We start from the raw sequence: 105744 nt of genomic DNA, 5'->3' as shown, positions 1-105744 counted from the left end.
CGCGTGTCAAACTCTTTTTTCTCACCGCTGTCGATTCAGACAAACTCGACCGACTTCCTCGCTGACCTCATTCGATAAACCCTTGTAACTCATTGAATCTCAAGGCTTTTTCGTTTCCGTCTGCGCCGGAAGTGGGGCGAATTATAGACACCTCAACGAGCGCGTCAACCGTTATTTTCAAAAACCTGAGATCTATTTCGCTACTCCCAATAAACACTGGGCCAGATCAATCCCGGGCTGCATCACTTACAAGCTCGGAAACGCGAACTGCGACGCTTCATGGCTTGCCCGCTGCGGCCAGCGCTGCGTAATTGCCTTGCGACGAGTGTAGAAACGCACCCCGTCAGGCCCATATGCATGCAGATCACCGAACAGCGAACGCTTCCAGCCACCAAAGCTGTGATAAGCAACCGGCACCGGCAGAGGTACGTTCACGCCAACCATCCCCACTTCAATCTCGTCGCAGAACAGACGCGCCGCTTCCCCGTCGCGAGTGAAGATGCACGTACCGTTGCCGTATTCGTGATCGTTGATCAGTTGCATGGCTGCTTCCAGGCTGTCGACACGCACGATGCACAGTACCGGTCCGAAAATCTCTTCTTTATAGATACGCATCTGCGGCGTGACGTTATCGAACAGGCACCCGCCCATGAAGAAGCCTTCCTCATGACCGGCAACCTCAAGCCCACGACCATCAACCACCAGCGTCGCCCCTGACTGAACGCCATCCTCTATATAGCCGCTGACCTTGTCGCGATGCTGCCCCGTTACCAACGGCCCCATGTCCAGGCCACAGGTTGTGCCCGCACCAATCTTCAGGCCCTGGATCTGCGGGACCAGTTTCGCCACCAGCGCATCGGCGATCTGATCACCCACACAGACGGCAACCGAAATCGCCATGCAGCGCTCTCCGCACGAACCATAGGCCGCGCCCATCAGGGCACTGACCGCATTGTCCAGATCCGCATCCGGCATCAGCACCGCATGATTCTTTGCGCCGCCCAATGCCTGAACACGCTTGCCCCGTGCAGCGCCTTCCTTATAGATGTATTCGGCGATAGGTGTGGAGCCGACAAAACTCAGCGCCTTCACTTCCGGCGCGTCGATCAGCGCATCCACTGCCACCTTGTCGCCATGCACCACGTTCAGCACACCCTTGGGCAATCCTGCTTCATGCAGCAACTCCGCAATCAATAGCGTGGAGCTGGGATCGCGCTCGGACGGTTTGAGGATGAAACAGTTGCCGCAGACAATCGCCAGCGGGTACATCCAAAGCGGCACCATCGCCGGGAAGTTGAAGGGTGTGATACCCGCTACGATGCCCAGCGGCTGAAAGTCGGACCACGCATCGATGTTCGGCCCCACATTACGACTGTATTCGCCCTTGAGCACTTCAGGCGCAGCGCAGGCGTATTCAACGTTCTCGATTCCGCGCTTCAACTCCCCCGCCGCATCTTCCAGTGTCTTGCCATGCTCTTCGCTGATCAGTTGAGCGATACGGCCTTCGTTCTGCTCCAGCAATTGCTTGAAACGGAACATCACCTGAGCCCGTTTTGCAGGCGGCGTATTACGCCAGACCGGAAAGGCTGCCTTGGCGGAGTCGATGGCCTGCTGAACGGTTTCGCGACTGGCGAGCGCTACCTTGTGAATGGCCTGTCCGGTGGACGGATTGAACACATCAGCCGTATGTCCATCATCGGAAACGAACTCACCGTGGATCAGGTGTTGAATGCTGCTCATGAAAAACTCCAAAAGGGTTTCCGGCAGGCACGAATCACTCCGCGCCTGCTGCTTATATAAGAAGGATGTCAGCGAAGACGATCAGTCGATGAGGTTCAGCGTTTCGCCCACGGCGTCGAACAGCCGGTCCAGGTCCTGCGCCTTGCTGTTGAAGGTCGGACCGAACTGCAGGGTGTCGCCGCCGAAGCGTACATAGAAGCCGGCCTTCCACAATTTCATCCCGGCCTCGAACGGCCGCACGATGGCATCGCCGTCACGCGGCGCGAGCTGGATGGCTCCGGCCAGGCCGTAGTTACGAATATCCACGACGTTCTTGCTGCCTTTGACGCCATGCAAGGCGCTCTCGAAATGAGGGGCCATTTGCGCGGCCTGTTGCACCAGATTCTCACGCTGCAGCAACTCGAGAGCAGCCAGACCCGCCGCACAGGCAACGGGATGCGCCGAGTAGGTATAGCCATGCGGGAATTCGACCGCGTATTCCGGCGTCGACTGGTTCATGAACGTCTGATAGATCTCGCTGCTGGCAATCACAGCGCCCATCGGGATGGCACCGTTGGTGATCTGCTTGGCGATGCACATCAGGTCAGGCGTCACGCCGAAGCTTTCGGCGCCGAACATCGAACCGGTACGACCAAAGCCCGTGATGACTTCATCGAAGATCAGCAGGATGTTGTGCTGATCGCAGATTTCACGCAGCCGCTTGAGATAGCCCTGCGGAGGCACAATCACACCGGCAGACCCGGCCATCGGCTCGACAATCACCGCGGCAATGTTCGACGCGTCGTGCAATTCAATCAGCTTGAGCATCTCGTCAGCCAGCGCGATTCCGCCCGCCTCCGGCATGCCTTTGGAATAGGCATTGCTGGCCAGCAGCGTATGCGGCAGATGATCGACGTCCATCAACTGACCGAACATTTTGCGGTTACCGTTCACACCACCCAGGCTTGTGCCTGCCACGTTCACGCCGTGATAACCGCGTGCTCGCCCGATCATCTTGGTCTTGGTGGCCTGGCCTTTAAGACGCCAGTAGGCACGCACCATCTTGACGGCAGTGTCGGCGCACTCGGAGCCGGAGTTGGTGTAGAAAACGTGATTGAGATTGCCCGGCGTCAGCTCGGTGATTTTTTCCGCGAGCTGAAACGATAGCGGGTGACCGAATTGAAACCCTGGCGAATAATCCAGCACGCCCAATTGCTTGTAGACGGCCTCCTGGATTTCCTTGCGGGTATGCCCGGCTCCGCAGGTCCAGAGACCGGAGAGCGCATCGTAGATCTTGCGGCCCTTGTCGTCCGTAAGGTAACTGCCTTGCGCTGCAACGATCAGGCGCGGGTCGCGCTGGAAGTTACGATTGGCCGTGTAGGGCATCCAGTGAGCATCAAGTTTCAGCTGACTGGCGACAGAAAGATCGGACGATTCGAGCATATTCATTGAAACGAACCTCGTGAGTGCTTGAGCAAGCGGTTATTTCAGTTAAGGTGCCATGGAGCCAAAGTCTGGAAAATCTGACTTTCACGATCTTTAGTTTGGTAGAGACTAAACAATGAGCACCCGTCGCACCGATCCTCTGGCGCAAGTCAGTGACTTTGATATCCGACTGTTGCGCCTGTTTAAAAGCGTAGTCGAGGCCGGAGGCTTCTCGGCGGCGGAAAGTGCGCTCGGCATCGGCCGGTCTGCGATCAGCCAGCAAATGAGCGATCTGGAACAGCGTCTGGGTCTGCGTCTCTGCCAGCGTGGGCGAGCCGGATTCTCGGTGACCGATGAGGGTAAAGAGGTCTACCAGTCGGCATTGCAGTTGCTGAGCGCGCTGGAAAGTTTTCGAACCGAGGTCAACGGCCTGCATCAGCATTTGCGCGGCGAACTGAATATCGGGCTGACCGACAATCTGGTCACCATGCCCCACATGCGCATCACCCATGCCATTTCGCAGCTCAAGGAGCGCGGACCGGATGTACACATCAACATCCGCATGAGCGCCCCGGCCGAAGTGGAGCAAGGGGTGCTCGAGGGCAAACTGCATGTCGGTGTGGTGCCTCAGGTCAGCGCATTGCCGGGTCTCGATTACCAGCCGCTGTATAGCGAGCGCTCGTTGCTGTATTGCGCAGTCGGCCATCCACTGTTCCGTGCAGCCGATGCTCTGATGGACAGCGAACACCTTGCCGAGCAGGACGCCATTGCACCGACTTTCAGGCTTCCGGCCGAAATCCAGGCCCATTATCAGGCGCTCACCTGCACGGCCAGCGCGTCGGATCGCGAGGGAATGGCGTTTTTGATCCTGACCGGGCGTTACATCGGTTATCTGCCGGACCATTACGCCAGCACCTGGGTCAGGGAAGGCAGGTTGCGTGCGTTGAAACCGGACTCGCGATTTTACGACCTGAGCCTGGTTACAGTGACGCGTAAAGGAAGGCGCCCTCATTTGGTGCTGGAAAGCTTCATGGAAGGATTGGCTGCTACTCGATGAAACACTTCATCATGCCAGCAGCTGAACGCGCATCAGCGGAAGCAACCAGGAATCCTGACAGACCATTGATACTACAGGCGGTATCACACATTCCGTGACAATAACCTGAGCAGGTGGACAGCTTTTTGCATTGGATCCGGATAACGAAACGCCAGCTCATGGCGCCTCCCTCCTGCCACGAAAGTTCGAGTGCCTGTCATGCAGCCCGAAACATCCGACAACAGTGACCTGATCTACGGCCTCGACGACCGCCCCAAACCACTGACAGCCATTCTGGCCGCTCTGCAACACGTACTCGCCAGCTTCGTCGGCATCATCACCCCGCCATTGATCATCGGCTCGGCACTGGGCTTGAGCGCCTACCTGCCCTACCTGATCAGCATGGCGTTGATGGTGTCCGGCGTGGGCACTTTCATTCAGGCGCGCCGCCCGTTCGGCATCGGGGCCGGAATGATCTGCCTGCAAGGCACCAGCTTCGCCTTTCTCGGCGCGGTGTTGTCGGCAGGCTTTCTAGTCAAACAGCGCGGCGGCAGCCCGGAAGACATCATGGCGATGATCTTCGGCGTGTGCTTTTTCGGCGCGCTGGTGCAGATCGTCCTGAGCCGTTGCATCAGCCAATTGCGCCGCGTGATCACGCCACTGATAACCGGCATCGTGATCACACTGATCGGTGTCAGCCTTATCAAGGTCGGCGTGACCGATCTGGGCGGCGGCTTCAATGCGCCCGACTTCGGTTCTCCGCTGAATCTGGCACTCGGGGTGTTCGTGCTGGTGGTGATCATCGCGCTGAATCGCTCCAAAACGCCATGGGTTCGCCTGTCGGGGATAATCATCGGCCTGGCTGTCGGCAGCCTGGCAGCGTGGTTCAGTGGCAAGCTCGTTCCGCAGCCTATTCATGACCTGCCGCTGATCAGCATTCCGGTTCCCTTTCGCTTCGGCTTCAGTTTTGACTGGAGCGCTTTCCTGCCCGTCGCGCTGATCTATCTGATCAGCAGCATCGAAACCGTCGGCGACCTGACCGCCAACTGCATGCTGGCCAGGCAACCCATCAGCGGCCCGAGCTACGTGGCCAGGCTCAAGGGCGGCGTGCTCGGTGACGGCGTCAGCTGCATGCTGGCTGCCACGTTCAGCGCATTTCCCAACACGACCTTTGCCCAGAACAACGGCGTCATCCAGTTGACCGGCGTTGCCAGCCGCTACGTCGGCCTGTACATCGGCGGCGTGTTGTTCATGCTGGGGTTGTTTCCACACATCGGCGCCATCGTTCAGCAGATTCCCAAACCGGTACTGGGCGGTGCCACGCTGGTGATGTTTGGCAGTGTGGCGGCGGCCGGCGTCCGGATTCTGGCTCAGTCGCCACTGGACCGGCGCAGCATGCTGATCATCGCAACCTCATTCGGAGTCGGCCTGGGCATCGCCTCCCAGCCCGCGCTGCTTCACCATATGCCCAAACTCGTGCAAAACCTGTTCGACTCGGCCATCACCAGCGGCGGCATCACGGCCATTCTGATGTGCCTGTTGATCCCGGAAAACAAGACCTGTGCCGACGTGCAGCCAACTGGCCAGGAAGCCGAACCCCTTGAGCATCAACGATAACTTTCCAGTGTCTGTGCTTGCGGGATGGCCGCAGGTGCGTTATCTGTTCGTCCGTTGCGTCCCTTGACCTGCCCGGAATCGCCCATGACCCTCCAAGTCCCCGCGCACAACGCTCACGTTGCCAAGCCAGCCAGCCGCATTCGTCAGAAGAATGAAGAAGCGATCATCAAGGCCGCCGAAGACGAGTTTGCACGTCACGGTTTCAAGGGCACCAGCATGAACACCATCGCGCTGAAGGCCGGGCTGCCCAAAGCCAACCTTCATTACTACTTCACCAACAAGCTGGGGCTCTACATTGCGGTGTTGAGCAACATCATTGAACTGTGGGACAGCACCTTCAATACCCTCAGCGTTGAAGATGATCCCGCAGAGGCGCTGGCAAGGTACATCCGCGCCAAGATGGAGTTTTCGCGCCGCCAGCCTCAGGCGTCGCGCATCTTTGCGATGGAAATCATCAGCGGCGGCGAATGCATGAGCGAGTATTTCAGCCAGGATTACCGGCTGTGGTTCCAGGGCCGGGCGGCGGTTTTCCAGGCCTGGATCGACGCAGGCAAGATGGACCCGGTCGACCCGGTGCACCTGATCTTCCTGCTGTGGGGCAGCACTCAGCATTATGCCGACTTTGCCTCCCAGATATGCCGCGTTACCGGGCGCACCCGTTTGACCAAACAGGATATGGACGAGGCCAGCGAAAACCTGATCAGCATTATCGTCAAAGGCTGTGGGCTCAAGCCGCCAGCCTTGTAGAATCCGCACCTTGTTGCCAGCCGGACGTACGCATGTCTTTTACCCTCGTTGGCTCTTGCGAGTTTCGTGAAGAAATTCGTAAAAGTCGCTTCATCACCATTGCCGCCCCCATCAGCAGCCCGACCGAGGCGCAGGCGTTCATCGACCAAAACAGTGATCCGAACGCCACCCACAACTGCTGGGCCTGGAAACTGGGTGATCAGTACCGCAGCAATGACGACGGCGAGCCGGGCGGTACGGCAGGTCGTCCGATTCTGGCGGCAATCGAAGCGCAGGGTTTCGATCAGGTCGTCGTGCTGGTCATTCGCTGGTACGGCGGCATCCAATTGGGAACCGGCGGTCTGGCCAGGGCCTACGGTGGTGGCGCCAACAAATGCCTGCAGCAGGCCGCACGTGTGGAATTGGTAAACCGGCTGTCTTTCAACCTTGAGTGCAGCTTCAGCGAACTGGCGCTGGTCAAGGTTCGCCTGGCTGAGTCGAGCGGGCTGGTTGAAGCCGAAAACTTCACCGCCAACGGTGTGGAATTGTCGGTGGCCATCGGCCCGGAGCACATCGAGAGCTTCCAGCGGCAACTGGCCGACCTGAGTCGAGGCAGAATCGTTCTGCACAAGACGCCAGCGCTGTAATCAAGCCTTCATGCAAACATGCACACTTGCCCACATCTACTGTGCATCCGACTGTGGATAAGCTGAGCACATACCGCTGGGAGCCTTGTCGGGCAAGCGATACAGACAATTGATCATTTTTTGCACAACCCAGATGAATATGTGCGAAAACGTCGATAAAACAATGTTTTAACCGCGCTTAGCACCTTCGAAACCTAAGCCGTTCGGGGTTATGCCCGGTTCGATGCGTTTCACACAGGAACTGTGGAGCAACCTGTGGATAACAGGTGCAAGGGTCTCGCAGTGGCTTGGCGGCTCACGCTCATCGACAACTGTACGTTTTTTGATCAGTCACGATGAACCATCTTGGCCCTCGCCATTGATCCGAACGCCCCGAACTGGTGCTGAAATCACACAGGTGATCGCAGGAAATCCCAAACGGGCGTGCAATGGACCTTATTCAGTGCCGTCCTACAAAAGCTGACTCCCTGGCCAGGATTTTGCTTTATCCACGGGCGACCCACTCCTGCCTCAGAGCCTGACATGTCAAACCACGCGACACCTGCGCGTCTTCAGTTACGCCACATCACCAAACGGTATCCTGGCTGTCTGGCCAACGACGCTGTCGATCTGACCATCCAGCCCGGAGAAATCCACGCGCTGCTGGGTGAGAACGGCGCGGGTAAAAGCACGCTGATGAAGATCATCTACGGCGTGACACAACCGGATTCCGGCACCGTCGTGTGGCAAGGTCAGCCACAGACCATGCGCAACCCAGCACAGGCCAGAAGTTTGGGCATCGGCATGGTGTTCCAGCATTTCTCACTGTTCGAAACCTTGAGCGTCGCGCAGAACATTGCGCTGGCCATGGGGGCGGCAGCCGGTACACCGAAACAACTGGAACCGCGCATCCGCGAGGTTTCGCAACGCTACGGCATGGCACTTGAGCCACAGCGGCTGGTGCACAGTCTGTCGATTGGCGAGCGGCAGAAGGTGGAGATCATTCGCTGCCTGATGCAGGACATCCGCCTGCTGATTCTCGACGAGCCCACCTCGGTGCTGACGCCGCTGGAAGCCGAAGAGCTGTTTGTCACCCTGCGGCACCTGGCAGCCGAAGGCTGCAGCATCCTGTTTATCAGTCACAAGCTGGGCGAGGTTCGCGCGCTTTGTCACAGCGCCACGGTGTTGCGAAACGGCAAGGTGTCCGGTCATTGCATCCCGGCAGAATGCTCGGACCTGGAACTGGCGCGGCTGATGGTCGGCGATGCCGAAGGACTGACGGCGCAGTATGAAAAAGTAAGCGGTGCAGCACCGTTTCTGCGGGTCGAGCGGCTGTCGTGGCACAACCCCGATCCGTTTGGCTGCTCCTTGAAGGACATCTGTCTGGAGGTGCGCAGCGGCGAGATCGTCGGCATCGCGGGCGTGGCAGGCAACGGCCAGGACGAGCTGCTGGCCTTGCTCAGCGGTGAACAGGTATTGCCCAACACCCAAGCTGCCACGCTGCGGTTCGCGGACACACCGGTCGGCCATCTGCGGCCCGACGCAAGGCGCAAGCGCGGCCTGGCCTTCGTCCCCGCCGAACGTCTGGGTCACGGCGCAGTGCCAGACCTGAGTCTGGCAGATAACGCGCTGCTCACGGCGTTCCAGCAAGGTCTGGTCAGCAAGGGCCTGATTCAGCGCGGCAAGGTCCGGGCGCTGGCCGACGAGATCATTCGCCGTTTTGCGGTGAAGACGCCAGACGCGCAGACCGCCGCACGCAGCCTGTCGGGCGGTAACCTGCAGAAATTCATTCTGGGGCGAGAGATCATGCAGAACCCCAGACTGCTGGTCGCTGCGCACCCGACCTGGGGCGTGGACGTCGGCGCCGCGGCTGCCATCCATCGCGCACTCATTGCCTTGCGCGATGCCGGCGCAGCGATTCTGGTGATCTCCGAAGACCTAGACGAACTGTTCCAGATCAGCGACCGCCTCGCCGCCCTGAGCGGTGGACAACTTTCCGACCTGATCCCGACCGGACAGACCAGCACCGTGCAGATCGGCGGCTGGATGGCCGGTCAGTTTCAACATTCTCACACTCAGGCACAGACGCCGGGTTAACGGAGCAAAACATGCTGCTTTCTCTGGAACCGCGCGGCCAGCAATCGCGCGCCATGTTGTGGTGCTCGCCCCTGCTGGCCGCCGTGCTGACGCTGGCCTGCGGGTCGCTGCTGTTCATCGCCCTGGGGCTCGACCCGTGGGTGACCTTGCACACCTTGTTGATCGCACCGGTCAGCGACCTGTACGGCCTGTCGGAGCTGATGGTCAAGACGCTGCCGATTCTGCTTTGCGCACTGGGTCTGGCGGTCGCCTATCAGGCCCGCATCTGGAACATAGGCGCCGAAGGACAATTGTTGCTGGGTGCTCTGGCGGGCAGCGCGGTGGCCGTCAATATCATCGAGATGGAAAGCCGCTGGGCGCTGGTGATGGTGTTACTCGCGGGCACACTGGCCGGTGCGGCCTGGGCCGGAGTAACGGCCTGGTTGCGCACGCATTTCAATGCCAATGAAATCCTCACCAGCATCATGCTCAATTACATCGCCCTGAACCTGCTGCTGTACTTCGTGCACGGCCCGCTCAAGGACCCGGCGGGCATGAACTTCCCGGAGTCCGCGACCTTTGGCGATGCCAGTCGACTGCCGCTATTGATGGAAGACGGTCGCGCTCACGTCGGCGTTTACTTCGCATTGCTGGCGCTGGTGGCGGTGTGGGTCCTGCTGCAGCGCAGCTTTGTCGGTTTCCAGATCAAGGTGCTGGGCCTGGACAAACGCGCCGCCGGGTTCGTCGGCTTTCGTGAGAAGCGCCTGGTGTGGCTGGCCTTGTTGATCAGCGGCGCACTGGCCGGACTTGCGGGCGTTTCGGAAGTCACCGGGCCCATCGGGCAACTGGTGCCACAGGTGTCGCCAGGCTATGGCTACGCGGCGATTACCGTGGCGTTTCTGGGCCGTCTCAATCCCATCGGCATTCTGTTTTCCAGTCTGTTGATCGCTTTGCTTTACCTGGGCGGCGAAAGCGCGCAGATGACCTTGAACCTGCCGCCCGCCATCACCCAGTTGTTTCAGGGAATGATGCTGTTCTTTCTGCTGGCCTGCGACGTTCTGATTCTTTACCGCCCGCGCCTGAAGATGCGCTGGGCCAAGCGTCAGATGACGCCTGCCGTGGGAGCCGCGTGATGGATATCGATCTACTGAGTAATATTTTCTACGCCATGGTGCGCTGCGGCACCCCGCTGTTGCTGGTCGCGCTCGGAGAGCTGATCTGTGAAAAGAGCGGCGTGATCAACCTTGGCCAGGAAGGGATGATGCTGTTTGGCGCGGTGATCGGCTTCATCATCGCCCTGAGCACCGGCAACCTTTGGCTCGGTGTGCTGCTGGCGATGCTGGCTGGCATGCTGCTCTCGGCACTGTTTGCGCTGGTTGCGCTGGTGTTCAACGCCAATCAGGTGGCCACCGGTCTGGCACTGACCATCTTCGGCGTCGGGCTGTCGAGCTTTGTAGGGGCCGCCTGGGTCGGCAAGCCACTCAGCGGTTTCGAGCCGGTTGCCATCCCCTTTCTGAGCGACATCCCGCTGATCGGTCGCATGCTGTTCGCTCAGGACTTGCTGGTCTACCTGTCCTTCGCCCTGTTTGCGCTGGTCGCCTGGGCGCTGCTGAAAAGTCGCATCGGGCTGATCATCCAGGCCGTCGGCGAAAATCCCGATGCGGCCAGTGCAATGGGCCTGCCCGTGTTGCGGGTTCGCACCCTCGCCGTGCTGTTCGGCGGCGCAATGGCTGGCTTGGCAGGCGCTTATCTGTCGCTTGCCTACACACCGATGTGGGCCGAAAACATGAGCGCCGGACGCGGCTGGATTGCCTTGGCGCTGGTGGTCTTCGCCAGTTGGCGCGTATGGCGTCTGCTGCTGGGCGCTTACCTGTTCGGTCTGGCCAGCATCCTGCACCTGGTCGCACAAGGCATCGGCCTGGCGATCCCGTCCAACCTGCTGGCCATGCTGCCCTATGTCGCGACCATCATTGTTCTGGTGCTGCTGTCCCGTGACGCATTGCGCACAAGGTTGTACGCACCGGTTTCGCTGGGGCAGCCCTGGCGGGCGGGGCATTAAGCGCAGGCAGGAGGATTCGACAGGCAGGCTCAGGACAATCAGGCTTGGCTTCAGCAGAACCATGAGCCAAGCTTGATCACTGTCCAAGGAACAGGCAGCTCGTCGCTAAACGATCGGCTTTCAGTCTGAACGAAGTCGGCGACAACGTTGCCGAAACCGAAACGGGTTCCCGAATCCTCTTTCAATCTGCCAAGGAGTTTTTTCATGACGACCAAAACCGCGCTGATCATCGGTGCCTCGCGTGGCCTGGGGCTTGGGCTGGTTCAACGCCTGACCGAACAGGGCTGGAAGGTCACCGCCACTGTTCGTGACCCACAAAAGGCCGACAGCCTGAAGGCGGTCGAAGGTGTACGGATCGAAGCAGTGGACATCGACGACACCGCTTCGCTGGAAGTGCTGGTCCAGAAACTCAAGGGCGAAGTGTTCGACGTGCTGTTCGTCAACGCCGGGATCATGGGGCCTAAACATCAGAGCGCGGCTCAGGCGACGGCTGCCGAACTGGGTCAGCTGTTTTTGACCAATGCGATTGCGCCGATCCGCCTTGCCGAACGCTTCGTCGACCATATTCGTCCGGAAACCGGCGTCCTGGCGTTCATGAGTTCGGGGCTGGGCAGTGTTGCCTGCCCTGAAGGCGAGACCATGACGTTGTATAAAGCCAGCAAGGCCGCGCTCAACTCGATGACCAACAGTTTTGTGGTGCAATTGCCAGAGCCTCGTCCGACCGTGTTGTCGCTGCATCCGGGCTGGGTGAAGACCGACATGGGTGGCGAGAATGCCGCCATTGACGTGCAGACCAGCACCACCGGGCTGGTTGAGCAGCTCAATGCCTACGCGGGCAAGGGCGGGCATCACTTCATTAACTACAAGGGAGAAACGATTGCCTGGTAGGTCATGAAGAGCGGACGCAGAACGTCCTGGGCGGCATTCCAACGCAGAGCGTGAGCATGCCGCCCGTAACGCTCCCCACGCACTCGCACGCGCAACTTGATTAAAAACTGACCACTTCAGTAAAATCCCCGACCTTGCCGAGGCGATGTCTGCTTCGCACCCTGGATCAGCAGACAGGGCAACACTGAGCTGGCTAACCCTGAACCCACTTTCAGAGGAGCCGGCCCATGTCCGCGATCCGTATCTGGTTGAAAAATCCCCTTGCCGTGTTCACCGCCAATGACCTTGACGCCCGTGGCGGTCTGGTCATTGAAGACGGTGTCATCACCGAAATGCTGGCCGCCGGGCAGCAACCCGCCCTGCCCTGCGACCAAGTGTTCGACGCCCGCGAGCATGTGCTGCTGCCGGGCTTGATCAACACGCATCACCATTTCTATCAAACCCTGACCCGCGCCTGGGCACCGGTGGTCAATCAGCCGCTGTTTCCATGGCTCAAGACCTTGTATCCGGTATGGGCACGACTGACGCCGGAAAAGCTCGCCGTCGCCAGCAAGGTCGCGCTGACCGAGCTGTTGTTGTCTGGCTGCACGACTGCCGCCGACCATCACTATCTGTTTCCGGATGGGCTGGAACAGGCCATCGACGTGCAGGTGCAAAGCGTTCGCGAACTGGGCATGCGTGCCATGCTCACCCGCGGTTCCATGAGTCTGGGCGAAGCGGACGGCGGTCTGCCACCACAACAGACCGTGCAACAGGGCGAAGTGATTCTGGCCGACAGCCAGCGCCTGATCGAGACCTACCACGAACGCGGCGAGGGTGCGCAGATCCAGATCGCCCTCGCCCCCTGCTCGCCGTTTTCCGTCACACCGCAGATCATGGCTGAAAGTGCTGCGCTGGCTGAAAAGCTCGACGTACGCCTGCACACTCATCTGGCCGAAACCCTAGACGAAGAAGACTTCTGCCTGCAACGTTTCGGTCTACGGACCGTGGACTATCTGGACAGCGTCGGCTGGCTCGGCCCGCGTACCTGGCTGGCTCACGGCATTCATTTCAATCCGGGTGAAATCGAGCGCCTGGGTTCAGCGGGAACGGGTGTTTGTCATTGCCCGAGCTCCAACATGCGCCTGGCGTCCGGTATCTGCCCGACGCTGGACCTTATTGCTGCGGGCGCGCCGCTCGGGTTGGGTGTCGACGGTTCGGCGTCCAACGACGCCTCGAACATGATGCTCGAAACCCGACAGGCGCTGTACCTGCAACGGTTGCGCTACGGCGCAGAAAAGATCACACCGGAACGGGTGCTGGGCTGGGCCACCAAGGGCTCGGCGCAACTCTTGGGGCGTAGCGACATTGGTGAGCTGGCGGTCGGCAAACAGGCGGATATGGCGCTGTTCAAACTCGACGAGCTGCGCTTCTCAGGCAGCCATGATCCGTTGTCCGCGCTGCTGCTCTGCGGCGCAGACCGTGCGGATCGGGTCATGATTGCAGGACGCTGGCGAGTGATCGACGGCCAGGTGGAAGGGCTGGATTTGCAGCAACTGATTGCGCAACACAGCCAGGCTGCGCGAGAGCTGATCCAAGGTTGAGCCTCGGCCCGTGAAGCTGTGAACGGATCGACACCCTCAGCGGTGTTGATCCGCTAGCGTGTCGCTTCCCACAGCCGCCAGGCGAGACATCGTGTCTACCCGTTCGCCCTCTTCAAACCTTCCCGAAGACGACAAAAGTCTGCTGCACCTGCTGCCGGGGCTGGCCTGGCAACGCTTGCTGTTGATAGGGCCTGCCGCCCTGCTCACGATGCTGCCGCATGCCCTGCGTCCATTGACTGATCCAGCCCCCGTGGAGGCGGCTTGCCGACGATGGCGTCAGTTCCGTCCGCTATGTCGCCTCAGGAAAAGCTGGGCACGATACGCGTAGAGCCCGGCTCACACCCCCAGACATGACAACATGATGAACGTTGCGAACAGCACGAAGTGGGTCATGCCCTCAATCGCGTTGGTTTCGCCGTCATTGAGGTTGATCGCGCTGACCAGCAGGGTGATCGCAATCATCACGGTCTGCACTGGCGTCATGGCCATCTGGAAAGGCTGGCCGCTGTAGAGCGCCATGGCTTCCATCACCGGAACGGTCAGAATTACCGTGGACAGCGACGCACCCAGCGCGATGTTGACCACTGACTGCATGCGGTTGGCCAGTGCCGCACGCAGTGCCGTCAGGATTTCAGGCGACGCAGAAATGGCGGCGACCAGAATCGCAGTCATGACCGGCGGCGCGCCGGTGCCTTCAAGCCCGAGGTCGACGGTCTTGGACATGACCTCCGCCAGCGCACCGATGACCACGACACCGACCACCAACGTGGCGATGGAACGGGTCAGGTTGACCGGCTCGGCATGCTCTTCGGGCTGATCCTTGCGCTTTTTCTTGTCCGGGTAGCTATAGCTGAAGAAGTAGCTGTGCGGCCCGACCTGCATGCGCAGGAACAGGGTATAGAGCAGAATCATCGCGCCGATGGTGAAGGCCGAATACAGCTTCCAGTTCGCTTCGGGGATGAACTCGGGGACGATCATGGACACGCCCATGGCAGTCATGATCATCACGCTGTAAGTGCGCGCCGAATCGTCGTTGTACGACTGCTCGCCATGCTTGATACCGCCCATCAGCGCGGCCAGACCCAGGATGCCGTTGATATCGAGCATCACAGCGGAATAGATGGTGTCGCGCACCAGCGTCGGTGACGGCTCGTTGCTCATCATGATCGCCAGGATCACGACTTCAACCAGCACCGCCGACAGCGTCAGGATCATTGTGCCGTATGGATCGCCCACTTTCTCGGCGAGCATTTCAGCGTGATGCGCTACCCGCAACGATGCGCAGACAATGAAGCCGACCAGCGCAAGGCCGGCCACCAGAGCAACCATCTGGCCATTGCCCAGCAGCGTGTGCTCCATCGGATAGGCGACGAAGGTGGCGATGATCGCCAGTAGTAAAAACTTTTCCTGCTTGAGCAAAGCGCCCATGTTGTTCCCCAAACCCTTGCGACACATCGCCGCGGATGTATATGAAGGTGTCTGTCATTGAAGCCGTTCAGAGTGCAGGGTGTGACAAAAGGTTTCAAAAAATGCCCAGAATGAGAACGACACCCACGCGTAAATGACTTTTGATCCCGTCGTCACGATGTGAAATAGTGCCCGCCGTTTTCTCCGCGACCGTTCTGGCGCGCCTGTTTCGCGACCAGATTTGCGTGAATGGGTTTTCGCGATTCCGTTTCAGTAACAAAGGACATTCGCCATGCGTGGTTTTCGACTGACATCTCTGCTGGCCGGCAGTCTGCTGGCGGCCCTGGCCTGCTCAATTCAGGCAGCGCCTATCGACATTGATGACGGCCAGCACAAGGTTCACTTGCCCGATGCACCCACGCGCGTGGTGGTGCTGGAGTTTTCCTTTCTCGACAGTCTGGCCTCGGTCGGCGTAACGCCCGTGGGTGCTGCGGACGACGGCGATGCCAACCGCGTATTGCCCAAGGCACGCAAGGCCGTTGGCGAATGGCAGTCGGTTGGCCTTCGCTCGCAGCCCAATATCGAAGTCATTGCACGCCTGAAGCCGGATCTGATCATTGCTGACCTGGGTCGTCATCAGGCGCTGTACAACGATCTGAACAGTCTGGCCCCCACACTGATGCTGCCGTCGCGCGGTGAGGACTATGAAGGCAGCCTGAAATCTGCCGAACTGATTGGCACGGCGCTGGGCAAAGGCCCACAGATGCAGGCACGTATCGCTGAAAACCGCGAGCACCTGAAAGCCGTGGCGGCGCAGATACCGGGCGACACCAAGGTGCTGTTCGGCGTCGCCCGTGAGGACAGCTTCTCGGTACACGGCCCGCATGCTTACGCAGGCAGCGTGTTGAAGGCCATCGGCTTGCAAGTGCCTGAGGTGCGCAAGAACGCCGCGCCGACCGAATTCGTCAGCCTTGAGCAATTGCTGGCGCTGGATCCTGGCTGGCTGCTGGTCGGTCATTATCGTCGCCCGAGTCTGGTAGACAGCTGGAGCAAGCAGCCGCTGTGGCAGGTGCTGAGTGCGGTGCGCAACAAGCAGGTGGCCGAAGTGGATGGCGACAGCTGGGCGCGTAATCGCGGGATCATGGCGTCCGAACAGATCGCCGATGACGCACTTGCAGTTCTCAAGGGCGGCAAGGCCGTGATCAATCCTTAAATGCGTCGCTGGCTGATGGCGAGCGTGATCGCCGCAGGTTGTCTAAGCCTGTTCTGGATGTCGCTGTTCGCCCTGTCGCCTTTCACCATCCGGCAGATCGACGCCTGGAACGGGCTGTTCACGCTGGGCCGCGAGGGCGGCAACATTGCCTACATCGTTGCGCAACTGCGCGTACCGCGAGCCTTGTGCGCGGCGCTGGTCGGTGCCTGTCTCGGCGTAGCCGGAGCCTTGATGCAAGGCATCACCCGCAATCGGCTCGCGTCCCCTTCCCTGTTTGGTGTTACGGCGGGTGCAGCGCTGGGTCTGGCCTTGTTCTCCACTGGGCTGATTGCCCTGCCCTTCCCCGGCGGTGCATTGCTGATGACCTGCCTGGGCGGCGCCCTGGCGTGGATTACAGTGTTCAGCCTCGGCGGCGCGTGGTCGCCTGCCACATCCCAAGGCCGACTGGTGCTGGCAGGCGTGGCGGTGGCGGCGTTATGCGCGGCGCTGACCCGTCTGACCGTGATTCTTGTTGAAGCCCAGGCGCAAAGCGTTCTGAACTGGCTGGCCGGTTCGCTGGCCAACGTCGGCGTCGAACAACTGCAGTTGCTGTGGCCCTGCACGCTGATCGGCGTTGTGCTGGCGATTGCCTGCGCGCCGCGCCTGAACCTGATCAACCTGGGCGAGGACGCTGCACGCTCGCTGGGCGTGCGCATCGGCGCGCTGCGCCTGCTGGTGTTCGTGGTCAGTCTGGTGCTAGTCGGTGCCAGTGTCTGCGCCGTAGGCCCCATCGGCTTTGTCGGCCTGATTGCGCCAAACATTGCCCGCCAATGGCTGGGCAACGATTACCGCTGGCTGATCCCGGTCAGCGCAGGATTGGGCGCTGCCATCGTGCTCGCGTCCGATCTGATCAGCCGCGCCGTGGCCTTCCCGGTCGAAACGCCGGCAGGCGTGGTGACGGCATTGATTGGCGCGCCGTTCTTTCTGTTTCTGGCGAGGCGCGCGCTATGAGCCAGCCTCGCTCAAGACTGCTGATTCTGATCGGCCTGCTGCTGCTGGCACTGTTGCTGAGCCTGAGTGCGGGTACGGTCTGGCTGACGCCCGGCGCGGTGCTCGACCATCTGATCGCCCACGACAGCAAGGACTTCGAAGTCTGGAATCACCGATTGCCACGGGGTCTGATTGCAATTGTCACCGGCTGTGCGTTCGGCCTGGCCGGTGCCATTGTGCAGGGCGTGATCCGCAACCCGCTGGCCTCGCCGGAAATCCTCGGTGTGACGCAAGGCGCGGGGCTGGCGCTGACCATCGCAATCATCGGCTTTCCGCATTTGCCCGTCTCGGCGCTGCCGTTCGTGGCATGTCTGGGCGGTGCGGGCGGCGCGCTGTTGCTGGCGCTTTACAACACTGGAGTGCAGTTTTCCGGTGTGCGCTTCGCACTCTCGGGTGTTGCCATTGCGGTGACGCTGTCGAGCATCACCGAGTTTCTGATTCTGTCCAACCCGCTGGACATCAACACCGCCCTGCTGGCGCTGACCGGCAGCCTGTGGAGCCGCAACTGGCACCACGTGCTGCTGGCCGTGCCGTTGCTGGTTCTGATTCCGGTCACGCTGTTGCTGGCCAAGCCGCTCAATCTGATCGGTCTGGGTGATGAAGCGGCGCAGAGCCTGGGCACCGGTCTCAAGCGCACGCGCTGGCTGGCGATGGGCAGCGCAGTGCTGCTGACCAGCATGGGCGTCGGGATCATCGGTCCGATCAGTTTCGTCGGCCTGGTCGCGCCGCACATGGCCCGTCGACTGGTGGGGGGGCATCATCAATTCCTGCTGCCCGCCTCTATGGTGCTGGGCGCGTTGTTGCTGGTGCTGGCCGACACGCTCGGTCGCACGTTGATCGCGCCCAGCGAAATCCCGGCCGGGATTCTCACGGCGGTCATCGGCGCTCCGTATTTCCTGTGGCTGCTGGCCCGATTCAAAGGTTGATTCCCATGAGCATTCTTCAGGCACAGCAACTCGACATCGGCTACGGGGCAACCCGCATCGTGCAGGACCTTTCATTCAGCCCGCCGCCCGGTAAGGTCACGGCGCTGATCGGCCCCAACGGTTGTGGCAAGTCCACGCTGCTCAAGGCGTTCGCGAGGATTCTCACGCCGCAGTCCGGCAGTCTGAGTCTGGACGGCAAGGCCTACCGCGATCTGTCGGCACGGGATCTGGCCCGCAAGGTGGCGTTTCTGCCACAGGTGTTGCCCATTCCCGAAGGCGTGAGCGTGCGTCAACTGGTTGCCTATGGTCGCAGTCCGCACAACAGTCTCTGGGGCCGCCTGAGCGGCGCGGATCAGCACAGTATCGAGCAGGCCTTGCAGCGCATGGAGCTGGAGACCCTCGCCGACCGGCCGTTGTCCGACCTGTCCGGCGGGCAGCGTCAGCGCGCATGGCTGGCAATGATTCTGGCGCAGGACGCCGCCATTGTGCTGCTCGACGAGCCGACCACCTATCTGGACATCAGCCATCAGGTCGAACTGCTGGACCTGATGCGCGCGCTCAGCGCCGAGGGCAAGACGGTCATTACTGTGTTGCACGACATCAACCAGGCCTGCCGTTACGCTGACCATCTGGCGGTGATGCAGGCCGGGCGACTGGTGGCCAGCGGTGCGCCCGGTGACGTATTGAACGCCGAACTGGTGTGTCGGGTGTTCGATGTTCAGGTGCAGATCATGCAGGAACCGGTGGCGGGCACGCCCATGTGCATCGTCGAGCGCAGCACCCGCTGCACCAGTTAGCGGCGAAGGGTCTGAACCCTGCACCGTCGCGCTGCATATCACCGTCAGCAAAACGGTCTGCAACGCGTCTGCGTCATAACTTGTCTTTGTGGTCAGCTATTTGCATTGCCGGAGTATCCCCTCCAACAAGACTGCAAGGAGCAAGACCCGATGCACCTGACCACCCCACGCCGTCCCCTGAAAAAACTGCTGTGCGCCATGACCGCTGTCGTCGGTCTGGGTGCCAGCCTGCTCGCCTCGGCAGCCGATCCGCTGAAAGTCGGCTTCGTCTATATCGGTCCTATCGGCGACCACGGCTGGACCTATCAGCACGAACAGGGCCGCAAGGCGATGGTCGCGGCGCTGGGCGACAAGGTCAGCAGCAGCTACGTGGAAAACGTGCCGGAAGGCGCCGATGCCGAGCGTGTGATCCGCAACATGGCCAAGGGCGGCTATGACCTGATCTTCAGCACCTCCTTCGGCTACATGAACCCGACCCTGAAAGTAGCCAAGCAGTTTCCCAAGGTGAAGTTCGAGCACGCCACCGGCTACAAGCAGGACAAGAACATGGGCACCTACCTGGCCCGCACCTATGAAGGCCGTTACGTAGGTGGTTTCATCGCCGCGAAAATGACCAAGACCAAGAAGATCGGTTACGTCGCCTCGTTCCCGATTCCGGAAGTGCTGCGTGACATCGACGCCATCCAACTGGCCTTGAACAAGTACAACCCCGGCACCGAAATCAAAGTGGTGTGGGTCAACTCCTGGTTCGATCCGGGCAAGGAAGCCGACGCGGCCAACGCGCTGATCGATCAGGGTGTGGACGTGGTGTTCCAGCACACCGACAGCCCGGCGCCGATCCAGACCGCCGAACGTCGTGGCGTGTACGCCGTCGGCTACGCATCGGACATGGCGCACTTCGGTCCCAAGGCCGTCCTGACCTCCATCGTCAACAACTGGGGGCCGCACTACATTCAGGCTGCCGAGGGCGTCCTCGCAGGCACCTGGAAACCTCAGGATTACTGGGGCGGCCTGAAGGAAGGCACGGTTGAACTGCCGATCAGCGATATCGTCCCTGCCGACGTGAAGGCTGAAGCACAGACGATCATCGCCAGCATCGAAAGCGGCGAATTCCATCCGTTCACCGGCCCCATCAAGGACCAGACCGGTACCGTGAAGATCCCCGCTGGCGTGGTCGCGACCAACGCCGAGCTGGCCTCGATGAACTACTACGTCGAAGGCATCAAGGCCGAACTGCCGAAGTAATCTGTCCGGGTGATCGCGTCCCGACTCGCAGGGCGCGATCACGCTGAAGACCAACCGATTTCCAGGACCGCTTCATGGACCAGCTTCCCATCATCGACATCGCCCCGCTCTACGGCACGGACACTGAGGCCTGGCAGAGCGTTGCCAGTCAGATCGACAGCGCCTGCCGCGAATGGGGTTTCTTCTACATCACGGGACACCCCATCACGCCAAAGCGGATCGAGCAGGTGCAATCGGCTGCGCGACGTTTCTTCGCCCAGCCGGCGGCGGAAAAGCTCAAGATCGACATAACCCAAAGCACTCACCATCGCGGCTATGGCGCCATCGCCACCGAGCAATTGGACCCCAGTCTGCCGAGCGATCTGAAAGAAACCTTCGACATGGGCCTGCACATGGATGCCGGGCATCCCGACGTGCTGGCGGGAAAACCGTTGCGCGGGCCGAATCGACACCCCGACCTGCCGGGCTGGGAAAGCCTGATGGAGCAGCATTACCTGGACATGCAGGCACTGGCGCAAACCCTGCTGCGTGCCATGACCCTGGCACTGGGCATCGAGCGGGACTTCTTCGACCAGCGCTTCAAGGACCCGGTCAGCGTGTTGCGCATGATCCACTATCCGCCGCGCCACACGGCTACGTCGAAAGAGCAGCAAGGCGCAGGCGCTCACACCGATTACGGCTGCATCACCCTGTTGCATCAGGACGCTGCGGGCGGGCTGCAGGTGCGCGATGTACGCGGCCAGTGGATTGACGCGCCGCCTGTCGAAGGTACGTTCGTCGTCAACCTCGGCGACATGATGGCGCGCTGGAGCAATGATCGTTACCTGTCCACGCCGCACCGGGTCATCAGCCCGCTGGGTGTCGATCGCTACTCAATGCCGTTTTTCGCCGAACCTCATCCGGACACACGTATCGAATGCCTGCCGGGTTGCCAGAGCGAAAGCCAGCCGGCCCGCTATCCTGTCACGACCTGTGCCGAGTTCCTGTTGTCACGCTTTTCTGACACGTATGCCTATCGTCGAGAACCGGAAAAGGCATCTTAGTTGAACGGTCGGTCAGGTTTTACCCTATGCGGCGATGTGCATCTGTAGAATGCCCGCGATCTGCACCTGATGAGAAAAGCACATGTACGACTGGTTGAACGCCCTGCCCAAGGCAGAACTGCACCTGCACCTTGAAGGCTCGCTGGAACCCGAGCTGCTGTTTGCCCTGGCCGAGCGCAACAAAATTGCCCTGCCGTGGAACGATGTGGAAGCCTTGCGCAAGGCGTACGCTTTCAACAACCTGCAGGAATTCCTCGACCTGTATTACCAGGGCGCGGACGTGTTGCGCACCGAGCAGGACTTCTACGACCTGACCTGGGCCTACCTGCAACGCTGCAAGGCGCAGAACGTCATTCATACCGAACCGTTCTTCGATCCACAGACCCATACTGACCGTGGCATTCCATTCGAAGTGGTGCTGGCCGGGATCACTGGCGCGCTCAAAGACGGCAAGTCGCAACTGGGAGTCGACAGCGGCCTGATCCTCAGCTTCCTGCGCCATCTGAGTGAAGAAGAAGCCGAGAAAACCCTGACACAGGCACTGCCTTTCCGCGATGCATTCGTGGCGGTCGGTCTGGACAGCTCGGAAATGGGCCATCCGCCGAGCAAGTTTCAGCGCGTCTTTGACCGCGCCCGCAACGAAGGCTTCCTGACCGTAGCCCACGCTGGCGAAGAAGGCCCGCCGGAGTACATCTGGGAAGCACTGGACCTGCTGAAAATCGAACGCATCGACCATGGCGTACGCGCAATCGAAGACGAGCGGCTGATGCAGCGCATCATCGATGAGCAGATCCCGCTGACCGTCTGCCCGCTGTCCAACACCAAACTCTGTGTGTTCGACGACATGACCCAGCACAACATCCTCGACATGCTGGAGCGCGGAGTGAAGGTCACGGTCAACTCGGATGACCCGGCCTACTTCGGCGGCTACGTCACCGAAAACTTCCACGCCCTGTACACCCATCTGGGCATGACCGAGGACCAGGCAAAACGCCTGGCGCAGAACAGCCTGGATGCGCGGTTGGTAAAACCGTAACCCCGGAGCGTCATCGTGATCGTGCCGATGCTTCGCGTCGGCATGCAGCCCGGGACGCGCCGCGTCCCAATGGGTCTGACCACACGGTGCTTGAGTTCACGCCGCCGACGCGATCTTGCTGATCTCTCGCTGCCCGCTCGACGAGACCTGCAAGGTGCTGGATTCTTCGGTCGTGCGCAGCCAGCCCATCTGGATGAACAACTGCAGCAGCCCTGCGCCCAGCGCACCCCCCAGGTGCGGGCTGCGTTCGCTCCAGTTTGCACAGGCGCAAACGGTTTCGCGTTTGCGCTGGGCCAGCGCCGGAATGTAGATACCGCGCTCGGCAAACTTGGCGATACCCTTGCTCGTGACTTCGATGCGTTTTTCCTGCTGCTCTATCCACCCTGCCCCCAACAGACGCTGATAAAGCTCGGCCGCCATTTCACCCCCCAAGTGATCACAACAGATCCGCGCGCGACGTAAAGGCAAGGTGGGCATGGGTTGAGCGACGCTGCGGCTGATCTGCTCGGCACTGACCAGCGATGCACTGGCCAGCGCCTCGACCGCCGCACCGACCTCGGGCGCCGCCAGTCGAAAGAAGCGCTTGCGACCCCGCGCTTCCTGCTTCAACAGACCGCCATTGGCCAGCCGCGCCAGATGCGCGCCAGCCGAAGAGGTCGAGAGGCCCGCCAGCAGTGCCAGTTCATCGGCGGGGCGAGCAGTACCATCCATCAGTGCCCAAATCATTGCGCTGCGCTTGGGGTCGGCCAGCAATGTCGCAATCTGGCTGATGCAAGGTGCATATTCCATGTGTTCACTCCCTGTTGAAACATTCATCTAGTGCGATGACATATTGACAGCAATCACGCCTCAGTAAAGTTGAACGCGCATCCAACTTGAAATGACAAGTATAAACTCTACGCCCCACAAGCCGATTGGCTAAACCTCTTGTAGTCCGAGCCGCCGTCATGTTCTTGCGTATTACACCGGGCGACAAAAGCACGACTGCAGAACTCTTCCAAAGCGGCCTGTCGCTGAAAAACCGCTCTGCACAAGGGACTTGGGGCATGCGGTGAGATTGATCGCCTTGAACACAGGCGAAGATCCAGCCGAGAAAACTGCAGATCCGTTCAATAAGCGCCGAGTTTAAAAACGCTGAAAATGGAAGAACCTTGCACAGTGGGAATGTATTTAAACATTATATTTTCCGAAACTTCCGTAGGCTCATTCTTCTGCTTTTGTAGCCGTATAAACCATGAACGGTTCTTATTGGCTTACAGCATGTTGCCTGCATCGCGTGCGAAGCATTTCCAGAAGCAGATTGACCGGTTTGCTCAGTTGAGCACGATGCGCGCACAGCAGATTCAAGGGCGCCAGTTCGCCCTTCAAATGGGGCATCAATACCTGCAGTCGTCCAGCCCTGACATCGGCGGCGACATCCAGCCAGGACTTGTACGCTACGCCCTCCCCGGCCACCGCCCAGCGTCGCACCACATCAGCATCGTCGCTGAATCGGTTGCCTTTTACAGTCAGGCTCATTTCCCGCTTGCCGTCCTCGAAAGCCCAACGGTCATGAACCCGATCGCCCAGCATGTACAGCAGGCAGTTGTGCTGAGCCAGCTGTTCGATCTGCTGCGGCTGGCCATGACGCTTCAGGTAATCGGGGGCCGCGCAAAGAACACGTCGATTACCCGGCAGGACCGGCAACGCGACCAGTGTCGAATCTTCCGGCTCACCGTAACGCAGGGCCACGTCCACCGGCTGACGGAACAGATCGGCGATACGGTCCCCCAATAGCAGCCGCACAGTCAGTTGCGGATGTTGCTGCTGAAACGCATCCAGCCAGGGCAGCAGCACATTACGCCCCAGATCCGAAGGCGCCGACAGCTGCAAGACGCCCTCGCAACGATCCTGACTGCTGGCCAGCAGACGCTGACCTTCCTCAAGGCTGCCCAGCGCAGCGCGGGCATAGTCGAGAAAGCCTTCGCCTTCGGCCGTCAGACGCAGACTGCGGGTCGAGCGCGCCAACAGCCGAGCGCCCACCTGCTGCTCGACCCGTTTGAGCGCCGCGCTGGCAACGGCCGCCGACATGTCCATGACCCGAGCAGCCGCAGACAGACTGCCCAGGTCAGCAGCCCGGACGAATAATTGCAGGTCATCGAAACGCAGCATCCGAGCGCCTTATTATCAAAGATATATTGAAAGAGCCTGCCGTTTTAGCGGGTTTTATCTTTCCGGGAAATAGCCAATGATCCGTTCATCACTTTTCCAACCGAGGACCCCTTCATGAAAGCCGTCGCTTATTACCAGTCACTGCCCATCAGCCACCCTGAATCCCTGCAGAACGTCCAACTGCCCGAGCCGGTTGCCGGGTCGCGAGATGTGCTGGTCGAGGTCAAGGCGATCTCCGTCAATCCGGTGGATACCAAGATTCGCCAGAACGTCGCACCCGAGAACGGAGACGCCAAAGTGCTGGGCTGGGACGTCGCAGGTGTGGTCAAGGCCGTCGGCAGCGACGTCACGCTCTTTCAGCCAGGCGACAAGGTTTACTACGCAGGCTCGTTGATCCGTCCTGGTGCCAACAGTGAGTTGCACGTGGTGGACGAGCGTATCGTCGGCCACATGCCCAAGTCGCTGAGCTTTGCTCACGCCGCAGCCTTGCCGCTCACGGCCATCACCGCCTGGGAGCTGTTGTTCGAGCGTTTACAGATCGCCCAGGGCAAGGGTGAAAGCGGACAGAGTCTTCTGATTGTCGGCGCGGCCGGTGGCGTGGGTTCTATCCTGACCCAGCTGGCGCGGCAGTTGACCGCCCTGAAAGTCATCGGCACCGCCTCACGCGCCGAGACCGAAAGCTGGGTGCGTGAACTGGGTGCCCATGAAGTGCTGGATCACAGCAAACCGCTGAGTGAAGAACTCAAGCGCGTCGGCATCCATGCTGTCACGCACGTCGCCAGCCTGACCCAGACCGAACAGCACCTCGATCAACTGGTCGAAGCGCTCAAGCCTCAGGGCAAGCTGGGCCTGATCGACGACCCCAAGTCGCTGGATGTGTCCAAGCTCAAGCGCAAGAGCCTGTCGCTGCACTGGGAGTTCATGTACACCCGTTCGATGTTCGAGACCGACGACATCATCGAGCAGCACAACCTGCTCAATCGCGTCGCCGAACTGGTGGATGCCGGGACGCTGAAGACCACGTTCGGCGAACACTTCGGCACCATAAACGCTGAAAACCTGCGTCGCGCCCACGAACTGCTGGAAAGCGGCAAGGCCAAGGGCAAGATCGTGCTTGAAGGGTTCTGAAGCAAGGGCGCTCGGCGTTGTGTCGGTCATTGCGACAGACACAACGCCTTACTTTGATCAGGCTGACGCGACCTGCGCGTCACGTCTGGCCTGCAGGCGGCGCGTGTACACCGACGCACCGACCGACAGCACGCCGCACAGGCTGATAACCAGCGCCATGGGCGTGGCGGTGCCGTCATGCAGCACGCCGACCAGACTCGCGGCAGCCGCCGCTACACTGAATTGCAGACAGCCCAGCAACGCTGATGCGCTGCCCGCTCGCGCCCACTGACCGTTCATGGCGCAGGCCGACGCATTGGGAATGATGCAGCCCAGACTCGCGACACAGACGAACAACGGCACCAGCAGCGGCCAGAGCGCCTCAGTGCGCAAGCTGGTGATACCGAGCAGCACCAGACCGGCAGCCAGATAGATCCATACCGTGCGTGTCAGCAGGAACGCCGGACCGGTCTTGCGCAAGATACGCGCGTTGATCTGTGCCACCGCAATGAAGCCCGCCGCATTCATCCCGAACAGCCAGCCGTAATGCTCGGCTGGCACTCCGTACAGCTTGATGAACACGAACGGCGAGCCGGCCACGTAAGCGAACATGCCCGCCATGGCGATACCGCCCGTGAGCGCATGGCCAATAAAGACGCGATCCGTCAGCAGCCGTCCGTATTGCCGCAAGGCACCGCGCAACGGCTGGCGCGGGGTGGTGGCCGGCATGCTTTCGGGCAAACCCAGCGCGACGGCGGTCAGACACAACGCGCTGAAGAGCGTCAGGCTGATGAAGATCGACTGCCAGCCAAATGCATTGACCAGTCCCCCGCCCAGCATCGGCGCCAGAATCGGTGCCAGGCCCATGACCAGCATCAGCTGCGAGAACACCTTGGCCGATTCCACGGCATTGCATTTGTCGCTGACGATCGCCCGAGACAACACCATCCCCGCGCAACCGCCCAGCGCCTGCACGAAACGGGCAGCGATCAGCCACTCAAGGCTTGGCGCGAAGGCACAGGCCACCGAGGCCAGTGTGAACAGGCTGACGCCCACCAGCATGGGAAGGCGTCGTCCAAACCGGTCAGCCACCGGTCCATAAGCCAGCTGGCCCAACGACAGGCCAAGGAAATACGCTGCCAGAGTCAACTGGACGTGTTTCTCATCAGTGGCGAAGTACGAAGCGATGGCCGGGAAGCCAGGCAGATAGAAATCGATGGCCAACGGGCCAAAAGCGCTCAATGCGCCAAGAATCAGGATTGTGCGTAAATTCATCGGGCGTCCATAGCGATGCAGAGCAGCCGGTCAGTTTAACCGGCTTACTCTGCAGAGGACGGAATGCGGGGAAATTAATTCAAGATTTTTCCGTCAGGGATAACTGACATAAGGGATAGCTGACCTCCATTGATTCGGGCAAAACGTGTTATGACCCACAGCACGCGAACAGAGGACGTCCTCATCACGTCCTCCGGCAGATGCAGACGTGCGTGTATGTCAGTCAATGACTGATCAGGCCAGTTGCGCCTGATAACCTTCTTCGCCAATCAGCCTGATAATGTGTTCGGCACTCAGCGTGCTCGCTACCTTGACCTGCTTGCTGGCCAGTTCAACCTGCACATCGGCGGTCGGATCTTCATTCTTGATGGCCTGGGTGACCGCCCGTACACAGTGCCCGCAAGTCATGCCTTGAACGTTGAATAATTGCATGTGCTGCTCCTTCGAGAGTGGATGACGGGCATCTTCAACCTTGTCATCGTGGCAAGGTCAAGTTTTTGTATTGTCTGCCGGGCTGGCGTTCGGCGTTGTCGTGAGCCAAGCTCCTTCATCGACGTTTACATCAGGAGTATCAGCAATGCGCTGGTCAGCAGTCAGCCTCTTCAGCATTCTCGGTCTGGTCGCCGCCGCACCCACCGTTCAGGCCGCTCAGGATTACGGCATCCTGATCATTTCCCGAGAGCGTCTGGAAGTGGCGACCTCCTGTGAAATCGGTATCTACATCCAGGATCAACTGGCCGGGCGACTGTTTCAGGAAGACTCAGTGTCGTTCAACCTGCCGGCCGGCCCGGTGTCTGTGCGCCTGCGCACGCTGCCGGGCAAAATCGTGGGCTGTGAACCGGGAATGGAAGCGCCAACCAACACCACCATCCAGATGCACGCCGGGGATATCCTCAAGTACCGCATCGCTACCAGCCTCAAAGGCATGTATCTCAAGAAAGCCGACCTCAACTATTGATTCGCGCTTGACCTTGCCCATGTGGCAAGGTTGATCCTTGCAGGCATACAGCCTCAGGGAGTGAACGAGATGCAAGACACCCTCACCTTCGACCTGCCCATCAGCGGCATGACCTGCGCCAGTTGCGCAGGCCGGGTCGAGCGTGCCCTGGCCAAGGTGCCGGGGGTCAACAGCGTGACGGTCAACCTGGCCAGCGAACGCGCCCACGTCCAGGCCGAGCCCCGGACAGATCCACAGACCTTGATCAGCGCCGTCAGCCATGCCGGTTACGGCGCGACCCTGCTGCGGGACGAACGCGTAGAGGCCGACCGCAAGGCCGGCAACCTGCACCGTGAACGCTGGGCATTGCTGCTGGCGATTGTGCTCGCGGTGCCGTTGGTCGTGCCAATGCTTCTCTCGCCGCTGGGCGTGCACTGGATGCTGCCCGCCTGGGCGCAGGCCGCGCTCGCCACACCGGTGCAATTCATCCTTGGCGCGCGTTTTTATGTGGCGGCCTGGAAAGCCTTGAGGTCGGGCGCGGGCAACATGGATTTGCTGGTCGCCATCGGCACCAGCGCCGGGTACGGCTTGAGCCTCTATCAATGGCTGACCGCTGCACCAGGCACCACGCCACATCTGTATTTCGAAGCCTCGGCCGTGGTCATCGCTCTGGTGCTGCTGGGCAAATATCTGGAGAGTCGCGCCAAACGCCAGACGGCCAGCGCGATTCGTGCCCTTGAAGCGCTGCGTCCGGATCGTGCACTTCGAGTGGTGGACGGCGTTGAACAGGAAGTCGCCATCAGCGACCTGCGTCTGGAAGACCGCGTACTGGTCAAACCGGGCGAGCGTTTTCCGGTGGATGGCGATGTCATCGAAGGCCGAAGCCACGCCGACGAGGCCCTGATCACCGGTGAAAGCCTGCCGGTAGCAAAGGAGCCCGGCGACCGTGTGACCGGCGGGGCCATTAATGGCGAAGGCCGGTTGCTGGTCAGGACCACGGCGCTGGGCTCGGAAACGGTTCTGGCGCGCATCATTCGTCTGGTGGAAGACGCCCAGACCGGCAAGGCGCCGATTCAGCGACTGGTGGACCGGGTCAGCCAGGTGTTCGTGCCGGTCGTGCTGCTGATCGCCTTTTTCACCCTGGCGGGCTGGCTGCTGGCGGGCGCTTCGCTGGAAGTGGCGTTGATCAATGCCGTCACCGTGCTGGTGATCGCCTGCCCCTGTGCGCTGGGCCTGGCTACACCGACCGCGATAATGGCTGGCACCGGCGTCGCTGCGCGCCACGGCATTCTGATCAAGGACGCCGAGTCGCTGGAGCGTGCCCACGAGGTCACTGCCGTGGTCTTCGACAAGACCGGCACGCTGACCTCCGGTACGCCCCGGATCACCAACATGATTGCGCTGGAAGGCAATGAGGAACAGTTGCTGCAACGGGCTGGTGCCTTGCAGCGTGGCAGCGAGCATCCCCTGGCCAAAGCGGTACTGGATGTCTGTCAAGAATGGCAGTTGAAGCTGGACGAGATCGAAAACAGTCATGCGCTGAGCGGGCGGGGTATCGCAGGCACGGTTCAAGGTCGCGAGTTGGTATTGGGCAATCGACGTCTGCTGGACGAAAGCGGCCTGCCGATGGGGCATCTGGCGGAATCGGCGCGCATCTGGGAGGCTGAAGGGCGAACGCTGTCCTGGCTGATCGAACAGGCGCCCGTCCCGCACGTCATCGGCCTGTTCGCCTTCGGTGACTCGCTCAAGCCGGGAACGGACGAGGCGGTGCGTGAGCTCAATGCCCGTGGCATCACTAGCCACCTGCTGACCGGCGACAATCGCGGCAGCGCTCAGGTGGTCGCCAAAGCGCTGGGCATTCGCGACGTCCATGCCGAAGTCCTGCCGGCCGACAAGTCGGCAACCGTCATGCAGTTGAAAAGCCACAATGTCGTGGCGATGGTGGGCGACGGCATCAACGATGCGCCCGCTCTGGCCGCGGCCGATATCGGCATTGCGATGGGCAGCGGCACCGACGTCGCCATGCAGGCCGCCGGTATTACGCTGATGCGTGGCGACCCGCGTCTTGTGCCTGCCGCGCTGGACATCAGCCGCCGCACCTACGCCAAGATCCGGCAGAACCTGTTCTGGGCGTTTGTCTACAACCTGATCGGCATCCCGCTGGCAGCGTTCGGCTATCTCAATCCGGTGCTCGCCGGGGCGGCAATGGCGTTGTCCAGCGTGAGCGTTGTGAGCAATGCCCTGCTGCTCAAGACCTGGAAACCCAAAGACCCGGGAGACACGCCATGAACATCGGCCAGGCAGCCGGAAAAAGCGGCCTCAGCGCCAAGATGATCCGCTACTACGAATCCATCGGCCTGTTGCCGGCGGCGCATCGCAGCGACAGCGGCTATCGAATTTACAGCCCGGAAGACCTGCACACTCTGGCGTTCATCAAGCGCTCGCGGGATCTGGGCTTTTCGCTGGAGGAAGTCGGCAAGCTGCTGACCCTGTGGCAGGACCGCCAGCGCGCCAGTGCCGATGTCAAAGCCCTCGCCCGCCAGCACATCGTCGAGCTGAATCGCAAGATCGACGAACTCGCCGGGCTGCGCAACACCCTTCAGGACCTGGTGGAACACTGCCAGGGTAACGACCGCCCCGACTGCCCGATCCTCAAGGACCTGGCGTCAGGTGGGTGTTGTTCGTGATGTGACGCAGCGCGTCACGGAATGCATGCCCACGCTGAGCATGGGCAGGATCGACGTGCTTGAGGTCTATGAGAGCGTTCACACGCTCTCGGGTGGTAGCGCCGCCCAGAATGCTCCGCGTTCGCTTTCAGGCTGACGCGGAGTTGTCTGTCACTGCAACCAGGGCGGCGGCGGTTCTTCGGTGGATTTGCTCGGCGGGGCATCATCGGCAGCGCGAGCGGCCTGGCGACGGGCTTCGTCCAGACGGGCAGCTTCGATTTCGCGCAGCACGCCGCCTACATCGGCTTCGTCCTCCGGCTCGTCGAATTCACCGGTCAACACGGTCGCAGGCGATAACGTACCGGCCTCGTAATACGACCACATTTCCTTGGCGTACTTGGTCTTTCTGAGTTCCGGCGCAAAACGGCCGAAATACAAGGCCATGTTGCCGACATCGCGTTCAAGCATGCTGAACGCATGGTTGTTGCCCGCCGCATCCACCGCCTGCGGCAGATCGATGATGACCGGACCGCTTGGCGCCAGCAGCACGTTGAACTCGGAAAGGTCACCGTGCACCAGACCGGCACACAGCATCAGCACGATCTGTTCGATAAGGAACGCGTGGTACTCGCGCGCCTGATCCGGTTCCAGCACCACGTCGTTCAGACGCGGCGCGGCATCGCCATACTCGTCGGCCACCAGTTCCATGAGCAGCACGCCTTCGAGAAAGTCATACGGCTTGGGCACTCGCACGCCCGCACTGGCCAGACGGAACAGCGCTGCCACTTCGGCGTTCTGCCACGCATCCTCGGTTTCTTTACGGCCGAACTTCGAACCCTTGGCCATCGCCCGGGCCTGTCGGCTGTTGCGTACCTTGCGGCCTTCCTGATACTCGGCCGCCTGACGGAAACTGCGTTTGTTCGCCTCCTTGTAAACCTTGGCACACCGCAGCTCTTTGCCGCAGCGCACCACATAAACAGCTGCCTCTTTACCACTCATGAGTGGGCGCAGCACCTCGTCGACCAGACCGTCTTCGATCAGGGGTTCAATGCGTTTAGGAGTTTTCATCAGCTTTTATTGTGGGTCCTTTGTGGCCAGATACGCGATTGTTGCCGTTATACGGCAATCCTCCGCCAGCGAGTAGAGGGAAAGTCTTTTGAATTGCGCGGATTACTGCCGTAAATCCACGCAACGCCCCGGTTTCAAGCACCTTTCGTGCCGCGTGGCGCGGCAAAGATAATGCGCAGCAAAACGTGTATCGCTTGAAAAGGGCTGCACTATTTGAAGAGCTCGCCAGGCGTATGACCGAACAGCCCTTTGAAAGCGGCAATGAAAGCGGAGGTCGAATCGTAGCCACATGCGAGCGCCGCGCTGGTCACGCTGCTACCCCCTTCCAGAGCATTCAAGGATGACAACAGCCGCGCTCGCTGACGCCAGCCACGAAAGCTCAGTCCCGTTTCACGCTGAAACAGGCGCATCAGGGTTTTCTCCGAGGTGCCCAGACGTCCGGCCCAATCGTGCAACGAGATCAACTGATCAGGCGCCTCGATCAACTCATTGCACAACCCCAGCAGACGAGTGTGGCGAGGCAGTGGCAACGAAAAGCCGACCTCCGGCAGATGCGCCAACTGATCCAGCAACACCTGCACCAGACGCGATTCAGAGCTGTCGTGCTCGGGATAGCTCGCGGGCAGCAGGCAGAAATGCTTGATCAACTCACGCGCCAGCGGCGTGACCTCCAAAACGCGGCACCGCTCGGGTGCCCAGCGGGAGTCTTCACGGCGGATGTAGAGGCTGCGCATTTCGGCACGCATGGACGTCACCACCTCATGCTCCAGACCCGCCGGTATCCACACGCCCCATTGCGGGGGCGCGAAGAAGCTGCCCTCGGCCGTATGCACACCCAGAACCCCACTGATAGCGTAGGAAAACTGCACCCACTCATGACGGTGCAACGGTGTCCAGGAACCCGCACCCAGGCTTTCGGCACGCGCGTATACCGGGCGCGGCAGATCCGCAAGCGCCGGTATCTGGCGCTGCCCCTCAAGCGAGCGGCGGTCAATCTGTCCGTTGGAAGGCATGTTATGACCTTATGTCGCAAGACGGCTGTTGATCGACAGAGTAGCCTGCGCACATCTCTGTTTACAAAAGTGACCCGAGCGTTCGATGCAATCACTCAAACATTTCAAGCGCGTCGCCACCGACTGGTTCCTGTGGGGCATGGTGCTGGCCACAGTGCTGGCGTACTTCTTCCCAAGGTTCGGCGCGACCGGCGGCAGCATGCATGCCGAATACGTCATCAACATCGGTGTATTCGTGGTGTTCTTTCTGCACGGGGTCAATCTGTCCAGCGAGCAGATCAAAAAGGGCCTGAGCAACTGGCGACTGCATGTGATGATTCAGGCGTTCACCTTCGTGGTGTTCCCGGTCATCTGGCTGGCCTGCGACCAACTGCTTGGCTCGCATGTTCCGGCGCTGCTGATGCTGGGTTTCTTCTACCTGTGCGCCCTGCCCTCAACCATTTCCTCGTCCGTCGCCCTGACCGGCAGCGCGGGCGGCAACGTCCCGGCGGCGATTCTCAACGCCAGCATGTCCAGCGTGCTGGGGATTTTCATCACACCCTGGCTGGTCAGCCTGGCGGTCGGCAGTGGCGCGGGCGGGATCGATCTGGGTGACACGCTGTTGAACCTCAGCGCCCTGCTGTTGCTGCCACTGGTGCTGGGCCAGTTGCTGCGGCCATTGCTGGGCACGTTCTTCGCCCGTCACAAGAAATACACCAACATCATCGACAAGCTGGTGATACTGCTTCTGGTTTACGCAGCCTTCTGCAATTCGATGATTTCCGGAATGTGGCAGAGCCAGGGCAATAGCGTGATTCTGACTGCCTTCATCGGCACCGCCGTGCTGCTCGCGGTTATCTTGCTGATGACCACCCGCACTGCACGCCTGTTGAAATTCGATCACGCGGACAAGGTCGCTGCGGTGTTCTGCGCGACCAAAAAGTCACTGGCCGCCGGTGCGCCGATGGCTGCGTTGATTTTCGGCAGCAATCCCGGGCTGGGCCTGATTCTGCTGCCGATCATGATCTACCACCCGATGCAACTGATCGTGTGTTCGGTCATCGCCGAAAATTACGCCAACCGTCATCGCCAGCAATTGTCGGAAGCGGCGCTGGAGGAAGCGCGGGCCGCATGAGGACGCGCTACATCAGCGCGTCGTCGTCGAGGGTCACGCGCGCGTAAAACACGATCGCTACGGTCGGGATCAGCGCGGAATAACCGGGTTTGAGCGCCGTACTGAAGCGCGTCAACACGCGCTGAACAGGAGCCTGACGAATCGCCGCCAGCAGACCCTTCAATGAACCGGGCCGACGCTCGGGCGGTTCAAGGGTGGCGACTGAACGGCTCGCCGATTCAACGGGCAGGCCCTCGCTGCCTGCGGGCTTGAAGATCGACCCTACCGTCAGACGTTCGGCAAGGGTATCGACATGCCGGGCGTACACATCCCACGGCATCGCCCTGACGCTGGCGAGCGGCATCTCCGCCAGCGGGTGTGCGGCGGTGAAGGCATGTTGAAAGAAGGTTTTGAGCAACAACTCTTCGACTTCGACCACGGTGGCGCAATGATGCAACGCATCGCCCAGATCGTATTGCCGCGCCAGCATGCCGAGTACGCGGGTATACGAGATGCCGCGACGGCGCGCCGCGTTGACCACACAGTGACCGGCGACCAGCTGGAATTCGCGGACGAAGGCGTAGGTGCGGTCTTCTTCCGAGTCCTTGAGCTGCGTCCAGCGACTGGTGCGCAAGTGCCTTATCGCCGCGTCCAGCAGATGATCCGGTGAGCGGGCCAGCACGCTGTGCAGATAGGTGTCCTGCAATACCGGGTCCTGATTCGTCAGTTGCAACGCGACATCGTCCAGATCCATGCCTTCGCAGCCGCTGAAACAAGTAGCAATCAGTACCTCCTGCAGACGGTTCCAGTAATGGTGGTGGCGATATCCCTGCATGTAGACGTTCTCGAAGTGCTCGACCGGCCCGCGCCCCAGACTCTTCTCGCCCAGATTGAGCAACAGCACATGGTCTTCGCTGGACCAGGCGTTGATCAACCGTCCGGATATACGCCGCTTGAGGACCCTGGCGTCGTCCGCTGAAATACGCACCGCCGCGGCCATGAGCAGCACATCGCCGATCACCAGGCCGTGCTCGGGCGGCCGGTCCAGCCCCTTGAGCGCACTGATCAGCAGCCGTCCGCCCAGCGAATGGCCGATCAGGTTGACCCGCGTCACGTCCGGATGCTGTTCGAACAGGTAACGGTCCAGTTGCGCCAGCAGCACCTTGCCCATGGCTTCGGCGCGGGAGCGGATGCGTGAAAAGTGGTACGCGCGATCCCCTGCCAGCGCAGCGGCACCGGCCAGCGGGTGCATACGGGCGGCGGCCACCAACAGGCCACGGGAGCGATTGTCCATTTGCGTGAAATGGCTCGATGGCCAGAACGCCAGAATGTTCACACTCTGACGCAGCGCCGCCGGAATGCTGTTGGCCAGCAGGCGTCGATCATTGAGGTCGTGCCCCGACGAATAGCCATGAATGAAGATATTGGCAACGCTGCCCGAGGGTTTGGGCAACGTCAGAAACTTGAAATGATTGTCCACGTTGTCCTGTTTCGCCTGACCGTGGCGCTCCCGTTCAATTTCTGACAATGAACCGCTTGGCGATCAACATGATGAGCCGCAGGCAGAACGCCACACCGGTCAGCGAGATGACGACCTTGGCGACCAGAATGAAATAGTGTTCGACGTCTTCGGAGATCAGACCGATCAACAGGCCCATGCCGCCGATCAACAGACCGATCAGCACCAGCCCGATGTAAGGACGCAGCCAGCGGGATCTGGAACCCTTGTCGAACAGGTAAAGCAAGGTACCCACCAGAATCAGGAGTACCGCCACGCCAATAATGAGTCCCATCCTTCACCCGTCCATGCTGCAAAACCGTACAGGGCCTTGAAGCCCCGCAGTCGTCGATTATGCCGACGACCCCGGTCTATTGCCATCGGCGTGATGACGGGTGTCAGCGCTCCAGAATCGCCGTCACGCCCTGCCCGCCCGCTGCGCAGATGGAAATAAGCCCGCGCCCGCTGCCTGCGGCGTCCAGCAGTTTGGCCAGATTGGCGACGATCCGTCCGCCGGTCGCGGCGAACGGGTGACCGGCAGCCAGCGAGCTGCCTTTGACGTTCATCCTGCTGCGGTCAATGGCACCCAGCGGCGCATCCAGCCCCAGGCGCGTCTTGCAGTAATCGGCGTCTTCCCAGGCCTTGAGCGTGCACAACACCTGAGCCGCAAAGGCTTCGTGGATTTCGTAGTAATCGAAGTCCTGAAGCGTCAGACCATTACGGGCCAGCAGACGCGGCACGGCGTAGACAGGGGCCATCAGCAGGCCTTCCTCACCCCTGACGAAATCCACCGCTGCCGCTTCTCCATCACGCCAGTAAGCCAGCACCGGCAGACCGCGCTCCCTGGCCCATTCTTCGCTGGCCAACAGCACCACCGAGGCGCCGTCGGTCAGGGGCGTGGAGTTGCCCGCCGTCAAAGTGCCTCTGGCGCTGCGTTCAAAGGCTGACTTGAGACTCGCAAGTTTTTCCAGTGTCAGGTCGGGGCGCAAGTTGTTGTCGCGATTGAGCCCCAGATACGGGGTCATCAGGTCATCCTGCCAGCCCTCGGCATAGGCGGCAGCCATGTTCTGATGGCTTTCCAGCGCCAGTTGATCCTGAGGCGTACGCTCGATGCCCCAGTGCTGCGCCATCAATTCGCAATGCTGGCCCATCGACAAGCCGGTACGCGGCTCGCCATTGCGCGGCAGCTCCGGTTTGAGGTTGCGCGGACGCAACTGCATGAGCGCCTTTAGCTTGTCGCCCGTGCTCTTGCTGCGATTGACCTGCAACAGAATGCTGCGCAGGTCCTCGTTGACCCCGATCGGCGCATCGGATGTGGTATCCACGCCACCGGCGATGCCGCACTCGATCTGCCCGAGCGCGATCTTGTTGGCGACCAGCAACGCTGCTTCAAGCCCCGTACCGCAGGCCTGTTGAATATCATAGGCCGGGGTTTGCGCCGACAGCCGGGAGCCCAGAACGCATTCGCGGGTCAGGTTGAAGTCGCGGGAATGCTTGAGCACCGCGCCGGCCACCACTTCGCCCATGCGCAGCCCGTGCAGGTTGAAGCGTTCGATCAGGCCTTCCAGCGCTGCGGTGAGCATGTCCTGATTGCTGGCCGTGGCGTACGGACCATTGGAGCGGGCGAACGGAATACGATTGCCACCGACGATGGCGACCCGGCGAGTCTGCGTCATGGAAAACTTCCTTTCTTCAAACGGATGGATGAACAGCGTAGATGAGCAAGAACAAACTTCGTTCGGCTGTGGTCCATTCCTTTGAACCCCGACCCGAGGAGAGTGTTCCATGCCGTCAGATCGCTATATCGATTTCGCCAATTCCGACGTAGGCCGTCGCCTGGTGAAAGCCGTCGGTCTGCCGACTCCGACACGCCTGGAGCGCTGGCAGGCCGGACGCCTGCGGCCCATCGAAGGTACGCTGCTGATCAGCGCAGGCCCGCTGGCCGATCAGGTTCGAGGGTTTGCCCATCGCCTGACCGACTCGCTGTACAGCTTCGGCAGCGACATGCCCGGCGCAACCGCCTGGGTCGCCAACCAGGGTCCCAGGCTCAAGGCTGTGGTGTTTGATGCCAGTACGTTGTTAAGAACCGATCAGCTCAGGCAACTGCGCGATTTCTTCCAGCCTCTGCTGCGCTGTCTGGACACCTGCGCGCATGTGGTGATCCTCACCCGGTCGCCGCTAGCGCTTGAAGATCCGCTGGCTGCCAGCACCCAGCAGGCGATAGAAGGCTTCAGCCGTTCATTGGGTAAAGAGCTGCGCAACGGTTCGACCGTCAAACTGCTGCAGGTGGATGAAGGCGCCGAGGATCAACTGGAAGGCGCGCTGCGGTTCTTCCTGACGCCCAAGAGCGCGTTCATCTCCGGCCAGTTTCTGCATCTTACGCATTGCGCCTCGCAGGTACAGGACTGGAGCCGTCCGCTGGCCGGACGCAAGGCACTGGTAACGGGCGCGGCGCGGGGTATTGGCGCATCGATCGCCGAAACCCTGACCCGTGACGGCGCTCAGGTCATCCTGCTGGACGTGCCGCAGGCTCGCTCGGATCTGGAAGCGCTGGCCTCGCGCCTTGGCGGAAAAGCCCTGGCGCTGGACATCTGTGCTCCTGATGCGGCTGGCCAGTTACTGGAGCACCTGCAAGGTGGCATCGATATTCTGGTGCACAACGCAGGCATCACCCGCGACAAGACGCTGGTCAACATGCCCGAAGATTTCTGGGACTCGGTGCTGGCCGTCAACCTAAACGCGCCCCAAGTACTGACGCAGGCATTGCTGGATCACGGCGTCCTGAATGACAACGCCCGCGTGGTGCTCATGGCTTCGATCAGCGGCATCGCGGGTAATCGGGGTCAGACCAACTACACCACGAGCAAGGCCGGTCTGATCGGTTACGCACGCGCCATGGCGCCGGGCCTCAAATCCCGTGGCATCAGCATCAACGCGATTGCACCGGGCTTCATCGAAACCAAAATGACCGCTGAAATGCCTTTCACCCTGCGTGAAGCCGGCCGGCGCATGAGTTCGCTCGGTCAGGGCGGTTCGCCGCAGGATGTCGCCGAAGCCGTGGCCTGGTTCAGCCAGCCAGGCACCGGCTCGGTCAGCGGTCAGGTACTGCGTGTCTGTGGTCAAAGCGTGATCGGGGCGTAAGCCCCCGCATTGAGTTCAAGGAGAAGGATGATGACTGCCCACTGGCTCTATCTGGATGCATTGCAACCGCTTCCGAATCTGTTCTTTCAGGCAGCGCGGCGCCGCAAGGTCACGGGCACGCAACTGCCCGATCTGGGCTTGCGCAGCTGGGTATCGGTGGATGCCGAAAAGCTGGCGGCCTATCGCAAGGTCTGCGCCTTCCAGGACAGCAGTCTGTTGCCACCGACCTATCCCCATGTTCTGGCGTTTCCATTGCAAATGCAGTTGATGACCTCCAAGGACTTCCCATTCCCGCTGATGGGGCTGGTCCACATCGCCAACCGGATCAGCATCCATCGCCCGCTTGGCGGCATCAGCCAGCTGTACGTCAGCGTGCAGGCCACCGACCTGCGTCCGCATCGCAAGGGCGTGACCTTCAAGCTGGTGACGCATATCGAAGACAGCGTCGGTCTGCTCTGGGAAGAAGACAGCACCATGCTATGCACAGGGGTCAGACTGGACGGCGAGATGGACGAACACATCGAGCCGGGCTATCTACCTGTGATCGAGCACACCACCTGGCAGGCCTCGTCCCACATCGGGCGCGACTATGCGCGGGTGTCCGGCGACTACAACCCGATTCACCTGAGCGCGCCGAGCGCCAAGCTGTTCGGCTTCCCCCGCGCCATCGCCCACGGCATGTGGCTCAAGGCACGCACGCTTGCCGCGCTGAATGATCATTTGCCTGCCTCCAACGTCGACATCGCCGTGCAGTTCCAGAAGCCGGTGCGCCTGCCCAGCGATGTGAAGCTGTTCGCCAGCGCGGCCGGTTCTCATGGGCAACTGCGCCTCGAAGGTCAGCCGGATCTGGTTCACATGGTCGGGAGTTGGCAGCCTGCTGTGGAGTGATGAGAGCCTCCCGCTGCTTCACTCCCCACAAACAGCGTTTTCTTCAGCCTGTCGCTTGTCCAGGCTGAACAAATCCAAAAGCCTGCTTGCCTGCCAGCCGGTTCAGCCTGAAGCTATGCGCCTTCAGGAGAGCATGATGAACCTCGACGAATTGACCCAGCGGCTGCATCGCATCCGCGACCAGAACGACTGGAAACAATTTCACAGCCCCAAGAATCTGGCCATGGCTGCCAGTGTTGAAATGTCGGAGCTGGTAGAAATCTTCCAGTGGCTGCGTGAAGACCAGTCCCGCGAGCTGTCGCCTGACCAACTGGCCCACGCCGGGCAGGAAGTGGGCGACATCGTCCTCTATCTGTTGCTGTTGTGCAGCGAACTGGGGCTGGATATGGACGAAGTGGTGCGCAGCAAGCTGGCTGACAGCGAGCGGAGATTCGCCAAGTGAGCGACCGTCATTTCGATCAACTGGCTACCCGTTTTGCGGAAAAGATCTACGGTGGTGCCAAAGGCGCGATTCGTCTGGCAGTGCTGCAGGCGGATCTGGAAGAGGCGTTGCCGGAACGGCCGCTGCGCGTGCTGGACATCGGCGCAGGCCTGGGCCACATGTCATTGTGGCTGGCCGAGCGCGGTCATGAGGTGACATTGGCCGAACCCGCCGAACCGATGCTCGAAGGCGCTCGCCAGCGCTTCGCCGACGCCGGACAGACGGCGACCTTCATCCAGGCCCCCTGGCAGGCGCTACCCGAACTGCTGACCGATACTTACGATCTGGTGATCTGCCACGCCGTCCTGGAATGGCTGGCCGAGCCGCACACCATCCTGCCGGTGCTGCATCAGCTCACCAAAGCGGATGGCTGGCTGTCCCTGGCGTTTTACAACCGGGATGCGCTGATCTATCGCAACCTGCTCAAGGGCCACTTCCGCAAGATGCGCACGAATGACATGGCCGGTGAAAAGCAGAGTCTCACGCCACAGCAGCCACTCGACCCTCGGGAACTGGCGACGCAACTTGAAGGACAGTGGCGAGTCGAAACCCAGAGCGGTGTGCGTGTATTCCACGACTACATGCCGGTCGAGTTTCAGGCCAGGGCCGAGCTGACAGGTCTTTTGGAAATGGAGCTGGCGCACCGACGCCATCCGGCGTTCGCAGGTCTGGGTCGCTACCTGCACTGGATTTGCCGTCCGGTCTGACCTTTTTTGCGGAGAACATCATGAAGCACCGCCTCGCCTTGATCGTTCTGTTTCTGGCAACCGGCGCCTGCCAGAGCAACAATCCGTACGTCGCCAACTCGATGCCTATCCCGCCTGCCCCACCTCAGGCGGCGCAGACGCTGGACCTGAGCGCCTATCCTGCTCCGCCACGCGATTACGGACGCTATCAAAGCTGGGCGTGGCTCAACGGCCAGTTGCCGCCCGGCACCGCCTGGATGGATTCGGCGCAGGTCGCTGAAGCGGTAAGCACCGGTCTGGACCAGCGAGGCCTGCGCCCTGCCCGCAATACGCCTGCAGATCTGTACGTCAGCGCGGCAACCCGTCAGGAGACACGCCTGCGTCAGGTCCGTGAGGATTACGATCCGTATTACGGCGGCGGTCTGGGTTACGACGGCTATCGGCGCGGCTACGGCCCAGGCTATGGCGGTTACGCCAGCGTGCCAGTGGTGCGCACTTATCAGGAACGTGTGATGGTGGTGCAAATCAATCTGTTCGATGCCCGCACTGGGCAACCGGTCTGGAGCACCAGCGCCGACGCGCGCAGTGGTAATGATCTGTCAGACCGCAGCAAAGCGTTACGTCAGGCCGTGCAACAGGCGCTGACCGAATACCCCCCACGGTAACCCCTTTCGGAGCACTGCCATGTTTCGCCGCCTTGTGTTGTTGTCGTGCCTGCTGCTGATGACTGCGTGTCAGAACAACCAGGTCAATCGTGATTTCGACGCCCGGCGGGACTTCGGCGGCTATCGCAGTTGGGGCTGGAAAGAGCCCGGTGTGCAGTATCAGCCGGATGACCCGCGCCTCAAGAGCGACCTGACTGAACAGCGCATACGTCAATCGATCAGCGACCAACTCGACCAGCGCGGGCTGCGCATGGCGCCTGCCGGAGGGCATGCCGACCTGAAGGTTCAAGCCTGGCTGATCGTCGAGAACCGCCAGCAACTGGTCAGCACCAACTACGGCGCAGGCTTTGGCCCTTGGGGCGGCTACGGCTACTGGGGCGCGCCGATGAACACCGAAACCCGCAGCGTGGACTACAAGGTATCGACCTTGCAGATCGACCTGTTCGACGGCAAGGACGGCAAGCTGGTCTGGCGCGGCAGCACTGAACGCATCCTCGGCGACAACGCAGGCAACCCGAGCGACCGTGAAACCGCCGTCCGCGCGACCGTTGCGAAAATCCTGGAGCAGTATCCACCGCGCTAGCCGGCTCCATGACGATCGTGCCAACGTTCGTGCCGGGGCGCGTAGCGTTTAAAACGGTCAGCGATCCCGCACTGATGCGCATACGCCAGCACACCTCCAGCCCGTTGACTACACTCCCTGACAACAGGTGAGTGGGCGACGGCGATGCCGAAGGAGTGCTGATGTCTCCCCTGAATCGTTACGCCGCGATGCAGGATCGGCAACGTGGTGCAATTGGCCTGATGGCGGCGCTGACGCTGGTGCTGGCGTTGTTGTGCACGCTGACGGTCATCGACAGCGGCAGGCTGTACATGGAAAAACGCTCCCTGCAACGGATCGCCGACATTGCGGCGCTGGAAGCTGCCGGGCGCAAGGGCAACTGCGTGATGGGCGCGAGCGCTGCCAATTACGCCACTCAGAGCGCCATACGCAACGGTTTCACGCCGGGCAGCGATGGCCGCACGCTCGTCGCCACGTGCGGCACGTTGTCGGTGAATACCCAGAGCCGCAGAGTGTTTACCACGGACGCCACGCAGTCACAGGCCATTCAGGTCGTGGTCAGCCATCCTGTGCCGCGCAGCATCGCCGCCGGCATTGCTGCACTGCTTGACCGTTCACCGGAGTCACCCGACATTCAGCTCAGCGCCACCGCTGTCGCGGCCAGCGCGCCACCGCTGGCCGCACTGACCATTCGCAGTGCCGCCATGACAGTCGATAGCGCCAAGGCAGCGGTGCTCAACCCGATTGTCGGAGGGCTGCTGGGCGGGACACTGAATCTGGGGGTCGCCAACTGGCAAGGCCTCGTCAACACCGACCTGAACCTGCTCAACTACCTGAACCGGCTCAAGCTCGACCTGAACCTGACTGCGGTTGGTTACACACAAGTGCTCAACACCACAGTTTCCGTCAGCCAACTGGTTCAGAGCGCAATTAATGTGCTGGATCCCGGCGGTACGCTGAACGCCACCGCAGCCATCGCCGGTTTGCAGGCCATCAAGGCTGCGGCCGGGGCGACCACCGTTCTGCTGGGCGACTTGCTGGCCGTGCAAGGCAGCGCCGATATCGCAGCGCTGAATACCAACCTGCGGCTGCTGGATCTGGTGCAGGGCCTGGCGCAACTGGCCAATGACAAGAACGGCGTTTCAGCCGCCACACAGATCAACATACCGGGCCTGGCTCAGGTCACGACGCGCATTCAGGTCATCGAACCGCCGCAACTCTCCGCCATCGGCGATCCCGGCAGGATCGACCCGCTCAACCCCAAGACCGGTGCCAATCGCATTTACGTGAGAACGGCACAGATGCGTGCATTGGTATCCATCAACCTGCCGGTTCTGGGCACCATGACGTCACTGGCCAATACCGCAGGGTCGGTGGTTGGCAGTCTTACACCACTTCTCAACAGTGCCTTGAACCTTAATCTGGCGGGCGTGGTGACCTCGGCGACCTGCGCGCTGGGCCTGACCAGCTGTATGGTCTCGGATATAAAGTTTCTGGACAGCGGCACGCCAGCGACCGGCCCCAAAATAGACCTGAGTCTTTCGCTGGCCAGCGCCGACAGCTACATCACCGGCTATTCCTGCACCAGCAATACCATCAAGACCTTGACCGTCCACACCGATGCCGCACTGGTCACCGCCAAGCTGGGCCAGATAACAACTTCTTCTGCCTTCCCGGCCAGCACCGATCCATCAGCCGTCACGGCGATACCGCTGCCTGTGGTCGATATCGGCACCATGACCTGTCAAAAGGTATTGGGCCTTCTGGGCAACTGCACCACCCGCACGCCTTTCGGCGGCGGTGGCATCGGCCTCAGCTTCGATACGGTCAGCCAGTCTCCACTGGGAACGTCTGCCGTGACCACCACGACATTCAGCTCGCCCAACCTGCCGGAGATCAGCAGCCCGCCCTACTTTCTGACCAACACGACTTCGGTCAAACCCAGCACCGTTCTCGATGGTGTCGTCTCGGGCGTCAAGGTCGATGTCTACAAGCCCGCGACGAGCACCACGCTGGGCAATCTGATCACCGGCGCGGCTACCCTCCTGAGCAGCCTGACCAGCGCGCTGGATGTCATCGTCGAGAATACCCTCAAGCCTTTGTTGACCTCAGTCGTTGACCCGCTGTTGGCATCCCTTGGCGTGACACTGGCACCCGCCGATGTGGGTGCCAATCTGAGCTGCAATTTCGGCCAGGCCTATCTGGTGATCTAACCGGCATTGAAGATTGGCAGCTCGACACGAAACCGCGCGCCTTCGCCAACGTTGCTGACGCTCAACTGGCCTCCCATCTGATCGACGATGCCATAGCTGACCGACAACCCCAGCCCGGTGCCGACACCGACGGGCTTGGTGGTGAAGAACGGCTCGAAAATCCGCTCCAGCAAGCGCGGGTCGATACCGCCGCCATTGTCCTGTACGACGAGCCGGATGATGTTTTCGTCCCGCTCGACCTCGACACTGATCCAGGGCTCGAAATCGCGGTCCTTTTCGCGACGCGAAAGCAGGGCGTCCCGAGCATTGACCATCAGGTTGATCAGCACCTGCTCCAACTGATCGACATGCCCGCGCACCTGCACCGGCGCGCTCATCTCACCGATGCGCAGTTGCACGCCCTTGCCTTTCATCCCTTCTGCCAGCATCGAGACCGTGCCTTCCACCGCATGGGCCGGATCGAACAGTTGCTCCTCGATTTCCGAGCGCCGCCCGAATACGCGCATGTGATCGACCACCCGAGCGGCGCGCTGCACCTGTGTGTCGATGCGGTTGAGCTTTTCGGTGAGGTACTCGATATCCACATCACCTCTGCCCAGCCGCTTCAACACGTTGATCACCGCCATGCGCATGACATTGAGCGGCTGATTGATCTCGTGGGCCAGCCCGGTCGACATCTCGCCCAGCGTGGCCATCTTGGCGCTCTGATTCAGTTGCATGCGAGAACGGCGCACGTCCGTGTTATCGCGACCCACGGCCTGAATCTCGATCAGCCTGCCCTGCTCATCGAAAACCCCACGATCCGCCCAGATCCACCAGGCGTATTCACGGCCGGGCAATTCAATGCAGATTTCCTCCGTGCTCATCGGCTCTTCAGGCGTGAGCTGGCCGATACGGCGGATGAACGCCTCACGCTGCTCGTCGGACATCCAGTCGCCCAGATTGATGCCGGTCAGTTGCTCGGGCGTACATTCCATGTAGCTGGCCAACGGTTTGTTACCAAAGCTGAGCACCAGATCCGGCGTGTAGCGGCAGATCATCGCGGGCGAGTCCTCGACCAGAATCCGGTAACGCTCCTCGCTTTTGCGCACCTGTTCGGCGGCCAGCGTGGCCTCGGTCACGTCCAGCCACAGCCCGACCGCCTCGACCGGCATGCCGAGGTCGTCACGCAGCAGGCGGGCTTCGTCCAGCAGCCAATGGTAGCTGCCGCCCTTGTCGCGCAATCGATAGCGACGGCTGACGAACCCCTCACGCAACAACTGACGGCTACGCTCGAACCAGGTATCGCGGTCTTCAGGGTGAATGTATTCGGCGAGCTGCCCCTCGACACACTCGGCCAGAGTCCAGCCCAGCAACGGCGTCAGGCTGTCACTGAAAAAGCTCGGTTCAAGGTTGCCATGGTCATAGCGCTGCACGTAGATCACGGCGGGTGAACTGGCGATCAGATTATCCAGTCGCTTGTGCGCGGCAGCGGCATCGGTTTCCTGATTCTTGATATCGCTGACATCGAGCATGAAACCCAGCACACGCTGCACCTGCCCACTGATCAAGGCCTGACCCTGGATCCGGAACCACAGGGTCTCCTGGGCGGGATCGGCCTGAGCCAGGCGCACGCACAGCAGCATCGGCGTGCCTTTGTCACGCAACTGGCTCAGGCGACTGGTCAGCTCCTGACGGTCCGCCGGATGAATCAGTGCCAGCCAGTCCTGGCGCGACAGGCTTTCGACCCGGTCACCCAGGCGCAGGCTGCGCGCAAGCTGTGGTGCCAGCAGGATCTCGTCCGTGCCGGGCAGCAATTCCCACCAGCCGGTACCCAGCAGGTCCTGAAGCACGGCCAGACGCTCGACGTGATGGCGGTTGTGCTGCTCAGACAGCCTGAACAGTACCGGCCCGGCCAAGGCAGAACACAGGTTCAGCCACTCCCGCTCGCCCAGATCGGGCACCTGCCGTCCGGCATCGTAAAAGCCGAACAACAGCCAGGCCCTGGCCACGCCCTCACGGCTGTGTGGCATCAGAAAACCGTCGGCGTTGGCGAACACGCTTTGCAGCGATGTGGACGGCGAGCCCATACCAAACGACAGCTGGTGCGTGACGTTGGCATCAAGGGCGTCCAGTGCACTGCCCAGACGCTGGCCGGCCTGCCACAGCTCCGGCGCCGTGTGGGCGTTGTAGTGGCAATAGACCCGCCAGCCAGCGCCGCCGGCTTCCGGCAGGACCAGCGCCACGCAGGGTATGCGCCAGAGCTGCGCCAGTTCTTCGAGCTGTTCGGTAACGACGGCCTTGAGCCGGTCAACGTGGCACACACGCACACGCTCGGCGATCTGCCCGGCCACGCGCAGGCATTGCTGGCGGCTGCGGGCAGCACTGGCCTCTTCCATCAGGTCACTGATGTCCAGCAACTGCAGAAGCCAGTCCTTGCCGTGCGCCTTAACCCAGCCGCGTGCGTGCAAGGTGTGGGCGTCGGTACTCTTGAAGTCCAGGTCGAGCATATGCCCCAGCCATTCCTGCGGCACACCCTCGATGACCAGCGCGCTGTTGGGCAACAGCAGGCTCATCAGGCGTTGCGACGCAGCCATGGGTGCCGCGATACCCAGCCGCGAAGCCAGATGCGGGCTGATGCTCTGCACACGTCCGTCGTCGTCCAGCAACAGGTACAGATCAGCACCGATGGGATCAGGTTCGCTGATCAACGGCATGGGTTGCGGGGCGGAAGGTGCTTCGGCACGACCCAGCCAACGACTCAGACGACTTTTCTCAAGGGACAAGTTGCAGGCTCGCTTGGGCAGAGAGGTTAGTGGGCAGGCGAGGTATTTCTCCGATACCCGGCAGGGTCAGAAATGGCAGGATTTGCGCCAGTCTGGATTTTGGATAACTGATATTGGCCGTCAGCACACCGGCGGTGTAGGTCACCCGCACATTGGCATTGCTGAAACCCAGCGATGCGGGCATCCATGACAGATGGTTCATGACCACCGTCTCGGCCTGACTCACAATCAACTGGTTATAATTGACGGCCGTTGGACTCAACGCCACGCTGCGACGCACGGCTTCACTGGCAGCCGCATTGAAAGACTGCATCATCAACAGCGGCAGGCTGTAACTTACGACACCGTAGAACACGCCGAAAAAGATCACGAACACCACCGCAAACTCGATAGCGGCGGCGCCCCGTTGTCTGCGTGGCGAGGAAAGATGCGGGCTGGTTTTCATGTCAACGTCTACCCTGACATTTACGACTTCACATCAGCATAGTTTCTTTCAGGAAAACAGGACGCCTTTTACCGAATGGATTTGTTTTTTGTGCTTGTATGGTTCGGCTTGTGCGCCGAGCAGGATGCGCGGCAACGGAAAATTTCCAACTGGCTGACACTGGGTATGGCAATAACAGCGGCCGGGTATCTCCTGTACAGCGGCCAGACGTGGTTGGGCGCGGCACCTGGCGAAGCTGGCTGGGCAGCGCTGACCGCTCTGGCACTGACCTTACCGGGCTATGCACTGGGCAAGCTGGGAGCCGGAGATGTCAAACTTCTGACCGCTCTTGCACTGGCCACGGACAGCCTGTACCTGCTGGGCACTTTTATTGGCGCAAGCATTGCCATCGCCCTCTGGAGTGTGTCGGTCACTACATTATGGCCCCTTGTAAACCAGCAGTTTACGCGCCGTTATTTGCATCTGGCCCCACAAACGACAAATAAATATCCCTTCTCCCCCTTTCTGTTGATCGGACTTCTGTTAACGGTATTAATTATTCGTCTATCAAAGAATGCACTAGGGCCATGTACATAATCACAAAGTACGACTAGGGTTATTTACAGGCGCCCATGAAGACCGAAACATAGCAGCCTGCGCCGCATTTAATTCCGCTGAAAGGATTCAGGCTTCAGTTTCCCACTGTTGCCGACCAGCATGGAGTTGCACGTGAACACAGACTCGTCGTTGAAGATATTAGTGGTGGATGATCAACCTCTTGTTGTCGAAGAGCTGTGTGAGTATCTCGAGAACAGCGGTTATCACTGCGTGCCCTGCCTTTCCAGTGCGCAGGCCATGGAGCAGTTCAACCGGGACGACAATATCGGGATCGTGCTGTGCGATCTGGACATGCCAGGCATGACCGGCATCGAAATGGTCGAAGCAATGAAGCGTGCAGGCGGCAGGAAACACTTGTTCGAGGCCATCATGCTCACTGGCAAGGCCGAGAAGAAGGACGTCATCAAGGCGTTGCGTGCAGGGATCGCGGATTACTATCAAAAACCCGTCAACCTGGAAGAGGTACTCGAAGGCGTGAAGCTTCAGGTCGAGGCATTGGGCGAGCGCCAGCGAAACCTTCATCAACTGGGGCTGCTCAACGAAAAGCTCCAGTATCTGGCAGCCTCCATTGACGACCTTTACCAGAATCTCGATCAGACCCGGGCCGGCTCATCGATTGAAGGAGAGAGAAAGGCTGAAACTGTCGTCGACCAAGAGCCGCCGACCCCGGATATAGTTGCCGGGCTGTCGCCCCGCCAGCGTGATGTCGCCAGGCTGGTCGGTACGGGCCAGACCAACTACCAGATTGCCTGCGAACTGGGCATCACTGAAAACACTGTGAAACTCTACGTCTCGCAGGTCCTGCGCCTGACCCGCATGCACAACCGTACGCAACTGGCGCTGGCCCTTTCACCCGGTAATACGCGCGCACAGCAGCGCGCCAGCGTGACCTGACGGCCGGATGAAATCAGGTTTCGATTTCAGGAAGCATGACGTGGTACGGCACGTCCACCAGCGCCGAATGCACCTGATTGCGGCCGGCATGCTTGGCGCGATAGAGCGCGCTGTCGGCCTGGGCCGCCAGACTGAGGCTGTCATCATGCACACCAAGTGAAACCACACCCGCGCTGAACGTGCAGAACAGGTCCGCAGGCTGCGCCGGATAGTGGATTTCCGCGAAGCGGTGACGGATTTCCTCCAACACCTGGTGAGCGCTCTGGATATCCGTATCCGGCATGACGATGGCAAACTCCTCACCCCCGTACCGCCCGATGAAATCGGTCTTGCGCAGGCGTTGCTTGAGAAACAGCGCCAGGCTCTTGATCACCCTGTCACCCATGGGATGTCCGTGGCTGTCGTTGACCTTCTTGAAGTGATCGATATCGAGCATCGCGAAGCACAGCGGCTTGCCTTCGCGACGCGAACGAAAACTGCAGTCTTCCAGCAATTGCAGGATATGCGTGTGGTTGTAAAGCCCGGTCAGGCTGTCGCGCACCATACGCGCTTTCAGGTTGCGGGCCCGAGCGGCGCGGTTGCGCACGGTGGTGATCAGGTGACGCGGCCTGATCGGCTTGGTCAGGAAATCGTCACCGCCTTCACTCATCGCATCCAGTTGCTTGTCCTGGTCATCTTCGGCGGACAGATAAATGATCGGCACGCTGACATAACGGTCATTGTGGCGGATGACCTTGGCCAGTTCCGTGCCTGTGCAGCCGGGCATGTACATGTCGAGGATGATCAGGTCGGGCTGGAAGTCGGCCAGTTCAGCCATCGCCTGAATGGGGTCCAGCAAGGTGCGCGTGACGATGCCCGCCGCGTTGAGCACCCGCTCGGTGTGCGTCGCCTGCGCACGCGAATCATCGATGATCAGCACCTTGTAAGGCTCGTACTGCGCCACACAGGTGAGGATTTCGATCTTTTCCAGCAGGCTCGAAGCCTCCAGCGCGCCGGTCAGAAACTCCTGGCCACCGGCACGCACCGCAGCGAGCCGGGTCGGAGTGTCGGTTTCATTGAGACTGAAGAACAGCAGTGGCAGCTTTTGCTCGAGCCCTTCCTGAACCTGAGACGCCAGCTTCAAGCCCTGACCAGGTCCACTGAAATCGACATCCATGACAATGGCAGCCGGATGGCGGTGGGTCATAGCGGTCTGAAACTCCGACACAGTGTGCAACGACAGCGCGGACAGGCCGAAGAACTCCAGTTGTTTGGCCAGCCGCTCTGCCCGCTCATGGTCCTGCAGCACCACATAAACCGGTTTGCGCAATGGCGGCAGCGCCGTCTGCTCCAGACGATCACCGTGCCGCAGCCCCGTGCGCGACAGGCGCTGCATCAAGCGATTGAGGTCGGTGATGACATTGCTGTTCAAGCGGCCCCGATTGGCTTCGACCGCACTCAACGCTTCATTGATATCGCGAGCCAGAGCGATATGCTCGGTCTGCTCGAAACGCTCGGCAAAGCGCAAGAGCCGCAAGGTGGAATCCTTGAGCTCAGCCATGTCACCGGCCGACCACTCGGATTTTTGCAGCCGTTGCCAGGTTTCAAGGATCTGACGTGCCTGATGAATGACCCGTTGGGCAAAATGGTGCTTCAAGCGATCACGGCTGGGATCTTCGGGCTCGTTCATATCAAGGCTACTTTGGGTTCGCAGAGCGAAACGGTTGATGGCGCTATGCTAGCACCTTCGATACGACACCTGAGTGCCGCAAGTCACTTATTTGACAACAAATAAGTGGCGCTATGCCATTACGTATAACTATCCCTGTATAGCTAATAGCTATCGCTGTTTTTTGTCGTCTGTCCTGGGCTGATATCCGGTCTTGGCGGTCCATGGAGAGTTTTTTGTCAGACAACATGTAACCAGCCGGATCAGCGCGTTTTTTGTAGCCCGATGGCGGTGACATTACGGAGCAATACTAACGGCACACTCACGAAAATCCGCCTCGAATACGCTCGTTCATTGCACCTTGAGGTAAGGTTACGGTCGAACGCCACGTAGCATTCAACTCAAGATCGAAAGGACCCCACCATGCTGGATTGGAAAAACCGCGCAGGCAGCGCGGGTGAGCGTACCGCTGATACTGCATCGGTCAAACGACGCGGCTATATGGGCAACCTGTTCTACAGCCGTGCGCTGGGAGCCCTGGTCTTGATTTATCTGCTCGTCTGCCTGGCGGTCGGCTGGTACTGGAGCAAAGAGCCTGCGCTGTTCCCCGTGCAGCAAAATGCCCAGGCTGCCGCCGAGCGCGAAGGCAAACCGATGGTCATCGGCTACACCACGGTCGAAACCCTGAAAAGCGTCGCTCAAACCCTGCTGGACAAGCGCGGCGGCTACCTTTCCAACGACCGCATGCCTCCGGGCCTGTGGCTGGACAATATCCCGAGCTGGGAATATGGCGTGCTGGTGCAGGTACGCGATCTGAGCCGTGCGCTGCGCAAAGACTTTGCCCGCTCCCAGTCGCAATCGGCTGAAGACGGCGATCTGGCACGTGCAGAGCCGCTGTTCAACTTCAACAACCGCAGTTGGATATTGCCGTCCAGCGAGTCGCAGTACACCGATGGCATCAATGCCCTGAGCCGTTATCAGGCGCGTCTGTCCGATCCGAATCAGAAAGGCGCATTGTTCTACGCCCGTGCCGACAACCTGAACAACTGGCTGGGTGATGTCGGAACCCGTCTGGGCTCGCTGTCGCAACGCCTGTCGGCCAGTGTGGGCCGGGTCAAGCTCAACAGCACGCTGAAAACCGAGTCCATCGCTTCGGTCAAACCGGGTGAAGTCCCGCAGGTAGACGAAGAGATCGTCGAAACACCGTGGCTGGAAGTGGACAACGTGTTCTACGAGGCACGCGGTCAGGCCTGGGCACTGTCGCATCTGCTGCGCGCCATCGAAGTGGACTTTGCTGACGTACTGGCCAAGAAAAACGCCACGGTCAGCGTGCGCCAGATCATTCGCGAACTGGAAGCGTCGCAGGAGCCGCTGTGGAGCCCGATGATTCTGAACGGCAGCCCGTTTGGCGTGTTCGCCAACCACTCGCTGGTCATGGCCAACTACATTTCGCGGGCCAATGCCGCGGTCATTGACCTTCGTCAATTGCTGAACCAGGGTTGATGCCGATCCCTTCGAACGAGGCCGCGCACCGCGCCGCCTCGGACGCCGAGCAGATTGCCTGGGTCGACGAGCACGACGCGCTGTTGGGCGCACGCCCGCGGGCCGAACTGCGCGAGCAGGGTCTGATCGGCCGGGGCACGTACATTCTGCTGTTCAACTCGGCGGGCGAGTTGTGCGTACACCGTCGCACGCTGAGCAAGGCTATCTATCCCGGTTACTGGGACGTGGCAGCAGGTGGCATGGTGCAGGCGCATGAAAGCTACGCCGAATCCGCTGCTCGTGAGCTGGAAGAAGAACTGGGTGTGCACGATGTCGCGCTGCAGGCCCACGAACGGTTTTTCTTCGACCAGCCGGACAACCGGATCTGGTGCGCGGTCTTTTCCGCTGTCTGGGACGGCGCCTTGAAACTGCAGCCGGAGGAAGTCATGGAAGCGCGCTTCATGTCTGTCGCAGAGGTGCTGCGTCAGGCTCAGGAAAAACCGTATTGCCCCGACTCGCTGGCCGCCTTGAAACGCTACCTGAAGCAGGTCGCAAATGTTCAGTAAATTGGCGCATTCAACCCCTTAGCAACTGGCTGTTTTGCCGTTACACTGCGCGACCTTTTCAAACTGGACCGGCCTTGTCGGTCCAATAGCGCTGCCCCTGCCAGAGTGGGGCTTCGCGGTCGATGGCTCCAGCGAGCCCGACCCATCGTCAGTCCTCAACAAGAGGATTTCCCGTGGCTAAAAAAGCCGCTTCCCTCGCCGCCTTGGGTGGCCTGGTATTTTCAACCGACGCCGGGCGTCACTGCCCCGACTGTCGCCAACCTGTTGACGACTGCACCTGCAAGCAGACCGCCATTCCCGACGGGGACGGCATTGCCCGCGTTCGTCGCGAGAGCAAAGGTCGCGGGGGCAAAACGGTCACCACCATTACCGGCGTACCGCTGGCCGAAGACGCGCTCAAGGACCTGGCAAAGGCCTTGAAGCAGCGTTGCGGCACAGGGGGGTCGCTCAAGGATGGAGTGATCGAGATTCAGGGCGATCACGTCGAACTGCTGCTGGCCGAATTGACCAAGAAAGGCTTCAAGGCGAAAAAGTCGGGCGGTTGACCGAACCCGTCAGCCTGCGAACGGCAGACCGGAACAAATACCGTCATTTCCACTCTTTACACTGCGCCCAGCCGGCTATGAGCTGGCGCTACGACTTCTTTATAGGGGACTTCGATGTCCGTACGACGTACACGCAAAGACGATGGCAGCCAATGGACCGTGGCGGACAGCCGCAGCGTTTATGGCATTCGCCATTGGGGCGCCGGTTATTTTGCGATCAATGAAGCCGGTCGCGTTGAAGTTCGTCCCAATGGGGCTGGCAGTTCGCCTATCGATCTTTACGAACAGGTCGAAGACTTGCGCAAGAGTGGTCTTTCCCTGCCATTACTGGTGCGCTTCCCCGACATCCTGCAGGACCGCGTCCGGCAGTTGACCGGCGCGTTCGACAGCAACATCGCGCGTCTGGAATATCAGAGCCAGTACACCGCGCTCTACCCGATCAAGGTCAACCAGCAGGAAGCCGTGGTCGAGAACATTATCGCCACTCAGAACGTTTCCATTGGTCTGGAAGCGGGCTCCAAGCCTGAGCTGATGGCTGTGCTGGCGCTCGCCCCGAAAGGCGGCACCATCGTCTGCAACGGTTACAAGGACCGTGAGTTCATCCGTCTGGCGCTGATGGGCCAGAAGCTGGGCCACAACGTTTTCATCGTCATCGAGAAAGAATCCGAAGTCGAACTGGTGATCGAAGAAGCCGCCGAGCTCAAGGTTGCGCCTCAGGTTGGTCTGCGCGTGCGCCTGTCTTCTCTGGCGTCGAGCAAGTGGGCTGACACCGGTGGCGAGAAATCCAAGTTCGGCCTGTCCGCCGCGCAATTGCTCTCGGTAGTCGAGCGCTTCCGCAAGGCCGGTCTGGATCAGGGCATTCGCCTGCTGCACTTCCACATGGGCTCGCAGATCGCCAACCTGGCCGACTACCAGCACGGTTTCAAGGAAGCGATCCGCTACTACGGCGAACTGCGCAACCTTGGCCTGCCGGTGGACCATATCGATGTGGGCGGCGGTCTGGGCGTGGATTACGACGGTACTCACTCGCGTAACGCCAGCTCCATCAACTACGACATGGACGACTACGCCGGTGTCGTGGTCGGCATGCTCAAGGAGTTCTGCGACGCGCAGGGCCTGCCGCATCCGCACATTTTCTCGGAAAGCGGCCGTTCGCTGACCGCCCACCACGCCATGCTGGTGGTGCAGGTCACCGACGTCGAGAAACACAACGATGAAGTGCCAGAAATCGCCGACAAGGAAAGTCTGCCGGAAACCGTGCAATGGCTGGTGGATCTGCTGGGCCCGACCGATATCGAGATGGTCACCGAGACCTACTGGCGCGCGACGCACTACATGAGCGACATCGCGGCCCAGTACGCCGACGGCAAGATCACGCTGGCGCAGAAAGCGCTGGGCGAGCAGTGCTACTTCGCGGTCTGCCGCCGCTTGCACAACTCGTTGAAAGCACGTCAGCGTTCGCATCGCCAAGTGCTGGATGAACTCAACGACAAGCTGGCCGACAAGTACATCTGCAACTTCTCGGTATTCCAGAGCCTGCCGGACACCTGGGCCATTGGCCAGGTGTTGCCGATTCTGCCGCTGCATCGCCTGGGCGAAGAGCCTGTGCGCCGTGCCGTGCTGCAGGACCTTACCTGCGACTCCGACGGCAAGATCAAGCAATACGTCGACGAGCAGAGCATCGAGACGAGCATGCCGGTCCACCCGTTGAACGAAGGCGAGGACTACCTGCTGGGTATCTTCCTGGTGGGCGCGTATCAGGAAATTCTCGGCGACATGCACAACCTGTTTGGTGACACCGACTCGGTGAATATTTACCAGAACCCGGACGGCAGTGTTTACCACGCAGGCATCGAAACCCACGACACCATTGAAGACATGCTGCGCTACGTGCACCTGTCGCCGGAAGAACTGATGACCCACTACCGGGACAAGGTTGCCAGCGCCAAGATCACCCCGCGTGAACGCACCTACTTCCTTGACGCCCTGCGTCTGGGTCTGACCCGCTCTTCCTACCTGTCGTCCTGAACCTGGGCGGCTGGTCGTTCCCATATCGGAACGACCAGCCGTAACAGCCCCATGTAAGCCTCTTCCTGTCAGTCCTGTAGGCAGCTTCCTTTTCTGCGTGCCACCTCTTTACCGCACGATCTTCTCCGCCAGAATCGCCGACCGCAATTTCGGTAGAGAACACTCCATGCCCGACCCAGCCAGCGCACCCTTCTTTCGTCTGGAGATTGCAAGCCTGCGTCGCCATTTCAGCGTACTGTCCTTCAGCGCCACCGAGGCGATCAGCCAGCCGTACGTGTTCCAACTGCAGGTCAGCGGTGATGAAGTCGATCTGGCAAGCCTGATGTACACCTCCGTTTTTCTGGGTTTCAACGGTGGCCCGCAAGGGTTTCACGGTCAGATTCAGGGCGCGACACGCGAGCATTACCGGCCGGGACCTGCGTGCTATCGGCTCACTGTTGGCCCGAGGCTGACGTGCCTGGCCCACCGCCACAATCACCGGGTCTTCGAGCAGATGAGCGCGACACAGATCATCGCTCAGGTGCTCAAGGAGCATGGGCTGAAAGACAGTTACCGGTTCGACCTGAAAAAGGAGTGCCGAACGCGCAGAACCTGTTTTCAGCACAACGAGTCCGACCTGATGTTCTTGCAGCGGCTGTGCGCCGAAGAGAGCATTCACTACCACTTCCATCACTACCGACGTCGTCACGAACTGATATTCAGTCATGGACTGCGCGGGTTTCAGCGTGCACCCATCGCGGCCTGGAGTCAGTTCGAGCATCAGCCGCGCGTCACGCAGTTTGCCGTGACGCCGACAGGATCGGACACCAAGGACGACCGCAGACAGTAGCGTGCGCAAGGTGAAAGCACGCTGCCCTTCGTCACCAGCGGATTGTTGCTGCCGCTGGCCGGCCTTCCTGAGCGCGACTGGAATCACATGTGGCTGATCACCGGGGTCGAACACCGCTTCAACGATCAGGCAACAAAGAGCGGCTCGACCAGACAGTCCTATTCGAACCGATTTCAGGCGGCGCCCTGGGAAGCCGGCTTCGTCTCGGATGAACCCTGGCCATGGCCCGTCGTCGCCAGAATGCAGCGTGCCTGGCTCACGGGCGCTGCGGGCGAATTGCAGGAGCGCGATCCGGACGGACGGGTTCAGGTGCAGTTCGAATGGGCCAGACAGGGTCCCGATGCGCGCCATACGACCTGCTGGCTGCCTGTCGATCCGGCGCTGAGACTCTGGAGTCGGGGCGGCGTGCAGGTGGTCGTTGAGTTCAAGGTCAACAATCCGGACAACCCGACGATCATCGCGACCCTGCATCCCAGCGCCGCGACACCTCTGATGCTGCTGGGAGCAGAGGATGTACAAAACACGCCCTTCGTACGACTGCTGCTCGATTGGCAGAGTGTACCGGGTGAAAGTCAGAGACTGAGCCTGGAAGACGGATCGAAGATTTACCTGGAGCGTGACAGCGAGTTGCTGCTGCAGGTTGGCAACAGTCAGGTCAGGTTCGACTCGGAAGGGATGACACTCATCAGTCCACGTGTCGTGCTCGACAGCGAACGACCTGCCTGCGAACCGGGTGGGGATGAACCAGAGTTCACTTACTAACGTATCGTGGTGATGTAACTATAGAACGCCAACGCAGTCCGAGCCTGGATTGCCTTATCCGCCCGCCCATTGATCGAGACCTCACCATGCCCCGAGCGATTTTCCGTACGCTGCTGACTGGTGCCCTGCTGACGCTATTGTCGGGTTGTTCTGTGTTCACAGTGCTCAATACCCTGACCCCTGCCAAGGGTGTTCATGAGGTGCCCGATATGGCGTACGGCCCGGAGACGCGCAACCGGCTCGATATCTACGCCCCCGCATCGAACGTCGAACAGGCACCGGTGGTGGTGTTTTTCTACGGTGGCAGCTGGACCCGTGGAGAACGGGCCAACTACGCCTTCGTCGGCAGAGCGCTGGCTGAACGCGGCATCGTGACCGTCATTGCCGATTACCGGCTGTACCCTGAAGTCAGCTACCCGGACTTCGTCGAAGACTCGGCCAAAGCGGTGGCCTGGACCCGAAAGCACATAAAGACCTACGGCGGCGATCCTGACCGACTGTTTGTGATGGGTCACAGCGCGGGCGCCTACAACGCTGCCATGCTGGCACTCGATCCGCGCTGGCTGGCCAGGGAAGGCGTCTCCCATCACATCATCAGTGGCTGGATCGGTCTGGCCGGCCCCTATGATTTCCTGCCCATCAAAGACCCCGAGATCCAGCGTGCGTTTCTGTTCCCGAACACGCCACGCGACTCGCAACCCATCAACCATATCAACGCTGGATCACCCCCTGCCCTACTGATGGCATCCAGCAAGGACAAAGAGGTCGACCCGAAACGCAATACCGGCGGACTGGCCCTGAAGCTGCGTGAGGCGGGGCTGCCGGTCCGCGAGCTGTATTTCTCGCACACCACTCACGGCTCGCTGGTCGGCGCCTTCGCCAAACCCCTGCGCAGTCTGGCACCCGTGATCGACGAGGTGGTCATGTTCGTGAACAGCCCGCACCCGACGACGGTAGCGGCCAGCCCGGTGACCGCGCCTTAGCGGACGAACCAGCCGTCATTGCGCGTAAGACGCAGGGCAATGCTGCCAAGGCTGATGCCGCGCAAGAGTGTGAACGCCAGAAAGGTCAACCACAGCGCGTGATTGCCATGGCTGGCCGCCAGATAAGCGACGGGGGCAATGGCCGCTGCGCTGATCAGCATTGCGTTGCGCATCTCGCGGGCACGGGTCGCACCGATGAACAGCCCGTCGAGCAGATAGCTCCAGACGGCCAGCAACGGCATCAGCGCCAGATACGGCAGGTACACCATGGCGGTTTCGCGCACTTCAGGAATGTCGGTCTGTAAGCGAATGAACCACTGACCGCCCGCCAGAAACAGCACTGCGAACCCGACGCTGGCAATCAATGACCAGCCTCCGGCCACCACCAGAGAGCGACGCAGGGTTGTCCGGTCACGCGCACCGATGGCATGGCCGCACAAGGCTTCCACCGCATGGGCTAGTCCGTCCAGCGCGTGAGAAGTCAGCAACAGTCCGTTGAGCAGCAGTGCGTTGGCCGCCACTGTCGCATCGCCCAACCGGGCGCCCTGCACGGTGATCAAAAACATCACCGATTGCAGCGCCAGCGTGCGCAGAAAGATGTCGCGATTGACCGCCAGCAGCGGTCGCCAGTTGCTCCACAGCTTCAGCGCCGCCCAGGCAATCTGGCCGGGCCAGACCCGCAGCACCCTGCACGCCAGAATCAGGCCGAGCACGACCCCGGTCCACTCAGCCAGCACAGAGGCCCGCGCGGAGCCGACTACGCCCCAGTCCAGACCGATCACGAACCAGAGATTGAGCGCGATGTTCACCAGGTTCGTGGTCAGCAGAATCGCCAAAGGCGCTCTTGCGTTCTGCGTGCCCAGAAACCAGCCGACCAGCGCATAGCTGGCCAACGCGGCGGGCAGGCCGAACAGTCGGGTGTGAAAGAAATCCAGCGTCATCTGCAGCAGGTCGGCAGACGGTTGCATCATGGCCAGCGCCAGTTGGCTGAAGGGCACGGCGACTACACCCAGCACTAGCGCCAGGCCGACCGCCAGCAGCAGGCCCTGCAACAGAATCTGGCGCAGCGCGGCGCCATCCGAGCGTCCCGCCGCCTGCGCCGCAAAGCCGGTGGTGCCCATGCGCAGAAAACCCATCGCCCAGGCCAGAAAGGTATAGAGCGTCGCGCCGACCGCCACCGCGCCCAACTGATGCGCATGCGGCAGATGGCCGATCACCGCGCTGTCGACCAGCGCCACCAGTGGCACGGAGATATTTGACAAGATCATCGGCGCAGCCAGCGCCCAGACCCGACGGTGGGTGGGGCGATGACGCCAATCGTGGAACAAACTGGACATGAGGACTCCCGGCAAGGCGGGCATTGTAGCCAGCGCCGCACGGGTTGCCGATTGAAGATTTCTGCGAGAGCCATCACACCCATCGCTTCTCACGCTCCGCGTGGGAATGCCGCTCTGGATGCTCCGCGTCCGGGTTGCGCCAGTTGCGAACAAAGTCTCAATCCGAGGGTCTATTCGCGCGCTTTGTAAAAAATGTAACCTTGACTGCTATATAGTCTCACCCGTTACAGCCCCCTCTCTATTGCCGTCGATGAGTGCCCAAATGTTCAACAAAGGACTGTTTTTGGCTTGCGCGCTTGCGCTGCTGAGCGCCTGTGATTCTTCAACGTCGCAAAAGCCTGCCACCGCAGCAGCGCCCACCTCCCAAACGACGGCAGCCGAGACCAGACCCAAACCCGCGGTGGATCTGGCTGCGTTGAGCAAGCGCTACGCAGGCCGCGAATTGACGGTTATTGATGTCTCGGAAATTCAGGTCGATGGCGCCAGCACGCTGTCGGTGAGTTTTTCCGTGCCGCTGGACCCGGAACAGACGTTTGGCGAGAAGCTGCACCTGTTGGACAGCAAGAATGGCAAGGTCGATGGCGCCTGGGAGCTGTCCGACAATCTGATGGAGCTGCGTCTGCGTCATCTGGAACCGCAACGCAAACTGGTCCTGACCGTCGATGCCGGTTTGCTGGCCGTCAACAAGGCCAAACTGGCCGCCGATTTCATCAGCCGTCTCGAAACCCGCGACCTGCAACCGAGCGTGGGCTTTGCCAGCCGTGGCAGCCTGTTGCCGACACGACTTGCCGAAGGCCTGCCGGTGATCGCGCTGAACGTTGACAAGGTTGATGTCGAATTTTTCCGCGTCAAAGCCGACTCGATGCCCAACTTCCTGGCTCAGTGGGATGGCGCATCCAGCCTGTCCAGTTACAGCTCCGAAGAACTGCTGCCCATGGCCGACCTGGTGTACGGCGGCCGCTTCGACCTCAAGCCTGCCCGCAACACACGCGAAACGTTGCTGCTGCCGATTGCCGGGATCAAGGCCCTGCAACAACCCGGCGTCTATCTGGCGGTGATGCGTGCCTCAGGCACTTACAGTTACTCGCAGCCTGCGACCCTGTTCACGCTCAGCGATATTGGCCTGTCGGTGCACCGTTACAGCAATCGCCTGGACGTGTTCACCCAGGCGCTGGAAGGCGGCAAAGCCATCAGTGACGTCAACGTCGAAGTCTACGATGAAAGCGGCAAGGTGGTCGCTCAAGGCAAGACCGAGGGCGACGGCCACACCCAACTGCCGTTGCCTGCCAAGGCTGCGGTAGTGCTGGCGCAAAAGGATGAACAGACCAGCATGCTGCGTCTGAACAGCTCCGCGCTGGACCTGGCCGAGTTTGATATTTCCGGCCCGCAGGCGCACCCGCTGCAATTCTTCATCTTCGGCCCGCGCGACCTGTATCGCCCGGGCGAAACCGTACTGCTCAACGGCCTGCTGCGCGACAACGACGGCAAGAACGTCAAGCCGCAGCCAATCACCGTCGAAGTACGCCGCCCTGACGATCAGGTCAGCCGCAAGTTTGTCTGGGAAGCCGACAAGGACGGCTTCTATCAGTATCAATTGCAACTCGCCGACGAGGCCCCGACGGGGCGCTGGCAGTTGGTGTTCGACCTGGGCGACGGCAAGCCGCAGCTCTATGAATTCAAGGTCGAGGACTTTTTGCCGGAGCGTCTGGCACTGGAACTCAAGGGCAGCGATGAGCCCGTCGCGCCCGCAGACAATCCCGAATTCGACATCACTGGCCGCTACCTGTATGGCGCGCCAGCCTCGGGCAACACCCTGACCGGTCAGGTGTACGTGCGCCCGTTGCGTGAAGCCGTGCCTACACTGCCGGGCTACCAGTTCGGCTCCATCACCGAAGAAGACCTCAGGCACGATGTCGATCTGGAGCCCGTCACCCTCGACCCCAACGGCCACACAACGCTGGCGGTTGAAACCAAATGGTCTGAAGCCAAATCTCCGCTGCAACTGATTTTGCAGGCCAGCCTGCAGGAATCCGGTGGACGCCCGATCACCCGTCGCCTGGTTCAGCCGATCTGGCCTGCCGAGCAGTTGCCGGGCGTACGTGCGCTGTTCGGCAAGAGCACTGGCGACGATGAGTACGACGAGGACGCCAGCAAGGGCGAAGCGCAGACCGATGGCGACGGCCCGGCCGAGTTCGAAATCGTCATGGCAGACGCTGCGGGCAACAAGCTGGCAGCGGACAACGTCAAGGTGCGTCTGATTCGCGAACGCCGCGACTACTACTGGAACTACTCGGCCGACGATGGCTGGAGCTATCACTTCAACGAGAAATTCCTGAACCTGAACGAGGAAACCGTCAGCCTCAAGAAGGACTCCACGGCCAAAATCAGCTTTCCGGTCGAGTGGGGCCCGTACCGCGTCGAAGTGGAGGACCCGTCCACCGGCATGGTCAGCAGCATGCGTTTCTGGGCCGGTTACCGCTGGCAGGACAACACCGACGGCGGCGCGGTCAGACCGGATCAGGTCAAGCTCGCGCTGGACAAACCCGCTTACAACGATGGCGACACCGCCAAAATCACAGTAACGCCTCCTGCCGCAGGCAAGGGTTATCTGCTGGTCGAATCCAGTGAAGGCCCGCTATGGTGGAAGGAAATCGACGTACCGGTCGAAGGCAAGTCGTTCGATATCCCGCTGGACAAGAAGTGGGCACGCCACGACCTGTACGTGACGGCACTGGTGGTGCGTCCCGGCGAGCGCAAGGCCAATGTCACGCCCAAGCGTGCCGTCGGTGTTCTGCACCTGCCGCTGGACCGTTCGCAACGCAAGCTGGCGTTGACCGTCACTGCGCCGGAGAAGATGCGTCCCAAGCAACCGCTGAAACTCAAGGTGGCCGCGAAAAACGCCGATGGCAGCGTGCCGAAACAGGTGCACGTGCTGGTTTCGGCCGTGGACGTGGGCATCCTCAACATCACCCGCTATGCCACGCCTGATCCGTTTGCCAGCCTGTTCGGGCGCAAGGAATACGGCGCCGACCAACTGGACATCTACGGCCAGTTGATCGAAGCCGGTCAGGGTCGTCTGGCCAGCCTCGCCTTTGGTGGTGACGCTCTGGCCAAGGGCGGAAAACGTCCTGACACCAGCGTCACCATCGTGGCCCTGCAAAGTGCACCGGTGATCCTGAACGACGCCGGTGAAGGCGAAGTCAGCGTGGACATCCCGGACTTCAACGGCGAGTTGCGCGTCATGGCGCAGGCCTGGACCGAGGACCGCTATGGCATGGCCGAAGCGAAGACCGTGGTCGCCGCGCCGATCATTGCCGAGCTGTCGACACCGCGCTTCCTGGCCGGTGGCGACCAGACCACAGTGGCGCTGGACGTCTCCAACCTGTCAGGCGCAGCTCAAAAGCTGGACGTGAAGATCAGCGCCGAAGGCCAGTTGAGCATTCCCGGCGGCGATCAGCTCAAGCCACTGCAACTCAAGCAAGGCCAGCGTGTCACCCTGATAGTACCGGTGCTGGCGCAAGGTGGCCTCGGCCAGGGCACGATCAAAGTGCGGGTGGAAGGCCTGAACCTGCCGGGCGAAAACCTGCCTGCGTTTACGCGGGAATGGACCGTCGGCGTGCGCCCGGCCTACCCGGCCCTGCTCAGGCATTACCGCGCGACCCTGAACGATCAGCCCTGGAATCTGCCCGAAGGTGCTCTGGAAGCCTTCGAGCCAGCCGGCCGCGAAGCCATGCTGTCGCTGTCGAGTCGTCCGCCGTTGAACCTGGGCGAACAGATCCGAGCACTGAAAGCCTACCCTTACGGCTGCCTGGAGCAGACCGCGAGCGGGCTGTACCCGTCGCTGTATGCCGACGCCGCCACCCTCAAGCGTCTGGGCCTGACCGGCGAACCGGATGCCGAACGCAAGCGCAAGGTCGAAATCGGTATCGAGCGCCTGCTGGTCATGCAGCGTTACAACGGCAGCTTCGGTCTGTGGAGCTCAGACAGCGAAGAGGAATACTGGCTGACGGCTTACGTCACTGACTTCCTCCTGCGTGCCCGTGATCAGGGCTTTGCCGTTGCGCCGGACTCACTCAAGAAGGCCAACGAGCGTCTGCTGCGTTACTTGCAGGATGCCGGTCAGATCCAGGTCAGCTACAGCCAGAACGCCGAGCACACCCGCTTTGCAGTTCAGGCTTACGCCGGTCTGGTGCTGTCGCGCAGTCAGCAGGCGCCACTGGCCGCGCTGCGCAGCCTGTTCGATCGCCGCAGTGATGCACGCTCTGGTCTGCCGCTGGTGCAACTGGCCGTCGCGCTGGAAAAAATGGGCGATAAGCCGCGTGCCGATCTGGCGCTCACGGCGGGTCTGGCAATCAATCGCAAGAACGAATGGCTGGCCGACTACGGCAGCTCATTGCGTGATCAAGCGCTGATTCTGGCGTTGCTGGAAGAAAACGACATGGCCAGGGACAAGCGCGATGAACGCCTGTTTACCCTGGCCGATGAAGTCGCCGCCAATCGCTATCTGTCTACGCAGGAAAGCAACTCGCTGTTCCTGGCCGGTCGCAACCTGCTGAACAAGCCGGACAAGGACTGGGCGGCAAAACTCACCAGCGGCACTGACATGCGTGAGCTGAGCAATAAGCAGCCAGCCCTCAAACTCGACGGCCCGCTGCTGGCTTCGCCACTGTCGGTCCACAACGAAGGCAGTGAACCGCTTTATCAGCAACTGACTGTGTCGGGCTACCCGACTCAGGCGCCGGTGGCCGGTGGCGACAACCTCGGTATTCGTCGTGAGTACCTGAGCCTGAGCGGCGCACCATTGAACGTTGGCGCGCTGAAAACCGGGCAACTGGTGCTGGTGCATCTGGAAATCGGCGCTCGTCAGCGAGTACCTGATGCGCTGGTCGTGGACTTGCTGCCAGCCGGTCTTGAACTGGAAAATCAGAACCTGGCACAAAGTTCGGCCAGCCTGGCAGACGCCAGCGAAGAGGTGAGAACCCTGCGCGAGTCGATGGAGAACGCCGGAATCAAGCATCAGGAATATCGAGGTGACCGCTATGTGGCCGCGCTGGATATCAACGCAGGCACCAGTGTGCACCTGCTGTACCTTGCTCGCGCCGTGACGCCGGGCACCTACCGCGTGCCGCCGCCGCAGGTGGAGTCGATGTATCGGCCAAACTGGCAGGCTCTGGGTGACGCGCCTGCGCAGATGGTTGTGAAGGGTAAGTGAGGTGCCTTACGTGCCCGCTTGCACAGGGGCACGTTGCCGCGTGAATGGCTGATTCAGTGAATGATCCAGCTCAGAAGCCACAGGCCCAGTGCCAGCCAGATGATCCCGAGGATGATCGACGCACGCATGAAGGCCCGTACCGCGGAGTACAGCAGCATCAGCCCGATGACCAGCGCCACGATGCTGATCAGCGAGGTGTCCATGCCCAATGTGCGGGACAATCCGTCGACAAAGTTGCCGCCCGCGTTGGTGAAACCGTTGAACAGCCACGCCAGACCGTCGACGAAGAAGCGGATGACCGCGCCGATTGCCTGCCCGAGCCACTCAAAAAAGCCTTCTACCTGCATATGTCCATCCTGATTGGGGCCATGAATAAAATGATCTGTGCGCTTTGGCTGTCGCCAGGCGTATCAGGTTCCGTGGATCATAAAGGCTCTTTGCGTTGAAACCTGAATTTCTTGTGCGTCTCATGACCGTTCTCAAGCCTGCACCGGGCTCGCTGCGCACCTCGCGCATCTACCAATGCGTGCGCTGGACGGTGTGTGCCTTGCTGCTGTTGATCGCCCTGCTCTGGCTGGCGGACCGCATCTGGCCTCTGCCACTGCCCAGGGACGATCTGGCCCGCGTGGTGCTGGCCGAAGACGGCACGCCGCTGTGGCGCTTTGCCGATGCCAATGGGGTGTGGCGCTACCCGATCAGCAACGATCAGGTGTCGCCGTACTACCTGGAAGCGCTCCTGACCTACGAGGATCGCTGGTTCTACAGCCATCCCGGCGTGAATCCGCTGGCGCTGGTACGCGCCACCTGGCAGAACGTCAGCGGCGCGCGGGTGGTGTCGGGCGGCAGCACGTTGTCGATGCAGGTCGCACGCTTGCTCGATCCGCACTCGCGCACGCTTTTCGGCAAGCTGCGCCAGTTGTGGCGCACGGCACAGTTGGAATGGCATTTGTCGAAAGACCAGATCCTCGGCATCTACCTCAACCGCGCTCCGTTCGGTGGCACATTGCAAGGTGTGGCGGCTGCCAGTTGGGCGTATCTTGGCAAATCCCCGCACAACCTGACCCGTGCCGAAGCGGCGCTGCTGGCGGTATTGCCTCAGGCACCGAGCCGTCTGCGTCCGGATCGTCACCCGCAGCGGGCTCAGGTCGCACGGGACAAGGTGCTCAGGCGCCTGGCCGAATTTCACGTGTGGCCGCAAGGCAGTGTGGACGAGGCGCTTGAAGAACCTTTATGGCTGGCGCCGCGCCAGGAACCGAGCCTTGCTCCGCTGCTGGCCCGGCGTCTGAACCGCCCGAACAGCCCGCCGCTGATTCGGACAACGCTGGACGCCAGCCTGCAACGGCGTATGGAAGACCTGTTGCTGGGCTGGCGTGCACGGCTTCCGGAACGCACGTCGGCGGCCATTCTGGTGGTCGAGGCGGACACCATGGCGGTTCGTGCTTATGTAGGTTCGGTGGACATTAACGATGCCAAACGTTTTGGCCATGTGGACATGGTGACGGCGCTGCGCTCACCGGGTTCGACGCTCAAGCCATTTCTGTACGGCATGGCGATGGACGCCGGGCTGATCCATTCCGAATCGCTGATGCAGGACGTGCCGCGCCGGTATGGCGATTACCGGCCGGGTAACTTTTCGACCGGCTTCGGCGGTCCGGTAGCGGCCAGTTCCGCGCTGTCCATGTCGCTCAACCTGCCAGCGGTGCAACTGCTGGAAGTCTATGGGCCAAAGCGCTTTGCCGCCGAGCTGCGCAACGGCGGAGTGCCGCTGACACTGCCGCCGCTGGCGGAGCCGAATCTTGCGCTCATTCTGGGTGGGGCAGGCAGTCGGCTGGAAGATCTGGTGACCGGTTACAGCGCCTTCGCTCGCGGCGGACGCAGTGCAGACGTGCGCTTGCAGCCGCAGGACCGTTTGCGCGAACGACGAATGATGTCGCCCGGCGCTGCATGGATCATTCGGCGGATTCTCAGCGGTCAGTCACGACCTGACATCGACCCGCGGGCCGAACTGGTGCAACGTCCGCAACTGGCCTGGAAGACCGGCACCAGCTACGGCTTTCGCGATGCCTGGGCGATTGGTGTCGGGCCGCGCTTTCTGGTGGGTGTGTGGATCGGCAGGCCCGACGGTACACCGGTACCGGGGCAGTTCGGGCTGGCGTCGGCAGCGCCATTGATGCTCCAGGTCCACGACGTGCTGGTGAATCGCGACAGCCAGCGCGGCATCGTCGCGCCGGTGCAGCCAGTGCCGATGAACGTCGGCGTGGCGGCCATCTGCTGGCCGCTGGGTCAGCCGATGAGCAAGAGCGACCCGAATTGTCGTCGCCAGCGTTTTGCCTGGACCCTGGATGGCACCACGCCGCCCACGCTGCAAGCCGCCGATCAACCACTGGGGCTGGGGTTACAGGAAAGAATCTGGATCAACGCCAAGGGCCTGCGTGTCGCCCCCGGCTGCACGGATGCTCAGCCGCAAGACATCGCGCTTTGGCCTGCACCGCTTGAACCCTGGCTCCCCCGAGCCGAACGTCGCGAAGCGCGCCTGCCTGCGGCCGACCCGGACTGCCCGCCACAAAACCTCAACCTGGCGCCGCCGTTGAGCATCGTCGGCGTGCGCGACGGCGATCACCTGCGCCTTCCCGCCGCCAGCCGTCAGGCCTTGCGCCTCAAGCTGTCGGCACTGGGCGGCAGCGGTCGGCGCTGGTGGTTCATCGATGGCGCGCAGGTCGCGGACACCGACAACGAACAGGACTTCACCCCGACCCTGAACAGATTGGGGCGTTATCAACTGAGCGTGCTCGACGAAAGCGGTCAGACGGCGCGGGTGGAGTTCAGCGTGGTGGATTGAGGCTACACGTACGACAAATCCCATGGGAAGCGGCTTGCCGGCGATAACGTCAGGCCCGTCACCGACAGGCCCACTGCTAAAATGCATCGCCGGCAAGCCGCCTCCCACAAGGAGTGCAGTTATCCGGTGACACCTGGTTAGAACGGAGAGCGCTGCTTAGAGCGCCTTGACCACGATAAGGCGGTCAGGTACTGGCTTCACTGAACCTGAAAGATCTTCGGCTCGGGGAAGAGGTTGTTCAGGGTTTCCAACAGACGCACGTGGTAGATGGGTTTGCGAAACAGGTCAAGCACGTGCAGACGCAGCATGTCACTCACGTCGTCCATATCGGCATGACCGGAGGTGACGATCACCGGCAAGTGCTGACGCGAGGTGTGTTCCCTCAGGTGTTTGATCAACTGGAGACCGCTTTCTTCAGGCATGCGCAGATCAGTGATCACCAACGCGATGTCCGGATGAAGGGTCAGTTGCTGCAGGGCGATCTTGACCGAGGAAGCCGTGAAGCAGCAGAACCCCTCACCTTCGAGCAATTCCGCCAATTCTTCATTGGCGTCCTCTTCATCGTCGACCAGAAGCAACTGTTGGCGGGTAGGCTGGACGGCCATCGTGAATACCTTTAAACATGAGTCGTCGCGAGCAGGATATCCAGATTTCCCCTTGCGAAAAAGAGCACCGCGGACAATGACCGTTCAAATCACAACGCATTCTGGATATTGGTAAACATCGTAGTGATCCTGCCACTGATGGCCGGTACAAACGCAACGAGCGCAACCGCGACCATCGCCGCCAGCAAGGCGTACTCAATACCCGAAGCACCCTCCTGATCCTTGATGAAGGTTCTGATGCGAGTGTGACACTCAACATAAAGCGCCGTAAGGAACATCTTATTTCTCCTTGCGCCCTGAATGGCGCGACATGCATACACATGTGAAACCGTCTGCACTTACAGCATTGTCTCCATTCCCCAAACCCACAATCGTAATAAAGCATTAGTCGAAAAGTGATAGGCGACGTCATACGTGCCTTGCTGAGAGACTCGCCAGACCATGCCACGAGCGGCTCTCGGGAAGCTCGTCCAAGAGCGCAAGCCGACGACAGTGTGGGTATTGCCGATCAGCCCTCGAATGGCGCTTTGAGGGCATTGGGCTACTTTCATAGAACGAAATGGATACGTTCATCCTTGCCAAGCGCTTGAGGTTGTCGTGCGATGACAAAGGGAAAGTTGCCATGAGCAGTCGTATCACAATGGTGCTCGCCGTGCTGTTTTTGCTGGGTGCGATCATCGCCGGGTACTTGGGAATCATTGTCAGCAGGCAACCTGAAGCTGCGCCGCCCGTCGCTGCTCTACAGACTGCTCCACAGACTGCAGCAGAGCCGGCCGCAGTGCCTGCTGCACCGGCACCAGTGTCGATGGAAGACGCCCTGCGCCAGAGCGTTGTTGTGCTGGCCCGGGATGTTCCGGCGTACACGCCGATCACGGCGGATGACCTGACGGTCGAGCGCCTCAAGGTCGCGCCCGTCGGCAGCTTCGATTCGATCGAACCTGTCATTGGGCGGATGAGCTGGCGCACGCTGAGCGCTGGAGCCTGGCTGAACGAAAGTACCTTCGACGTCGGAGGTACGCTGGCCCGCATGATCCGCCCTCAGGAACGTGCGCTGGCGCTGTCAGTGGATGAAGTCACGGGGGCAGCCGGCCAGTTGAGCCCTGGCGACTACGTGGATGTACTGCTGTTCTTGCCGACCGACGCCGATAACCCTCGCCGCTCCAGTCAGGTCGCGATCCCCGCGCTGCGGATCCTGAGCGTTGGCGAACTGCTCGGGCCGGACCTCGACGGCAAGCCGGTCGATGCCATCAGCGCCAGTGACCGCATCAAGCAGGAAGAACGCCGCGCCACCGCGCGCACCGTGGTGGTTGCCGTGCCGCAGGCTCTGCTCGCCCGCCTGATGCTTGCCACGCAGAGCGGCGTGCTGCGTCTGGCCGTGCGCAGCGCGTCCGAGGGCAATCTGCAGGATTACTGGGCCAGCGAGAGCACAACCCGCGCCGTGGCCGAGCGGCTGGATTCAGCCAATCGCCAAATGGTCAGTTTCAGCCAGTTGAGCCTGAGCTCGCCAGCCAACCCCATTCAGACCGGTGCACCTCGTGCCCGGCATGCCGTCGAGGTGATACGCGGTAACCAGATCACGCAACAAACTCCCTGATTGAGCAAGGATTGCCATTGATGAGCTGTTGTTCCCTGCCTGTTGCAAAACCCGGATTGCTGGCGTTGCTGCTGACTGCCCTCTCCGCCCCGACAGCCTGGGCTGCGCCTGAGACGTGTGCCGGCCTCAGTGCGCTGCCCGCCGTGGTGGAAGTCAGCCAAGGTGTGCAGCAGAGCGTTCAGTCGCCGGTAGCCATTACCCGAATTGCCGTGGGCGATCCGAAAATCGCCGATGTGCATGTGAGCAGCAACGACGGTTTTCTGCTCACCGGCGTTGCCCCCGGCACGACCAGCCTGATGGTCTGGACAGCCTGCTCCAGGGCGCCGCGCCAGAGCATGGTGTTCGTGCGTGGCCGGGCGACTGCTTCGATGGTGGACGCACAACCTCTGCCCTCCGCCGATGCGCAGTTGCCCAGTCAGGTTCAGACCGACATCCGTTTCATCGAAGTGAGCCGCCGCAAACTCAAGGAAGCGAGCACCTCGATCTTCGGCAAGGGCTCGAACAACTTCCTGTTCGGCGCGCCCGGCACGGTGCCTGGCGTGAACGTGACACCGGGCACCGTCAGCGGCACAAGGCCGAACATTCCGCTGAACAATGACACCTTCAACATCGTCTGGGGCGGTGGCAGCAGCAAGGTACTGGGCATGATCAACGCCATGGAAAACAGCGGCTTCGCCTACACCCTGGCGCGCCCGAGCCTGGTGGCTCTCAACGGACAGAGCGCAAGCTTTCTGGCCGGGGGCGAGTTTCCCGTTCCAGTGCCCAATGGCGAAGGCAGCGGCATCTCCATCGAGTACAAAGAGTTCGGCGTACGCCTGACCCTGACACCGACCGTGGTGGGCCGCGACCGGATTCTGCTCAAAGTCGCTCCGGAGGTCAGCGAACTGGACTTTTCCGCAGGCATCACCATCGCAGGTACCACTGTTCCGGCGCTGAACATTCGGCGTACCGACACCAGCATCTCGCTGGCTGACGGCGAAAGCTTCGTGATCAGCGGTCTGATCAGCTCCAGTAACGTCTCGTCGGTGGACAAGTTTCCCGGCCTCGGCGATATCCCGGTGCTTGGGGCATTCTTTCGCAGTTCGCAGATCCAGCGGGACGAGCGCGAACTGCTGATGATCGTCACTCCGCACCTCGTCCAGCCGCTGGCTGCCAACGCGCAACTGCCGTCGTTGCCCGGCGAAGGCCTGCGCAACTACGACCCCAGTTTTTTACGCATGTACTTCATGGAAAACGGCGACTTCGATCGCCGGGGCGGATTGTCCCAATGAGTCAGAGCCTGAGCCAGACGTTTCTGGCAATCACCCGCAACACCACCGATCTTGAATGGCTGCAAGGCGCGCTGGGCTCACTGGGCCAAGTGGTCAGCGCGGGCACCGGCAGCCTGGACGATCTGCTGGCGCTGGTGGATGTTACCTTCGCCAGTGTGGTGTTCGTGGGTCTGGACCGGGAGCACCTGATGAACCAGAGCGCGCTGATCGAGGGCGCACTGGAAGCCAAACCGATGCTGGCGATTGTGGCGCTGGGCGATGGCATGGATAACCAGCTGGTGCTCAACGCCATGCGCGCCGGGGCGCGGGATTTCGTCGCCTATGGTTCTCGCTCCAGCGAAGTGGCCGGTCTGGTTCGGCGCTTGAGCAAGCGCTTGCCCGCCGTAGCGCCCAATCCCAACATGAGCGGGCTGTCGATGCTGTATGGCGCGCAAAGTGATGGCGACGGTGCCTTGATCGCCACGCACCTGGCCATGACGGTGCAGAAAAACGGACAGCGCGCCCTGCTGCTGGACCTGGGTCTGCCGCGCGGTGACAGCCTGGCGATGCTCGGTCTGGAATCGTCGTTCAGTTTCGGCGATGCCCTGCGTCACTTGCGCAGGCTGGATGCAACGCTGATCGACAGCGCCTTCACGACCCACGAAAGCGGTCTGCGAATCCTCGCCTACACCGAAGCCGATGATCATCTGGAGCAATCCAGCGCCGCGGAGCTGTACATGCTGCTTAGCGCCCTGCGTCAGCACTTTCAGCACGTGATCGTGAATCTGGTCGGCCAGCCGGACAGCGAAGCGTTGCGCACCCTGGTCAGCCACTGCGACCAGTTGCTGTGGTACACGGACCAGAGCGTGCTGGGCTGTCGACGCAACCTCACTGTGCTGAACCTGTGGCGGGAAAAAGGCATGAAGCTGCAACACGCAGGGCTGCTGGTCGACCGCTACCTGCGTTCAGTCGCGCCCAATTCGGACACCATCGGCAAGACCTTTGGCCTGCCAATACGCGCCGTGCTGCCGTATGCCCCGGAATTGCGTCTCAACGCCAAGAACCAGGGGCTGACGCTGTTCGAGCTGGCCTCGCGTGATTCGCTGTGTTCCGGGCTGCGCAAACTGGGCGAGCACCTCATAAGCAACGCCGACGCCCATGACAAACCCGAACAAGGCTGGCTGGCCCGGCTGTGGGAGAACAGGTAATGCCGGAAAAACTGTTTGGCGTCTCATCGCGTTCGCAAACCGGTGCCGATGATGGGCAGGGCCTGAAACTGGTGCTGCACCGTTACATCATTGACGGCATCGAAGAAAGCGGCAAAAACCTGCTGGAGGGTTCAAGGCCGGTTCTGGCGCAGTTTGTCATCGACAAGGTCGCCGAATACGTCGCACGCCTGAGACTGGCAATTTCGCGCTATGAAATGGAGCGTCTCGCCGAAGAACTGGTGGATGAACTGACAGGCTTCGGCCCGCTGGAAGTCCTGTTGCGCGACAACTCGGTGACGGAAATCCTCGTCAACGGGCCAAGCAAAGTCTTTGTCGAACGTGACGGCGTGCTGCACCACACCGACCTGCGCTTCATCGACTCGCACCACGTCGAGCGCGTCATGCAGCGCATTCTTGCCCCGCTCGGGCGCAGGCTCGACGAGTCGTCACCCATGGTGGATGCCCGACTTCCCGATGGCAGCCGGGTCAACGCGATCATCCCGCCCATTGCCCTGGACGGGCCATGCCTGTCGATCCGGAAATTTCGTCGCGAGATGTTCAAGAGTGCCGATCTCGTGGCGATGCAGACCATCGACCAGCCGATTTTCGACTTCTTCGACGAGGCCGTGGGCAAGCGCTGCAACATACTGGTCAGCGGCGGGACCGGCACGGGCAAGACCACCCTGCTCAACGTGCTCAGCCAGTTGATCGATACGCACCAGCGTCTGGTGACTATCGAGGACGTGGCCGAACTCCAGCTTGATCACCCCCACGTTGTGCGTCTGGAAACCCGCCCGCCCAATGCCGAGGGCCATGGAGAAGTAAGAGCCAGCGACCTGATCCGCAACTCGCTGCGGATGCGCCCGGACCGCATCATTCTTGGCGAGATCCGTGGCGTCGAGGTGCTGGACGTACTGACCGCCATGAACACCGGTCACGATGGTTCGATGAGCACGGTGCACGCCAACAATGCCCAGGACGCCCTGCTGCGCCTCGAAACGCTGGTGGGCCTGACCGGTCGGCAGATTCCGGAAAAGACGCTCAGGCAAATGATCTGCGCGGCACTGGACGTGATCATTCAGTTGACGCGCCTGCCCGACGGACGCCGCGCGGTCAGCGAGGTGGTGGAAGTGGTGGGCATCCGTGACGACGTCTATGTCACCAACACCCTGTTCCGGCTGGATCGCCGCACCGGATTCGGATTTCAGCGCGAGGCGATGCATGCAGCCGGCGAAAAACTGCGACCCGGATACTGAGACAAAGGAGACCCTGAGATGAGCGCATCACTGTGGCTGGCAATCATCGCCGTGCTGTTGCTCTGCACCTCGGCCTGGCTGTTCCTGATAGCACTGAATCGCGCCGACAGCGAGCGGGTCATGGAACGTCTGATTGCCGGTCAGGTGCAACCGGTCGTCGAAAGGCCGACCTGGGTGTATCTGGACAGGGCTTTTTTACGCGCAGGCCTCGGGCAACCGACCGAGCGTTTCCGTCTGCTGCTGATGACATGGGCGGCAATGATTCTGATCGGCTATGTCATGTTTGGCTGGTTTGGCGCCGTGACAGGTCTGATCGGCGTGCCATTGATGTTGCGCCTGTTCGTATCGTGGCGCTATCACAAGCGTGTGCGGCGTATGGTCGAGCAGTTGCCGCAGTTACTCGATCACACCGTCCGAAGTCTTAAATCCGGCAGAACCCTGGCTGACGCTGTTCTGCACGGCATAAAAGCCGCCGACCAGCCGCTGCGGGACGGCATGAGCCGCATCGAGCGCAACGTGCAACTGGGCGTCGGTCTACCGGATGCGGTAAGGGACTTCGCCGAACTGTACGAGCGTGACGAATTTCATCTGTTCGCACTGGGTCTGCGCGTCAACCATCGCTACGGCGGCAACGCCAGCGAGCTGATGGAAAACCTGATCAGGCTGATTCGCGAGCGGGAACAGGCCAGTCGCCAACTGCGCGCCATGACGGGGGAGACACGCATGACATCCATCGTGCTGGCGCTGCTGCCGGTCGGCATGGCCGGCTACTTTCTGGCGGTGAACCCTGCCTATCTGATTCACATGTGGAACGACGGCGGCGGTCGGATCATGCTGATGGCAGCGTTCGTCCTGCAGGTAGTGGGCTGCCTGGCGCTGTGGCGCATGTTGCGGAGTATCTGAAATGGCCATCGCACTCTGCGCAATAATGCTGGTGGCTGCCGCACTTCTGGTGCTGTCCAATATCGCCCGTCAGCGGCGCAGTGAACGTCTCGTGGTTCAGCGCCTTAAAGGCCAGACAGTACGCGAGAGCCGCATCGGCAGCTGGTTGCGCCTGCTGGGCGACACTCGCCTGGGCCAGCGCAGTGTCAGCCTGGACAGCGAAACGCAACTGTTGCTCAACCGAATCGGCTGGCGGCGTGCCAGCAAGCGTTCGTTATACGCGGCCTGCCAGATCGGCGTGCCGTTCGGGCTGGTTACTGTGGTCGTACTGGCGCAGATGCTGTTTTTCAAGGAAGTCTTACAGCCGCTGGTCGCGCCCATGTTCGCACTGTGCATCGGCTACCTGCTGCCTAAAAGAGTTCTGGCGAGCTACGCCAAAGCGCGCCAGAAACAGGTCGTCGTCGAGATATCCACCTTCATCCCTTTGCTGCGCATCCTGTTCGAGTCCGGCATGGCGGTGGAGCAGGCGCTGCGAGTGCTCAGTGGCGAAGGCAAGGACCTGCTGCCGGTCCTGTCGGAAGAAATTCGCGTCATCCTTACCCGCGTGGATTCCGGTCTGGAGCTGGGCGAAGAGCTGCGCAAGGCCTCGATGCTGCTGGATGTGGACGAATTCAGCGACACGTGCGTGATTCTCAATCAGTTGATCCATCAAGGCGGCGGTGCATTGAAATCGCTTCTGACCCTCAAACAATTGATCGATGACCGCCGCCTGACCCGTTTGCAGGAATACATCTCCAAGCTGTCGGCGAAAATGTCGGTGGTCATGATGCTGTTTCTGTTCCCCGCGCTGCTCATCGTGCTGGCAGGCCCCAGTTTTGTCGCCCTGAGCCGCGCTCTGGGGGGTTAATGTGCAGGCCGTTCAAGGAAGAAATGCAATGAAGGCAATCATCACGTTACTCGGGCTACTCATGCTGACCGGCTGTGCCGCCGACGGCAGCGCGCTCTGGGTGCAGTCATCCACTCAGGCGCAGAGCTGCCCCAAATTGACATCGGATCAGGAACTGTCCCTGAATCTGGCCCAGAACATGGCTGACGAAGGCCGACTGCACGCCAGTCTTGCCCATCTGGAAGGTCTGCCGGACAACCTGGGCGAAGTGCGCCTGCGCAAGGCACGGGTACTGCGGTTGCTGGGCAGCAATGAGGCGGAGCCGCTGTACCGCAGCCTGCTCGGCACCTGTCGCGAAGCCCAAGGCGAACATGGCCTGGGGCAACTGGCCGCCGCACGTGGCGACAATGTCCAGGCTCAGCAGCATTTACTCAGGGCGAGCAAGCTGGAGCCCACCGACGAAAAAATCCGCAATGACCTGGGCGTCGTCTACCTGAATCAGCTGAAGCTCGAGCAGGCGCGCTTTCAGTTCCTGACGGCCATGGAGCTCAAGCAGTCCGACCCGCTGGCAGCCGTGAATCTGGTCACGCTGCTGATTTACCAGGACAACTGGAAACAGGCAGCCGAACTGGCATCGCGCGCCAACCTGACGCCCGAGCAGATCACCGATGCCACTGCGCGAGCCGAACAACTCAAGGCCCCGGCGGCTCAGCCTGTGGCCCTGAAAACCCGGACTACCGCCGCGCTCGATCAGGACGATCAAGCCATTAAAGGAGCACTACCATGACCGGTACAACCCTGACGTTCTGCATCATGTGCGCTGCCGCAATCGTTTTTTCATCGGGCGCTCGGGCCATCGATGACGGTGCCTCGTCAGACAGTCAGCCTGCGGGCCAAAGCCAGACCGAAGCCTGGTTGAAGGTGCAGGCCAAAGGCTCTGCAGCTTCTGCGATACCTCAGACCAGCACCGCTGTCGAACGCGATCTGAGCCTGCAACGGTGGCTTGAAACCTATAAACATGAGATACCGGCGTATTACGACCAGAAAGCCGGTGGCAGTGTTTCTTCCGGCAAGTAGGATCTGCCCTTCGGAGCCCTCCTGAAATTGGCTCTTACATCCTTGCCGCAGCACGCAGCGAAGCACTCCGTTATCATGCGCCAACTTCGAGTTCCGAGATTCTGGACTGCCATGCGCCGTTTGCTATGCCTGATGCTGTTGATCCTGACCCTGCCGGCCTTCGGCGCAAGCCTGCTGGAAGGTCGCCCAGCCCCGACGCTGGGTGGCGCAGCCCTCGACAACAGCAAGGAATTCCTGCCCGTTCGTCAGGCCTTTCAACTGAGCCTCATCGAAACCACGCCGCAATCGATCAAGCTGCGTTTCGTCGCCACCGAAGGCTACTACCTGTATCGCCATCGCTTTCAGTTCCGCACCGAGCCGGCCGACATTGGCCTGGGCGAGGCACAACTGCCCAAAGGCGAGCAGAAGCACGACGAGTACTTCGGCGACGTCGAGGTCTATCACGGCATTCTGGACATCGATCTGCCGCGCAAGTCCGGCGAAGAGCGACCTTTTACCCTTGCGGTCACCTATCAGGGCTGTGCCGACAAAGGCCTGTGTTATCCGCCCGAGACCGAGCGCCTGGACATTGGCGATGTGAAGGCCGGTCCGTCTGCCTCTGCGTCAGCGCCGGTAGCGAAAACGCCGTGGAGCTGGAAAGAACTGGCGCTGTTTTTCCTGGCAGGCGTTGGGCTGACCTTTACGCCCTGCGTGTTGCCGATGTTGCCGATTCTGTCCGGCGTGGTACTGCGTGGACAGGTGGGTGGTGTGCGCGGTTTGAGCCTGTCACTTGCCTATGTACTGCCGATGGCGGTCTGCTTCGCCTTGCTGGGCGCACTGATGGGCATGTTCGGCGCGGGCCTCAATCTACAGGCACGTCTGCAATCGGCCTGGGTGCTGGTGCCGTTCTCGGCCTTCTTCGTCATTTTCGCCATCGCCATGTTCGGTCTTTTCGAGCTGCGCCTGCCACAGGGTCTGAGCAATCGGCTTGATCGCATTGCGGGCAAGACCGAAGGCGGCTCCCTATGGGGCGCTGCCGTATTGGGTGTGGTGTCCAGTCTGTTGGTATCGCCCTGCGTTTCAGCACCTCTGGCGGGCGCGCTGCTCTATATCAGCGCCAGCGGCGATGCATGGGGCGGTGCCTTGAAACTCTTCGCACTGGGCCTGGGCATGGGCGCACCACTGCTGCTGGTGGCCACAGGTGGCGCCGCCTGGCTGCCGAAAAGCGGCCCATGGCTGGTCACTGTGAAAAACGCCATCGGCGTACTCCTGCTGGCATTGGCCATCGGGCTGCTCAGTCGTGTCATGCCAGGCCAGATCACCCTGCTGCTGGTCGGTCTGTTGAGCGCTGGCGTGGCGTTGTTCATGGGCACATTGCAACTGACCGACAAAACACCGCGTCAAAAGCTCGCCCAGCTCATCGGCCTGCTGCTATTGGTCTACGCTCTGGCATGCTGGTACGGCGCACTCACTGGCCAGACCGACCCCACACGCCCGTTGGGCCGCGCGCAAGCGACGGCCGGCAGCGGAGCGGTAGCGTTGACGACCACTACCTGGCAGACCATCACCACCTCCGCAGAACTGGACCGCGTGCTCGATGAAGCCAAACGCGACGGCAAGCCTCTCGTGCTGGACTGGTACGCGGACTGGTGCATCAGTTGCAAGGTCATCGAGCATGAGGTGCTGCCAGACCCTGGCGTTGTTGCACGGTTGTCAGACTACAGACTCGTCAAGTTCGACATGACTGACAGCAATGCAGAGCAACGCGCACTGCTGGATCGCTACAAGCTGTTCGGCCCGCCAGCGCTGCTGTTTTTCAACAAAAGCGGCGAAGAACTGCAAAATGTTCGGGTTGTTGGCGAAATAGACGCTGCGGCGCTGATCCAGCGCCTGAATGGGGCAAATGACCAAATCTAGCGCCTGAGTCACAAACTTTGCGCGAATATCGCTCATCGTGCTGGCTACTGTTGTTAACTGGACAGTCCATTGCCCTTCCGGCATAGTCGCCGGGCGTAAACGCTCGCAGACAATAAAAGGACTACACAATGGCGACCATTCTGGTTCTTCACGGACCTAACCTGAATCTGCTGGGCACTCGGGAACCGGGTGTCTACGGCACCGTCACCCTGCCCCAGATCAATCAGGACCTGGAACAGCGCGCTCGCGACGCTGGCCACCATCTGATGTACCTGCAAAGCAACGCCGAATACGAACTGATCGACAGGATTCACGCCGCTCGCGACGAAGGCGTGGACTTTATTTTGATCAATCCGGCCGCTTTTACGCATACAAGTGTGGCAATACGTGACGCGCTGATGGGAGTGAGCATCCCATTCATCGAAGTGCATTTGTCAAACGTGCACAAACGCGAACCTTTTCGCCATCACTCCTACTTTTCAGATGTTGCGGTAGGAGTGATCTGCGGCCTTGGCGCCAGCGGTTACCGACTGGCCCTGGAGGCCGCCCTGGAACAATTGGCCGTTAGCTCCAGGCCGTGAATGGTGCAGCCAGAAGCTGACTTCATGGCTTGAACCGGCTGCCGAACCGAATGACAGACCCCTTGGGAGTTGATGATTGATGGATATTCGCAAAGTCAAGAAACTGATCGAATTGCTGGAAGAGTCCGGCATCGACGAACTGGAAATTCGTGAAGGCGAAGAGTCCGTACGAATCAGCCGTCACAGCAAGACCCCGGCGCAACCGTATTACGCCCCTGCTCCAGCACCTGTAGCCGCGCCAGTCGCTGCTCCTGCTCCAGCCGCTCCGGCTGCTGCTGAAGCGCCGTCGGCCCCTGCGCTGAACGGTTACGTCGTCAAGTCGCCAATGGTCGGTACGTTCTACCGCACACCTGCGCCGACCTCGCCCGCATTCGTTGAAGTAGGCAAGACCGTCAAGGTCGGCGATACCATCTGCATCGTTGAAGCGATGAAAATGATGAACCACATCACCGCCGAGAAAGCCGGCGTGATCGAATCCATCCTGGTAGAAAACGGTCAGCCGGTTGAATTTGACCAGCCGCTGTTCACTATCGTTTGAACCGGGGAGAGCCTGCGATGTTGGAAAAAGTTCTGATCGCCAACCGCGGCGAAATTGCCTTGCGCATCTTGCGTGCCTGTAAGGAACTGGGCATCAAGACCGTCGCTGTACACTCCACGGCAGATCGCGAGTTGATGCACCTGGGCCTGGCAGACGAGACCGTCTGCATCGGTCCGGCACCAGCCAACCTGTCCTATCTGCACATCCCTGCAATCATCGCGGCCGCCGAAGTCACCGGCGCCACGGCGATTCACCCAGGCTATGGCTTCCTCGCGGAAAACGCCGACTTTGCCGAGCAGGTCGAGAAATCAGGCTTTGCCTTCATCGGCCCCAAAGCCGAAACCATTCGCCTGATGGGCGACAAGGTATCGGCCAAGGACGCCATGAAGCGCGCCAAAGTGCCAACCGTTCCCGGTTCCGACGGTCCACTGCCTGAAGACGAAGCCACCGCGCTGCGTATCGGCCGTGAAGTCGGCTACCCGGTGATCATCAAGGCCGCCGGTGGCGGTGGTGGTCGCGGCATGCGCGTGGTTCACAAGGAAGAAGACCTGATCGAAGCGGCTGCCCAGACCCGCGCCGAAGCGGCTGCCTGGTTCAGCAACCCGATGGTCTACCTGGAAAAATACCTGACCAACCCGCGTCACGTGGAAATCCAGGTGATCTCCGACGGTCAGGGCAATGCAATCCACCTTGGCGATCGCGACTGCTCGCTGCAACGCCGTCACCAGAAAGTGCTGGAAGAGGCACCGGCTCCGTTCATCGACGAGCAAGCGCGCAAGGATGTCTTCGCAGCCTGCGTCAAGGCATGCGTCGACATCGGCTACCGCGGTGCGGGCACGTTCGAGTTCCTGTACGAGAACGGCCGCTTCTACTTCATCGAAATGAACACGCGTGTTCAGGTGGAGCACCCGGTTTCGGAGATGGTCACCGGTATCGACATCGTCAAGGAGATGCTCAGCATCGCCGCCGGCAACAAGCTCTCGTTCACCCAGGATGACGTGGTCATCAAGGGTCATTCGCTGGAGTGCCGGATCAACGCTGAAGATCCGAAAACTTTCATCCCGAGCCCAGGCCTGGTCAAGCATTTCCATGCACCGGGCGGTAATGGCGTTCGTGTCGACTCGCACCTTTACAGCGGTTACAAGGTGCCATCGAACTATGACTCGCTGATCGGCAAGCTGATCACCTGGGGCGCGACCCGCGAAGAAGCCATGGCACGCATGCGCAATGCCCTGGACGAAATCGTGGTCGACGGGATCAAGACCAACATCCCGCTGCACCGTGATCTGACCCGCGATGAAGGCTTCTGCGAAGGCGGCGTCAACATCCACTATCTGGAGCACAAACTGGCCAATCAATAAGCCAGTGTGTTTCATAACGACGAAGCCGCAGTGATGCGGCTTTGTTGTTTGCACCGCTTGGAAGTAAACTTGCCCGCTTCTCGCGGCCAAGCCCGCACTTATTTTTGAATCGAAGGTAATCCGCCATGCCTTGGCTGCAAGTCCGTCTCGCCATCAGCCCAGAACAAGCCGAAACCTACGAAGACGCACTTCTCGAAGTCGGCGCCGTGTCCGTGACGTTCATGGACGCTGAAGACCAGCCGATTTTCGAACCCGAACTCAACACCACCCCGCTGTGGGCACACACTCACCTGCTGGCGCTGTTCGAAGCCGACACCGACGCCGATCTTGCACTGGCGCATCTGCGCCTGCTGACCGATGCGGAACTGCCCGAGCACACCGCCGAAGTCATCGAAGATCAGGACTGGGAACGCAGCTGGATGGACAACTTCCAGCCCATGCGCTTTGGCCAGCGCCTGTGGATCGTCCCGAGCTGGCATGCCGCACCCGAGCCCGACGCAGTCAACCTGCTGCTCGATCCGGGCCTGGCATTCGGCACCGGCACGCACCCGACCACCGCACTGTGCCTGGAATGGCTCGACAGCCAGGACCTCAAGGGCTGCAACGTGCTGGATTTCGGTTGCGGCTCGGGCATTCTGGCCATCGCCGCACTGTTGCTGGGCGCCGGACAGGCCGTCGGCACCGATATCGACGTGCAGGCGCTCGAAGCCTCACGCGACAACGCCGGGCGCAACAACATCGCCGATGAGCGCTTTGCGCTTTATCTGCCTGAAGACCTGCCTCGCGAACCCGCCGATGTGCTGGTCGCCAATATTCTGGCCGGTCCGCTGGTGTCGCTGGCACCGCAACTGGCAGAACTGGTCAGGCCGGGCGGGCGTCTCGCGCTGTCCGGCATTCTGGCCGAACAGGGAGAAGACGTGGCCGCAGCCTATGCGGCTACATTCGATCTGGACCCGATCGCGAACCGTGATGGCTGGGTACGCATCACGGGCCGTCGCCGTTAACCGCCGCCTGAACCGGACCGCCGCATGACCGACAGTTTCGTCACCCAGTGCCCGCACTGCCAGACCAGTTTCCGAGTCAGCCACGCGCAACTGAGCGTGGCACGCGGCGTGGTGCGCTGCGGCGCCTGCCTGCAGGTCTTCAACGCTGCCCGACAATTGCTGGAGCAGCGAGCGAGCGAAGAGCCCGGGAAACCAGCGCAGACCGACGCGCCTCTGATCGTTGAGCCTTTGATCGCAGAGCCTCCTCCGCCCGTCGCACACGAGCCCATTGAAGAGCCTGCTGCGCCCGTCCGCGTCGAGTCAGCCAAGGTTCAGGAGGAAGACGAGGATCTGTGGCAGGTCAGCGAAATGGATCTGGACAATCTGAATCTGGATGAAGAACTGGCGCGCCTCGAAAAGCGCGACAATCAGCGGCCGGACACGTTTGCGCGCCACAACCGTAACGATGACAGCCTGCTGACGGCGCGGCGTGACAGCCCTCAGGCCGACGAATCCGCCTGGGTCGACACACTGCACAATGATGACGTCAGTCATCTGCCCGAAGTACAGGCCGAAGTGGTGGACGAGCCAGCGCATGACCATGAGTCCGAGCACCTTTCAGACAACGACCGCACCGAACCTTCGCTGACCGCAGGCGCTCATCTGGACGATGACGAACCCGCAACGCCGCCTGTCAGCCTGCGCAAACAGCCTGCTGCACAAAAGACCGAACGCTGGTCGGCGGTCGACGATCATGACATCGATGAGCATGATGACGAATACGGCCACGACGAACCCGAGCCTGATCCGCGCAGCAAACGCAAACGCAATGAACCCGCAGTACGCGACAAGCCCCTGCTGGACCTGACGGACGACCCTCTGCAACTGGACTGGCAGCGACCAAAACCGCGCTGGGGCCGTCGCCTTGCATGGGGACTGCTGATCCTGCTGGCTCTCGCGGGACTTGCCGGACAATACGTCTGGTACCACTTCGATCAATTGGCGCGCCAGGATCAATACCGTCCATGGTTTCAGCAGCTATGCCCGCAGATTGGCTGCAAGGTGCCCTCGAAAGTCGATATTTCCCTGCTCAAGAGCAGCAACCTGGTAGTGCGCAGCCACCCCGAGTTTCAGGGTGCGCTGATCGTGGATGCGATCATCTATAACCGCGCTTCATTCTCCCAGCCGTTTCCGCTGCTGGAGCTGCGGTTTGCCGATACCAGCGGTCAGCTGATTGCCAGTCGTCGGTTCAAACCCGGCGAATACCTGAGCGGCGAAATGGCGGGCAAGGAAGAGATGCCGCCGCAGACTCCCATCCATATTGCGCTGGATATCCTCGATCCGGGTGCGAAGGCCGTGAATTACAGCTTGAACTTCCGTTCGCCCGAATAGCGATCCTGCAGGGTGATGCCACCCTGCGCAAGCTTGTTTTACGCTCTGTTTTCGCCGAAAAACCCTACCTGTTCGGCAAGTTTTCCCTGCTGATCGCTCTAGAATCCCGATCCTGGCGACATGGAAAAAGTTGTTCAGATTTTATCCAATTCAGCCTTTATCCAGTCATCGAGAGCGGGTATCATGCCCACCCTTTTTCAAACTCTCGGCTCGATCTTGCGGTTGCACACGCAACTGACTGAACGACCCGTTGCAGACCGTGTGAAACGGTTTTTTACACGGCCTGCGGATGATTCGGCCCCACTATAGGTAAGGCTATGTCGGCGGTACGCATCGGCCCATATACATTGCAGAACGGCTTGATCCTCGCCCCGATGGCGGGCGTCACTGACCAGCCTTTCCGTCAGTTGTGCCGCCAACTTGGGGCCGGGCTGGTGGTGTCGGAAATGGTGACCAGCGACATGAGCCTGTGGAACAGCCGCAAATCGCGTCTGCGCATGATTCACGAAGGTGATCCCGAACCCCGTTCGGTACAGATCGCCGGTGGAGATCCGCAGATGCTGGCGGATGCGGCGCGTGCCAATGTCGACCTGGGAGCCCAGATCATCGACATCAACATGGGATGCCCGGCCAAAAAGGTGTGCAACAAGGCAGCCGGTTCAGCGCTGTTGAAAGACGAACAACTGGTGACCGAGATCCTGCAGGCCGTGGTAGCTGCGGTCGATGTGCCGGTCACGTTGAAGATACGCACCGGCTGGGACCGGGAGAACAAAAACGGACTTACCGTCGCAAGAATTGCCGAGCAGGCCGGTATTCAGGCCCTGGCGGTCCATGGACGAACCCGTGCGGACCTTTACACCGGCGAAGCCGAGTACGACACGATTGCCGCCATCAAACAGGCCGTGTCGATCCCGGTGTTTGCAAACGGCGACATCGATTCACCCGAAAAAGCCCGGTATGTGCTGCACGCCACCGGAGCGGACGGGTTACTGATTGGCAGGGCAGCCCAGGGGCGGCCGTGGATTTTTCGCGAGATAGAACACTACCTGCGCACCGGAGAGAAACTCCCGGCCCTGCAGCTCGGTGAAGTGGAGCGAATTCTGCTGGAGCATCTGGCAGCGCTTCATGTGTTCTATGGCGACGTGATGGGCGTGCGAATTGCACGCAAACATGTCGGTTGGTATCTCGCAACCTTGCCGGGCGCCAGGGAGTTTCGCGCCCGATTCAATCGATTGGAAGATACGGAAGCACAGTGCGCCAACGTTCGGGAGTTCTTCAGCCAAGGCTGCAAGGGCCCGGATAACCAGAATGATAAAGAGGTGGCCGCATGACGATGATGACCGAGACTTTAGTGAGTGGAACAACACCCGTGAGCGACAACGTCAATTTGAAACAACACCTGAACACGCCCAGCGAAGAGGGTCAGACCCTGCGTGGCAGTGTCGAGAAGGCGTTGCACAATTATTTCGCCCACCTGGAAGGCGCATCCGTCACTGACGTCTACAACCTGGTGTTGTCGGAAGTCGAGGCTCCGCTTCTGGAAAGCGTGATGAACTACGTCAAGGGCAACCAGACCAAGGCCTCCGAGCTGCTGGGCCTCAATCGCGGCACGCTGCGCAAGAAACTCAAACAGTACGATCTGCTTTAAGCATTCAAAACAGAAAAGGCGACCCACCTGACAGCGGTCGCCTTTTTTTGCTGACTTCTTTTGCTTTGATGGAAATCGAGATGACCGACCAGACTACCCGCCTGCCGATCCGCCGCGCTTTGATCAGCGTATCCGACAAGACCGGAATCCTCGAATTCGCCCGCGAGCTTGAAGCGCTGGGCGTCGAGATCCTGTCCACTGGCGGCACTTTCAAGCTGCTCAAGGACAATGGCGTTGCGGCAGTGGAAGTGGCCGACTACACAGGCTTCGCCGAAATGATGGATGGCCGGGTCAAGACCCTGCACCCCAAGATCCACGGCGGCATCCTGGGTCGTCGCGGCATCGACGATGCAATCATGAACGAGCACGGTATCAACCCGATCGATCTGGTTGCAGTCAATCTCTATCCGTTCGAAGCCACCGTTTCCAAGCCGGGCTGCGACCTGCCGACCGCGATTGAAAACATCGACATCGGCGGCCCGACCATGGTCCGTTCCGCCGCCAAGAACCACAAGGATGTCGCCATCGTCGTCAACGCGAGCGACTACGGCCAGGTGCTGGAAAGTCTCAAGGCCGGTGGCCTGACCTATGCCCAGCGTTTCGACCTGATGCTCAAGGCGTTCGAGCACACCGCTGCCTACGACGGCATGATCGCCAACTACCTGGGCAGCGTCGACCAGACCGCACAGACCCTGAGCACCGAAGGCCGCAGCCAGTTCCCTCGCACCTTCAACACTCAGTTCGTCAAGGCACAGGAAATGCGCTACGGCGAGAACCCGCACCAGAGCGCGGCGTTCTACGTTGAAGCCAAACCTGCCGAAGTCGGCATCGCGACCGCCACCCAGTTGCAGGGCAAGGAACTGTCGTTCAACAACGTGGCCGATACCGACGCCGCGCTGGAATGCGTGAAGAGCTTTGTCAAACCCGCCTGTGTGATCGTCAAGCATGCCAACCCATGCGGCGTCTCGGTGTGCCCGGACGACGAAGGCGGCATCCGTCAGGCCTACGAGCTGGCCTACGCCACAGACACCGAGTCGGCCTTTGGCGGCATCATTGCGTTCAACCGCGAACTGGATGCCGAGACAGCCAGGGCCATCGTCGAGCGTCAGTTCGTCGAAGTGATCATCGCCCCGAGCGTCAGCGCCGAAGCGCAGGCCATCGTGGCCAGCAAAGCCAATGTGCGCCTGCTGACCTGCGGTCAATGGAGCGAGCGCACCCCTGCGTGGGATTACAAGCGCGTCAACGGCGGTCTCCTGGTGCAGAGCCGTGACATCGGCATGATTACAGCCGACGACCTCAAGGTCGTCACCAAGCGCGCCCCGACCGAGCAGGAAATCCACGACCTGATCTTCGCCTGGAAAGTCGCCAAGTACGTGAAGTCCAACGCCATCGTCTACGCAAAGAACCGCCAGACCATTGGTGTCGGCGCAGGCCAGATGAGCCGCGTGAACTCGGCACGCATCGCCGCCATCAAGGCCGAGCACGCCGGTTTGCAGGTCCAGGGCGCGGTCATGGCCTCCGACGCGTTCTTCCCGTTCCGCGACGGCATCGACAACGCGGCCAAGGTTGGTATCACCGCGGTCATCCAGCCGGGTGGTTCGATGCGCGACAATGAAGTCATCGCGGCGGCAGACGAAGCCGGTATTGCGATGGTGTTCACCGGTATGCGCCACTTCCGCCACTAACTCAGGAAACGGCCGCACTGCCGCAGGCGTCTGCTGCGTTGGATGGGGCTCCGCTGATGCTCATTGCCAGGAGGCAACTCCGCTCAGCGAAGCCCCATCCGCCTTGCATACACCTACGTCATTGCGACCTCGTACCGCGGGGTCATCTGACGATGAATTGCCGCGCTACCTCCCAGAATCAGCGTCATCGAGGTTTTTGACATGAATGTTTTGATTATCGGCAGTGGCGGTCGTGAACACGCCCTGGCATGGAAAGTCGCGCAGGATCCACGTGTAGAAAAAGTGTTCGTCGCACCGGGCAACGCAGGCACGGCCATCGAGGCCAAGTGCGAAAACGTTGCGATCGATGTACTGGCGCTGGAGCAACTGGCTGACTTCGCCGAGAAGAACGTGTCGCTGACCATCGTCGGCCCGGAAGTGCCACTGGTGGCGGGCGTCGTGGATCTGTTCCGCAGCCGCGGCCTGGATTGCTTCGGCCCAACCGCCGGTGCAGCCCAGCTTGAAGGTTCCAAGGCGTTCACCAAGGATTTTCTGGCTCGCCACAGGATCCCGACCGCCGATTACCAGAACTTCACCGAAATCGAGCCTGCACTGGCCTACCTGCGCGAAAAAGGCGCACCGATCGTGATCAAGGCCGACGGTCTGGCGGCTGGCAAGGGCGTCATCGTCGCGATGACCCTGACCGAAGCCGAAGACGCCGTACGTGACATGCTGGCCGGCAATGCCTTTGGCGATGCAGGCTCGCGAGTCGTGATCGAAGAATTCCTCGATGGCGAAGAAGCCAGCTTCATCGTCATGGTCGACGGCAAGAACGTCCTGCCCATGGCGACCAGCCAGGACCACAAACGTGTCGGCGATGGCGACAGCGGCCCGAACACGGGCGGCATGGGTGCTTACTCCCCTGCCCCCGTAGTCACCGCCGAAGTTCACCAGCGCGTTATGGATCTGGTTATCTGGCCGACCGTCCGGGGCATGGCAGAGGAAGGCAACGTTTACACGGGTTTCCTCTATGCTGGTCTGATGATCGACAAGGCTGGCAACCCCAAGGTGATCGAGTTCAACTGCCGTTTCGGCGACCCGGAAACCCAGCCGGTCATGCTGCGACTGCAATCGAGTCTGGTCCTGCTGGTCGAGGCCGCTCTGGCACAGGCGCTGGACAAGATCGAAGCACAATGGGATCCACGTCCGAGCCTCGGGATTGTCCTGGCTGCAGGCGGCTACCCTGCCGACTACGCCAAGGGCGACACCATCAACGGACTGGATGAAGCCGCTAAACTCAATGGCAAGGTTTTCCATGCTGGCACTGCCCTGCAAGATGGCCGTGTCGTGACCAGCGGTGGTCGTGTACTGTGTGCGACAGCCTTGGGCGACAGCGTGGGCAGCGCTCAGCAGAACGCCTACGCGCTGGCGGGGAAAATCGATTGGGAAGGGTCTTTCTATCGCAAGGACATTGGCTACCGGGCCATTGCCCGTGAGCGTGGTGAGAGCCAGGAATAAAAGACCGGGCCGGCCTCTCTCGGAGGCTGGCCGGTTGTATCGGCGCTGCGCAGTTTTACCAGGTATTCACTTACGAAGGGATTTCATTGTGCGCTGGCTCAGGATTGCCATAGCCTCAACCGTCGCGTTGATGACCTTGCTCTTCATGCTCTCGGCTCAAGCCGATCATGGATCGGGCTGGTCAACGTTGCTCGACGAAAAGGCAAGCCTGGACCTGGATGAAATCCGTTCGGCGCGTTATCAGAATCAGTTCAGTCCTGTCGAACTCGAGCGCGTCACCGCCGCCGGAAGACACAGTGCCGTGTGGCTGCACTATCGACAGCATCCGACCCCGCACGAACAACTGCTGCGCATCTTTGCCCCCGACCTGGCCACCGCCGACATGTACGTCATGGACGGCGACCGGCTGGTCGACTATATGCGCACAGGCAACGAGGTGCCCAGGCAGGATCAGCGACTGCCGTCCAACGACTTCCTGCTGACCGTGCCGCAAAGCAGTGTTCCGCTGGACATCTACCTCAGGCTGGCATCAACCCAGCAAATGCGTCCCAGCATCACGCTGGAGCCCGCCATCGAAAGCGCAGCCGACGAAACCGAGCCGTTCCTGTTCGGCCTGCTGTTCGGTGCACTGGCCATGCTGATCATTCAGAACCTGACCCGCTACGGACACTCCCGCTCGCGCAGCAACCTGTGGCTGGCGGCCTGTGAAGCCTTGCTGGCACTGAGCGCCCTGCTGCTGCTCAACCTGCTCAGCCCGTTCGAGTCCTGGAACATTGCGCAGACACCCGGCGCTCATCTCGCGCTGCTGATGGCGGCGATTGCCGGACTGATATACACCTACTGCTTCTTTGTCCATCGCAACGTGAAAGTGCTGGATCGTCTGCTGCTGGGTAACGCGGTGCTCATGGGCGTCGGTGCGCTGCTTGTGGTGCTCGACGACGACCTGCCCATCAACATCCTGACCTTCGTGCTGGTTTCAATGACCACGCTGAGCATCCTCGCGGTCTCGGTGTGGCACTGGCAAAAGGGCTATCGCTCGGCGCGCCTGTTCGTGCTGGGCATGATCACTTTCAATATCGGCTACATGATTGTGCTGCCCGGCCTGCTGTGGCTGAGCCTGGTGCCGCCGCAGTGGCTGATCCTCGCGCTGCTGTGCGTGTTCTGCATCAGCGGGCTGTTGATGAGCGTTGCCCTTAGCGAACGCCAGCGCAGCATCACCGAAGACCGATTCAGCATCAGCCGCGATCAGGCCGCCAGCACCGCCGAAATCAATGCCAAGGCCGAATTTCTGGCCAAGATCAGCCATGAAATCCGCACCCCCATGAATGGCGTGCTGGGCATGACCGAACTGCTGCTCGGCACACCGTTGTCGGTCAAGCAGCGCGATTACGTGCAGACCATTCACAGCGCGGGCAATGAACTGCTCACACTGATCAATGAAATCCTCGACATCACCAAGCTTGAGTCGGGCCAGATCGAGCTGGATGACGTACAGTTCGACATCAGTGCGCTGGTCGAGGACTGTCTGAACATCTTCCGCGCCAAGGCCGAACAGCAACAGGTTGAACTCATCAGCCTGATTCAGCCACAGGTGCCACGCGTGATCGGCGGCGACCCGACGCGACTGCGCCAAACGCTGTTGAGCCTGCTGGAAAACGCGCTCAAGAAAACCGAAGAAGGCGAAATCCTGCTGGCCGTTGCGCTGGATACCGCGAAGTCCGGCAAGCCGCGCCTGCGCATCTCCGTGCAGGACACCGGCGAATCGCTGTCGGATGAAGAACGCGACGCCCTGCTGCACGCGGAACTGCACAGCAAGAACTTCCTGGCCAGCAGCAAGCTGGGCGGCCACCTGGGGCTGGTCATCGCGCGGCAACTGATCGTCCTGATGGATGGCGAATTCGGTATCCAGAACAGCGGCACGCCGGGCAACACTCTGTGGCTGACACTGCCGCTGGACGCCAAGCTGCTTGAACAGCCGACCATTGACCTGGACAGCCCGCTGAAAGATGCCCGCGTGCTGGTGGTCGATGATAACGACACCTGCCGCAAGGTGCTGGTGCAGCAATGCAGCGCCTGGGGCCTGAACGTCAGTGCTGTGGCATCCGGCAAGGAAGCGTTGGCCCTGCTGCGCACCAAGGCGCACTTGCGTGACTACTTTGACGTAGTGCTGCTGGATCAGAACATGCCGGGCATGACGGGCATGCAACTCTCGGCCAAGATCAAGGAAGACCCAAGCCTCAACCACGACATTCTGCTGATCATGCTGACCGGCATCAGCAATGCGCCAAGCAAGATCATTGCCCGTAATGCGGGCATCAAACGTATTCTGGCCAAGCCTGTGGCGGGCTACACGCTCAAGACTACGCTGGCGGATGAATTGACCCAGTTGAACAAGGGCGTCGCTCCGATCAATCCGGGTCCCGTGTTAAACATGCCGGTTCGTGTGCCCAGTGATTTCCGCATTCTGGTGGCCGAAGACAACAATATCTCGACCAAGGTGATCCGCGGCATGCTGGGCAAGCTCAACCTGCATCCCGATACGGCCAGCAATGGCGAGGAAGCCCTTCGCGCCATGAAAGCGCAGCGCTACGATCTGGTACTGATGGACTGCGAAATGCCGATCCTGGACGGTTTCTCGGCCACCGAGCAGTTACGCGCATGGGAAGTCGGCAATCAGCGCGTGCGCACGCCGGTCGTGGCCCTGACCGCACACATCCTCACTGAACACAAGGATCGCGCCCGTCAGGCCGGCATGGACGGACACATGGCCAAGCCTATCGAACTGTCGCAACTGCGTGAGCTGGTCGAGCACTGGGTGGCGCAACGGGACAAGGTTCGTGGCCTCACATCGGATGGCGAACTTTACCAGCAGAACTGACATCGTCAGGTCAGGCAGCCCGCTGCCTGATAGACTGCTCTCGCCCGCCCTCTGCCGCCAAGAGCCCACGCCATGCTCCATGTGTTGTCCAGCGTTTACCTGAAGATGCTGGTGCTTTACAGCCCGTTCTTCGTGCTGTCCTGCTTTATCAGTCTGACCCGTGGCCACTCGCGCAAGGAACAGAAGCGCCTGGCCTGGAAAGTCGCGCTGGCAACGCTGGTCTCAAGCGTCTTGCTGTACCTGTTCGGACGAGTGATTTTCGATGTGTTTGGCATCACAGTCGATGCGTTCCGTATAGGCGCCGGCAGCGTGCTATTTATCTCCGCTCTGGGTATGGCTCAGGGCAAGTCTGCAATTCAGACCGATAACATCCAGCAGGACGTAACCATCGTTCCACTGACCATTCCGCTCACCGTGGGCCCCGGCACAATCGGCGCTCTTCTGGTCATGGGCGTCAGCCAGCCACATTGGGATGACAAGCTCACCGCCATTATGAGTATTGCGCTGGCCAGTCTCACAGTCGGTGTGGTGCTTTACCTCTCCAACCGAATCGAACGTATCCTCGGCGACCAGGGCCTGCAGATCGTCAGTCGGCTGATGGGGCTTTTCGTCTGTGCACTGGCCGCGCAAATAATATTTACGGGTGTGCGGGGCTATCTGGTGACGTAACCCGGTTCAGATATGAATCGCACGGATCATGCTTTTGCTCCTTCCAGCCAGATAACGGATCACATCCTCGCGATGCGCTGCGTAGGTCTGACTATCGAAGGTGTAACTACCCCCCTTGAAAAAGAACAGCAACCTGCGCCCGCCAGCCGAATAAGTATCCGCGACCAACTGCAGACCACAGAGCAGCATCAGGACCTGACCGTTACCCATCTTTGCACAGGGTACGATCTGAAAGCTGCCAAGACGTGATCTTCCTGAGCCCGATTGAAAATAGACACCTGCTGCCTGATAGATGCCCGCCGCCTCGAATGAACGGCGGACAAGATCTCCGAGCAATTGGTGATCACCCACACCCCTGATGGCAAAAGTCGCACGCCTCAAGTCCTCCACGCTGCTGACCAGCAGCGAATCATCCATGACCAGACTCTGGGAATGCACGCCGCGATAACGGAGTCTGCTGCGGTAGTAGTGCATCCAGCTGCTCCATTGTTTTTCGAAGTCCAGGTGCGCTCCAGCAAACAGCTGGGCGTCCAGCAGTACGTCTTGAAGATCCTGTCGCTCCTGCACAGACAGACCGGGCAAAAATGTCACCAGGCTTGGTATGCCACCCAGATAGACAGCGTTGGTTTCGTCCACGCTCATGGTGATAATCCCCTCCATGGGATTGGGTACAGATTACAAACGAATGACTTCCCTTTTGGCATGGCTGGCCAGCTCATCCTGAATACGTGCACGGGCAGGATCGAACAGTTCGCGGCTGAACCGGTAAGCAGTGCCGGCACAGTCAACCCTCATCTCGCCATTGAGTACCTCCCACGGGAAAAATCCTTTCCTGATTGCCATTGTGGTCATTTGCAGACCGCACAGCATGATGGAGACCTCGCCCTCGTCAGCCTTGACACAGGGCACTACCTGAATACTTTCGGATCGCCCCGAGCTGAACCATGAGTTGAAAAACGCCTTTGCGTGTCCGCTATTCATCAGCGTATCGAATGAACGGCCGAACAGTTCACGGAGCTCGGATGACGGGAATCCATTCAAAAAGGGTTGGTGCATCAAGTCGCGAAGACGACGAATCATGAACGTCGTATCGGCGATGATTGCGGTACGCTGCGCTCCGGCATCGCCCACGGATCTTCGGTAAGCCTCCAGCCACCCCCTCCAGTTGCGTTGCACCGACGTCTCGCCATCGGCGCGAAGCTGCGCATAGAGAAGGCAGTCCATAATGTCCTGCCGCAGACCGGCATCGATGCCCTCATCGAACGAGACCAGGCTGTTGCTGTGCAAAATGCTTTCATTGAGCGACATGCGCCACCTCCCCGAGCGAAAGGGTCAGCGAAGGATCCTGCTTTAGCAGGGCGGTATGGAACACTTCGCGAAATGGCGCATAGACCTGATCCATCAACTGCATCGAGTAGGCGGTCACCTCGACATTTCCCAGGATCTGTCCGGGCTCAATCTGCTCGAAAAGAAAGTCACCCATCAGGGTCTGACGGGTCTTGAAATGCACCAGCGCAAGTTCAAGAGTGCGATCAGCGGTAACGAACCCCAATTGCAGTGCCAAGGTACTCTGCCCTGCCCTGGCTCTGCACGAAGGATCATTGCTCTCGGCCAGGGAGTACTCGACGTGCATGGCCTGACTCGCCAGCAGTTGTATCGCCGGCTGCGCCGACAATTGCGCATTCGCCAACTGCATGAACGCTTCGGTTCGAGTCAGCGCCGAGTTCGAAACGGATGTGGAAAAGGCTCGAGCAGCGAGGCTCCAGACCGTATCCAGCGTCCCCTTCGCCAACGGTTCGCTTACATGTTCACTCGCTTTCAAAGCCCAGCCAAAACGCAGCGCAGCGGCGAGCCAAACCTCCTTCCAACGTTCGAAATCGTTGAATCTTTCGTGCTTTCTGGACGCCGCCAACTGGGTATACAGCATTGAATCCAGAATATCGTTTGGCCGTTCAGTCTGCTGCTCTTCGGGAAAGAACAGCAGACTGCCTGCGTTGACCATACGTCCTTTAAATACCTGTTCCATTCTCAGTTCCTTCTGAAAGTTGCGGAAGCACGAGGCTTCCGCAAGCAAGAATCAGATATCAAATTCTTCGAGAGCACTTTTGGCGTTATCGCCCAGTTTCTTCTGAACCACATCGCGAACGCTGGCATAGACGCGAGTGTTGAGCACCAGGCTGTTTTCACCTTTATAGGTCTCGACATCCGAACTCTGCCACTCCCAGAACATGACATTGGTCACGCCTATGTTGCTGCTGAAGGCAACCGCGCCCATGGCCAGGCTGACATCGCCATCGGCAGACTGGGCGCAGGCGGCGATGCGGAAGTTACCGCCACGGTGGGTCTTGGTCTGGCGCTCGAAAAGACGCAGTGGCTCCTTCTTGGCGCTCAGGGTTGTAACGGCATCCTTGGCCACTTTCAACATGGCGACCGACGCGGGTCCCGGCAGCGTTGCGGCGGAGATCGCCGAGCCCAGAATCTCCAGACCGACTTCATCCATCGTAAAACGTTGCTGCGTGGCGCGATAACGAGCATAGCTCCAGTTTGTCGAGAGCCAGCCAAGCGCCGACAGTACCTTGTTGAACAAGCCGTACCACAGATCACTCTGAAGTTCGGGATTGAATTTTTCGTTGGCGACCAGTGTGGCGTAGAGCAAGGAGTCCATTACGTCATCCTTGTTCTGACGCGATACACCCTCGGTAAATGCGATCAGGGTGCCCGCCGCTACCGCAGCCACTGCGCCATTTTCACCCTCTTGAGGATCCGAAAGCGGACTTGCAGATGCCGAACGCGCAGCCAGCGCGTCAACATGCTCGACAAGCGAAAGGGAAGCGTCAGCCAGCTCATAGTTGGCCAAACCTGCGAAGTCGACCTGATCAATACTGTTCATGGTTGTTTCGTTTTTCATTTCATTAGTCCTTTAATTCATGAAAGTCCTTGTGGACGCCACCGAGAATAACCAAACAATCAATCGGGCGTTCTGCTGACCGCACCAGCAAAGAGCCCGCTCATGATGGACATCAAATGGGTTAGTTAAAAAAAACGTGACTCGGTCCATGGATCACAGCCCACGAAATATAAGGCCTCATGAACTTTCACAAGACAGCAGAGGAAAACGACTACGTTGCCCATCGCTCAGAGGGAATACATTCATTCAGACCGGGGATTAAAAACCTTCGAGATCGCAGCACACAGGCGGATAAGCTTCGGCGTTTTCCCACCTCCTTGTGGAAGAACGCCGAGAGTCAGTTACGTTATTTCGCCGGTTTGGCGCCGTACCAGCGTGGCGTGTAGACCCACAGACCACCCTCATTGCGAGGAAAGGTACAGGTCAGGGAAGAACCGATCAGAACCATGGTGCGCATGTCTACCTGCTCGGGCGTCAATTCGTCCAGCGTGATGATGCGCAGGGTCTGACCCGGACGACCAATGTCACGGCCCAGTGTGACCGGCGTTTCTGGCGTGCGATGCTGACGCACGATCTCCAGCGCCCGGCCCAGTTGCCAGGGCCGCGAGCGGGAAATCGGGTTGTAGAACGCCAGCGCCAGATCAGCCTGACAAGCGAGGTCCAGACGTTTTTCGATGACGTCCCACGGTTTGAGATTGTCCGACAGCGACAGCACGCAGAAATCATGCCCCAGGGGTGCGCCGGCCTGAGCGGCAGTGGCGAGCGAGGCAGAAACGCCGGGCAGGATTTCCAGCTCGACGGCATGCCACTGCGAATTGTCTGACTCATGCAGCGCTTCGAGCACAGCCGAGGCCATGGCGAACACGCCGGGATCGCCCGACGACACCACCACCACTGAACGGCCTTGTGCCGCGAGCTCGAACGCATGGCGCGCACGCATCATCTCTTCGCGGTTATCGGTGCAGTGCAGCACCTGATCCGCACGAAACGGCCCGGCCATGCGCACGTAGGTTTCGTAACCCAGTACGTCATTGGCCCGCGCCAGCTCTGCCTTGACCGCTGGCACCATCAGGTCCGCAGCCCCCGGGCCCAGGCCGATCACAGCAAGACGCCCACGGCCACGACCGATATGGCTCACGTCCAGCGGCTCAGCTGCGACGGCGATGGCCATGCCCGGACGGCTCACGGGTGGCAGTAACTGCGGCACGGCGCTCATCGCCATGTGACTGGCCGAGCCTGCCGTGACAAAGCGCACCGGCACATCCAGCTCATCTGCCGCCTGATGCAGCAGCGCGTTGGCCATGTGTTGCTCACTTGCCAGGAGGCAAGCCAGAGACTGTTCGGCAATTCGAGCGTCACGCAGGGCCTGACGAACCTGCGACGCCATTTCAGGTGAGCACTCGTCCACCGCCACCAGCACATTGCGCGGATAGATCAGCAGTTCGCTGGCCGACGGCTCACGCAGCCCGGAGCCGATGTGGATGGTCAGCTCTGCCTGCGGGTCTTCGGGCAGTTGCGCCTGAGCCAGCCAGGGCGCGTCGCCTTCGATGCGCACCTGTTCGCCGGATAGCAGATCGGACACGAAGCGCTTGCCCAGTTCCAGATCGCCCAAGGCATAGCCACTTGGAGGATTGAGCAGGCAGGTGCCGAATCGCAGTTCACCGCTGGTGGTGATCGCCGGATTGACTGCAAGGCCTGCGGCAATCGTACGGGCCATGACGTTGACACCACCCAGCCCGCCCAGCAGCGGCACCACCGCGCTGCCGTCTTCGGCCACGGCCAGCACCGGCGGCTCGACGCCCTTCTCCAGTAACAACGACGCCAGGGTGCGAATCACGATGCCCGCCGCGCACAGCGCAATGATCGGGGTGTTCTGCCGGTACAGCTGACGCACGGTGGCGCCAAACTCGGTGTAGGTGCTGTCCGCACCCTGCACCCGCTCGGCCAGACCGTGGACCACTGCATCGGGATACAGACGCTGGATACGTCGCGCGGTCGTCAGGCTGCCGTTGCCAAGAATGATGATGGCTGGAGTGTTGTGCGCCATCAGCCTTGCCACCTGTCGCCGGGAACGATGATCAGCGAGAAATAGGGCGAGGACATCGGGTCGACCTGATCCAGCGGTACGATCTTCTGATTGGCCATGGTGGCCCGCTCGACGTACAGCGCGCGTTCGTGCATCCCCAGTTCGGTCAGCACTTCACGCACCTTATGGAAGTTGCGGCCCAGCTTCATGATCACCGCGGCGTCGGCATCGGCGAGCTTGCGTTTCAGGTCGTCATGAGAGAGCACGCCAGACAGCACCGACAGACTCTGATTGCGATACACCAGCGGCGCACCCAGCACCGAAGCGCCCCCCAGCATCGAGCAGACGCCGGGAATCACTTCAGCCTCATAACGCTCAGCCAGACGGTCATGCAGGTACATATAAGAACCGTAAAAGAACGGGTCGCCTTCGCAAATCACCGCCACGTCCCGGCCGGCATCCAGATGCGCAGCGATCAGCAGGCTCGACTCGTCGTAGAAATCGCTGATGACTTTTTCGTACGACAGCGGCGCAGGCAGCGCTTCAGTGGTGACCGGGTAGACCAGCGGCATCAGCGTCTGCACCCCCTGAAGGTGCGCCTCAATGATGCCGAACGCGTTGCCTTTCTTGCCCTTGGCCACGAAATACGCGACCACCGGCGACTCGCGCAGCAGGCGTAGCGCCTTGACGGTGATCAGCTCCGGGTCGCCGGGGCCGACGCCCAGACCGATCAATCGACCGCGTGCCTGCATCATTCGATCTCCGTGGCCAGTGCGTTGACGGCGGCCACGGCCATGGCGCTGCCGCCACGACGGCCCTGCATGATCACGAACGGCACCCCACGGCTGTCAGCGGCGAGCATGGCCTTGGATTCGGCAGCGCCGACAAAACCTACCGGGAAGCCGAGGATCAACGCAGGCTTTGGTGCACCGGCATCGAGCATTTCCAGCAGGTAGAACAGCGCTGTCGGCGCATTGCCGATGACCACCACGCTGCCTTCCAGATGCGGACGCCAACGTTCCAGGGCCACGGCGGAGCGGGTGTTGCCCAGCTCCAGCGCCATTTCCCGCACGCCTTCGTCGTGCAGAGTGCAGATGATTTCGTTATTGGCAGGCAGGCGCGTGCGTGTGATGCCTTCGGAAACCATGCGCGCATCACAGAGGATAGGCGCGCCTGCAGCCAGCGCATCACGCCCGGCCTTGCCGGCACCCGGAGAGAAGCGCAGGTCTTCGATGACCTCGACCATCCCGCAGGCGTGAATCACGCGCACCGCGAGTTTTTCCAGGTCGGCAGGGATCGTGTCCAGGCGCGCTTCGGCGCGAATGATCGAGAAGGAGTTGCGATAAATCTCCTGACCATCGCGGATGTAATCAATCATGCATGTTGCTCCGTGAGTCGGCGTTCAACAGCGCACCGACTGCTTCAATAGTGAGGTCACGCGCACGCAGCACACCGAAACCGGTATGGGCTGCGTCGCGAAAATAAAGGTCATAGCGGCCGGGCGAGACGGCCAGCAGGGTCACGGGTGCCACATGCGCCGCTGCGCATGAGCGTCGGCAGCCCGTGAGGTGTACCGCCTGGCTATCATGCAAGCTCGTTGCCAGCAATCGAGCGTCAGCCTTGGTATCGGCCAGTCCCTTGCCACACCCGGCCGAACCGGTGCAGGCGACGAGGTGCGCCAGCGGCTGCCCGACCGAACCGATCAGGCCGGCAGTCTGCAACGCATCGAGAGCATCCGGCCCTCGTTCGACCGTAACGTTGGGCACCATCAGGCTTTGCCAGGGCGTCAGGCGCAAAGAGCCGTCGCCCTGTTCCGTAGCCAGTCGCGCGACGGCCGACAGCATTCCGGCATCGAGACGTCCCAGCGGCACGGCAGCGCCAACCGCAACCAGGCCTGGATCAGCCTGTGGATAAATCCCGATGTGACGATCATGCAGGATGGCAGGACGTTGCCAGCCCGTAATTCCGGGTTCGACGCACAGGGCGACGTTCAAACGCGCCGAAAGCCGGCTGAGAATTTCGTCGCTCGATACCTCGGCCAGCAGATGGCGCATGCGAGTGTGTTCCGGGCGCGCCAGCTCGAGAAACAGCTCAAGCAACGCCACGACCAGTGCCTGACCATGGACCACAGGCACCGCGGCCAGAGGGTTGTCACGGGCCGGACAGCCTGCCAGACCGAACGCCAGCAGCACTTGGCCGTCATGCTCAAGCGCCGAAAGCCAGAGGTCGTGAGGATGCTCCAGCATCACCAGCGCTTCGCCAGCGTCCAGAGAAATCGCGAACTTGGGCGACAACTCGTGAAAGCGTGGATGCGTTTCCAGCGCCGCCAGAATCTGCGTCGCCAGCGGCCGGGCATCGAACAGCATCTGCGCGTCCAGCCCTGCGACCGGGCTGAGCATCAGGTTGCGCACATCGTCGCTGTCCGGATTTTCCGGGCCAAGACCTGCATCCATAAGCACGCGGATCAGTCCGTCATGGTCGTCGCCCACGCCGCGAATCTGCAGATTGGAGCGGTTAGTGGCTTCGATCACGCCCTGTGCATAGGTCCGAGCCGCATGGGCCACAGCCTGCGCCTGCGCGGCCAGCAGCACCCCGCCGGGCAGTTTGATCCGGCAGATGCCACCGTCCAGCGCCGGGACGATACGCAGCAACCCCGGACAGGCCGAGGGGCGTAGCGTTGCGCGGGATGTGCGAGCGGACTTCTGCTCGTTCAATGGATCACCTGGCAGGAACTGGCTGAACTGACTGAGACTGGCTGCAACCGTCCATGGATTAGAGCACTTGTACCCCGTCGGGCGCGGTATTATGCCTGCTTTGTCCGCAGGCATGAAAAGGCGCTCTGTCGGAAGTTCGGATTGAGGGGTATGCATGTCGCCTTGGCTGACAGTCGTGGGAATCGGAGAAGACGGTTACAAAGGCCTGGGCAGGAACGCCCGGCACGCGCTGCTGCATGCCGATCAAGTGTTCGGCGGGCCACGCCAGCTGGCCTTGCTGCCGCCTTGCATCCGCGCGGAACGTCGGGCATGGCCGAGTCCTTTTTCGCTGAATCCAGTGCTTGAACAGCGCGGTGCCGAAGTCTGCGTGCTGGCCAGCGGTGACCCGATGCTGTTTGGCGTCGGTGCCAGTCTGAGCCGTGTCGTGACCATTGATGAGATGCGTATCCTGCCTGCGCCTTCCTCCTATTCTCTGGCCGCAGCGCGGCTCGGCTGGCCATTGCAGGACGTGGTTACCCTGTCCGTCGTCGCCCGCCCCGTCGCCGCGCTCAATGCACATATTCATCATGGCGTGCGCCTGTTGGTGCTGAGCAACGACGGCAGCAGCCCGGCAATCATTGCCGGCCTGTTGCGTGAGCGCGGTTTCGGCCCCAGTCACATGACCGTGCTGGAACACCTGGGCGGCGATGCAGAGCGGCGTGTAGACGGGCTGGCCAGCGAGTGGGGCAACCCCGACATTGCAGCGTTGAATCTGGTCGCCATCGACTGCCGCGCCGATGCCAATGCCACACGCCTGACGACGCTGGCAGGCTTGCCGGACAGTGCGTTCGAGCATGACGGCCAGTTGACCAAGCGTGACGTCAGAGCCATCACGCTGGCCCGTCTGGCACCGGTGCCGGGCGAACTGCTGTGGGACGTCGGTGCCGGTTGCGGTTCCATCGGCATTGAGTGGATGCGTGCCCACCCGACCTGCCGCACGTTGGCCATCGAGGCCGACGAAGGACGGCAGCAACTGATCGAATTCAATCGCGATGCGCTCGGCGTGCCGGGTCTGCAACTGGTGCGCGGCACAGCGCCTCAGGCCTTGAATGGTCTGGAACGGCCGGACGCGATTTTCATCGGCGGCGGTGTGACCCGCACCGGCGTGCTGGAAACCTGCTGGGAGCAACTGCGCCCTGGCGGCAGGCTGGTCGCCAATGCCGTCACTCTGCAAAGCGAAACCGCACTGATGGCCTGGCGCGAGCGTCATGGCGGCGAACTGACCCGCATCCACATCGCTCATGCCCAGCCGCTGGGCGAGTTCGACACCTGGCGTCAGGCCCTGCCGATCACTCTGCTGGATATGGTCAAACCCTGATGCGCGACGAGACCGCCGAACAACCCGCACCGCTGCGCAGCGGCCTGACCACAGGCAGTTGCGCAACCGCGACCAGCCTTGCGGCGGCCCGGCTGCTGCTCTGCGGGCAAGTGAACGATGCGGTCGAGATCGTGCTGCCCAAGGGCAAACAGGTTCAGATGCGTCTGGAATTCTGCCGCCATGTGGACGGTTACGCCGAAGCGGGCACACTCAAGGATGCAGGCGACGATCCTGATGTCACCCACGGCGCGCTGGTATTCGCCCGCGTCAGGCTTGAGTCTGCACCCGGTGTGCGCTTCGTGGCGGGCACCGGAGTGGGCACGGTGACGCGCCCCGGTCTGGTGCTGGGCGTCGGTGAGCCCGCCATCAACCCTGTTCCACGTCGCATGATGACCCAACACTTGATGGGGCTGGCGGAGTCGCTGGATTACGACGGTGGTTTCGAAGTCACGATCGGCGTCGAGGGTGGCGAAGCACTGGCGCTCAAGACGATGAACCCGCGTTTGGGGATTCTCGGCGGGCTGTCGATTCTGGGCACCAGCGGTATCGTCCGGCCGTTTTCCTGCGCGGCCTACATCGCGTCGATTCATCAGGGTATCGATGTAGCGTTCACCAACGGCTACGCGCACATCGCCGCCTGCACCGGTAACGCCAGCGAAGATACCATGCGCCGGGTCTACAACATTCCAGACATCGCCCTGATCGAAATGGGCGACTTCGTCGGCGCGGTGCTCAAACATCTGCGCAAGGTGCCTGTGACCCGGCTCAGCCTGTGCGGAGGCTTCGGCAAGATCAGCAAACTCGCCGCCGGGCATATGGACCTGCACAGTCGGCATTCCAGCATCGACCTGCCACAACTCGCCCTGTGGGCGGCAGATGTCGGGGCCGATGCTGCGTTGCAACAGCAGATACGCGACGCCAACACCAGTCAGCAGGCCTTGGCAATGAGTGCTGCTGTGGGTGTGCAGCTGGGAGATGCCGTATGCCGGCACGCCCTGAATTTCGCCCGCAGCGTGGTGCCCGCTAGCGTGCAGGTCGAGGTGTTTGCCATTGATCGTCAGGGCGGCATCGTCGGGCAGGCTGGCGTTGCCTCACGTGGAGAGACCCTATGAAACGCATTCTGTTACTGGGTGGCATTACCGAAGCCCTGGCCATCGCCCGAACCCTGGGGCCTGAGCACATTTACAGCCTGGCGGGCGTCGGTCGGGTGCCGACCGATCTGAAGTGCCAACTGAAAATCGGCGGGTATGGCGGCGCCGAAGGCATGGCGCTGTACATTCGCGAGCAAGGCGTCGACCTGCTGCTGGACGCGACGCACCCTTATGCCGCGCAAATCAGCCAAAACGCCGCACGCGCCGCAAATAGCGCCGGTATTCCCTGCTGGGCCTTGCGCCGCACCGCGTGGACAGCCGGACCCGGCGATGACTGGCGCGAAGTGGCTGACTGGTCGGAACTGGTCGCGGCACTGGCACCGTTCAAGCGTCCGTTCTTCACCCTGGGCCGCGAGCCGCTGCAACATCTGGAAGAGATTCCCGAACACCAGTTCTGGACCCTTCGCGCACTGGACAGCTATCCCGGCAACGAGCGTTGCGACGTCATCGGCGCCCGCGGCCCTTTCCAACTGGAAGATGAACGACAGTTGTTCGAGCAACGCCAGATCGATGTGCTGATCAGCAAGAACAGCGGTAGCGACTCCACCGAACCCAAGCTCGACATTGCGCGCGAACGCGGCGTGCCAGTGCTGATCCTGAAACGGCCTGAATTGCCGGAAGTGGATCGGGTGTTCAGGACTGTGGATGAGGTGTTGCGAGCGCTTGAGTCATGACAGGCTGAGCACCGATGCGGGTTCGTGCAGCCTTGCAGCGACCGGGCCCAGGTATCGCCGATACGGCCATAGCACACTTCTATTGGACACACGCCCTACCCTGCCCGATCATTCCCGGCATACCGCAACACCCCTCCCAAGGAGCACCCTGCCATGAGCAAGCCAAAGCGGCCGAACAAGGCCAAATCCATCGTCGCCCAACCGTTGTTCCGAAGCCGACAGGAACGACCCGCCAAGGGCAAAGGCAGCTACCGCCGCGAAGCCTTCCAGTCTAAAAGCTGGGAGGCTTCTTCCGTTATAGCGGCCTGATATCAAGCTACATCTCCGGGGCGCTTTTGGATGCGTGGCCGTGTTATGGTCTGCACCTAACGGTAATACCCTTGGACTCAAGCATGCCTTCTTGTTTTACCCATCGCCCGCAGTTGCGCCAACTCATCGCCGCCTCCAGCCTTGTCGCATTGGTAGCTTGCGCAGAAAAACCCACTGCAGCCGATGCCACGCCTCTCCAAGCCGCCAAAGCCCAGACCGCCGCTCCGGCCGTTGCGCCCACACCTGCATTGGTTGTCGATGATTCCCTGACCATTCAACCCGCCGTCAGCTTCGCTGAATGGCAGGCGGGCTTCCGCGCTCAGGCGCTGAAGGCCGGGATCCGCGCGGACGTCTTTGATCAGGCATTTGCCGGGGTCACGCCGGACATGAGCGTCGTCAAGGCAGACCGCAGCCAGCCCGAGTTCAGCCGCCCGGTGTGGGAATACCTGGATGGCGCGATTTCCGCCGCCCGAGTGCGCAAGGGTCAGGCACTGCTTTCGCAATACGCCGATGATCTGCAGAAGATCGAACAGCAGTACGGCGTGGACCGTCAGGCACTGGTCGCGGTGTGGGGCATGGAGAGTAACTTCGGGCAGTTCCAGGGTTCGCAGTCAGTCATCCGCTCGCTGGCAACCCTGGCCTATGAAGGCCGCCGTCCGGGCTTTGCACAGAGCCAATTGCTCGCCGCACTGGAAATCCTTCAGCATGGCGACATCACGCCAGACAGAATGCTGGGCTCCTGGGCTGGCGCGATGGGCCAGACCCAGTTCATCCCGACCACGTACAACACGCACGCCGTTGACTTCGATGGCGACGGCCGTCGTGACATCTGGAACACGCCAGCCGACGCTCTCGCCTCCACTGCGCATTACCTGCAAAGCTCCGGCTGGCAGCGTGGTCAGCCGTGGGGCTTTGAGGTTGTTCTGAGTTCAGGTTTCGACTATTCACTCGCCGACTCGACGACTCGCAAGAGCCTGGCCGAATGGCAGCAATTGGGTTTGAAACAGCCTGACGGCTCAGCGATTCCGGTCGCGGCCAGTCAACAACAGGCAGCGCTGCTGTTGCCCGCTGGCTATCGTGGCCCAGCGTTCCTGGTGCTGGATAACTTCCGCGCGATCCTGAAGTACAACAACTCGACCTCCTATGCCTTGGCGATCAGTCTGCTTTCGGACCGGTTCAAGGGTGCAGGCTATGTCGTGGGCAGTTGGCCACGCGCAGACGTGCCACTGAGCCGCTCCGAGCGCATCGAGCTGCAAACCCTGCTCTCCGCCCGTCAGTACGACGCAGGCGCGCCAGACGGCATCATCGGTGCCAACACACGCAAGGCCATCCGCAGCGCTCAACAATCATTCGGCTGGCCCGCCGATGGTTACCCGACGCATGAATTGCTGAACAACCTGCGCAAGCCCTGAAAAAGGTGACGTAGAGCGTCACGGGCTGCATGTCCCGACAGAACGTGGGCACGATCACCACGCCTTATACCGATCGTTCCCATGCTCTGCGTGGGATGCCTCTCAGGACGTTACGCGTTCCGGATCGCAGGCCCACTCAATAGTCCCGAAATAAAAAAGGCCAGGTATCGCTACCTGGCCTTGTGGTATTGCCGCGTACCGTCAGAGCATCGCCTTGGCGATCTTGGCCTGCTCATCAGCGTGGTACGAAGAACGTACCAGCGGGCCTGAGGCAACGTTCTTGAAGCCCATCTTGTAACCTTCCTCGGCGAACCAGGCGAATACATCAGGGTGCACAAAGCGCTGTACGGGCAAATGGTTACGCGAAGGCTGCAGGTACTGACCCAGCGTGAGCATGTCGATGTCGTGCTCGCGCATGCGCTGCATGACTTCGATGACTTCCTCGTCGGTCTCGCCCAGACCCAGCATCAGGCCGGACTTGGTCGGTACGTGCGGGACCATCTGCTTGAAGCGTTGCAGCAGGGTCAGTGACCACTGGTAATCCGACCCCGGACGCGCAGCCTTGTAAAGGCGCGGCACGGTTTCCAGGTTGTGGTTGAACACATCAGGTGGCTCGGCGGCGGTGATTTCCAGCGCCACGTCCATGCGACCACGGTAATCCGGCACCAGCGTCTCGAGCTGAACGCCCGGCGACAGCTTGCGTATTTCGCGGATGCAGTCGGCAAAGTGCTGAGCGCCACCGTCACGCAGATCGTCGCGGTCAACCGAGGTGATCACAACGTATTTCAGACGCAGGTCGGCAATCGCGACGGCCAGGTTCATCGGCTCATCGGTGTCCAGCGCCTTCGGACGGCCATGACCCACGTCACAGAACGGGCAGCGACGGGTGCAGATGTCGCCCATGATCATGAACGTCGCGGTACCGCCGGAGAAGCACTCGCCCAGGTTCGGGCAGGACGCTTCTTCACAGACGCTGTGCAGCTTGTGTTTGCGCAGCAGTTGCTTGATACGGTCGACTTCCGGGGAAACCGGAATGCGTACACGAATCCAGTCAGGCTTTTTCGGCAGATCGACGGTCGGAATGATCTTCACCGGGATGCGCGCAACCTTCTCCGCGCCGCGCAGCTTCACGCCGGCTTCGACTTTCGGACGGGCCACACGCTCGGATACGTCGAGCGCCGGGATCAGGGTTTGCACGGTTTCAGTCATATTCGTTTATTCCGCCCGTTAGGGTCGCCTGCTCAGCGTAGTCGAGGTGTCTGACGAGCTGCGCGCGCAGTCGGGCACTTACCTCGGAAAATTCTATCTGCTCTGCGTGATCGCTCAGTTGGGTCATTGCCAGCCCGGCGTAGCCACACGGGTTGATCCGGCGGAACGGCTCAAGGTCCATGTCGACGTTCAGCGCCAGACCATGAAACGAGCAACCGTTGCGAATGCGCAAACCCAGCGATGCGATCTTTGCGCCATCCACATATACGCCCGGTGCATCCGCCTTGGCGGCTGCCGCCACCCCATAGCTGTTCAGCAGGGCGATGAGCGTGTTCTCGATCCGGGTCACCAGATCGCGCACGCCAAAACCGAGACGCCTGACATCCAGCATCAGGTACGCCACCAGTTGGCCCGGGCCATGATAAGTCACTTGGCCGCCACGATCGACCTGTACGACAGGAATATTGCCCGGCAGCAGCAGATGCTCTGCCTTGCCGGACTGTCCCTGGGTAAAAACAGGAGGATGCTGCACCAGCCAGACTTCGTCCGCCGCGTCTTTGCCGCGGCCATCGGTGAAGCGCTGCATGGCATGCCAGGCGGTTTCGTAATCCATCATACCCAGATCACGAAACCCCAGAGCGTCGCCCATCAGAGCACCATGTGCACGACACCCGTAGCGCGCAGAGCACTATTGATATCGCGCAACTGGTCTTCGCCCGTGGCGACGATATGCAGTTGTACGGTGGTGTACTTGCCGTTGCTGCTCTGACGCTCGGCGAGCGTCTTGATGTCGATCTTGGCATGTCTGCTCAAGACCTCGATCACGGCATCGGTGAAGCCGACACTGGTGTCACCGATCACTTTGATCGGGTAGTCAGCGCAGGGGAATTCGATTTTGTGCGACTTGACGTCGGTATCTGTCATGGCAGTAAAGGTCTCACAAGCCGTGACGACGGACACGCGGCCCGCTCAGATCATGAGCAGGCCGCGAGAAGGTCGGCATTGATTACTAATAAGGTCAGTTGAACAAGCCGTAGAAGAACAGGCGGATGCTATCCCACACGCGGCGGAAAATGCCACCTTCCTCCACAGGTTCCAGCGCAATCAGATTAGCGGTGTGAACCACCTTGTCTTCCATCTTCACTTCGACCTTGCCGATCACGTCGCCCTTGGCGATTGGCGCAACCAGTTGCGGGTTCATGGTCATGCTGGCAGACAGCTTCTTCATGTCGCCTTTTGGCATGGTCATGCTCAGGTCTTCAGCCAGACCG

General features: G+C 60.8%; 95 protein-coding genes (1 of these 95 running past the window's edge). 64 read left to right on the top strand and 31 right to left on the bottom strand.

The window, feature by feature from the left end; all coding sequences use genetic code 11:
- Positions 1–246: 246 nt before the first annotated feature.
- Positions 247–1740 (bottom strand): CoA-acylating methylmalonate-semialdehyde dehydrogenase, encoded by a 1494-nt coding sequence (locus tag KDX39_RS23640; RefSeq protein ID WP_231661981.1) that lies wholly within the window; start codon positions 1738–1740, stop codon positions 247–249.
- A gap of 81 nt (positions 1741–1821) precedes the next feature.
- Positions 1822–3168, bottom strand: a complete 1347-nt coding sequence (locus tag KDX39_RS23635) for an aspartate aminotransferase family protein (protein ID WP_210076642.1) — start codon at positions 3166–3168, stop codon at positions 1822–1824.
- 112 nt (positions 3169–3280) lie between these two features.
- Between KDX39_RS23635 and KDX39_RS23630 the strand changes: the two genes are divergently transcribed.
- The 9 genes from KDX39_RS23630 (at position 3281) to KDX39_RS23590 (ending at position 13755) form a co-directional block, all read left to right on the top strand.
- Positions 3281–4201 carry a LysR family transcriptional regulator gene (locus KDX39_RS23630; RefSeq protein WP_231661980.1) on the top strand — a complete coding sequence of 307 codons (921 nt, stop codon included), beginning with the start codon at positions 3281–3283 and terminating at the stop codon, positions 4199–4201.
- A 198-nt stretch (positions 4202–4399) separates the two neighbouring features.
- On the top strand, positions 4400–5797 hold the full coding sequence (locus KDX39_RS23625; RefSeq protein ID WP_231661979.1) for a uracil-xanthine permease family protein: 1398 nt from the start codon (positions 4400–4402) through the stop codon (positions 5795–5797).
- 84 nt (positions 5798–5881) lie between these two features.
- Positions 5882–6544, top strand: coding sequence for a TetR/AcrR family transcriptional regulator (locus KDX39_RS23620; RefSeq protein ID WP_099227019.1), 663 nt, complete (start codon positions 5882–5884; stop codon positions 6542–6544).
- Positions 6545–6576: 32 nt separating this feature from the next.
- The gene (locus tag KDX39_RS23615; protein ID WP_231661978.1) at positions 6577–7170 is read left to right on the top strand and encodes an IMPACT family protein; all 594 of its coding nucleotides are present in this window, start codon (positions 6577–6579) and stop codon (positions 7168–7170) included.
- 522 nt (positions 7171–7692) lie between these two features.
- A complete protein-coding gene (locus KDX39_RS23610) occupies positions 7693–9246 on the top strand; it encodes an ABC transporter ATP-binding protein (RefSeq protein ID WP_231661977.1) in 1554 nt (517 codons plus the stop codon).
- A gap of 11 nt (positions 9247–9257) precedes the next feature.
- Positions 9258–10358: an ABC transporter permease gene (locus KDX39_RS23605; protein WP_231661976.1), complete on the top strand. Its 1101-nt coding sequence runs from the start codon at positions 9258–9260 to the stop codon at positions 10356–10358.
- Positions 10358–11284 (top strand): ABC transporter permease, encoded by a 927-nt coding sequence (locus KDX39_RS23600; RefSeq protein ID WP_029243539.1) that lies wholly within the window; start codon positions 10358–10360, stop codon positions 11282–11284. Before KDX39_RS23605 ends, KDX39_RS23600 begins: the two co-directional genes overlap by 1 nt.
- A 204-nt stretch (positions 11285–11488) precedes the next feature.
- A complete protein-coding gene (locus KDX39_RS23595; RefSeq protein WP_231661975.1) occupies positions 11489–12172 on the top strand; it encodes an SDR family oxidoreductase in 684 nt (227 codons plus the stop codon).
- Between the two features lie 227 nt (positions 12173–12399).
- Positions 12400–13755, top strand: a complete 1356-nt coding sequence (locus KDX39_RS23590; protein WP_231661974.1) for an 8-oxoguanine deaminase — start codon at positions 12400–12402, stop codon at positions 13753–13755.
- Between the two features lie 336 nt (positions 13756–14091).
- Here KDX39_RS23590 and KDX39_RS23585 read toward each other — a convergent pair whose 3' ends face one another.
- Positions 14092–15183, bottom strand: coding sequence for a calcium:proton antiporter (locus KDX39_RS23585; protein WP_099227164.1), 1092 nt, complete (start codon positions 15181–15183; stop codon positions 14092–14094).
- 271 nt (positions 15184–15454) lie between these two features.
- On the opposite strand from KDX39_RS23585, the gene KDX39_RS23580 reads away from it, so the two are divergent.
- From KDX39_RS23580 to KDX39_RS23550, 7 genes are all read left to right on the top strand, one after another.
- A complete protein-coding gene (locus KDX39_RS23580; RefSeq protein ID WP_231661973.1) occupies positions 15455–16375 on the top strand; it encodes a Fe(3+) dicitrate ABC transporter substrate-binding protein in 921 nt (306 codons plus the stop codon).
- The gene (gene fecC, locus KDX39_RS23575; RefSeq protein ID WP_231661972.1) at positions 16376–17365 is read left to right on the top strand and encodes an iron-dicitrate ABC transporter permease FecC; all 990 of its coding nucleotides are present in this window, start codon (positions 16376–16378) and stop codon (positions 17363–17365) included.
- Positions 17362–18330 carry an iron chelate uptake ABC transporter family permease subunit gene (locus tag KDX39_RS23570; RefSeq protein WP_231661971.1) on the top strand — a complete coding sequence of 323 codons (969 nt, stop codon included), beginning with the start codon at positions 17362–17364 and terminating at the stop codon, positions 18328–18330. The genes fecC and KDX39_RS23570 overlap by 4 nt, the downstream gene beginning before the upstream one ends.
- Positions 18331–18335: 5 nt before the next feature.
- A complete protein-coding gene (fecE, locus tag KDX39_RS23565; RefSeq protein ID WP_231661970.1) occupies positions 18336–19127 on the top strand; it encodes a Fe(3+) dicitrate ABC transporter ATP-binding protein FecE in 792 nt (263 codons plus the stop codon).
- 150 nt (positions 19128–19277) lie between these two features.
- Entirely contained in the window at positions 19278–20372 is a 1095-nt protein-coding gene (locus KDX39_RS23560) for a BMP family ABC transporter substrate-binding protein (protein ID WP_184323479.1), read from the top strand.
- Positions 20373–20446: 74 nt separating this feature from the next.
- Entirely contained in the window at positions 20447–21415 is a 969-nt protein-coding gene (locus KDX39_RS23555) for an isopenicillin N synthase family dioxygenase (RefSeq protein ID WP_231661969.1), read from the top strand.
- An 82-nt stretch (positions 21416–21497) separates the two neighbouring features.
- Positions 21498–22451 carry an adenosine deaminase gene (locus KDX39_RS23550; protein WP_231661968.1) on the top strand — a complete coding sequence of 318 codons (954 nt, stop codon included), beginning with the start codon at positions 21498–21500 and terminating at the stop codon, positions 22449–22451.
- A 96-nt stretch (positions 22452–22547) separates the two neighbouring features.
- Here the strand turns inward: KDX39_RS23550 and KDX39_RS23545 are convergent, their stop codons facing one another.
- On the bottom strand, positions 22548–23240 hold the full coding sequence (locus tag KDX39_RS23545; RefSeq protein ID WP_210071460.1) for an ArsR/SmtB family transcription factor: 693 nt from the start codon (positions 23238–23240) through the stop codon (positions 22548–22550).
- A gap of 456 nt (positions 23241–23696) precedes the next feature.
- A complete protein-coding gene (locus KDX39_RS23540) occupies positions 23697–24602 on the bottom strand; it encodes a LysR family transcriptional regulator (RefSeq protein ID WP_099227032.1) in 906 nt (301 codons plus the stop codon).
- Positions 24603–24716: 114 nt separating this feature from the next.
- Here KDX39_RS23540 and KDX39_RS23535 point away from each other — a divergent pair, with 114 nt between their 5' ends.
- Positions 24717–25730: a zinc-binding alcohol dehydrogenase family protein gene (locus KDX39_RS23535; RefSeq protein WP_231661967.1), complete on the top strand. Its 1014-nt coding sequence runs from the start codon at positions 24717–24719 to the stop codon at positions 25728–25730.
- Between the two features lie 57 nt (positions 25731–25787).
- On the opposite strand, the gene KDX39_RS23530 is transcribed toward KDX39_RS23535, so the two are convergent.
- On the bottom strand, positions 25788–26984 hold the full coding sequence (locus KDX39_RS23530) for a multidrug effflux MFS transporter (protein WP_231661966.1): 1197 nt from the start codon (positions 26982–26984) through the stop codon (positions 25788–25790).
- Between the two features lie 234 nt (positions 26985–27218).
- Positions 27219–27416, bottom strand: coding sequence for a heavy-metal-associated domain-containing protein (locus KDX39_RS23525; RefSeq protein ID WP_210043161.1), 198 nt, complete (start codon positions 27414–27416; stop codon positions 27219–27221).
- A gap of 145 nt (positions 27417–27561) precedes the next feature.
- Here KDX39_RS23525 and KDX39_RS23520 point away from each other — a divergent pair, with 145 nt between their 5' ends.
- From KDX39_RS23520 to cueR, 3 genes are all read left to right on the top strand, one after another.
- Positions 27562–27942 carry a hypothetical protein gene (locus KDX39_RS23520; protein ID WP_099227036.1) on the top strand — a complete coding sequence of 127 codons (381 nt, stop codon included), beginning with the start codon at positions 27562–27564 and terminating at the stop codon, positions 27940–27942.
- A 69-nt stretch (positions 27943–28011) separates the two neighbouring features.
- On the top strand, positions 28012–30210 hold the full coding sequence (locus KDX39_RS23515) for a heavy metal translocating P-type ATPase (protein WP_231661965.1): 2199 nt from the start codon (positions 28012–28014) through the stop codon (positions 30208–30210).
- A complete protein-coding gene (cueR, locus tag KDX39_RS23510) occupies positions 30207–30608 on the top strand; it encodes a Cu(I)-responsive transcriptional regulator (protein ID WP_231661964.1) in 402 nt (133 codons plus the stop codon). The genes KDX39_RS23515 and cueR overlap by 4 nt, the downstream gene beginning before the upstream one ends.
- A 150-nt stretch (positions 30609–30758) precedes the next feature.
- On the opposite strand, the gene KDX39_RS23505 is transcribed toward cueR, so the two are convergent.
- Both KDX39_RS23505 and KDX39_RS23500 read right to left on the bottom strand, forming a co-directional pair.
- Positions 30759–31655 (bottom strand): PA4780 family RIO1-like protein kinase, encoded by an 897-nt coding sequence (locus KDX39_RS23505; RefSeq protein WP_231661963.1) that lies wholly within the window; start codon positions 31653–31655, stop codon positions 30759–30761.
- 209 nt (positions 31656–31864) lie between these two features.
- Positions 31865–32668: an AraC family transcriptional regulator gene (locus tag KDX39_RS23500; protein ID WP_231661962.1), complete on the bottom strand. Its 804-nt coding sequence runs from the start codon at positions 32666–32668 to the stop codon at positions 31865–31867.
- Positions 32669–32753: 85 nt separating this feature from the next.
- Here KDX39_RS23500 and KDX39_RS23495 point away from each other — a divergent pair, with 85 nt between their 5' ends.
- Positions 32754–33782, top strand: coding sequence for a bile acid:sodium symporter family protein (locus KDX39_RS23495; protein ID WP_210076611.1), 1029 nt, complete (start codon positions 32754–32756; stop codon positions 33780–33782).
- 7 nt (positions 33783–33789) lie between these two features.
- On the opposite strand, the gene KDX39_RS23490 is transcribed toward KDX39_RS23495, so the two are convergent.
- From KDX39_RS23490 to KDX39_RS23480, 3 genes are all read right to left on the bottom strand, one after another.
- Positions 33790–35241: a DUF726 domain-containing protein gene (locus KDX39_RS23490; RefSeq protein ID WP_231661991.1), complete on the bottom strand. Its 1452-nt coding sequence runs from the start codon at positions 35239–35241 to the stop codon at positions 33790–33792.
- 34 nt (positions 35242–35275) lie between these two features.
- Complete coding sequence (locus KDX39_RS23485; protein WP_184323487.1) at positions 35276–35554, bottom strand: hypothetical protein; 279 nt, start codon at positions 35552–35554, stop codon at positions 35276–35278.
- Between the two features lie 103 nt (positions 35555–35657).
- Positions 35658–36935, bottom strand: coding sequence for an acetyl-CoA C-acetyltransferase (locus tag KDX39_RS23480; protein ID WP_231661961.1), 1278 nt, complete (start codon positions 36933–36935; stop codon positions 35658–35660).
- Between the two features lie 109 nt (positions 36936–37044).
- Here KDX39_RS23480 and KDX39_RS23475 point away from each other — a divergent pair, with 109 nt between their 5' ends.
- From KDX39_RS23475 to KDX39_RS23445, 7 genes are all read left to right on the top strand, one after another.
- Positions 37045–38400, top strand: coding sequence for a 3-oxoacyl-ACP reductase (locus tag KDX39_RS23475; protein WP_231661960.1), 1356 nt, complete (start codon positions 37045–37047; stop codon positions 38398–38400).
- 30 nt (positions 38401–38430) lie between these two features.
- The gene (locus KDX39_RS23470) at positions 38431–39288 is read left to right on the top strand and encodes a MaoC family dehydratase (protein WP_231661959.1); all 858 of its coding nucleotides are present in this window, start codon (positions 38431–38433) and stop codon (positions 39286–39288) included.
- Positions 39289–39424: 136 nt separating this feature from the next.
- Positions 39425–39730 carry a MazG-like family protein gene (locus KDX39_RS23465; protein ID WP_099227046.1) on the top strand — a complete coding sequence of 102 codons (306 nt, stop codon included), beginning with the start codon at positions 39425–39427 and terminating at the stop codon, positions 39728–39730.
- Complete coding sequence (locus KDX39_RS23460) at positions 39727–40476, top strand: methyltransferase domain-containing protein (protein ID WP_231661958.1); 750 nt, start codon at positions 39727–39729, stop codon at positions 40474–40476. The genes KDX39_RS23465 and KDX39_RS23460 overlap by 4 nt, the downstream gene beginning before the upstream one ends.
- Positions 40477–40496: 20 nt before the next feature.
- Complete coding sequence (locus KDX39_RS23455; RefSeq protein WP_099227167.1) at positions 40497–41120, top strand: DUF4136 domain-containing protein; 624 nt, start codon at positions 40497–40499, stop codon at positions 41118–41120.
- A gap of 19 nt (positions 41121–41139) precedes the next feature.
- On the top strand, positions 41140–41703 hold the full coding sequence (locus KDX39_RS23450) for a DUF4136 domain-containing protein (RefSeq protein WP_210076605.1): 564 nt from the start codon (positions 41140–41142) through the stop codon (positions 41701–41703).
- A gap of 161 nt (positions 41704–41864) precedes the next feature.
- Positions 41865–43895, top strand: a complete 2031-nt coding sequence (locus KDX39_RS23445; protein ID WP_231661957.1) for a pilus assembly protein TadG-related protein — start codon at positions 41865–41867, stop codon at positions 43893–43895.
- On the opposite strand, the gene KDX39_RS23440 is transcribed toward KDX39_RS23445, so the two are convergent.
- Both KDX39_RS23440 and KDX39_RS23435 read right to left on the bottom strand, forming a co-directional pair.
- Complete coding sequence (locus tag KDX39_RS23440) at positions 43892–46660, bottom strand: PAS domain-containing sensor histidine kinase (protein ID WP_231661956.1); 2769 nt, start codon at positions 46658–46660, stop codon at positions 43892–43894. The two genes, KDX39_RS23445 and KDX39_RS23440, sit on opposite strands and share 4 nt — an antisense overlap.
- Positions 46650–47105: a TadE/TadG family type IV pilus assembly protein gene (locus KDX39_RS23435; protein WP_231661955.1), complete on the bottom strand. Its 456-nt coding sequence runs from the start codon at positions 47103–47105 to the stop codon at positions 46650–46652. The genes KDX39_RS23440 and KDX39_RS23435 overlap by 11 nt, the downstream gene beginning before the upstream one ends.
- A gap of 75 nt (positions 47106–47180) precedes the next feature.
- Here KDX39_RS23435 and KDX39_RS23430 point away from each other — a divergent pair, with 75 nt between their 5' ends.
- Complete coding sequence (locus KDX39_RS23430; RefSeq protein ID WP_231661954.1) at positions 47181–47681, top strand: prepilin peptidase; 501 nt, start codon at positions 47181–47183, stop codon at positions 47679–47681.
- Positions 47682–47801: 120 nt separating this feature from the next.
- Complete coding sequence (locus tag KDX39_RS23425) at positions 47802–48596, top strand: response regulator transcription factor (RefSeq protein ID WP_231661953.1); 795 nt, start codon at positions 47802–47804, stop codon at positions 48594–48596.
- Between the two features lie 13 nt (positions 48597–48609).
- Here the strand turns inward: KDX39_RS23425 and KDX39_RS23420 are convergent, their stop codons facing one another.
- Entirely contained in the window at positions 48610–50265 is a 1656-nt protein-coding gene (locus KDX39_RS23420) for a response regulator (protein ID WP_231661952.1), read from the bottom strand.
- 402 nt (positions 50266–50667) lie between these two features.
- Between KDX39_RS23420 and KDX39_RS23415 the strand changes: the two genes are divergently transcribed.
- The 7 genes from KDX39_RS23415 to KDX39_RS23385 all read left to right on the top strand — a co-directional run bounded on the left by KDX39_RS23415 (position 50668) and on the right by KDX39_RS23385 (position 57439).
- Entirely contained in the window at positions 50668–51747 is a 1080-nt protein-coding gene (locus tag KDX39_RS23415) for a DUF2333 family protein (protein WP_099227053.1), read from the top strand.
- Positions 51747–52292, top strand: coding sequence for an NUDIX hydrolase (locus tag KDX39_RS23410; protein WP_231661951.1), 546 nt, complete (start codon positions 51747–51749; stop codon positions 52290–52292). The genes KDX39_RS23415 and KDX39_RS23410 overlap by 1 nt, the downstream gene beginning before the upstream one ends.
- Positions 52293–52465: 173 nt before the next feature.
- Positions 52466–52837: a translation initiation factor Sui1 gene (locus KDX39_RS23405; RefSeq protein WP_099227055.1), complete on the top strand. Its 372-nt coding sequence runs from the start codon at positions 52466–52468 to the stop codon at positions 52835–52837.
- Positions 52838–52951: 114 nt separating this feature from the next.
- Positions 52952–54865: an arginine decarboxylase gene (speA, locus tag KDX39_RS23400; RefSeq protein ID WP_231661950.1), complete on the top strand. Its 1914-nt coding sequence runs from the start codon at positions 52952–52954 to the stop codon at positions 54863–54865.
- A 166-nt stretch (positions 54866–55031) separates the two neighbouring features.
- Positions 55032–55694 (top strand): contractile injection system protein, VgrG/Pvc8 family, encoded by a 663-nt coding sequence (locus KDX39_RS23395; RefSeq protein ID WP_231661949.1) that lies wholly within the window; start codon positions 55032–55034, stop codon positions 55692–55694.
- Between the two features lie 87 nt (positions 55695–55781).
- Positions 55782–56456 (top strand): hypothetical protein, encoded by a 675-nt coding sequence (locus KDX39_RS23390; protein ID WP_231661948.1) that lies wholly within the window; start codon positions 55782–55784, stop codon positions 56454–56456.
- Between the two features lie 86 nt (positions 56457–56542).
- Complete coding sequence (locus tag KDX39_RS23385) at positions 56543–57439, top strand: alpha/beta hydrolase (protein WP_231661947.1); 897 nt, start codon at positions 56543–56545, stop codon at positions 57437–57439.
- Here the strand turns inward: KDX39_RS23385 and KDX39_RS23380 are convergent.
- Complete coding sequence (locus tag KDX39_RS23380; protein WP_231661946.1) at positions 57436–58776, bottom strand: MATE family efflux transporter; 1341 nt, start codon at positions 58774–58776, stop codon at positions 57436–57438. The two genes, KDX39_RS23385 and KDX39_RS23380, sit on opposite strands and share 4 nt — an antisense overlap.
- A gap of 262 nt (positions 58777–59038) precedes the next feature.
- On the opposite strand from KDX39_RS23380, the gene KDX39_RS23375 reads away from it, so the two are divergent.
- Positions 59039–63988 carry an alpha-2-macroglobulin family protein gene (locus KDX39_RS23375; protein ID WP_231661945.1) on the top strand — a complete coding sequence of 1650 codons (4950 nt, stop codon included), beginning with the start codon at positions 59039–59041 and terminating at the stop codon, positions 63986–63988.
- Positions 63989–64041: 53 nt separating this feature from the next.
- Here the strand turns inward: KDX39_RS23375 and KDX39_RS23370 are convergent, their stop codons facing one another.
- A complete protein-coding gene (locus KDX39_RS23370; protein WP_099227060.1) occupies positions 64042–64335 on the bottom strand; it encodes a hypothetical protein in 294 nt (97 codons plus the stop codon).
- Positions 64336–64430: 95 nt separating this feature from the next.
- On the opposite strand from KDX39_RS23370, the gene pbpC reads away from it, so the two are divergent.
- Positions 64431–66827, top strand: coding sequence for a peptidoglycan glycosyltransferase PbpC (gene pbpC, locus KDX39_RS23365; RefSeq protein ID WP_442964576.1), 2397 nt, complete (start codon positions 64431–64433; stop codon positions 66825–66827).
- 197 nt (positions 66828–67024) lie between these two features.
- Here pbpC and KDX39_RS23360 read toward each other — a convergent pair whose 3' ends face one another.
- A complete protein-coding gene (locus tag KDX39_RS23360) occupies positions 67025–67432 on the bottom strand; it encodes a response regulator (RefSeq protein ID WP_099227061.1) in 408 nt (135 codons plus the stop codon).
- An 89-nt stretch (positions 67433–67521) separates the two neighbouring features.
- The gene (locus tag KDX39_RS23355) at positions 67522–67710 is read right to left on the bottom strand and encodes a Flp family type IVb pilin (RefSeq protein WP_184323504.1); all 189 of its coding nucleotides are present in this window, start codon (positions 67708–67710) and stop codon (positions 67522–67524) included.
- A gap of 344 nt (positions 67711–68054) precedes the next feature.
- On the opposite strand from KDX39_RS23355, the gene cpaB reads away from it, so the two are divergent.
- The 20 genes from cpaB (at position 68055) to KDX39_RS23255 (ending at position 90713) form a co-directional block, all read left to right on the top strand.
- The gene (cpaB, locus tag KDX39_RS23350; protein ID WP_231661943.1) at positions 68055–69026 is read left to right on the top strand and encodes a Flp pilus assembly protein CpaB; all 972 of its coding nucleotides are present in this window, start codon (positions 68055–68057) and stop codon (positions 69024–69026) included.
- Between the two features lie 20 nt (positions 69027–69046).
- Complete coding sequence (locus tag KDX39_RS23345) at positions 69047–70297, top strand: type II and III secretion system protein family protein (RefSeq protein ID WP_231661942.1); 1251 nt, start codon at positions 69047–69049, stop codon at positions 70295–70297.
- Entirely contained in the window at positions 70294–71484 is a 1191-nt protein-coding gene (locus KDX39_RS23340) for an AAA family ATPase (protein ID WP_231661941.1), read from the top strand. The genes KDX39_RS23345 and KDX39_RS23340 overlap by 4 nt, the downstream gene beginning before the upstream one ends.
- Positions 71484–72740: a CpaF family protein gene (locus KDX39_RS23335; protein ID WP_231661940.1), complete on the top strand. Its 1257-nt coding sequence runs from the start codon at positions 71484–71486 to the stop codon at positions 72738–72740. Before KDX39_RS23340 ends, KDX39_RS23335 begins: the two co-directional genes overlap by 1 nt.
- Before the next feature lie 18 nt (positions 72741–72758).
- Positions 72759–73643 carry a type II secretion system F family protein gene (locus KDX39_RS23330; protein WP_231661939.1) on the top strand — a complete coding sequence of 295 codons (885 nt, stop codon included), beginning with the start codon at positions 72759–72761 and terminating at the stop codon, positions 73641–73643.
- A 1-nt stretch (position 73644) separates the two neighbouring features.
- A complete protein-coding gene (locus KDX39_RS23325) occupies positions 73645–74529 on the top strand; it encodes a type II secretion system F family protein (protein ID WP_231661938.1) in 885 nt (294 codons plus the stop codon).
- Between the two features lie 28 nt (positions 74530–74557).
- Entirely contained in the window at positions 74558–75295 is a 738-nt protein-coding gene (locus KDX39_RS23320; RefSeq protein WP_231661937.1) for a hypothetical protein, read from the top strand.
- Positions 75296–75321: 26 nt separating this feature from the next.
- Complete coding sequence (locus KDX39_RS23315) at positions 75322–75585, top strand: DUF3613 domain-containing protein (protein WP_442964577.1); 264 nt, start codon at positions 75322–75324, stop codon at positions 75583–75585.
- Between the two features lie 111 nt (positions 75586–75696).
- The gene (locus KDX39_RS23310; RefSeq protein ID WP_231661935.1) at positions 75697–77481 is read left to right on the top strand and encodes a protein-disulfide reductase DsbD; all 1785 of its coding nucleotides are present in this window, start codon (positions 75697–75699) and stop codon (positions 77479–77481) included.
- A gap of 128 nt (positions 77482–77609) precedes the next feature.
- Positions 77610–78062 carry a type II 3-dehydroquinate dehydratase gene (aroQ, locus tag KDX39_RS23305; protein WP_024685406.1) on the top strand — a complete coding sequence of 151 codons (453 nt, stop codon included), beginning with the start codon at positions 77610–77612 and terminating at the stop codon, positions 78060–78062.
- Between the two features lie 79 nt (positions 78063–78141).
- Positions 78142–78600, top strand: coding sequence for an acetyl-CoA carboxylase biotin carboxyl carrier protein (gene accB, locus KDX39_RS23300; RefSeq protein WP_099227071.1), 459 nt, complete (start codon positions 78142–78144; stop codon positions 78598–78600).
- A gap of 17 nt (positions 78601–78617) precedes the next feature.
- Complete coding sequence (gene accC / locus KDX39_RS23295) at positions 78618–79961, top strand: acetyl-CoA carboxylase biotin carboxylase subunit (RefSeq protein WP_099227072.1); 1344 nt, start codon at positions 78618–78620, stop codon at positions 79959–79961.
- A gap of 125 nt (positions 79962–80086) precedes the next feature.
- The gene (gene prmA, locus KDX39_RS23290; protein ID WP_231661934.1) at positions 80087–80965 is read left to right on the top strand and encodes a 50S ribosomal protein L11 methyltransferase; all 879 of its coding nucleotides are present in this window, start codon (positions 80087–80089) and stop codon (positions 80963–80965) included.
- 24 nt (positions 80966–80989) lie between these two features.
- Positions 80990–82336, top strand: coding sequence for a DUF3426 domain-containing protein (locus KDX39_RS23285; RefSeq protein WP_231661933.1), 1347 nt, complete (start codon positions 80990–80992; stop codon positions 82334–82336).
- A 317-nt stretch (positions 82337–82653) separates the two neighbouring features.
- The gene (gene dusB / locus KDX39_RS23280; protein WP_099227075.1) at positions 82654–83667 is read left to right on the top strand and encodes a tRNA dihydrouridine synthase DusB; all 1014 of its coding nucleotides are present in this window, start codon (positions 82654–82656) and stop codon (positions 83665–83667) included.
- Positions 83664–83984 carry a DNA-binding transcriptional regulator Fis gene (gene fis, locus KDX39_RS23275; protein WP_002555375.1) on the top strand — a complete coding sequence of 107 codons (321 nt, stop codon included), beginning with the start codon at positions 83664–83666 and terminating at the stop codon, positions 83982–83984. Before dusB ends, fis begins: the two co-directional genes overlap by 4 nt.
- An 80-nt stretch (positions 83985–84064) precedes the next feature.
- Complete coding sequence (purH, locus tag KDX39_RS23270) at positions 84065–85669, top strand: bifunctional phosphoribosylaminoimidazolecarboxamide formyltransferase/IMP cyclohydrolase (RefSeq protein WP_231661932.1); 1605 nt, start codon at positions 84065–84067, stop codon at positions 85667–85669.
- A gap of 201 nt (positions 85670–85870) precedes the next feature.
- Entirely contained in the window at positions 85871–87166 is a 1296-nt protein-coding gene (gene purD / locus KDX39_RS23265) for a phosphoribosylamine--glycine ligase (protein ID WP_231661931.1), read from the top strand.
- Positions 87167–87254: 88 nt separating this feature from the next.
- Entirely contained in the window at positions 87255–90044 is a 2790-nt protein-coding gene (gene retS / locus KDX39_RS23260) for a hybrid sensor histidine kinase/response regulator RetS (RefSeq protein ID WP_231661930.1), read from the top strand.
- A gap of 72 nt (positions 90045–90116) precedes the next feature.
- A complete protein-coding gene (locus KDX39_RS23255; RefSeq protein ID WP_231661929.1) occupies positions 90117–90713 on the top strand; it encodes a MarC family protein in 597 nt (198 codons plus the stop codon).
- A 6-nt stretch (positions 90714–90719) separates the two neighbouring features.
- Here KDX39_RS23255 and KDX39_RS23250 read toward each other — a convergent pair whose 3' ends face one another.
- From KDX39_RS23250 to cobG, 8 genes are all read right to left on the bottom strand, one after another.
- Complete coding sequence (locus KDX39_RS23250) at positions 90720–91355, bottom strand: hypothetical protein (RefSeq protein ID WP_231661928.1); 636 nt, start codon at positions 91353–91355, stop codon at positions 90720–90722.
- A 33-nt stretch (positions 91356–91388) separates the two neighbouring features.
- Positions 91389–92021: a hypothetical protein gene (locus KDX39_RS23245; RefSeq protein WP_231661927.1), complete on the bottom strand. Its 633-nt coding sequence runs from the start codon at positions 92019–92021 to the stop codon at positions 91389–91391.
- Complete coding sequence (locus KDX39_RS23240) at positions 92008–92739, bottom strand: hypothetical protein (RefSeq protein ID WP_231661926.1); 732 nt, start codon at positions 92737–92739, stop codon at positions 92008–92010. Before KDX39_RS23240 ends, KDX39_RS23245 begins: the two co-directional genes overlap by 14 nt.
- A gap of 51 nt (positions 92740–92790) precedes the next feature.
- Positions 92791–93621 carry a hypothetical protein gene (locus KDX39_RS23235; RefSeq protein WP_231661925.1) on the bottom strand — a complete coding sequence of 277 codons (831 nt, stop codon included), beginning with the start codon at positions 93619–93621 and terminating at the stop codon, positions 92791–92793.
- A 346-nt stretch (positions 93622–93967) separates the two neighbouring features.
- Positions 93968–95668, bottom strand: coding sequence for a precorrin-3B C(17)-methyltransferase (cobJ, locus tag KDX39_RS23230; RefSeq protein ID WP_231661924.1), 1701 nt, complete (start codon positions 95666–95668; stop codon positions 93968–93970).
- Positions 95668–96399, bottom strand: coding sequence for a precorrin-2 C(20)-methyltransferase (locus tag KDX39_RS23225; RefSeq protein WP_231661990.1), 732 nt, complete (start codon positions 96397–96399; stop codon positions 95668–95670). The genes cobJ and KDX39_RS23225 overlap by 1 nt, the downstream gene beginning before the upstream one ends.
- Positions 96399–97025, bottom strand: coding sequence for a precorrin-8X methylmutase (locus KDX39_RS23220; protein WP_099227085.1), 627 nt, complete (start codon positions 97023–97025; stop codon positions 96399–96401). The genes KDX39_RS23225 and KDX39_RS23220 overlap by 1 nt, the downstream gene beginning before the upstream one ends.
- On the bottom strand, positions 97018–98361 hold the full coding sequence (cobG, locus tag KDX39_RS23215) for a precorrin-3B synthase (RefSeq protein ID WP_269439975.1): 1344 nt from the start codon (positions 98359–98361) through the stop codon (positions 97018–97020). The genes KDX39_RS23220 and cobG overlap by 8 nt, the downstream gene beginning before the upstream one ends.
- A gap of 154 nt (positions 98362–98515) precedes the next feature.
- On the opposite strand from cobG, the gene cbiE reads away from it, so the two are divergent.
- The 5 genes from cbiE (at position 98516) to KDX39_RS23190 (ending at position 103264) form a co-directional block, all read left to right on the top strand.
- Entirely contained in the window at positions 98516–99718 is a 1203-nt protein-coding gene (gene cbiE, locus KDX39_RS23210; RefSeq protein WP_231661923.1) for a precorrin-6y C5,15-methyltransferase (decarboxylating) subunit CbiE, read from the top strand.
- Positions 99718–100830: a cobalt-precorrin-5B (C(1))-methyltransferase gene (locus KDX39_RS23205; RefSeq protein ID WP_231661922.1), complete on the top strand. Its 1113-nt coding sequence runs from the start codon at positions 99718–99720 to the stop codon at positions 100828–100830. Before cbiE ends, KDX39_RS23205 begins: the two co-directional genes overlap by 1 nt.
- Positions 100827–101543, top strand: coding sequence for a cobalt-precorrin-6A reductase (locus KDX39_RS23200; protein ID WP_231661921.1), 717 nt, complete (start codon positions 100827–100829; stop codon positions 101541–101543). Before KDX39_RS23205 ends, KDX39_RS23200 begins: the two co-directional genes overlap by 4 nt.
- 153 nt (positions 101544–101696) lie before the next feature.
- The gene (arfA, locus tag KDX39_RS23195) at positions 101697–101852 is read left to right on the top strand and encodes an alternative ribosome rescue factor ArfA (RefSeq protein WP_099227090.1); all 156 of its coding nucleotides are present in this window, start codon (positions 101697–101699) and stop codon (positions 101850–101852) included.
- A gap of 83 nt (positions 101853–101935) precedes the next feature.
- Positions 101936–103264, top strand: coding sequence for a lytic murein transglycosylase (locus KDX39_RS23190; protein ID WP_231661920.1), 1329 nt, complete (start codon positions 101936–101938; stop codon positions 103262–103264).
- Positions 103265–103465: 201 nt separating this feature from the next.
- On the opposite strand, the gene lipA is transcribed toward KDX39_RS23190, so the two are convergent.
- The 4 genes from lipA to KDX39_RS23170 all read right to left on the bottom strand — a co-directional run.
- Complete coding sequence (lipA, locus tag KDX39_RS23185; RefSeq protein WP_099227092.1) at positions 103466–104473, bottom strand: lipoyl synthase; 1008 nt, start codon at positions 104471–104473, stop codon at positions 103466–103468.
- Positions 104466–105122: a lipoyl(octanoyl) transferase LipB gene (gene lipB, locus KDX39_RS23180; protein WP_231661919.1), complete on the bottom strand. Its 657-nt coding sequence runs from the start codon at positions 105120–105122 to the stop codon at positions 104466–104468. The genes lipA and lipB overlap by 8 nt, the downstream gene beginning before the upstream one ends.
- A complete protein-coding gene (locus KDX39_RS23175) occupies positions 105122–105397 on the bottom strand; it encodes a DUF493 domain-containing protein (protein ID WP_004885838.1) in 276 nt (91 codons plus the stop codon). Before KDX39_RS23175 ends, lipB begins: the two co-directional genes overlap by 1 nt.
- A gap of 94 nt (positions 105398–105491) precedes the next feature.
- Positions 105492–105744 carry the 3' portion of a D-alanyl-D-alanine carboxypeptidase family protein gene (locus KDX39_RS23170; protein WP_184323525.1) on the bottom strand. 908 nt of this gene lie beyond the right edge of the window, so the window shows 253 of its 1161 coding nt (coding positions 909–1161); its start codon lies beyond the right edge, outside the window; it ends in the stop codon at positions 105492–105494.

The organism is Pseudomonas sp. CDFA 610 (genome assembly GCF_021147865.1).
Taxonomy (GTDB): domain Bacteria; phylum Pseudomonadota; class Gammaproteobacteria; order Pseudomonadales; family Pseudomonadaceae; genus Aquipseudomonas; species Aquipseudomonas alliivorans.
Note: the sequence above shows the minus strand (reverse complement) of the source record. Positions and strands in the feature narration are given on the sequence as shown.

Bases quoted from the DNA above. Each gene is read 5' to 3' on its own strand.
- KDX39_RS23640 (WP_231661981.1), bottom strand. From the start codon at position 1,740: ATGAGCAGCATTCAACACCTGATCCACGGTGAGTTCGTTTCCGATGAT.
- KDX39_RS23635 (WP_210076642.1), bottom strand. From the start codon at position 3,168: ATGAATATGCTCGAATCGTCCGATCTTTCTGTCGCCAGTCAGCTGAAA.
- KDX39_RS23630 (WP_231661980.1), top strand. From the start codon at position 3,281: ATGAGCACCCGTCGCACCGATCCTCTGGCGCAAGTCAGTGACTTTGAT.
- KDX39_RS23625 (WP_231661979.1), top strand. From the start codon at position 4,400: ATGCAGCCCGAAACATCCGACAACAGTGACCTGATCTACGGCCTCGAC.
- KDX39_RS23620 (WP_099227019.1), top strand. From the start codon at position 5,882: ATGACCCTCCAAGTCCCCGCGCACAACGCTCACGTTGCCAAGCCAGCC.
- KDX39_RS23615 (WP_231661978.1), top strand. From the start codon at position 6,577: ATGTCTTTTACCCTCGTTGGCTCTTGCGAGTTTCGTGAAGAAATTCGT.
- KDX39_RS23610 (WP_231661977.1), top strand. From the start codon at position 7,693: ATGTCAAACCACGCGACACCTGCGCGTCTTCAGTTACGCCACATCACC.
- KDX39_RS23605 (WP_231661976.1), top strand. From the start codon at position 9,258: ATGCTGCTTTCTCTGGAACCGCGCGGCCAGCAATCGCGCGCCATGTTG.
- KDX39_RS23600 (WP_029243539.1), top strand. From the start codon at position 10,358: ATGGATATCGATCTACTGAGTAATATTTTCTACGCCATGGTGCGCTGC.
- KDX39_RS23595 (WP_231661975.1), top strand. From the start codon at position 11,489: ATGACGACCAAAACCGCGCTGATCATCGGTGCCTCGCGTGGCCTGGGG.
- KDX39_RS23590 (WP_231661974.1), top strand. From the start codon at position 12,400: ATGTCCGCGATCCGTATCTGGTTGAAAAATCCCCTTGCCGTGTTCACC.
- KDX39_RS23585 (WP_099227164.1), bottom strand. From the start codon at position 15,183: ATGGGCGCTTTGCTCAAGCAGGAAAAGTTTTTACTACTGGCGATCATC.
- KDX39_RS23580 (WP_231661973.1), top strand. From the start codon at position 15,455: ATGCGTGGTTTTCGACTGACATCTCTGCTGGCCGGCAGTCTGCTGGCG.
- fecC (WP_231661972.1), top strand. From the start codon at position 16,376: ATGCGTCGCTGGCTGATGGCGAGCGTGATCGCCGCAGGTTGTCTAAGC.
- KDX39_RS23570 (WP_231661971.1), top strand. From the start codon at position 17,362: ATGAGCCAGCCTCGCTCAAGACTGCTGATTCTGATCGGCCTGCTGCTG.
- fecE (WP_231661970.1), top strand. From the start codon at position 18,336: ATGAGCATTCTTCAGGCACAGCAACTCGACATCGGCTACGGGGCAACC.
- KDX39_RS23560 (WP_184323479.1), top strand. From the start codon at position 19,278: ATGCACCTGACCACCCCACGCCGTCCCCTGAAAAAACTGCTGTGCGCC.
- KDX39_RS23555 (WP_231661969.1), top strand. From the start codon at position 20,447: ATGGACCAGCTTCCCATCATCGACATCGCCCCGCTCTACGGCACGGAC.
- KDX39_RS23550 (WP_231661968.1), top strand. From the start codon at position 21,498: ATGTACGACTGGTTGAACGCCCTGCCCAAGGCAGAACTGCACCTGCAC.
- KDX39_RS23545 (WP_210071460.1), bottom strand. From the start codon at position 23,240: ATGGAATATGCACCTTGCATCAGCCAGATTGCGACATTGCTGGCCGAC.
- KDX39_RS23540 (WP_099227032.1), bottom strand. From the start codon at position 24,602: ATGCTGCGTTTCGATGACCTGCAATTATTCGTCCGGGCTGCTGACCTG.
- KDX39_RS23535 (WP_231661967.1), top strand. From the start codon at position 24,717: ATGAAAGCCGTCGCTTATTACCAGTCACTGCCCATCAGCCACCCTGAA.
- KDX39_RS23530 (WP_231661966.1), bottom strand. From the start codon at position 26,984: ATGAATTTACGCACAATCCTGATTCTTGGCGCATTGAGCGCTTTTGGC.
- KDX39_RS23525 (WP_210043161.1), bottom strand. From the start codon at position 27,416: ATGCAATTATTCAACGTTCAAGGCATGACTTGCGGGCACTGTGTACGG.
- KDX39_RS23520 (WP_099227036.1), top strand. From the start codon at position 27,562: ATGCGCTGGTCAGCAGTCAGCCTCTTCAGCATTCTCGGTCTGGTCGCC.
- KDX39_RS23515 (WP_231661965.1), top strand. From the start codon at position 28,012: ATGCAAGACACCCTCACCTTCGACCTGCCCATCAGCGGCATGACCTGC.
- cueR (WP_231661964.1), top strand. From the start codon at position 30,207: ATGAACATCGGCCAGGCAGCCGGAAAAAGCGGCCTCAGCGCCAAGATG.
- KDX39_RS23505 (WP_231661963.1), bottom strand. From the start codon at position 31,655: ATGAAAACTCCTAAACGCATTGAACCCCTGATCGAAGACGGTCTGGTC.
- KDX39_RS23500 (WP_231661962.1), bottom strand. From the start codon at position 32,668: ATGCCTTCCAACGGACAGATTGACCGCCGCTCGCTTGAGGGGCAGCGC.
- KDX39_RS23495 (WP_210076611.1), top strand. From the start codon at position 32,754: ATGCAATCACTCAAACATTTCAAGCGCGTCGCCACCGACTGGTTCCTG.
- KDX39_RS23485 (WP_184323487.1), bottom strand. From the start codon at position 35,554: ATGGGACTCATTATTGGCGTGGCGGTACTCCTGATTCTGGTGGGTACC.
- KDX39_RS23480 (WP_231661961.1), bottom strand. From the start codon at position 36,935: ATGACGCAGACTCGCCGGGTCGCCATCGTCGGTGGCAATCGTATTCCG.
- KDX39_RS23475 (WP_231661960.1), top strand. From the start codon at position 37,045: ATGCCGTCAGATCGCTATATCGATTTCGCCAATTCCGACGTAGGCCGT.
- KDX39_RS23470 (WP_231661959.1), top strand. From the start codon at position 38,431: ATGACTGCCCACTGGCTCTATCTGGATGCATTGCAACCGCTTCCGAAT.
- KDX39_RS23465 (WP_099227046.1), top strand. From the start codon at position 39,425: ATGAACCTCGACGAATTGACCCAGCGGCTGCATCGCATCCGCGACCAG.
- KDX39_RS23455 (WP_099227167.1), top strand. From the start codon at position 40,497: ATGAAGCACCGCCTCGCCTTGATCGTTCTGTTTCTGGCAACCGGCGCC.
- KDX39_RS23450 (WP_210076605.1), top strand. From the start codon at position 41,140: ATGTTTCGCCGCCTTGTGTTGTTGTCGTGCCTGCTGCTGATGACTGCG.
- KDX39_RS23445 (WP_231661957.1), top strand. From the start codon at position 41,865: ATGTCTCCCCTGAATCGTTACGCCGCGATGCAGGATCGGCAACGTGGT.
- KDX39_RS23435 (WP_231661955.1), bottom strand. From the start codon at position 47,105: ATGAAAACCAGCCCGCATCTTTCCTCGCCACGCAGACAACGGGGCGCC.
- KDX39_RS23430 (WP_231661954.1), top strand. From the start codon at position 47,181: ATGGATTTGTTTTTTGTGCTTGTATGGTTCGGCTTGTGCGCCGAGCAG.
- KDX39_RS23425 (WP_231661953.1), top strand. From the start codon at position 47,802: ATGGAGTTGCACGTGAACACAGACTCGTCGTTGAAGATATTAGTGGTG.
- KDX39_RS23420 (WP_231661952.1), bottom strand. From the start codon at position 50,265: ATGAACGAGCCCGAAGATCCCAGCCGTGATCGCTTGAAGCACCATTTT.
- KDX39_RS23415 (WP_099227053.1), top strand. From the start codon at position 50,668: ATGCTGGATTGGAAAAACCGCGCAGGCAGCGCGGGTGAGCGTACCGCT.
- KDX39_RS23410 (WP_231661951.1), top strand. From the start codon at position 51,747: ATGCCGATCCCTTCGAACGAGGCCGCGCACCGCGCCGCCTCGGACGCC.
- speA (WP_231661950.1), top strand. From the start codon at position 52,952: ATGTCCGTACGACGTACACGCAAAGACGATGGCAGCCAATGGACCGTG.
- KDX39_RS23395 (WP_231661949.1), top strand. From the start codon at position 55,032: ATGCCCGACCCAGCCAGCGCACCCTTCTTTCGTCTGGAGATTGCAAGC.
- KDX39_RS23390 (WP_231661948.1), top strand. From the start codon at position 55,782: ATGTGGCTGATCACCGGGGTCGAACACCGCTTCAACGATCAGGCAACA.
- KDX39_RS23385 (WP_231661947.1), top strand. From the start codon at position 56,543: ATGCCCCGAGCGATTTTCCGTACGCTGCTGACTGGTGCCCTGCTGACG.
- KDX39_RS23380 (WP_231661946.1), bottom strand. From the start codon at position 58,776: ATGTCCAGTTTGTTCCACGATTGGCGTCATCGCCCCACCCACCGTCGG.
- KDX39_RS23375 (WP_231661945.1), top strand. From the start codon at position 59,039: ATGTTCAACAAAGGACTGTTTTTGGCTTGCGCGCTTGCGCTGCTGAGC.
- KDX39_RS23370 (WP_099227060.1), bottom strand. From the start codon at position 64,335: ATGCAGGTAGAAGGCTTTTTTGAGTGGCTCGGGCAGGCAATCGGCGCG.
- KDX39_RS23360 (WP_099227061.1), bottom strand. From the start codon at position 67,432: ATGGCCGTCCAGCCTACCCGCCAACAGTTGCTTCTGGTCGACGATGAA.
- KDX39_RS23355 (WP_184323504.1), bottom strand. From the start codon at position 67,710: ATGTTCCTTACGGCGCTTTATGTTGAGTGTCACACTCGCATCAGAACC.
- cpaB (WP_231661943.1), top strand. From the start codon at position 68,055: ATGAGCAGTCGTATCACAATGGTGCTCGCCGTGCTGTTTTTGCTGGGT.
- KDX39_RS23345 (WP_231661942.1), top strand. From the start codon at position 69,047: ATGAGCTGTTGTTCCCTGCCTGTTGCAAAACCCGGATTGCTGGCGTTG.
- KDX39_RS23340 (WP_231661941.1), top strand. From the start codon at position 70,294: ATGAGTCAGAGCCTGAGCCAGACGTTTCTGGCAATCACCCGCAACACC.
- KDX39_RS23335 (WP_231661940.1), top strand. From the start codon at position 71,484: ATGCCGGAAAAACTGTTTGGCGTCTCATCGCGTTCGCAAACCGGTGCC.
- KDX39_RS23330 (WP_231661939.1), top strand. From the start codon at position 72,759: ATGAGCGCATCACTGTGGCTGGCAATCATCGCCGTGCTGTTGCTCTGC.
- KDX39_RS23325 (WP_231661938.1), top strand. From the start codon at position 73,645: ATGGCCATCGCACTCTGCGCAATAATGCTGGTGGCTGCCGCACTTCTG.
- KDX39_RS23320 (WP_231661937.1), top strand. From the start codon at position 74,558: ATGAAGGCAATCATCACGTTACTCGGGCTACTCATGCTGACCGGCTGT.
- KDX39_RS23315 (WP_442964577.1), top strand. From the start codon at position 75,322: ATGTGCGCTGCCGCAATCGTTTTTTCATCGGGCGCTCGGGCCATCGAT.
- KDX39_RS23310 (WP_231661935.1), top strand. From the start codon at position 75,697: ATGCGCCGTTTGCTATGCCTGATGCTGTTGATCCTGACCCTGCCGGCC.
- aroQ (WP_024685406.1), top strand. From the start codon at position 77,610: ATGGCGACCATTCTGGTTCTTCACGGACCTAACCTGAATCTGCTGGGC.
- accB (WP_099227071.1), top strand. From the start codon at position 78,142: ATGGATATTCGCAAAGTCAAGAAACTGATCGAATTGCTGGAAGAGTCC.
- accC (WP_099227072.1), top strand. From the start codon at position 78,618: ATGTTGGAAAAAGTTCTGATCGCCAACCGCGGCGAAATTGCCTTGCGC.
- prmA (WP_231661934.1), top strand. From the start codon at position 80,087: ATGCCTTGGCTGCAAGTCCGTCTCGCCATCAGCCCAGAACAAGCCGAA.
- KDX39_RS23285 (WP_231661933.1), top strand. From the start codon at position 80,990: ATGACCGACAGTTTCGTCACCCAGTGCCCGCACTGCCAGACCAGTTTC.
- dusB (WP_099227075.1), top strand. From the start codon at position 82,654: ATGTCGGCGGTACGCATCGGCCCATATACATTGCAGAACGGCTTGATC.
- fis (WP_002555375.1), top strand. From the start codon at position 83,664: ATGACGATGATGACCGAGACTTTAGTGAGTGGAACAACACCCGTGAGC.
- purH (WP_231661932.1), top strand. From the start codon at position 84,065: ATGACCGACCAGACTACCCGCCTGCCGATCCGCCGCGCTTTGATCAGC.
- purD (WP_231661931.1), top strand. From the start codon at position 85,871: ATGAATGTTTTGATTATCGGCAGTGGCGGTCGTGAACACGCCCTGGCA.
- KDX39_RS23255 (WP_231661929.1), top strand. From the start codon at position 90,117: ATGCTCCATGTGTTGTCCAGCGTTTACCTGAAGATGCTGGTGCTTTAC.
- KDX39_RS23250 (WP_231661928.1), bottom strand. From the start codon at position 91,355: ATGAGCGTGGACGAAACCAACGCTGTCTATCTGGGTGGCATACCAAGC.
- KDX39_RS23245 (WP_231661927.1), bottom strand. From the start codon at position 92,021: ATGTCGCTCAATGAAAGCATTTTGCACAGCAACAGCCTGGTCTCGTTC.
- KDX39_RS23240 (WP_231661926.1), bottom strand. From the start codon at position 92,739: ATGGAACAGGTATTTAAAGGACGTATGGTCAACGCAGGCAGTCTGCTG.
- KDX39_RS23235 (WP_231661925.1), bottom strand. From the start codon at position 93,621: ATGAAAAACGAAACAACCATGAACAGTATTGATCAGGTCGACTTCGCA.
- cobJ (WP_231661924.1), bottom strand. From the start codon at position 95,668: ATGGCGCACAACACTCCAGCCATCATCATTCTTGGCAACGGCAGCCTG.
- KDX39_RS23225 (WP_231661990.1), bottom strand. From the start codon at position 96,399: ATGCAGGCACGCGGTCGATTGATCGGTCTGGGCGTCGGCCCCGGCGAC.
- KDX39_RS23220 (WP_099227085.1), bottom strand. From the start codon at position 97,025: ATGATTGATTACATCCGCGATGGTCAGGAGATTTATCGCAACTCCTTC.
- cbiE (WP_231661923.1), top strand. From the start codon at position 98,516: ATGTCGCCTTGGCTGACAGTCGTGGGAATCGGAGAAGACGGTTACAAA.
- KDX39_RS23205 (WP_231661922.1), top strand. From the start codon at position 99,718: ATGCGCGACGAGACCGCCGAACAACCCGCACCGCTGCGCAGCGGCCTG.
- KDX39_RS23200 (WP_231661921.1), top strand. From the start codon at position 100,827: ATGAAACGCATTCTGTTACTGGGTGGCATTACCGAAGCCCTGGCCATC.
- arfA (WP_099227090.1), top strand. From the start codon at position 101,697: ATGAGCAAGCCAAAGCGGCCGAACAAGGCCAAATCCATCGTCGCCCAA.
- KDX39_RS23190 (WP_231661920.1), top strand. From the start codon at position 101,936: ATGCCTTCTTGTTTTACCCATCGCCCGCAGTTGCGCCAACTCATCGCC.
- lipA (WP_099227092.1), bottom strand. From the start codon at position 104,473: ATGACTGAAACCGTGCAAACCCTGATCCCGGCGCTCGACGTATCCGAG.
- lipB (WP_231661919.1), bottom strand. From the start codon at position 105,122: ATGGGCGACGCTCTGGGGTTTCGTGATCTGGGTATGATGGATTACGAA.
- KDX39_RS23175 (WP_004885838.1), bottom strand. From the start codon at position 105,397: ATGACAGATACCGACGTCAAGTCGCACAAAATCGAATTCCCCTGCGCT.